This window comes from Citrobacter sp. Cpo126 (assembly GCF_030332445.1).
Lineage (GTDB): Bacteria > Pseudomonadota > Gammaproteobacteria > Enterobacterales > Enterobacteriaceae > Citrobacter > Citrobacter portucalensis.
This window is the reverse complement of sequence record NZ_JAOWHT010000027.1, coordinates 171900-287242: the sequence shown is the minus strand read 5'-3', so window position 1 is coordinate 287242 and position 115343 is coordinate 171900. Positions and strand designations below refer to the sequence as shown.

Below are 115343 nucleotides of genomic sequence, written 5' to 3'. Positions count from 1 at the left end.
CAGAGACATGATAACCTTCCTGTTCAAAATATGCCTGTAACCTCGCCTGGGTAACGGGTTCATCTTCAACAATGACAATGTGATGCGGCATCCTGATGGTGTTCTCTTTCTGTTCATATCTGTTCACATTGTGCCGTAAGCCATTCATCCTGACCAGTGTTGCTGTTCACATTTGAGAAATAAGATCCTCTGTAACTAAACCATAAGATTACAGGGGCTATTATGCGGAAACTATGGAGGGCGCTGCTCAGACCGAGCGCACGTTGGTCAGTGTTGGCGCTGGTCGTTATCGGGATTGTGGTCGGTATTGCGCTGATCGTCTTACCGCACGTTGGTATTAAATTAACCAGTTCTACCGAGTTTTGCGTGAGCTGCCACAGTATGCAGCCGGTTTACGAAGAATATAAACAGTCTGCGCATTTTCAGAATGCCTCCGGGGTGCGCGCAGAATGTCATGACTGCCACATTCCATCCGATATTCCAGGCATGGTGAAACGTAAGCTGGAGGCCAGCAACGATATTTACCAAACCTTTGTTGCCCACTCTATTGATACTCCAGAGAAATTCGAAGCCAAACGCGCAGAGCTGGCGGAGCGCGAATGGGCACGAATGAAGGAGAACAACTCCGCAACCTGTCGTTCTTGTCATGACTATGATGCGATGGACCACGCGAAACAACATCCTGAAGCTGCGCGCCAGATGAAGATTGCGGCTAAGGACAACCAATCCTGTATCGACTGCCATAAAGGTATTGCACACCAGCTTCCCGATATGAGCAGCGGTTTCCGCAAGCAGTTTGATGAGTTACGCGCCAGGGCGAACGACGATGGCGAGACGCTCTACTCTCTGGACATCAAACCTATTTATGCCGCCAAAGGTGATAAAGAACCTGCAGGCTCACTGCTGCCCGCTTCTGAAGTGAAAGTGTTAAAGCGTGACGGTGACTGGCTGCAAATTGAAATTGTGGGCTGGACCGAGAGTAATGGGCGTCAGCGCGTGTTGGCGCAACTGCCGGGCAAGCGCATTTTTGTGGCTTCCATTCGTGGCGACATCCAGCAGCACGTGAAGACGCTGGAGCAAACCACCGTTGCGGAAACGAATACGCCATGGAGTAAATTGCAGGCCACTGCCTGGATGCAGAAGGGCGATATGGTCAACGATATCAAACCTATCTGGGCTTATGCCGACTCGCTCTATAACGGAACCTGTAACCAATGCCACGGTGCACCAGAGAAAGAACACTTTGATGCTAACGGTTGGATTGGCACGTTGAACGGCATGATTGGATTTACCAGTCTGGATAAACGCGAAGAACGTACCTTGCTGAAATATTTGCAGATGAATGCCTCTGACACTACGGATAAGCCGCATGGCGATAAGGGAGAAAGCAATGAAAAATAACGATCTCTTTCAGGCATCGCGCCGACGTTTTTTGCTGCAACTGGGCGGCTTGACCGTAGCTGGTATGTTAGGGCCTTCGCTGCTCACGCCGCGTAGCGCTAATGCCGCAGAGGTGCAGGGGGCAGGCGTCAAAGAGGGGATTCTGACCGGTTCTCACTGGGGGGCGATTCGTGCCACCGTGGTTGACGGTCGTTTCATTGAAGCCAGGCCGTTCGAGCGCGATAAATACCCGTCAAAAATGATCGCCGGACTCCCGGATCACGTACACGGTGGAGCGCGTATTCGCTATCCCATGGTCCGCGTGGACTGGTTGCGTAAACGCCATCAGAGCGATACCTCGCAACGTGGAGATAACCGCTTTGTGCGCGTTTCGTGGGATGAAGCGCTGGATTTCTTCTATCAGGAACTGGAGCGCATTCAGAAGACTTATGGTCCGAGCGCGCTGCTAACGGCCAGCGGCTGGCAATCGACCGGGATGTTCCACAATTCTTCCGGGATGCTGGCGCGTGCCATTGCGCTGCATGGCAACAGCGTGAGTACGGGGGGCGACTATTCCACCGGTGCCGCTCAGGTGATCCTGCCGCGCGTAGTCGGGTCAATGGAGGTATATGAACAGCAGACCTCCTGGCCACTGGTACTCGAAAACAGCAAAACCATTGTGCTGTGGGGTTCTGACCTCATCAAAAACCAGCAGGCGAACTGGTGGTGTCCGGATCATGATGTCTATGAATACTACGAGCAACTGAAGGAAAAAGTGGCGCGGGGCGAGATTTCGGTCATCAGCGTTGACCCGGTCGTCACCTCGACTCATGACTACCTTGGCCGCGACAAGGTTAAGCACATCGCCGTGAATCCGCAGGCTGATGTGCCGCTACAGCTGGCGCTGGCACACACGCTGTATACCGAGAAGCTCTACGATAAGCATTTCCTCGAGAACTACTGCGTTGGGTTTGAGCAATTTCTGCCTTATCTGCTGGGAGAAAGTGACGGACAGCCTAAAGATGCCCAGTGGGCGGAAAAAATCTGCGGGATTGATGCTGAGACAATCCGTGAACTTGCGCGGCAGATGGCGGGCGGCAGAACGCAAATTATTGCTGGCTGGTGCGTGCAGCGTATGCAGCACGGGGAACAGTGGGCGTGGATGATCGTGGTGCTGGCCTCAATGCTCGGGCAAATTGGCTTACCCGGCGGGGGATTTGGCTTTGGCTGGCACTACAACGGCGCGGGCACCCCAGGGCGTAAAGGCGTTATCCTGAGCGGATTTTCTGGTTCCACCACCGTTCCACCGGTACATGACAGCACCGATTATAAGGGCTACAGCAGTACCATCCCGATCGCGCGTTTTATCGATGCGATTCTGGAGCCGGGCAAGAGCATCAACTGGAACGGTAAAACCGTCAAGCTGCCACCGTTGAAGATGTGCGTTTTTGCCGGGACCAACCCTTTCCATCGTCACCAGCAGATCAACCGTATTATTGAGGGCTGGCGCAAGCTGGAAACCGTTATCGCCATCGACAATCAGTGGACTTCGACCTGTCGATTCGCCGATATCGTATTACCGGCGACGACCCAGTTTGAACGTAACGATCTCGACCAATATGGCAACCACTCCAACCGCGGCATTATCTCTATGAAGCAGCTGGTGCAGCCGCAGTTTGAAGCGCGTAATGATTTCGATATTTTCCGCGATCTTTGCCGCCGCTTTAACCGTGAAGAAGCGTTCACAGAAGGGTTGGATGAGATGGGCTGGTTGAAGCGCATCTGGCAGGAAGGAAGCCAGCAAGGGAAGGGACGCGGTGTTCATCTTCCGGCTTTCGACGTTTTCTGGAATCAGCAAGAGTACGTTGAATTCGAACATCCGCAGATGTTTGTCCGTCATCAGGCCTTCCGCGAAGATCCCGACCTTGAGCCTCTGGGGACGCCGAGCGGTTTGATCGAGATCTATTCGAAAACTATTGCCGATATGCAATATGACGATTGTCAGGGGCATCCAATGTGGTTTGAGAAAATCGAACGTTCACACGGTGGGCCTGGATCGCAGTGTTGGCCGCTGCATCTGCAATCCGTCCACCCGGATTTCCGTCTGCATTCACAGCTCTGCGAGTCCGAAGCGCTGCGTAAGCATTACGCGGTAGGTGGCAAAGAGCCGGTGTTTATTAACCCGCAGGATGCCAGCGCCAGGGGGATCCGCAACGGCGATATAGTTCGTGTATTTAATGCGCGTGGACAAGTGCTGGCCGGCGCGGTTGTCTCCGATCTCTACTCGCCGGGCGTGGCGCGCATCCATGAAGGTGCCTGGTACGATCCTGATAACGGTGGAGAAAGCGGAGCGCTGTGTAAATACGGTAATCCGAACGTGTTAACCCTAGATATCGGCACGTCTCAGCTGGCGCAGGCGACCAGTGCGCATACTACGCTGGTGGAAATTGAGAAATATACCGGTAAGGTGGATAACGTGACGGCGTTCAGCGGCCCGATAAAAATGGTGGCGCAGTGCGAATATGTCCCGGCACAGAAGGTGACGTCATGATGAAACACACCTCCCTGACGACAGAACAGATGGCCTGTGTTTATGCATGGTTGGCGCAAATGTTTTCCCGGGAGCGTGACGGTGAGGGATTAGCGCAATTGCAGTCCAGCGAAATGACGGAGTGGTTCACCGTACTCAAAGGTGAACCGTCGCTTGAGGCGGATGTTCTTTTGCTGGAAGCGAAAATTGCCGCGCTCAAGGTACGTGAAGACGCTACCCTGGAACTGGCGGCTGATTTTTGCAGCCTGTTCCTGATGTCGGATAAACACGCCGCGTTACCCTATGCGTCGGCTCATCTTGAAGAAGGTCCAAACTACGGGGTCATTAAACAACTGTTATCTGATGCGGGCATGCAGGTAAGCGATACGTTTAGCGAATCAGCCGATCATCTGGCGATTTTTATCGAACTGCTGAGCCATCTGCATTTTTCTCTTGGTGAGCCAGGGGTTAGCCGTCAGCGTATTGATGCGTTGCGCAGAGAAACGCTGGCGGGGCTGTTACGCTGGTTACCTGAGTTCACCGCTAAATGCCGCCGATATGATGACTTTGGTTTCTACGCTGCGCTGAGCCAGCTGCTACTGGCATTTGTCAGGCTGGATCATCAGAACTGAGTGATAGCCTGAGCCACAGAAAAACGGGAGCATATTCGCTCCCGTTTTAACCCTATCACCGCACAACCAGCACCGGGCATTTCGCGTGGCGGACTACGGCTGCCGCCGTTGAACCCAGTAAATAAGTGCTAAACCCCGGTTTGTGTGAGGCGATGACGATAAGCTCGGCGTCAACCGCCTCCGCCAGCTTGAGGATCTGATCCTTCGGCGGGCCGTAAACGACGTGGGTCTGAGTCCTGCCGGCAGGAATATTGAACTGCTTAATAATTTCTTCGAGTTTTTCGCTGGCCTTGGCCTGCAGACCACTTCTGTCCGGAAATTCGGTAGAGTAGGCCAGTCCCAGCGAGGCATAGAACGGAACGGTAGGAATAACGGCTAAAAAGTGGACCTTCGCGGTTTTAGCATGCGCCTGGACCTGCGGCACAACATGACGAGTGAGATCGGCTTCAGAGATATCAATGGGCACCAGAATTGAGCGATACATATTCACTACCTCCTGTTTGTTTTACCTCTACCCTGAGTGTAGCGAAAGTTGTTTCTGTATAATAAGTGACCAGATCAAGGATGTGTGCATCAGTGCGTGTCATTAAGCAGTATGTACTGTAAACCTATCTTGAATGTATTTCTGAGCAAAACCAAAAGAGATGTCCCCTCGTTAATGCTTGCCATCTCGAAATAGAAAAGGGTGCTTTTTTATATTTTTCATTGTATATTTAATTATATAACGATGGCCGTTAAGGGGGTAATTTCAACAGCGTTATGAATTCCGTAATTTTTTATTCTGACATCATCTTACTTTACAGATGTATAAACTTGGTAAGTGGTTTAAAAATCTGTTTTTAAAGAAAAAACAATAATTACATTTCGTTCTCACTAATTATGCGAGCCTCTTCAAACTTACCCATTTGCTGATTCTCATTTCTCTCCGCGCTTGATGAATATCAATAAATAGCTGCTTTAGGATATTTATTGTCTACCTCTAAAAGGGTATTCGTCTGATGGAATTAAAAGATGAGAAAAATAAATAAAACTATCCTATGGACGATGCTGCTGTGCATTGTTCTTGGTGCAGTTATTGTTTTGGCGGGGCAATGGACATTACATAAAACCTCGAGTACAGAATTCTGTTTGTCTTGCCATACGATGCAGGCGCCCTACGAAGAATATACAGGCTCGGTTCACTTCCAGAATCAGAAAGGCATTCGCGCAGAGTGCGCGGACTGTCATATCCCGGAGGGCGGTTTGGATTTTCTGGTGGCTAAGCTGCGGGCCTCAAAAGATGTTTATCATCAGTTCATAACCAAAAAAATCGATACCCCGGAAAAATTTGAAGAACACCGTCTGGAGATGGCGCAAACCGTTTGGGCACAGCTCAAGGCTAATGATTCTGCGACCTGCCGTAGCTGCCACAGTATGGACGCCATGGATCTTGCCGCACAAAGCGCGGATGCTCAGAAGATGCACAAAATGGGCATCGCGGAAAAGCAAACCTGTATTGATTGCCATAAAGGCGTCGCCCATTTCCCACCTGAAATAAAAATGGATGACAGCGCGCTTAAAGGGCTTGAAGCGCAGTCAGCCTCCACCCCAGCTTCAGCAACTGAACTTTATGCTGTAAGCAACACCGCGTTGGGCGATCTGGGAACCGTTTACCCGGCAACTAAAATGCAGGTCCTGAAAACAACGGACAACGCGCGACTGGTCGAGATTCGCGGTAGCCAGATGCAAGGAAGTGAACAGGTTATTTACTACGCAGCAGGGCAGCGTTTGATTCTTGCCAGCCTGAGTGAAAAAGGTCAACAGTCGCTGAAGATCCTCTCCGACTGGAAAAAAGATGACTACGGCAATGCGTGGCGAGATGTCGTGCTACAGGGGGAATGGAGCGGTTCCGCTCTCGCCAGCCGCGAACCAATGTGGGATTACGCGCGCAAACTCGACAATGTGTACTGCGCAGGCTGTCATGCGCCAATTCCGGCGAATCATTTCACGCTCAACGCCTGGCCTTCAGTAGCCAAAGGGATGGGCGCTCGCACCAATATCAGTGAAACCGAACTGGATATCCTGAGCCGTTACTTCCAGTACAACGCTAAAGACATGAATAAATAAGCGATCAATCAGGAGAAATCATGAAACTCACAAGACGTGACTTTATTAAGACGGCTGGCGCGGCAACCGGGACAATGGCGATTTCTTCGGTGATCCCAATGCCAGCCTGGGCCGAAGGCCAGAATGGCGGAGCAATCCTGACGGCAGCACGTTGGGGTGCGGTATACGTGGAAGTAAAAGACGGAAAAGTGGTTTCCTCAAAAGGTGCGTTGCCGAAAACGGTGCCGAACTCATTACAGCAAACCGCGCCAGATCAGGTTCATACCAATATCCGCGTGAAGTATCCGATGGTGCGCAAAAGCTATCTGGAAAACCCGGGTAAAGCGGATGGCAAACGCGGTAACGATCCCTTCGTGCGGGTCAGCTGGGAGCAAGCGCTGAAGCTCATTCATGAACAGCACAGCCGGATCCGCAGCAGCTATGGTCCCGCTTCGATATTTGCCGGTTCTTATGGCTGGCGATCCAGCGGCGTTCTGCATAAGGCGCAAACCTTACTGCAACGCTATATGAGCATGGCCGGTGGCTACGCTGGGCATACCGGAGATTATTCAACCGGTGCCGCGCAGGTGATCATGCCATACGTTGTGGGATCGGTTGAGGTTTATGAGCAGCAAACCACCTGGCCGATGGTGCTTGAGCACAGTCAGGTCGTGGTGCTGTGGGGGATGAACCCGCTCAACACCCTTAAGATTGCCTGGAGCAGCACGGATGAACAAGGGATCGAATACTTTAATCTGCTGAAGAAATCAGGGAAAAGCGTCATCGCCATCGATCCGATGCGTTCTGAAACCATTGAGTTCTTTGGTGAGAATGCGACCTGGATTGCGCCACATATGGGGACCGATGTGGCAATGATGTTAGGGATCGCCCATACGCTGGTGAAGAAAAACCTTCACGACAAAGCCTTCCTGGAAAAATACACCACCGGATATCCGCAGTTTGAAGAGTACCTGCTCGGCAAGAGCGATAAAGTAGAGAAAACCGCCGAATGGGCATCTGGCGTGTGTGGCGTGCCTGCTGAGCAACTGGAAAAGCTGGCGGAAATTTTCTCCAGCAACAAAACCATGCTCATGGCAGGTTGGGGGATTCAGCGCCAGCAATACGGTGAGCAAAAACACTGGATGCTGGTGACTCTGGCGGCGATGCTGGGGCAAATTGGTACCGAAGGCGGCGGCTTCGGGTTCTCTTATCACTATTCCAATGGCGGTAACCCAACGCGCATCGGTGGGGTTTTACCGGCGATCTCCGCCAAAATTGAGGGTGGGTCATCGGCAGGTAATGACTGGGCGGTTTCCGATGCGGTGACCAGCCTGCCGGTAGCGCGAATTGTCGAAGCGCTGGAAAACCCAGGCGGCAAATATCAACATAACGGTAAAGAGCAAACCTTCCCGGATATCAAAATGATCTGGTGGGCGGGCGGCGCTAACTTTACCCATCATCAGGATACCAACCGCTTAATCAAAGCCTGGCAGAAGCCTGAACTGGTTGTCATCTCTGAATGCTACTGGACCGCTGCGGCCAAACACGCAGATATCGTTCTGCCAATCACCACCTCGTTTGAGCGTAACGATCTGACCATGACCGGTGATTACAGTAACCAGCATCTGGTACCGATGAAGCAGGTCATTGAGCCGCAGTTTGAAGCGCGTAGTGATTTTGATGTATTTGCCGATCTGGCTGAGATGCTCAAGCCGGGGGGGAAAGCTGTCTACACCGAAGGCAAAGACGAAATGGCGTGGCTGAAGCAGTTCTATGACGTCGCGCAAAAAGCCGCCCGCGCCCAGCGTGTCGCCATGCCTCAGTTCAACGTGTTCTGGCAGCAGAATAAGCTGATCGAAATGCGTGAGAATGAAAAGAATAACAAATATGTGCGCTACGCGGATTTCCGCAGCGATCCGGTGATGAACGCACTCGGAACGCCGAGCGGCAAGATAGAAATCTACTCGAAAACGATTGAAGGCTATCAGTATAAAGACTGTCCGCCGCATGCGTCCTGGATTGAACCGGATGAATGGAAAGGAACTGCGGATAAAGATCAGCTGCAGCTACTGACGGCGCACCCAGCACATCGTCTGCATAGCCAGCTGAACTACGCGTCGCTACGTAAAGAGTACGCGATTGCCAATCGTGAACCGGTGACGATTCATCCGGATGACGCAAAAGCCAGAGGGATTGCCGAGGGCGATCTGGTCCGCGTATGGAATGCTCGTGGACAGGTTCTGGTTGGGGCGCACGTCAGCGACGGCATCAAACCGGGCATCATCTGTATTCATGAAGGCGCATGGCCGGATATTGAAAACGGTATCTGTAAAAATGGCGGCGCGAACGTGCTGACGGCGGATATCCCGACTTCAAGACTGGCGAACGGCTGTGCCGGGAATACCAGCCTGGTATACGCAGAAAAATACACCGGTGAAGCGCCAAAACTCACCGTCTTTGATGAGCCAGCAATTGTCACCATGTAATGATGACTGATAAACGGGGGCCGTAAGGCTCCCGTTTTTTATTGCTGTTTGGGCAACGTTTTACTGTTGTTACTCAGCCAGCACTATCACATCTCCCGTTGCCGGGGCGTCAGTTCCCGGTAGCCACAATCGCCCCCACGAACCGGTGCAATGACAGCCGAGCAGTTTTTCGGGTTGCTGTTGCTGAATAAATTGTCGGGTCCGCCATAGCTTAGCGGGGGAGGCGGCGCGTAAATGAAAGCCACCGACCAGGGCGTGAATTTTGGTAACCCCGGTGATTTTCTGGCAATGGCGTACGATGTTCTCTATTCCCCGATGCCCGCAACCGGTAATGATGACTAACCCGCGTGCAGATTTATAGATCAATACGCCTTCGTCACTGATGTAATCTGGCTGGAGTGTTTTCTCGCTAATCACGCCATAGGACTGTGGCGTGGGGACACTGATTTCCCCGGACCACAAAAAACGATCGCTGATAGCCAGCGGCTCGCGGGTGTATTCCATTATGAATCGAGAGTAGTTGTTATCACGCGAGAGTTTTTTAATTTTTCGTGGTATTCCCGCAACCGTTATCGATGCGTAACGCTCGCAGGCCAGTTGAGGATGGCAAATGATACGGCTGTTATCCGCAAGCCACGGCACGCCGCCGCAGTGATCATAATGACCGTGCGACAGCACTACTGCGGTTAATTGGGTCAGGTCCACGCCCATATGTGCAGCGTTATGCATGAAGCTGCCATCCGGCCCGGTATCAAACAATATTGTGGTTGTTTCATCCTGAACTAACAGACTTAATCCAGGCTTGGCCAGTATTGATTTTTCTGCGCCAGCAGCGCGTCGGTTTTCAAGCAGCACTGTGAGGGTTAAAGCCATGCCTGACTCCCGTATTAAAACGGCATACTGTAATGCATCGCTTTTGAGAGCGCTGTGATCGCAGCGCTCTTTAGCGTTATCCGTTATTCACGCACAATTTTGCCTGCGTTTCCTGCATCGCTGTCATTCCAGCTACCGTGACCATTTGTTTTAATGGTGTAAGTGGCATAACCGACGCGGAAGGTCATCGTATCCTTATAGGTATTTACGTCACGCACTTCATTACCATTGACGTAAACGCCGGAATCTTCGACGTGAATATCAACACTGCGTTGACCATTGGCAAATTTGGCTACGTAATTTCCGCTGAATTTGCCATCAATACCGGCATTATCGTGGTTATCCGTGTTAGTGGTATTTTGCTGCTTTTCACCATGATGATGACGATTCTGCTGGCCGTTACTGTTCTCAATAAAGCCATGATCGCGGTTCCACTGATAGGATTTATTCACATCGCAGCCATTGAGTTCACTCATCTGCGTACAACCTGAACGTTCATACTTTTTCTGCATTGCCGGGGTAATTGCACATGCTGTTGTGGCAGTTGTCAGGCCAAGGACCAGGAGGGTTAGCAGACGTTTATTCATTTTTTACTCACTATCATCATTAAATTTATTTATAGGAATGCGAACTTTTTGACTGTCATGTTTACGACGACGGCAGTCTCCCATTAAATATTAATGAAGCATACCAGGGGGAATCCTAATTTATAATTAGGGTGGGGTGGTGAATGCTGTAATACGCAACATAATAAGCTGTTTATTTACTTATTTTATACAATCCGGGTAGAGAGCTAAGATGTATTTACTTTTAGAAGAAGGATTTAATGAATTATTAATATTGACATTAACGATGAAGTGGGACGCGGGCTTGTATATAAACAGGCCCGCGTGGGGAGAGTAGTCCACAATATTCAAACTTCGCGTATTTATGGATGTCGTTGTCAATATAGTTCGTCTTTACCCCTGAGTGGAGATCTGCGCGCGGTGCTGCTCGGCCTGTACCTCATGAGCAAATGAATGGCCGTTGTTTACCGATTGGTGAACAACCATCGCTTTTTCATGTTCATTCATTTGTGAAAATGATTGCGCATTGGTTGATGTTGACGATGAATTATTTGCCTGCGCGGCGTGTGCTTGTGCCATTTGTTGATGTGCAGGAGCGTCGCTGTTATTCATCATTTCATGAGCCATTGCGGCCTGCTGATGCATTTTGGGTGTTTCTGCCGCATTAACGCCAGCTGAAATAAAAAACGCGATAGCTAAAAAAGAGGACATCTTATTCATCATATTTCTCCTGTTTGGGTTTACGGAAGAAAGTATAATTAATAGGGGCTGTCAGTGGCGTGACAGGATTATGACGGTTGTGTCAGACAACAGGTGATGACGGGTATAAGCGTCATCACCATAAATTAAATCGCGTGCTTGGGCAGCGTCAGAATAAAGCGAGTGGCATGAGGGTCGGAAGTCACCGAGACTTTTCCTTGATGGGCAGTCACAATTGATTTCACAATCGCCAGACCAATGCCGCTGCCTTCGCCCTTACGCTGTCGTGAAGGGTCCACTCGATAAAAGCGGTCAAAGAGTCGCGGAAGATGTTGCGGGGGAATGGGGTTTCCGGGATTCTCAACGACTATCTGCACCTGGCCATCCGCCTCTTTCACCCGCACGGTTACCGACTCGCCTTTTGGCGTATAGCGCATGGCATTTGACAGCAGATTACTCATTGCCCGGCGTAACATTAATGGGTCGCCTGAAACCCAGCATGCGCGTCCTTCAAACCGTAAACCAACCTCACGCTCTTCAGCCCAGGCTTCGAAAAAGTCGAACACTTTACCGACCTCATCAGCCAGATTGAGCGCTTTTTTTTCTGGGATCAGCTGATTGTTATCCGCCTGTGCCAGAAACAGCATATCACTCACCATCTTCGACATACGGCCAAACTCTTCGAGATTGGAATACAGCACATCTTCCAGCTCTTTTTGGCTGCGGGTCTGGCTGAGCGCAATCTCCGTTTGGGTGACGAGGTTAGTTATTGGCGTGCGGATCTCATGGGCAATATCCGCTGAGAAGTTCGACTGGCGTTTAAATACGTCTTCGATGCGTTCGATCATGTGATTAAACGAACTCACCAGCTGTTCCAGTTCAATAGGAACAGCTTGCGGATCGAGGCGTACATCGAGATCTTTCGAGGTGATATTTTGGATGCGACGACTGACGTTACGAATCGGTTCATGACCTTTGTATACGGCGAACAACACGATAAAAACAATCATCATGCTAATCAGCGATGCTGTCATAATCAGCTTGTTTTTCAGATCGTTAATATAGTGCAGATGAAAGTCGATCGATAATGCCAGATACAGCGTATACGCTGGTTTTCCATCGGCAAGTTGTCCTACCGGCAGGCGAATCATTCGCCAGTTAGACGATGTTTTCTGTCCGTGGATATGTTTGGAGGTTTGCAGTGTGGGGCCTGAGATAATAAAAACATCGCTGGCATGAGCATTTTTATCCGGCCTTGCACTGGCGATAAACTGCCGGAGATCCGGCGCATTGGGCGAATGGAAAATGGCCTTTTGGTTGTTATCTTCCAGAGAAATAATGACGTTCGAATAACCCGCCACCACATTTTTTAGCGTTTCCAGGCGGCGTGATTCTGGCTCGTTGGGTTGGTTAATAATCCTCTCCAGCGTGGCGCTAATCTCTTGTAAATCGTTGATGTCCTGCTCGGCGAAGTGGACTTTCACGGAGTGGATCATTATCCATGCAAAGGCGAAAAATGAAGCAATTGTCGCCAGGCTGATAAAAAAGGTCAGTCGTGTCGCCAGCGAAAAAGGGCGTCGCCATCGTTTACTGGCCATCAGGAACCTCAAGCATATATCCCACACCGCGCACGGTCTGAATCAGTTTCGGCTCAAAATCGTTATCAATTTTGGCGCGCAGACGCTTAACGGCGACGTCGATGGCATTAGTATCGCTGTCAAAATTCATATCCCAGACCTGGGAGGCGATCAGTGAGCGGGGTAAAACTTCCCCCTGATGGCGCAGGAAAAACTCAAGCAGCGTAAACTCTTTGCTGGTCAGGGTGATGCGCGTACCGCTGCGGGTGACTTTCCTGCTGACCAGATCGACCATTAAATCCGCGACCTGAAACTGGCTTTCAACAATCACCGCAGCGCCCCGGCGCAGCAGCGTTCTGACCCGTGCCAGCAGTTCGGCGAAGGCAAACGGTTTAACCAGGTAATCATCAGCACCCAATTCCAGACCTTTAACCCGATGTTCAATGGTACCCAGTGCGGTGAGGAGAAGAATGGGCATTCCTTTGTTGGCGGAACGCAGCATCCGCACGATATCCCAGCCGTTTACATCCGGCAGCATGATGTCGAGTATGAGCAGGTCGTAATCGCCGGTCATCGCCAGGTGATACCCGTTCAGGCCGTTATCCGCCAAATCCACAACAAAACCCGCTTCCGTCAGGCCTTTCGTCAGGTATTCACCGGTTTTTTTCTCATCTTCGACTATCAAAACCTTCATCGCATTCTCCTTCTCGCACTGGTTGTGCGGACTTTCAATTCTAGGGAAGCGGGATCGGATAGCAATCTGTTATTGGGAAAATGACAGTTTTGTCATTTTCCTGTCACCGGTTAAACAGAGTCACTTCGTTAAAGTACAAGACTATAAATTCCTACTTATTTTAGGGACATCAGTCCGGTCAGGACGAGAAGAACTATGAGCAAATTTAAGCTTCTTACTCTCAGCGCTATATTCGTGCTCGCTGGTTGTTCATTGGCGCCGGACTATCAGCGCCCGGCCTTGCCGGTGCCACAGCAATTTTCTTTAAGCCAGAATTCCCTGGTGTCGGCTCCTGGTGAATACCAGGACACGGGGTGGCGAACCTTTTTTGTTGACGACCAGGTGAAGGCGTTGATTGGTGAGGCGCTGATCAATAACCGCGATTTACGCATGGCGACGCTGAAGGTTCAGGAAGCGCGAGCGCAGTATGGCGTCACGGACGCTGACCGTTATCCGCAAATCACGGCAGGCTCCAGCGGTACCTACAGCGGTAAATTAAAAGGTGATAGCAGCACCGATCGTGAATTCGAAGCTGGACTCAATCTCAGTTTCGACCTGGATTTCTTTGGGCGGCTTAAAAATATGAGTGAAGCCGAACGGCAGAACTTCTTCGCCAGCGAAGAGGCGCGTCGGGCGGTGCATATCTTATTAATTTCCAACGTGTCGCAAAGCTATTTCAACCAGCGTCTGGCTTACGCGCAGTTGCAAGTTGCCGAAGAAACGCTGCAAAACTATCAGCGCTCTTATGCTTTTGTAGAGAAGCAACTGATAACCGGTAGCACCAACGTACTGGCGTTGGAACAAGCGCGCGGTTTGATTGAAAGTACGCGTAGCGAAATTGCCAAGCGTAAAGGTGAGTTGGCACAGGCCAATAACGCGCTGCAACTGTTGCTGGGTACATACGGGAAATTACCCGATGACCAGGCGCGCAGCCGTGGGGATATTAAACCGGTAACGCTGCCGCCATCGTTGTCGTCGCAAATACTGTTGCAGCGCCCGGATATTATGGAAGCTGAGCACGGATTATTGGCGGCAAATGCCAATATCGGTGCTGCGCGGGCGGCATTTTTTCCGTCGATAACGTTGACCAGTTCCGTGTCCAGTAGCAGTAGCGATCTTTCCAATTTATTTAATGCCTCCAGCGGCATGTGGAATTTTGTCCCCAAAATAGATATTCCAATCTTCAACGCCGGACGTAATCAGTCCAATCTCGACCTGGCAGAAATTCGCCAGCAACAGTCGGTAGTGAATTACGAACAAAAAATTCAGAACGCGTTTAAAGAAGTGGCGGATGCACTGGTGTTACGCCAAAGCATTGCCGATCAAATTAGTGGGCAGCAGCGTTATCTGGATTCATTGCAAATCACACTACAGCGCGCCAGAGCGCTTTATCAGAATGGCGCAGTTAGCTATATCGAAGTATTAGACGCAGAACGTTCTTCATTCGCTACGCGGCAATCGCTGCTCGATCTTAATTACGCCCAACAGGTTAATGAAATTAAACTGTTTGCTGCCTTAGGCGGCGGTTGGGTGGAGTAATCCTTAATATTAACTTTTCAGGAGCATGATGTATGAATACTACCGCCAAAGCCGTACTGTTTAGCCTTTTCTCTGTGGCTATGTTTAACGCCCAGGCCAATGAAAATCAGCATGGCGAGATGATGAATATGCAGCCAGCGGCTCAACAGGAACAACTCATTAGCGCTACCGGGGTGATTGAAGCTGTTGATATGGAGAGTAAAAAAATCACGATTAAGCATGACCCTATTCCAGCGGTGAACTGGCCGGCCATGACGATGCGCTTTACGCTGGTTGCTGATACGAAGGCTGATGATATTAAGCCAGGCGATAAGGTCGCGTTTACATTTGTTCAGCAGGGAAATCTCTCTGTGTTACGCGATATTCACATCAGTAAATAACGTTCTCGCTGGTCTCTTTTATTCTTGCCCGAGTTTTTTGCGAACGCGGGTGAGACTATCGCGCAATGGAAATCACTATGGCGTCTTTAAATATTAAAAATACCGCGCTTATTCTCGGTAGCATGATTGCCGGCGGGATTATTTCTGTCGGTGTTTATACTTATTATTCATCGGCAAAAATATCGTCTGTAGCCGGGCCAGTTCAGCAAAAAGAAGCCAGAAAAGTGTTGTTCTGGTATGACCCCATGTATCCGAACACGCGCTTTGATAAACCGGGTAAATCGCCGTTTATGGATATGGATCTGATCCCGAAATATGCCGATGAAGAGACCGCGAACGCGTCATCGCCTGGCGTGCGCATCGATCCTACACAGACCCAGAACCTGGGGCTGAAAACAGAGCCAGTGCGTCGTGGACCACTGCACTACGCGCAAACTTTCCCGGCCAACGTTAGTTATAACGAATACCAGTTTGTTATTGTCCAGGCACGCTCTGCGGGCTTTATCGAGAAGGTTTACCCGCTGACCGTGGGGGACAAAATTAAGAAGGGTTCGCCGCTGATCGACCTGACTATTCCTGATTGGGTTGAGGCGCAGAGCGAATATTTATTGCTGCGGGAAACGGGCGGTAGCGCGACGCAGGTGGAAGGGATTCTGGAGAGATTACGTCTGGCTGGAATGCCTGAAGCAGATATCCAGCGCTTAAAATCGACGCGTAAAATTCAGACTCGCTTTACCCTGAAAGCGCCTATCGATGGGGTGATCACCGCATTCGATTTGCGTACCGGTATGAACATTTCCAAAGACAATGTGGTCGCGAAAATTCAGGGTATGGACCCGGTATGGGTTAGCGCGTCGGTCCCGGAATCTATCGCCTGGCTGATTAAAGATGCCTCGCAATTTACCATCACCGTGCCCGCCTGGCCGGATAAGACTTTCACCATCAGCAAGTGGAGTATCTTACCAAGCGTTGATGCTACCACGCGTACGCTCCAGCTCCGTTTACAGGTCGATAACCCCGACGAGGCGCTCAAGCCCGGGATGAATGCTTACCTGCAACTGAAAACACAAAGCGAGCCAATGCTGCTGATCCCGTCTAAAGCACTGATTGATACGGGTACCGAGCAGCGGGTCATCACCGTTGATAACGAAGGCCGATTTGTGCCGAAACAGGTTGCGGTATTCCATGAATCCCAGGGGCTGACGGCTATCCGCTCCGGCCTGACCGAAGGCGAAAAAGTGGTGTCCAGTGGCCTGTTCCTGATTGATTCCGAAGCGAATATCTCTGGCGCACTGGACCGTATGCGCGCCCAGAACAGTAAGGCGCAAGACGCAGCCGCCATGCCAGCCCAGGCGACCCATTCACACTGAGGACATGATAAATGATTGAATGGATTATCCGTCGTTCGGTGGCAAACCGTTTTCTGGTGATGATGGGGGCGCTGTTTCTTAGCGTCTGGGGAACCTGGACCATCATCAATACGCCGGTTGATGCGCTGCCCGATCTCTCTGATGTTCAGGTGATCGTCAAAACCAGTTATCCGGGGCAGGCGCCGCAAATTGTTGAAAATCAGGTGACCTACCCGCTGACCACCACCATGCTGTCGGTACCGGGTGCGAAAACCGTGCGCGGTTTCTCGCAGTTTGGTGATTCCTACGTGTACGTCATTTTCGAAGATGGTACCGATCCTTACTGGGCGCGCTCGCGCGTACTGGAGTATCTCAACCAGGTTCAGGGAAAATTACCGGCTGGCGTTAGCGCGGAAATGGGACCGGACGCCACGGGCGTCGGCTGGATATTTGAGTACGCGCTGGTGGATCGCAGTGGGAAACATGATCTGGCGGAATTACGCTCTCTTCAGGACTGGTTTTTAAAGTATGAGTTAAAAACGATTCCTAACGTGGCGGAGGTCGCTTCGGTAGGCGGCGTGGTTAAACAGTATCAGGTCGTTATCGATCCGATGAAGCTGACGCAATATGGCATCAGCCTGGCGGATGTGAAATCGGCGCTGGATACGTCGAATCAGGAAGCGGGCGGCTCATCTGTTGAGATGGCTGAAGCGGAATATATGGTCCGCGCCAGTGGATACCTGCAAACGCTCGATGATTTCAATAACATCGTTCTGAAAACAGGGGCCGACGGTGTACCTGTTTACCTGCGCGATGTGGCGCGCGTACAGATTGGGCCGGAAATGCGCCGCGGGATCGCCGAACTAAATGGCGAAGGCGAAGTCGCGGGCGGGGTGGTTATCCTGCGTTCCGGTAAAAATGCGCGTGAGGTGATCTCTGCCGTTAAAGCCAAACTCGACACGCTGAAAAGCAGCCTGCCGGAAGGCGTAGAGGTAGTTACAACATACGATCGCAGTCAGCTCATCGATCGCGCCATTGATAACCTCAGCTACAAGCTGTTGGAAGAGTTTATCGTCGTGGCGCTGGTGTGCGCACTGTTCCTGTGGCATCTGCGTTCGGCGCTGGTCGCGATTATTTCCCTGCCGCTGGGGCTGTGTATCGCGTTTATCGTGATGCATTTCCAGGGTTTGAACGCCAACATCATGTCGCTAGGGGGAATTGCCATTGCCGTCGGGGCGATGGTTGATGCCGCAATCGTGATGATTGAAAACGCCCATAAGCGGCTGGAAGAGTGGGGGCATCAGCATCCGAATGAAAAGCTCGATAACGCAACGCGCTGGAAGGTTATTACTGACGCCTCGGTAGAAGTCGGCCCGGCATTGTTCATCAGCCTGTTGATCATCACGTTGTCGTTTATCCCCATTTTCACGCTTGAGGGGCAAGAAGGGCGACTGTTTGGCCCGCTGGCGTTCACCAAAACGTATGCCATGGCAGGGGCGGCATTTCTGGCGATTGTGGTTATTCCGATCCTGATGGGATTCTGGATCCGTGGAAAAATACCGGCCGAAAGTAGCAACCCGCTTAACCGTTTTCTGATCCGTATTTACCATCCGTTGTTGCTGAAGGTGTTGCACTGGCCCAAGACCACCATTCTGGTGGCGGTGCTTTCAATACTGACGGTTGTCTACCCGCTGAATAAAGTCGGTGGTGAATTCCTGCCGCAGATTAACGAAGGCGATCTGCTGTATATGCCTTCGACATTGCCGGGGATCTCAGCGGCGCAGGCAGCGGATATGCTGCAGAAAACCGACAAGCTGATTATGACCGTTCCGGAAGTGGCGCGCGTGTTTGGTAAAACCGGTAAGGCAGAAACCGCAACAGACTCCGCGCCGCTGGAAATGGTTGAAACGACGATCCAACTGAAGCCGCAGGACCAGTGGCGTCCGGGGATGACGATGGACAAAATCATCGCCGAGCTGGACAAAACCGTACGCTTGCCGGGGCTGGCGAATCTGTGGGTTCCGCCGATTCGTAACCGTATCGACATGCTCTCTACGGGGATCAAAAGCCCAATTGGCATTAAGGTGTCGGGTAATGTTCTGGCAGATATCGACGCCACGGCGGAGCAAATTGAAGAGGTGGCCAGAACCGTGCCGGGTGTCTCTTCGGCGCTGGCCGAGCGTCTGGTGGGCGGACGCTATCTCAACGTAGATATTAATCGTGAAAAAGCGGCCCGGTACGGCATGACCGTAGGTGCTGTGCAGCTGTTTGTCACTTCAGCGGTAGGAGGGGCAATGGTGGGCGAAACGGTGGAAGGGATTGCACGCTATCCTATCAACCTGCGCTATGCGCAGAGCTATCGTGATAGCCCGGAAGCATTGCGTAATCTGCCGATTCTGACGCCCATGAAACAGCAAATTACGCTGGCGGATGTCGCCGATGTGACGGTGGTTTCGGGGCCTTCGATGCTGAAAACCGAAGATGCGCGACCAACCAGTTGGATTTACATCGACGCCCGAGATCGTGACATGGTCTCAGTGGTAAACGATCTGAAAAAGGCTATTGCTGAAAAGGTCCAGTTAAAGCCTGGGACCAGCGTGGCGTTTTCAGGGCAATTCGAGCTGCTTGAGCGCGCCAGCCATAAGCTCAAGTTGATGGTGCCAATGACGCTGATGATTATCTTCGTCTTGCTTTATCTGGCCTTCCGTCGCTTTGGCGAAGCGCTGCTGATTATCACCAGCGTGCCTTTTGCGCTGGTGGGCGGCATCTGGTTCCTTTACTGGATGGGTTTCCATATGTCGGTCGCAACCGGAACCGGATTTATCGCCCTGGCAGGTGTTGCTGCGGAGTTTGGCGTGGTGATGCTGATGTACTTGCGCCACGCTATTGAAGCCGAACCCGTGCTGGAAAATCCGCAAACCTTTACGGCGGACAAGCTGGATGAAGCGTTATATCACGGTGCCGTGCTGCGCGTGCGCCCAAAAGCGATGACCGTGGCGGTGATTATCGCGGGTCTGTTACCTATCTTGTGGGGGACGGGAGCTGGCTCAGAAGTCATGAGCCGCATCGCAGCGCCGATGATTGGCGGTATGATCACCGCACCATTGCTGTCGCTATTCATTATTCCGGCTGCGTATAAGCTGATGTGGCTGCACAGACATCGCGGTCAAAAATAATGCTCTAAAGCGCGCGCCTGCATTCGGATTTGTTGCCGAAGCAGGCGCTGCGTTATACCTCCAGTGCCTTCACGCGTTTGCGGTACTCGCCCGGCGTGCAGCCAAATTCCCGTAAAAAGACTTTATGGAATGACGATTCGCTGGCGTAGCCCACAGACTCGGCCACCACAACCAATGGCTGCGACCCGCGAGACAGCATCTGGGCAGCGAATTGCAGGCGTAAAGTGGTTAATACTGCGAGCGGCGTGGAGTTTGAGACTTCACGAAATAGCTGCGCGAAGCTGGCCCGCGACATATGTGCACGTTTCGCCAATTCTTCGACGGTCCAGGCAAACGCCGGTGACTCCAGCATCATGAAGACGACAGCCCCTAGTTTGGGATGAAGCAGTAGATTCAACACGTTTTGAACGGGGGTCGCCCTGGTTAACCATTCGCGAACGGCTAAGGCGAACAGTGTGGCGCATTGTTGACTGCAGACTACACTGGAACCTGGCAGAGTACTCATGGATTCCTGTTGCATCAACGCAATCATGGCCTTGAGCCAATGGCTGACAGGGCTATTTTCATCAGGTGCCAGAACCAATACTTCCGGTAACGCAGTTAAAAAATAGCGTGAGGAAGCGTGCAATCGAAGGCTGCCACAAACAATGTGTGTTTGTTCATCGCCAGACTGGCAGAGCCGATGTGCGGAGTTTTGCGGCAGGATCACGATAGTACCGGGCCGCAGAGTAAAAGATGTTCCATCGGGCATGTCCAGTTGGGCTGCCCCTTGTGTGACCGTATGCCAGCGGATAATGGACAATTCACCTGCTGCGTGCGGCAGTTGCCAGTCCCTGCTCAGTAGGCAGTTTTGGTCAATTGAGCCTTGTGGGTCGTTAAGCATCAGTAATCGGCTAAGGGCATCCATGGAGACTCCTGAACATTTTTTGTTGTCGTTTATTGAAACGATATTATCTCTTTATTTTATTATTATATTAATACCTTCAAAGTGTTAGTGTAATAATTCATTCTCGAAATGTTAGTCATCTTTAAGGCTGATTTAGACGATCTGACAGTTATTGGCGAGTTGTGGATACATTGTTCTGGCAGAGTTAGAGCTATATTTCAGTTCATCAAACGAACAGTGACTTGGCGGAGAGACAGCATGAATCAGTATCAGGCGATTATTATTGGATTTGGCAAAGCGGGTAAAACGCTGGCGGCAACACTGGCCAAAACGGGTTGGCGGGTAGCGATTATTGAACAGTCAAACACCATGTATGGCGGGACATGCATCAACATCGGCTGTATCCCAACCAAAACCCTGGTACATGATGCTGAACTTCAGCATGACTTTGCCGAAGCAATGCAACGCAAGGCCTCTGTTGTCAGTTTTCTGCGCGATAAAAATTTCCATAATCTTGCCGATCTGGAAAACGTGGATGTGATTGAAGGTCGTGCTGAATTCGTTGATAACCATACTGTGCGAGTCGTGCAGTCAACAGGCGAGATTGAGCTGAGCGGCGAGAAAATCTTTATTAATACTGGCGCCCAGTCAACGATTCCAAACGTTGAGGGATTAACCACGACACCTGGCGTATTTGACAGCACCGGGCTGTTGAATTTGGCGCAACGTCCAGAGCGTCTGGGCATTTTGGGCGGTGGGTATATCGGCGTTGAATTCGCATCGATGTTTGCCAACTTTGGTAGCAAAGTCACTATTTATGAAGCAGCTCCGCAGTTTTTGCCTCGTGAGGACCGGGATATTGCTGACGCTATCGCCAACATTTTACGCGACAAAGGCGTCGAGCTGATCCTCAATGCCAACGTGCAGTCGGTCTCCTCGCATGATGGTGCAGTACAGCTGCACATTCCGGAGGGGGGCCAGACGGTGGATGCGCTGTTGGTAGCATCAGGTCGCAAACCGGCGACAGAAAACCTGCAATTGCAGAAAGCGGGTGTGGATGTAAACGATCGTGGTGCCATTGTTGTGAATAAATATTTGCGTACATCGGCAGACAATATTTGGGCAATGGGCGATGTCACTGGTGGATTACAATTTACCTATATCTCGCTGGATGACTTCCGTATTGTGCGTGACAACCTGCTAGGCGAGGGGTTACGTAACACGGGCGATCGCCAAAACGTACCGTATTCCGTCTTTATGACGCCGCCGCTTTCCCGCGTCGGAATGACTGAAGAACAGGCTCGCGCCAGCGGTGCGGCGGTGCAAGTCGTGACGTTGCCGGTAGCGGCTATCCCGCGAGCGCGGGTGATGAATGATACGCGTGGTGTTCTTAAAGCGGTGGTGGATAGTGAAACGAAACAAATATTAGGCGTATCGCTGCTGTGCGTGGATTCTCATGAAATGATTAATATCATCAAGACGGTTATGGATGCGGGGTTACCTTATACCACATTGCGTGACCAGATATTTACCCATCCAAGTATGAGCGAATCATTAAACGATCTCTTTTCTCTCATAAAATGATAATAACGTAGTCTGCATATTTGCCCCACCCGTGTGGGGCTTTTTTTTATTTGTTTTTTATACTCCTGATACTAATTGACAGTTATTCTGGCGTTACGGATGAAATAAAATAAAGTGACATGTTTTATTATATTCCCACTGAAATAACTCGTTAATGGAAATAGAAATGAACATGTTTAAGTCTACGTTACTAATGACTGTGTTGCTGACTGCTCCGGTGACATTTTCCGCGTTAGCGCAAACAGAGGTTGCCCACGTTAGCGTATCAGCCGTGTCTGGCTCTCCTTCCGTGATGGAAGATGCCATTGCGAAACTGGCGCAGGAAAAGAATGCGACTTCCTGGAAAATTACCTCAATGCGCATTGATAGCAGCACTCACGCAACGGCAATTTTGTACAAGTGAGGAGAGCCGGGATGGAAAAGTATCTTCGTATATTGGGCAAAGGCGATAGAGTTGGATTAACCTTGATTCGCCTGAGTATCGCGATTGTTTTTATCTGGATTGGTTTATTAAAATTTGTACCTTACGAAGCCGACAGCATTACGCCGTTTGTCGCCAATAGTCCGGTAATGTCATTTTTTTATGAGCATCCAGAAGAATACAAACAACATTTAACCCACGAAGGTGAATTCAAACCGCAGGCTCGTGAATGGCAGACGGCGAATAACACGTATACGTTCTCAAATGGCCTGGGCGTAGTCGAAGTTCTTATCGCTTTGCTGGTGCTGGCTAATCCTGTTAGCCGTTGGTTGGGATTAATTGGTGGCGTTCTGGCATTTGCCACACCAATTGTTACCTTATCATTTTTAATAACCACGCCGGAAGCATGGGTAATGCCGCTGGGGGATTTACACCACGGATTTCCGTACTTGTCAGGCGCCGGACGGTTGGTGTTGAAAGACACGTTAATGTTGGCGGGAGCAGTGATGATCATCGCAGATTCATCCCGATCAATAATTAAGCAGCGGTATTGAATTTTTAACGTTGTGCCCTCTGTAAGATAGCAAGCCACTATAGTTCGATTCGGTACTTACCGGGCCAGCAGGATGCTGGCTTTTTTTCTGACTTAAGGTAAATTTATTAAGCATATATAAATTGCAATTATTCAATTTAGAAGCATAACGAGTCAGAGCTATATTTTTAGTTAATGATAGAGTGCAGTAAACATCTTCTCTTATCCCCCGCGATAGCACGCCAACCCGCATGTTGCTTAGCCCCTCCATCATGATAGCTTTATTTTTTTCTGTACAATTCTTGCTATTTGTTATCTCAAAACCTCATTTTAAAAAATTTTGTTATTCGCTTTTGTTATAGCCAGTACGCAAGTTCGCGTGGTTTTAGGCCTGGCTTGAGCTAGAATTAATCCTGATTAAATGTTTTTACGTATCAATAACTGACTAAAGATAGTTAAAAACTTAATTTTTAACCAACTGTTTGACATGGAATCCACTATGGTAATTAAGCACCAGGGGTGGATGCTGATCTCGCGTTTTGTGAGTAACCAAAGGCGGGACATATCTTAAATATGGAAATAAGGGTTTTAGAATGAGCTTTGGCTTAGCAAAGGAAGACAAGTTTGAAATCATCGCTATCCTTCGTGAAGAGCTTCATAAGAAAACGAAACTGGAAATCCTGTGTGGAGACAGTAGCGTTATCACGCAGTTAGAGAAGATTGATTTCGAACGGTTTGTCATCTCCGGACACGGAGACATTGTTCCTGAAAAGGTCCAATACTTTATCCTGCACAGTGAAAGCGGGATTGTAAAGTTTACTGCCAGGTTCGAACAAACCTCGTCAGCAGGTGCGGAAGCAGGATTATCCTACTTCATCCCGGATATGATTTTCTTTGCCCAGCAGAGACAAAATCAGCGTTTTTCATTCCTGAAGGGTTATGACTTTTTCTGTTTTGGTCGTTACAAAAATGGAGAAAACTACTCTCTCAAGATTAAAAATATCTCGCAGGGTGGTTGTGCGTTAATCGTTAAAGATGTAAACGCCCGTTTTCTTTATAAAGATGCGGTGATTAAAAATGCATCTCTGGATTTCGATACCTTTGGCAGTTTACAACTGGACTTAAAAGTGATCGATGTCGTCCCGATCAATGAATTTGATGAGGATAACCAGTTGTATTCCTGTCATCAGATCTCATGTGAGTTCGACTTTAAAAATCGTCGTGAAGAGACTGAAGTCGAGAAAATCATTATTAAATTTTTAATGAGTAACAAGATTAGAAGCTTATAAGGAACGGTGAACAGGATGTTGATGTGTGGCAGTGATAATTTTGTGGGCAATGGTATGTTTGCCTACCTGACCAGCAAACATGTACCGATACAAACATTCCAGTTTGAGGATATGTTGCATCAGTCATCATTATGCCAGCATCAAACCATGGTTTTTAATATCATTGATAATGAACAAGCGTGTTCAGACATTGTTCAGTTTTTGAATAAAAACCGATTCAAATTTTATAATAACGTCGTGGTGATTGTTGCTGATAGTTTGGTGGCGAAATTATGCGTAGAGTTATTATATGTCGAAAAAACAATAGTTTTGACTGAAAAATCTTCACTGCGCGATTTTGGTCAATTGGCGAAATTATCAGTCGGGAAATGGAACCCCCGACTGTATCGTTCGCAGAAGAGATTAACCGAAAGAGAACAGCAGATCCTGAACTTACTGGTAAGTGGTTATACAGCCAAAGAAATTTCTGAGTTAGTTAGCCTGAACTATAAAACGATTCAGGCACATAAGATGAGAGTCGTCGCCAAACTTGGCCTGACCAATACCTCTGATTTAAATAAGTTAATTGTCAGATTTACCCATCGTATGTCTTTTTTACCCTAACCTGACCATTCTTTTCTGATGTAATACACCTAATAGTAGATACAATTTGGGAGTGATTTTGACTGGTTTTTAATTTTATGATTTGTAGAGGGAGATGGGAATGTTTAATTCCAATGAGGTGCTAACTGCGCTTGAAAAGGCTTTGAATACCAGTCAACTTTATATGGTTTATCAGCCTATTTTCAATTTGCATGCCCAGCGTATAAGCGGATTTGAAGCATTAATGCGTTGGAATAGTCCTCAGATGGGTATGATCTCTCCCGATGTTTTTATTACCTTACTGGAAGATAGCGGCAATATTATTTCCATTGAAGATATGGTTACTCACTCGCCGTGGGATGTTGCAACTTCCTGGCCTGACCCCATTGTATTATCCGTCAATATTTCCGCGCTTGAATTCTGCGATCCTCTGCTACCCCAACGCGTCAGACAAAATCTTGCCACTTCCGGACTGCCGGTCCATCGATGCCAAATAGAGGTCACGGAAACGTCACCGCTGTGTGACAGCCAGATTGCGGCTAAAAATATGACGGAATTAAAGGCGATAGGGGTCAAGCTTGCACTTGATGATTTTGGAACCGGCCATGCTAATCTTAATTACCTGTTGAAATATCCTTTTGACACTTTAAAAATTGATAAGGAATTTGTCACCGGTATTGAGCCCGACACCCGATCAACGAAGATTGTTGAGGGTATTATTTCACTGGCGCATAGTTTTGGCATTGAAGTTCTTGCCGAAGGGGTGGAAACCCAGTCCCAGCTGGAGCGGTTGATGCAGATTGGTTGTGACAAAATTCAAGGCTTTTTCATTTCTCCCCCGGTGCTGGCAGAAGAGATCCCTTCACTCTTAGCACAATATAATCGTTAATCCCTCCTTTTCACGTTTCCCAACCCCTTGGTTGTTCCGCGTTGCTGTTAAGTCTGTAGGCCTGATAAGCGTAGCGCATCAGGCGGCTTTGAACGGCAAAAAAAAGCCCCCTGCAGAACAGGGGGCTGGTGAGTTTATGTCAGCTTAGAACGATTTCTTAAAGCCGATAGAGGCATTGACCGGCGCTTCTACCTGCGACTTACTGCCGCCGTTGCTGAATTGCGTACCCAGCTCACCGTAGACCTGCAGGTTTCTGTCGATGGACCATGACAGGCCGGCTGCAACTTCAGTGCTGGAGTACTGCTGTGAAGATTCCAGCGTGGTGGTGGCTACCGCATTGCTAAAGTGCGTTTTGTCTTTTGAACCCAGACCCTGCCAGACGTTTACCCTGCCGTACGGCTGGAATTTGCCATGGTTGGTGTCATAGTCAGCGACCAGACGCACGCCCAGACGCGCGGTAAAGGAATCCGCAGTATCCATTTTCACTTTCGTTGGGGTCACACCATCCAGCGTGCTGTTATCAAAGTCGCTGTACTGGTAGATCAACTGAGCCTGAGGTTCCAGACTCCATGCGCTGGCACCTAAACGGAACGATTTACCTACCTCTGTCGACGCCGTCAGCGTGTTGCCTCTGACCGTATACGAGCCGTTGTTACCGGTCGCCTCCAGGCGGGATTTATGGTTACCGTACTGCAGGACGTTATCAACATACATACCGTCACCCGAGAACCAGGTAGCATAGCCGCCGACGTAAAATGCGTTGTCGTCGATGTTACCGCCTTTGCCATCGCTGCCTGTCTTCGTGCCTTTCACGTTGCTGTCAATATCAAGGATGCTGGTATACATCCCGGCTTTCCAGCTTTCGTTAGCATACATATCCACGCCGACCTGAATGCCCATGGTATGGGAGCTGGTTTGCGTACCGGCCGCATCATCCAGTTTGGTTTTACCGGAGTAGCCAATCATTCTTGCCCAGGCGCGATTGTCTTCATCAATGCCCGGTTTAACCTCGTCACCCATACGTTGGTGCATGTTACCCAACAGGCTAATATCACCCTGACGTACGACGCTGGCGAGGCCAGAATACAGCATGGTTTCTGGACGGTATTCACTTCTCAGATACCAGTTTTCACCCTGGCCCTGAGCATTACCCGCATGCAGTTGGTACTCAAACGCACCTGCAGCCATACGATCGGCGGCAAGATGGAAGGCATCCCGCGACGTTTGTGCGGTGGTGGTTGCGCCATTGAGCGCTGTCACCACTTCGATACCATCCCCAATGGTCGGCGCGCCGAGACCAGAACCATCGACATCCAGCAGCGTGCTACCGCTGGCTTTACCGCCATCGATAATCAGACGGTCGGCAATGCCTGCGCCGCTACCATTCTGGATAGCCGCCATGTTGATAGTCCCTTTTTCGCCGGTGTAATCCCCTTTGACGGTTAAGGTTGTGCCAGTCTGCTGACCGATGAGCGAGACATCGCCACCGTTGCTCAGGCCCGCTACCGTTTGGTTGTAACCCTGAGTGTTCAACGTGGTGTCTGCGACCACATAGTGGTGAGATGCGCTACTCAGGGTGTTGGCATTACCCGCTTGCAACACGCCGTTGGCGATCAACGTCGCGCCGCTGTAGCTATTTTCACCTTGCAGCTCGGTAATGCCGCTACCGGTCTGATGCAACTGGCCTTTACCACTGATATTGCCGGTCAGCGCCAGGGTATCGCCACGATTGACGTTGAGGACGCCGTTATCAACGACATCCCCCTGAATGCTGCCGATATCGCCGCCGTTACCCAACTGTAAAACGCCTTGTTCGATGGTGGTGCCACCGGTGTAGGTGTTATCCAGCGTCAGGGTGAGGGAACCTTTACCGGTTTTGGTCAGTTGACCATTACCTTCGACTTCCGTTAGCAGAGAAACGTCATGCCCGTTGGTGTCGAATGTCCCGCCGCCGGATTCCAGCGTCACCTGACGGGCAGTATCAAACGCTTCGCCATACTTCAGCGTACCGCCATTAAAGGTAATTCCCGTATCTGCCGCACCCAGGTTGGTATCGCCCGCTACCTGCAGCGTCCCGGAGGTGATGGTCGTTCCGCCGCTGTAGGTGTTGTCGCCCGTGAGGATGAGGGTACCGAGATCGCCTTTATTCAGGCCGCCGGTACCGCGGATAACGCTGTCGATAGTCGCGGTGTAGTTGGCGCCGTCTACTGTGCCATCGCCAACGCGAATCAGGGTGTTGGCCGTATCGGTGGTAATGGCTTCGCCACCCACGCGATAACCATCGGTGGCGAACTGCGCGCCGCTGATGATGACGTCGCCTTTGCTGTTATCGACGGTCACGTTGCCTGCTTCACCCTGGAAGACGGCAAACGCGGCATCGGTAAACGGTGCGTTCAGCGCGCCTTCCGGCGTTGATTCATCGGTAGTCCAGTTGTCGTTACCCTGGCTGGATTGCCAGATACCGTCGCCGCCGTTGATGACGCCGTTGTTTTTCAGCTCGCCATTCTCACCGCCGGTGCCGTCCCAGAAGCGCAGCGTTAGTCCTGCGTGGTTGACCAGGTTGACCTGATTTTTCACCGATGTCTGCACGTACAGGCTGTCAGCCGCTTCCGGCGCGTTAGCAATATCCATCACATTGTTGGTCAATGTGCCGGTGTAGTTGATGACGCGATAGACGCCGACATCAAAGCTGCCGCCCGGTGAGGTTTCAATGTTGAGCTTACCGTCGAGCGTCAGATCGCCATTTACATCAATCAAGTCGTTGAAAGCACCGCCCGGGGTGTAAGCCTGACCAAACTGATAATCCAGCTGTGCGTTATCACTGAGCGTCAGCGAACCGGTAGTCAGTTTACCCACGCTGTTGATGGCCGCACCTGCGGTAATATGAGCGTCGTCCAGCACATCAACCGCGCCGCCAATAATTCCGTTTCCGCCAAGCGTTGCCCCGGATTTCACCGTCACCTGGCCGGTAGCCGCAGACTGATTACCGTTGACCAGCAGCACGCCTTCATTGACGTCCGTGGTGCCGGTGTAAGTATTGTCGCCGGTCAGCGTTAACGTACCTTCACCGATTTTCACCAGGCTACCGTCGTTGCCGCTGATAATGCCGCTGATGGTGTCATCAAGATGCAGATTACCCAGCGACAGCTCTTTATTGCCCAATTCGACATTACCTGCGCCGGACAAGGAGCCGATCGATGTTGCGCTGTCGACTGCGCTGATATCGACCTTACCGCCCGCCAGGTTTTTAACGACGGTATTTTCTGCCATCGCCAGGTCAGCAAAGGTCATCAGCCCGCTGTTGTTCACGGTGGCATTGCCGCCGCTGGCGTCTTCTTCCAGCTCCAGAGTACTGTCTTTTGACACGTTAACCGTCGCGTTGCCCGCGGTGGCGTTGTTGGTTAACACCGCTTTCGCCGTGCCCGTCAGGTTCAGCATTGCGCTCGCTGCGGTGACGTTATCTGCCAGCGTTAACAGGCTGTCGGCGATGTTCATAGTCAGGGATTTCAGGCTGGTATCTGTCCCGCTGACATTGAGCGTCGCGCCCTTATTGACGTTCACGGTGCTGCTTTCGTTACTGCCAAAGGCTCCGGTTTTGCTGACGTTGACCGTCACATTGTTGGTGTTTCCGGTACCGGCAATTTCTGTGTCGCCTTTGTAGCTGTTTGCGCGGTCGAGCGACAAGGTGCTGCCCGCATCGCTAGAGCTGCTGGTGACTTTCAGTTTACCGTCGCCGGTAATCTCACCGGTTGGCGTGAAGTGGTGCGAATTGAGATCGAACACCGCTGCGTTCTCATTCGCTCCCAGCTCGATGGTGCGATTGCTGGTCAGGTCCGCGCCCAGTTGCAGCGTTGAACCGTTATTGATTGCCAGGTCAGTTCCGCTCTGGCCGAGATTGCTGTCGGAGGAGATCTGCAACGTGCCGCCATCAATGCGCGTGCCGCTGCGATACTCGTTATCGCCGCTGAGGATCAGACGGCCAAGGTCGGTTTTCACCAGCGTCAGCTTGTCAGCAGTACTGGCTTCGCGGATAACAGACTCAATGGTCGCGGTATAGTTTTGCCCCGCGCCACCGGCGCCAACGCGCAGCAGCAGTTCGCCTGTTCCCGGCGTCTGGCCTGCGTGGGTCGCGTTTTCAGTGGTGGCATACGCGTTAAGCGCATCGCCTTTAACGACATAGCCATCGGCATCAAACTGTGCCCCGGAGAAGTTAACTTCTCCCGCGGCGTTGTCCACGGTAACTGTACCGCCTTTGGTGGTGAAGACGGCGAAGGACTTCTGTGCCCAAGGGGCGTTACCTTCACCGGTTGCGGTGGTCCAGTTGTTATCACCCTGGCTGCCGATTGCCATCCATTTGCCATCGCCACCGTCAATTTTGCTGTCGCCTTCAATACCCGACGCGCCGTGGCTCTGATTGACGGTTGCGCCGTCCCAGAACTGCAGGGTAACGCCGTTGGCGTTCACCAGGTTGACCTGTTTGTCGATGGAGGTCTGGACAAAAATATTGCTCTTATCCTGACTGTCCGGTATTGCGCCTAATTCCAGCGTCTGGTTATCCAGCGTGCCGCCGTAGTTATAGATACGGTACACGCCCGGTCCGAAGTTACCGCCCTGTGAAGTGGTGACATCCAGAGTCCCGTCCAGTTGCAGATCGCCCGCGACGTTAATCAGATCGTTTAGCGCGCCGCCTGGCGTATAGGCCTGACCCAGTTCGAAAGCGGAAGTCGTTTTGCTACCAAGCTGCAGATTACCGTTAATGGATAACGTACCCGCACCACCGTCACCGGCGCTGAGGGTCGTGGCATCGTTCATCAGCACGTTGCCGCCGATAGTGCCATTACCGCCAAGTGTGGACGTGCCGCTAACGGTGGTGGCACCGCGCGCCGCGCTTTGATCGCCATTCACCAGCAGCGTGCCGTTGGTAACGGTGGTGTCGCCGGTGTAGATGTTGTTACCGTTCAGACGGGTAATGCCGCCGCCGATTTGCTGCAGCGCGCCAATACCGGAGATCACGCCGTTGAGCAGCACGGTGTTGGCGCGATTAATCGCCAATATGCCGTTGTCGATAATGTCTGACACGGCGCTGACTTCGCCTGTATTTCCGCCGTCACCCAACTGCAGCGTACCGGTTTGAGCGATAGTGGTAGAGCCGGTGTAGGTATTGTTAGCGGTGAAGATCGTGGTACCGCCCGCCGCACGTTCGAACTTCCCGTCACCGCTGATGATACCGCGATAAATTTGCGCCGCTGAAGCATCCCCCTGGGTATCGAAGATAACCCGGCTGCCTGTGCCCTGGGTCGTAACATTGTAATCGCCAATGCTTGCTGCAGTACTGGTCGGCTCGACGTGGTCGCCGGTGCTCAGGGTTGCGCCATTGTTTACGGCAATGGTTTTGCTTGCCAGTGTCAGGTTTTCTACGACGCGGACATCCGCGTTTGAGCCGCTGATGGTCAGCGAATCCCAGCCGGTGCCGATGTTGGTGCCAGTGGTCAGATTGTCGCTCGCCAGCGTACCAATCTTCGCACCTTTTGTATCGGTGAAGGTGAGGGCGTTGCCGCTACCAGCTTCAGTAGTGATGTGGCGTGTTTTATCCAGCGTCACATTGCCGATGTTGGCTTTATTGTTACCGCCAGTACCGGCGAAATTCACTTCACCCGCATAGGAGCCACTACGCCAGTTAAAGATGTCCGCACCTTCGCCGGTATTGATTACGCCGCTGGTTACACCGCCGCTGATATCAATGGTGTCATTGCCTTTGCCGGACTGAATGGCCACGGCCGTGTCGTTGATGGCCTGCAGGGTTCCCGTGTTGGTAATGGTTTTACTGCTGTCGCCGCTGGCGTCAATAACCGGTGAGGTGGTGCTGGCAGAGATAATCTTGCCGCTGTTGGTCAAGGCGCTGACGTTTTTCGCGATGATCGCCGAACCGCCTGCGTCGTTATGCACGTTAATGTCGGCATTGGTGGTGACATTACCGTTGGTATTAGCGCGGATACCGCTGCCTTCGCTGTTCAGCACCTCAATGGTGTAGCCTTTGCCGATGGTCAGATCGCCCGATACCGAGCTGCCATCGCGTTTTTCAAAGGCAAAGCCGGTACCTTTCCCGTTGACGTTGAGGATATTGTTCAACCCATCGTTCATGTTCAGCGCCACGCTAGTCCGAATCCCCGGACCATCGTTGGCATTGATGGTCACGTCGTTGAGCGTGATATCGGTGTTGTTGGCATCGTTCTGAATACCTGCACCCGTACCCAATGCGCTGATGGAAACTCCTCTGGCGGTCAAAGAGCCTGCGCCCGCATCCCGACGAATACCGTCTGCTGAACCATTGGTCGTGATGGCATCGCCGGCATCACCGGTAATACTCAGGCTTGCACCATTGGTCAGCAGAACCCCTGCTGTTCCATCATCAACGGCTACCTGGCCTAGTCTTTTTATCTGGGCGCTGGCACCTGAAGCCAGTACGCCAATACCGTTGCTGACATGCAGGGCTCTGGAAGAGTTGTTAGTTAAGCTCCCGCCTTCTTGCACATCAACGCCGATGCTGTTTACGCTGGCCAGATCGATAATCGAGTTGGTGTTGAGGATTAGGTTACCCAGATTCCTCGCAACATAGGCGATAACCTTGTTGCCGCTAGCTTCAGAGGTAATGCTGGCATCAGAGGTGAGGGTAGTCTCTACCGGTTTACCCTGTTCGGAGCCGTTTAAATTATGCGCCTGGCCGCCAACAATCCCGGCAGTGGTCCCTACACCGGTCAAATTGATGATGGTTTTATCGCTAATATTACCGCTTGCACCGCCTTCAATCACAATGGCAGTTGCGCCTTCTCCCCCAATGTTGAATGTCGCTTCACCGGTGACAACGTCAGTACCTTTCCCCGTACCCAGTACACCAACAGAGTTGTTACCGCTGAGTGATAGTTTAAGATCGGAGTAAACTCCGCTTACGGGGTCCTTACTGTTACCGGCAAATTTGGCGCCCTCAGCAACACGGAAGATAGTGGTATTAACCTGACCATTATCATTCATCTCCGTCTTGCCAATGTTAGCGACCGCATTGGAGCCGTATAAAAAATAGCCTATCTGGTCGGTGCTGTTAAATACAGGGCTACTGTCGTTATTGATATTCGCCGTCGCACTGCCACGAACGTGTACCCCGATGTCCCCGGAGCCTTTCAGCGTAATACCGGAAGAGATATCCGCAATCGCCTGCTTTCCAGCGGAGCCTTCAACCCAAATAGCGTAGTTACGCTCGTCGGTATTACTTTCACCGTTCACCGTAATTTGACCGGCCTGGCTGGTGGTGACTTTGGCATCCGAGCTGTCTGCGCGAACATGAATGCCAATATTATTCTTGCCGTTAACATTAATCTGGCCGTCATTACGAATAGTTTGACCAGCATTTGCGCCGCTGTTATGCACCGACATCCCGTAGTTTGACAGTCCGGATGTCGCACCATTAACTGAGATTTCGCCGGAGTTGATAACATTCCCGCTCGCACCAGCGACCAGTAAGCCGGCTGCGTTACGTACGCCGGTTCCGAGGGTAATTTTCCCTTCGTTAGTCACAGTCCCTGCGCCGCGCACATGGATACCTGCGCTGAGGTTAGCGCCGCCAGTCAATTCGACATCCTGTGCGGTGTTAGAACCATCACGACCGAGATAAATCGTGGCGTCAGTACTGTTAGTGAAATTGGCATTTTCAGCCACTTCAACGCCATAAGCGGTACCCTTCCCGAAGGAGGCACCGTTGGCGTTACCGTCCACCACATTGATCGTTTTGTTGTTAACCCCAGTTGAGTCTCCTGACAACAGCATCCCAATGGCCAGCGTAATTGGCGTCGTTACCGTGGTATTGGTATCCCACGGGTTGGCCGCAGAGGCGGTACCATAGTTACCTGTTGTGATAGCCTGGTTTATGATGCCATCGTTGGTGACAGTACTGGTTCCTTTGCCCTGCATACCGATAGCGCCGTAGCTATTAACAGCCTGTCGTCTATCTTTATCGATGAACAAACCGGAGTTGATGGTGCCGGTGTTGGTTGCCGTAGCATTTTCCGCCAGCATACCAATCGCCAGACTGTGGCCTGTGGAAGTACGCAGTGCGTTGAGGGAACCCTGGTTCGTAATGACAGCGCCATCTGCGCCTTTCATCACACCATTAATGCTGCCATCTACCGCCAGCACAGAATCTTTGGTCACAGTGCCGGTCGCGCCCGCGCCATGCGCGTAAACGGCGTGCAGCTCGGTATTACCGATCGTGGCATTATTGGTATGGCTTTTACCATCCTTCCAGACCTGGTATTGCCAATCAACCGAGCCGGTTACGGTATCGGATTGCAAAACGCTGCTAATCAGATCCGCATACCAGTCTTCAACGTCTTTGAGCGACATCGTGCCGCGATTGGCATCCAGCATCAGCTGTAGTTGACTGACCTTTTGCCCCTGCGAATTTAAAACCGTTGCATCACTTTCGCCCAGCAGCCAGTCGTTAAGATCGCCCAGTTCTTGAGTATTGGTGATATCAAACTCCTGAGTGCCGGTTTTCACTGCATCACCGTTGCTATCGTATCCGTAGGTATCGATAGTCAATACTTTGCCGAACTGGTCCATTGTCTGAGAACCGTTAAAGGTTTCGTTCGGGACGACGGGAGCGGCGCCAAAAGAGATGTAGTTATCGGAAATCCAGTTAACCTTGCTGCCTGTACCGCTGGCTTCAAGCAAGGCGCTATTTTTGGCAAGGAGTTTGATGGTGTTTTCTGCATCGCGGGCATTTTTCTGATCGTTACCAATGTTCAGATTGGCCGTCGAACCGTTGCTGGCCTGCGCAATGCCAAAGTTGTTGTAGATTTTAGAAAGGGTTGAGTCATAGGTATTTAACGTTATGCCATCTAACGGAGTTTCGGTCAGATAACGAACCAGTTCATCGGTGTTGTAGACCTGCATAGCCGCCGGGGTTTCTAATGCAGGATCGATGATGGGAATTTCTTTATCTTGCGTAGGTGTCGTTGTTGGCTGGTTGAAGTAATACTTTTTCAGATCTTCAACTTCGGTAATCGGGGTGCTAACGCCCCCAATGTTCGCCGTGAGCGTAATCTTCTTTTGATCTAGCAACTGCTCAATAGTCGCTGATTCGACCAGTCCGGTTTGGCCTTGTTCAATTTGCGGCAATGCGCCAGTGACGTTTAACACTGCACCGTTAGTGGTGTTCTGGTAGAGGAAGCCATCATTGTGGATGTTGTCCTTCGTGCCCGGTTGAATAACAATATTGTTATAATCAACGGAAATATTATGATCGCCAGTATCATCCGCCATAACAAGCGGAGAGGTGCTGAGTAATGCCGTTGCTGCCAATACCGCAACCGTTTTACGCGAGCTGCTTTTTTTCTTTCCTTTGGTTAATTCAGAAACGACCACCCAGATACCGAGCGCCGCGTTCCAAATAATGCTGTAAACTTTGTTCATATATAACCCTCGTCTACATTCCTGTTATGCATGTGTTAATACATTGAGTTGTTGGCTATGGTTGGCACGCGGATGTGCTACCCGGTAATAGATTTTTGGGAATAGGGTTTCCTTCCGTGCGATGCGGAATTAAAAAGCGAGTCGAAAGAAAACCTTTTTAAATAATAACCGTGATAATTGTCCTTAAATAAGTCAGTTACGGCTGGCTATAGTGGGAAATGGTGTACTTGAGCCGGGTGTTATTTTTGCCGAGTTTTCTGGCAATATTGCTTTTGTACGCCCCGATGGTTTTTTCACTTTTTTGTGATGCCCCGGCGATTTGTGTCAGTGACCATCCTCGGGCAAGCATCATCATTACGTTGAATTCGTTTGCTGTGATCTTGTTGTGTAATGCTTTGATATTTTGTTGGTTATTGTTCTTTGTGATACGTGTAACGGCATGGTGTAGCCGATCAAGACTGGCATCTTGATCAAGAAACAGCATGTTCTTCCCACAAACGGTTTGAAAAAGAGTAAAAGTAGCTTCATCTGCCAAAACAATAATTTTGGTGACAGGTCGTAAAGCCATGTTGCGGATAATCCTGGCATATTTTAAAAAATCTGATTTGTCAGGATTAATGATGATGCAATCCGTTTCATAAGGAAGCATTTTGACAGCAGAGAGCGTCTGGGAGGAGTAATACGCGATATCAATATATAATGATGAGCCACGTAGGATTTCTCGCATGCCTAGCCAAGGGTAAATTGAGTCACCCAAAAAAATAGCCTTTGACATAACGATCTCCTTGAAATTTTGGTGCAAGCAGTCGCCTCTTTTTGTAGGTTAAAAAAGAGTTTCTTGCGACGCGTGAAATGTTAATTAAATCTCGTATTACGCTCTGTGTTGTGAACGTATCCTTATTAATTCCAGATTAAACAGATATTCTCTGTATTTATTAGAATCATTAACTATTCTTAAAGTAGATATTACACTTTGTTAAAATTTAAGATAAATCGTTTATTTCAGCTCTGCGTAAATGATTGATAGATTTCGCTTATGAATCGCATGAATAATGATTGAGTGGTTTCTATAAAGACAGGGTATTCCTATCTGTTTTGGAGGGGATTTATATGAAAAACATTATATTTCAGATGGATACCCGTTTTTCTTAATGAGCTTACTGGTTGGTAGGAGAATTCTTAATCAAGACCAGGACAAAGAGAAGGGGCGTCGAGGGGAAGAGAGAAATATCGCTAAATTTGCAGTTATCGACCTGAAACTCGAGTATTCAGGTTGATAATTCTTAGTGTTGTGAATTTTTTAGGGAATTATCCTATTTTTGGCTTTTTGTGCTTAATTTTAAAAACTCACTTGAAGAGGTTATTTTTTCTGATTGCTATTGCTGATAGGGCTTAGCCCGCCAACAGTTCCTGTTCAACCTGATGCACCTGCTGTTCCAGCGTATTGCGGATTTCCGTAAGCGCCCGTTGTTGATCGGAGAAGTAGGCTTCTTTATCAGTCACGGAGGTAGCAAGCCGCCAGGCGTTCTCGGCTTCCAGTTCGGTAATCTCTTTGAGCAGCGCGTTAATTTGTTCTCTGAGCTGCTGTATTTTGCTGCGTAAATGCTGCAAATCGTTCAATCGGTCACTGGCCATCATCGGTTCGAGGCCGCTTTGCAATTGAGTCAGTAGCGCCCGGACGGCGGCAAGATCGGCATTTTGGCGCGCCTGGTTAAGCTGCACCATCATCTGATGCGCTTTCTCTTTCAGATCATCGGCTACCACGTCCGGGTGGCAAAGACGGCTTGCCTGACGCCACAGGCGTTTTAACTCATTACGTTCATCAGAGGAAAGCCGCTGGTCACGGCTAAAACGATGCTGTGCATCCTGCTGCTGCTCCTGATATTCATCATATTCATGGCTGGCCTCTTCCTGTGCCTGACGGGTTGCGCTGTCGTCCTGGCGAGAAAAGTCGTTTTCCAGCTCACGAATCTCCGCCAGCAGGGCGGTAATCAGTTCAGTTTGCTGCTGAATACGTTGGCGTGTTTCCACCGATTCGCGCGAATCTGAATTCTGGTTCATCCAGTGCTGCTTGAGCCTGGCCAGTTGATCAACAGCCTGTGAAATAAAGTGCTGACAGGATTGATAGTCTTTTTCCCGGCGTTTTCGCTCCGCTTCCTGTTTGCGCTGGGCACTGGCGGCGAGCTGTTTACGTAGTTCGAGAATGCGGCTCATCAGCGGTCCAAGACGAAGGTGATACAGATCGTTGAAATCATCGAGGATTTGAATGCGCGTGTTACGCTTATCGATCAGGTCACGCAGCTGTGTTTCGAGTGCTTTGAGTTCCAGCTTACTGGCGGCAATGGCGGGATCCTGCCACGTAGAGACTGCCCGTTGAGATTGCAGCCAGGCCGAGATTTCACGCAGGGCATCACCAAAGCGTCGTTCTTCGATCGCCTGCACAATGGTGCCTGGTACGACTGACAAAGGCTCATTTTTAAGATGCGCCACCTGCTGGAAAATAATCTCCTCATCTTCCAGTTCAATAGCGCTTTTGACGATTTCCAGTCGTTTGATGATCTTATTCATGACAGTCGTTGCCTGGCCTGGCTAAAAAACGAGTGGCTGAAGTACAACAGGTTCACCCGTTTGAAAATGTTAGAAAAACAGTAAAGCGCATTCTGTGGCCTGCGATGCCTTTTCGTCCAGAATAATTCACTGTAATTATGAAAAACCGGAAGTCGCGCGCACCTGTCTGCATCTTCAAACCTCTGTTTCATGTTTTTTACTCTCGGGTAATTATTCTTGATTCAGTAAAGATAATGCGTATAGTTCTCATTCTCTTTTGTTATTAACTCCCTGTATTACTTCTGGTAAGGATCCCGACAATGAAAAAAACAACATCCGCGCTGGCATTGCTGATTGCTGCGGCGTTAAGCAGTTGTGCGGCGCATACCACGCCAGCCAGCAACGACAGCGTTACGGAAAAAACAGCGCAACCTGCCGTCAGTGATGTGCAACAACGCGCGCTGGCGGATGGGTTATATGAAATGGCGCTTAGCCCGGCAGGGGATGCGTTGTACGTTGCCAGCGCCGAAGGATTTAAAGATGTGCAGGGCGGCGTGGTTTACAAGCTGGATCCAAAAACGCTTAAAACGCTCGGCTTGAGTCATACCGATATGAAAAACTTTGGTATGGCTATCTCGCCGGACGGTAAAACAGTGTATGTCACCAACTCACTGGATGGTGGCCTGAGCGCGCTGAATACCGCTGACGGCAAAGTGAAAAATCGCGTACTGTTCCCGGAACGTAACCCAGAAGGTTTCCCGTATGGTGCGCGCCAGGTGCTGCTGCATAACGGTTTGCTCTATATTGGTGCCGTGGCGGATCCGGCGGTGATTTGGGTGGTTGACGCTGAAACCCTGAAGCTAAAAACCCGCATTAAAAATACGGGTAAATGGATGACCGGACTGCATTATTCAGAAGTGACGCAGCGAATTTATGCAGCTAACGGCGGCGGTGAAATTCTTGTTATCAACCCGCGTAATCAGCGCGTAGAAAAACACTGGCAACCGCTGGGGGAACAACCTGCGCTGTTGCTGAATATGGCGGAGGACGCACAAACGGGTCGCCTGTTTGTCACCGACAACTCGAAAGCGAAAACTACCCTGGTGCTGGATATCCATACCGGTAAGCTGCTGAAAAAATTGGATGTGGGTGATTCGCTGGCGGTGAAATTTAACGCAAAACGCAACGAAATCTATATTACCCAGCGTGATTCAGGGAAATTGCTCAGCCTGAATGCGACCGATTACAGCGTGAAGAAAAGCTGGGATTTACCACCTAACCCTAACAGCTTGCTGCTCTCGGCGGATGGGCAAACCCTGTTTGTCACCGTGAAACAGAAATTTAATAAAGACCACTCTACATCTGCGCCAGATAACGTGGTACGTATTGACCTGAATAAACAATAACAGCTCGCCTTCTTTCTATTGTTTTTCTCCCGAGCCTCGGTGCGTTGGGCAAGGAAGCCCGGCGTATCCAATCGATTGCGCCTTGCGACAACCAGGTTGAAATGTTAAAAGAAGCCCCTTCAATAAAAACCACACAGGGGAAGGGCGTGAAAAACGCGTCAACTGCATCTGACACCAGCGTGTCTGATGCCGCGTCGACGAACGAGCCGACGCTTCAACGAGGGTTGCAAAACCGCCATATTCAGTTAATTGCGCTGGGCGGCGCAATTGGTACCGGCCTGTTTTTGGGCATTGGCCCGGCTATTCAGATGGCGGGACCTGCGGTGTTACTGGGTTACGGCGTTGCCGGGATCATCGCTTTTTTGATTATGCGTCAACTGGGCGAAATGGTGGTCGAAGAACCCGTTTCCGGATCGTTTGCCCATTTTGCCTATAAATACTGGGGACCGTTCGCGGGTTTTCTGTCCGGCTGGAACTACTGGGTGATGTTTGTGCTGGTCGGCATGGCAGAACTGACAGCGGCAGGGATCTACATGCAGTACTGGTTGCCCGATGTTCCAACCTGGATTTGGGCCGCGGCATTCTTCGTGATCATCAACGCCGTCAATCTGGTCAACGTACGTCTGTATGGCGAAACGGAATTCTGGTTTGCGCTGATTAAAGTACTGGCCATTATCGGCATGATTGGTTTTGGCGTGTGGATGCTGTTTTCCGGTAACGGCGGGGAACATGCAAGCATCGATAACCTTTGGCGTTACAACGGCTTTTTTGCTACCGGCTGGAACGGATTAATTCTGTCGCTGGCAGTGATTATGTTCTCCTTTGGTGGGCTGGAGCTTATCGGGATTACTGCCGCGGAAGCGCAGGATCCGCAGAAAAGCATTCCAAAGGCGGTAAACCAGGTGGTGTACCGTATTCTGCTGTTTTATATCGGTTCTCTGGTGGTGCTGTTGGCGCTGTACCCGTGGGTGGAAGTGAAATCCAATAGCAGCCCGTTTGTGATGATTTTCCATAATCTCGACAGCAACGTAGTGGCTTCTGCACTGAACTTTGTCATCCTGGTGGCTTCACTGTCGGTGTATAACAGTGGCGTCTACTCTAACAGCCGCATGCTGTTTGGTCTTTCGGTTCAGGGTAACGCGCCGAAGTTCTTAACCCGCGTCAGCCGTCGCGGCGTACCGGTGAACTCACTGATTCTTTCCGGTGCTATTACGTCGCTGGTGGTACTCATCAACTATGTGCTGCCGCAAAAGGCCTTTAGCCTGCTGATGGCGCTGGTGGTGGCGACGCTGCTGCTGAACTGGATTATGATCTGCCTGGCACATCTGCGATTCCGGGCGGCGATGCGTCGTAAGGGACGTGACACGCAGTTTAAAGCGCTGCTGTATCCGGCAGGGAACTACCTGTGTATTGCTTTCCTTGGCATGATTCTGGTGCTGATGTGTACGATGGATGAGATGCGCCTGTCAGCTATCCTGCTGCCAGTCTGGATCCTGTTCCTGTTTGTTGCCTTCAAACTGCTGCGTCGTAAGTCCCGCTAAGTTTCTACCGATCTTGTTATTACCGATCCCATCGTCAGGATGGGATCGGATCCTCACTCAACGTTTATCGTGACCGTTCTCGCAATTTTGCTGCTGCTGACAGGATCTTTATTTTGTAATCGATTACTTTTCTATTGAATCTAATTTGTAATCGATTACTTTTTAAGGGTGGGGCAAAAAATGGTGTCAACAACCGAAAGTAGTGGAAAACAGAGCGTACAGTACCGGCTGCTGGTGCCCCGGCTGTCGCTAATGATGTTCTTACAGTTCTTTATCTGGGGAAGTTGGTCCGTCACGCTGGGGCTGGTGATGAGCCAGCACAACATGTCGCTGTTGATTGGCGATGCGTTTTCAGCCGGGCCCATTGCCTCTATTCTGTCGCCATTCGTCTTAGGGATGCTGGTAGACCGCTTTTTTGCCTCGCAAAAGGTGATGGCGGTGATGCACCTTGCTGGCGCGGCAATCCTGTGGTTTGTTCCGCAGGCATTGGTGGCGCAAAACGGTGCACTGTTGATTGGTCTGCTGTTTGGCTACACGTTGTGCTACATGCCAACGCTGGCGCTTACCAACAATATTGCTTTTCATAGCCTGTCGGATAAGGACAAAACCTTCCCGGTGGTGAGGGTGTTTGGCACCATTGGCTGGATTGTCGCGGGGATCTTTATCGGTGTAACCGGAATTTCGGACACCACCGGCATCTTTACGCTGGCGGCGATTATCTCTGTGATTCTGGCGCTCTACAGCCTGACGCTACCCAACACGCCTGCACCGGCGAAAGGACTGCCGGTGAAAGTTCGCGATCTGTTTTGTGCGGATGCTTTTGCCTTACTCAAGGTCCGTCACTTTTTTGTCTTCTCGCTCTGCGCGACGCTTATCTCTGTACCGTTGGGAACCTATTACGCGTATACCGCGTCGTTTCTTGCTGATGCGGGCGTCGGCGACGTCAGTACGGCGATGTCGTTTGGTCAGATGTCTGAAATATTCTTCATGCTGGTGATCCCGTTCCTGTTCAGACGTTTGGGCGTGAAATACATGCTGTTAATCGGGATGTGCGCCTGGTTCGTGCGTTATGCCTTCTTTGCCCTCGGCATCAGCGAAGAGGGGCGATTCCTGCTGTATCTCGGCATTCTGCTGCACGGCGTGTGCTACGACTTTTTCTTCGTGGTCGGCTTTATTTACACCGATCGTATCGCCGGGGAAAAAGTAAAAGGTCAGGCGCAAAGCATGATCGTCATGTTTACCTATGGGATCGGTATGCTGCTGGGCTCGCAAATTTCAGGCGCACTTTACAACCGGCTGGTGGCGGGGCAAACCGTGCCTCAGGCGTGGACCACATTCTGGTGGATCCCGGCAGTCGCTGCCGCAGTGATTGCCGTGATTTTCCTTTTCTCTTTCAAGTATGACGACAAAGAGCAGGCGTAATTTTCAGGAGGGGTTATGAAAACCATCAAGGGGCCTGGCATTTTTCTGGCGCAATTTATCGGGGAGCATCCGCCATTTAACACCCTGGAAGGCGTGGCAAAATGGGCGGCGGAGCTTGGCTATAAGGCATTACAAATCCCGTGTAATCACAAGTCGCTGTTTGATGTCGAACAAGCTGCTGTAAGTCAGGCCTATTGTGATGATATTCGGGGGATGCTGGCCGGATATGGGTTAGTGATTAGCGAATTATCTACCCATCTTGAAGGTCAACTGGTTGCAGTCCATCCGGCTTACGATGACGCTTTTGACGGATTTGCTCCGCCGTCTGTACGCGCTAATCCGCAGGCCAGACAGGCGTGGGCCATCGAAACCTTACACCAGGCCGCTGCGGCTTCGCAAAGACTGGGGCTGACGGCACATGCCACGTTTTCAGGTTCGCTTGCCTGGCCTTTCTTTTATCCGTGGCCACCGCATAATCGTCAGCGCTTTGAAGAGGCTTTTCTGGAGCTGGCGCGCCGCTGGAGACCGATACTCGATCGCTTTGATCACCATGGGGTGGATGTTTGCTTTGAGATCCATCCCGGCGAAGATCTGCACGATGGCGTGACGTTCGAGCGTTTTCTTGCGCTGGTTGATAATCATCCTCGCTGCAACATTCTCTATGACCCGAGCCATCTGTTATTGCAACAGATGGATTATCTTGGGTTTATCGATGTCTATCACTCGCGTATTAAAGCGTTCCACGTCAAGGACGCTGAGTACCATGCCAGTAGCCGCAGCGGTGTCTATGGCGGTTATCAGCCGTGGCTCGATCGCGCCGGGCGCTTCCGTTCTTTGGGGGACGGGCAGGTCGATTTCAAAACGATCTTCAGCAAGCTCACACAATATGATTTCCCTGGCTGGGCGGTGCTGGAATGGGAGTGTTGCCTGAAAGACGCGCAAACCGGGGCGCGTGAGGGGAGTGATTTTATACGCCGCCATGTTATTCCGGTTTCTGCACGTGCATTTGATGATTTCGCCGCTGGCGATGAGGTACGCAAATGATACAGGTTGGCATTATTGGCAGCGGATTTATTGGGCCTGCACATATTGAGGCGTTGCGTCGACTCGGCGGTGTGAACGTGGTGGCGCTCTGTGATAGCTCGCTGGCGGTTGCCCAGGAACGCGCAGATGCTCTTCATATTCCTCATGCGTACGGCAGCGTTGAAGCGCTGCTGGCGCATCCCGGACTACAGGTAGTGCATAACTGTACACCGAATCATCTGCATGCCGACATCAATCGGCAGATTTTACGCGCGGGTATGCACGTGTTTTCAGAAAAGCCGCTGTGTATGACGCCGGATGAGGCTCGTGAACTGGAAGCGCTGGCGCAGCAGGCTGGAGTGGTGCACGGCGTGAGCTTTGTCTATCGCCAGTTTGCAATGGTGCAGCAGGCGGCCAGTATGGTCAGAAGCGGCAGCGTGGGTAGTCTGTTTGCCGTACAGGGGAGCTATCTGCAGGACTGGATGCTGCTGGAGACTGACTACAACTGGCGGGTCGATGCCGCACAGGGCGGCGATTCACGGGCGGTAGCGGATATCGGTTCGCACTGGTGCGATACGGTGCAATTCGTAACTGGAAAACGTATTGTCGAGGTGATGGCCGATTTGGCTATCGTCTGGCCGGTACGTAAAGCCAGCATTGCCAGTAACGCTACGTTTGGCCAGCAAACGGCTGATGTGCAATTTGAGGATAAAGCGGTTACGACGGAAGATCGTGGGTCGGTGCTGGTACGTTTTGATGATGGCAGCAAAGGCTGCTTTAGCGTTTCGCAGGTGAGTGCCGGGCGCAAGAATCACCTGAGCTTTGAAATTAACGGTAGCCACTGTTCACTGCACTGGGATCAGGAAACGCCGCAACAGCTTTGGGTCGGGCACCGTCAGCAGGCGAACCAGATCCTGACGGACGACCCTGGATTGATGAATGCTGATGTAGCTGCCAGTGCGCACTTTCCGGGTGGGCATATTGAAGGCTGGCCGGATGCGTTCAAGAATATGATGCAGCAGTTTTATCAGGCTGTGTTGGCAGGCAAAATGCCCGCAACGGCGGAGCGTCGATTTGCGTCTTTTTCTGATGGTGCGGATGTGATGTATATTATTGATGCAATTATAAAAAGCCATCAGCAGCAGCGTTGGATATCAGTACAGCGCTAAACACACATCCGGTTCGCCAGTCGGTGATTTTATGGTAGCCTCAACGCAAAGCGTAAACCGCAGGATGTGTCGTCGTTATGTCTATTCAAAAAATCGCCCAGCTTGCCGGTGTGTCGGTGGCGACGGTATCGCGTGTGCTGAATCACAGTGATACCGTCAAAGCCAAAAATCGTGAGCGCGTGCTACAGGCTATTAAAGAAAGCAATTATCAGCCCAACCTGCTGGCGCGTCAGCTGCGTACGGCACGTAGTTCGATGATTCTGGTGATGGTTTCCAACATTGCCAACCCTTTTTGTGCAGAGGTTGTTAAAGGCATTGAAGAGGAGGCGGAGAAGAATGGCTATCGCATTTTGCTGTGTAATTCCGGCTCGGATACAGCCCGATCAAAATCGGCGTTGAAGCTCCTGTCGGGGAAAATCGTCGATGGCATTATCACCATGGATGCATTCTCCAAATTACCGGAACTGACTACGCTGATTGGCGATGCGCCCTGGGTTCAGTGCGCGGAATATGCTGACAAAGGCGCGGTTTCCTGCGTGGGGATTAACGATGTTGACGCCGCACAGTCGGTAATATCTCACCTGGTGGATAAGGGCTACCGACGAATTGCCTTAATCAATCATGACCTGAGTTATAAATATGCTCGTTTGCGCGAACGCGGCTATAAAGCGGCGCTGCATGCGCTGTCGCTTGAATATCAGGCTGTGGAATATGCCAGTGAATTAAGTTCCAGTGCAGGAATTGCGGCGATGAAAACACTACTTGCCGCAGAGGTGAAACCCGACGCGGTGTTTGCCGTATCGGACACGCTAGCCGCTGGTGCGATGCGCGCTATTTTCGATGCCGGATTACAGATCCCGCAGGATATCGCCGTTGTTGGTTTCGACGGTACGGAACTGGCAGAAATGGTTTCTCCACAGCTTTCGACCATTGAGCAGCCCTCACGGGATATAGGCCGCAAAGCGGTAGGATTATTGCTGAATAAAATAGAAAATCCTGACGCGCAGACGGAAAGGGTGATGATGGACTGGCGCTATATTTCACGCGCCAGTACCTGAGCTTTATCGCTGAAACGCGCCAGACAGCGCACGAATATCGTTTCCGGTAGGCGACTGATGAATGCGCAAGCCAAACTCTTCGACTACGGCAAATATATGGTCGAAGATATCAGCCTGAATACTTTCATATTCAAGCCAGACCACCGTATTGGTAAAGGCATAAATTTCGATCGGTAAACCATGATCGTCCGGCGCAAGCTGGCGCACCATTAACGTCATATCTTTGCGAATACGCGGATGATGACGCAAATACTCGTTCAGATAAGCGCGGAAGGTACCAATATTGGTCATCCGGCGATGATTCAACACCGATTCAGGCGCATCTAACTGCTGATTCCACTCGTCTATTTCCTGGTGACGTGCGGTTAAATACGGTTTCAGCAGGTGGGCTTTATGCAACCGCTGACGCTCATCCTCATCAAGAAAATGGATGCTGGTGGCATCGATGCTGATGCTGCGTTTAATTCGCCGACCACCGGAAGCCGACATCCCACTCCAGTTTTTAAAAGAGTCTGATACCAGGGACCAGGTGGGGATAGTGGTGATGGTGTTATCCCAGTTGCGCACTTTCACGGTGGTTAAGCCAATATCGATAACCGCGCCATCTGCACCATATTTCGGCATTTCCAGCCAGTCACCCAACTTCAACATATCGTTGGCTGAAAGTTGTATTCCGGCAACCAGTCCGAGGATTGGATCTTTAAACACCAGCATTAACACGGCGGCCATGGCGCCCAGACCGCTTATCAGTATTGCCGGTGACTGACCAATCAGCAGGGAAATCATCAATATTCCGACGAGAATTGCGCTGATGAGTTTGATGCCCTGGAATATGCCTTTTAGCGGTAATTGCGATGCGGCAGGGAGTTTTTGCGACAGATTGAGAATAACGTCCAGCAGGGAAAACAGGGACAGCAGGGCGTACATCATGATCCACAACTGAGCGCAGGTCACTAATATTTCTGCTGCTTCGCTGCCTTTCTGTAGCCAGAGTGCGGCCTGTATATTGACAATGATACCCTGCAGGGTGAATGCCAGCCGGTGAAATAACTTGTTCTGCGTGATGATTTGTAGCCACAGGCGGGAGCTGGCGCTGGCGCGCTTTTCAAATGCGCGTAATACCACCCAGTGCAAAATAACGTGAACAATAATGGCGGTGATAAAAATAATGCCAAAAATCATCACCAATGAGGTGGTGTGATTTATTTCAATGCCGAGTTCTTCTACCTGAGATATCAATTCCTGCATAACGTCTCCTTAATAAACAGCGGTCTATGATGACCGCTGCGCGGAGCTTATGCAAATGCGGAGGATTAGACTTCCGTCAGCGTCGTTTCCAGCGGCAGACGAGATTTCGGCAGCGCGGCGTTGAAATCTTCTACGCTGTGATGACCCACAGGAACCACCACTACGCTGGTGAAACCTTTTTCTTTCAGGCCAAATTCTGCATCCATGACAGCTGAATCAAAGCCTTCGATCGGCACAGCATCCAGGCCCATCGCCGCAACGCCCAGCAGGAAGTTACCGACGTTCAGGTACACCTGTTTTGCCATCCAGTGGTTGTCATCTTTCAGTTCTTTGCGATGCATGTCGGCAAAGAAGGTGCGGCCTTTGTGGTTTGCGGCTTTCGCTTCAGGCGTGGCGAAACGACCATCGCTTTCTTCTTGATCCACCACGCGTTCCAGCCACGCATCGTCCATCGCCGTTTTGGCGCAGAACACCACGACGTGGGAAGCATCCAGCATTTTACGTTCGTTGAATACAAAGCCGCCGGCTGCGGATTTAGCCACACGCGCCTTACCTTCGTCAGTGCTGGCGACAATAAAGTGCCATGGCTGAGAGTTGGTGCTGGACGGGCTAAACTGCAGCAGCGTTTTTAATTTTTCGGCCTGCTCAGCGGTCAGTTTTTTATTCGGATCAAATGCCTTAGTGGAGTAACGTTTTAAGGCGACAGAAACAATATCCATAACTACTCCTGGTGATTTTCCATACCCTGCGGGTGCGTTTTGTTTCAGCAGGGTACAGGGTTAGCAGAAAAAAGATAAGACAGAAAAATGCAAAAACACTTATCGGGGTTAGCGATAAATCAACCTGGACGCAGGCGTTTTTGATCCCGCTTCGGCAAGCCGTCGACGACGCGGTGCCAGGAATCATTCACCAGCTCTGCCAGTAATGACTCGGTAATATCGTCACCAGGATAGACCGAGATCCAGTGCTTTTTATTCATGTGATAGCCGGGCTTAATGCTGGGGTAGATCTGCTGGTTTAACAGTGATTTTTGCGGATCGGATTTCAGGTTAATAAGCGGCCGTCCGCGAAGCTCCGTGACCAGCATAAAAATTTTACCGCCAACCTTGAAGACATCGTATTCCGGGCCAAATGGCCAGCAGTGTTCGGTAAAAGGCAATTCAAGCGCAAGGCGTTTCGCACAGGCAGGTAGGGTCTGGCCGTCCATTATTGTTCCTCGCGGGTCAGGGCGCGCCACATGGCTTCAAACCCCATCGAAATATATTCATTTGCGCGGGCAGCGTCGCGGGCGGCGAACTCCATGGTGGTTTCTGCCAGAGAAAGGAATAGCCCGTCGCCAAAGGCGCGATATTCGTCAGACATAAACTCGGGTCGTACGGAACGATGACAAAGATCGCGCAGTTCCGGGAACATATCGTCAGCCTGTTGTTCGGTTTCCTTGCTTATTTTCTCGCTGACGGCCAACTGACGAATCGTGCGATGCCCGCAGGTGTGGTTCAGGCCCCAGCTAATGTAGCTGTTCCAGATGTAGTGAGTCATGGTTTTGGCATCGGTCACTGAGCGATCCAGGTTTGCCATCATCGACTGACAAAGGTCTTGCTTCAAAAAGAGGTAAAGCTCGTTGATCAAATCATCTTTGGTCGCGAAATAGCGAAACAACGTTCCCTCCGCAACCCCTGCATTACGGGCTATCACGGCGGTCGAAGCCGCAACACCTGATTGTGCAAATGCTGTGGTTGCAGCTTCCAGTAATGCCAGTTTTTTGTCTTCACTCTTCGGACGAGCCACTACACTTTACCCTTAAGTCTGTAAAAAACATGATTGAATCACGGCGTTTGCTGCGCCGCAACGGCGAATGTCAAAGATTGAAAATCATCTTGACGGAGAACTTTCGATTTCTATAATGAGTGCTTACTCACTCATAATCAAGAGTCAGTCGCGCAAACCAGCGGAAAGGGGGCGCGTTTAAGGTCAGGATATGAAGCGTCTCACAGTTTGTGTGGTTGTTATTATGCTTATTGCTGCAGCTGCAAGTTTACCGTTTGTACTCAATGCCGGGTTTGGTCAGGCGCCGCAAGGGGCACAACTGAGTCAGGTTGAACAGTCACCGCACTATCGTGATGGACAGTTTCATAACCAGGTGCCGACACCGGGCTATACCGGCAACAAAGGCATGCTGGCGGCCTGGTGGGAGTTTCTGGTCGCTAAGCGTGAAAATGCACGACCAGCACAACCGTTACCTATGGTCGCGACCGATCTCGCCGGGCTTTCGCCGCAGCAGGATACCCTGGTCTGGCTGGGCCATTCTTCGTGGTATTTACAGCTGGCGGGTCAACGAATCCTGATTGATCCGGTGTTCAGCAATTATGCCGCACCGTTCTCGTTCTTGAACAAGGCCTTTGCCGGTGATTATCCGTGGACCGCACAGACGATGCCGGAGATAGACCTGCTCATCATCTCGCATGATCACTATGACCATCTGGATCTCGCCACTATCAAGGCGCTAATGCCGAAAATTAAGCGGGTGATTACGCCGCTCGGTGTCGGGTCGCATCTGCGTTTTTGGGGGATGCGCAGCGAGATAATCGAAGAACGGGACTGGAATCAGTCCGTCAGAGTGACGGATTCGTTGATCGTTCATGTGCTGCCCGCCCGTCATTTCTCGGGGCGCGGTATCAAACGCAACCAAACGCTATGGGCGAGCTTCATGTTCGAAACGCCGGAGCAGAACGTTTATTACAGCGGCGATTCCGGCTATGGACCGCATTTTAAAGCCATCGGCGAGCAGTTTGGCTCTGTCGATTTGGCGATTATGGAGAACGGTCAGTATGACCAGGACTGGAAGTTTATTCACATGATGCCGGAAGAAACGGCGCAGGCTGCGGCAGATCTGCATGCGAAAGCCGTGTTGCCAGGGCATGCCGGCCGTTTCGTTCTGGCGAAACATACCTGGGATGATCCTTACAAACGACTGGCGCTTGCCAGCCGTCATCAGGATTACCGACTGCTGACGCCAATGCTGGGTGAACCGGTAATACTGTCCGAACCGGACCAACCGTTTACGGCCTGGTGGCAACAGGTGACTCAATGAATACAGGGGAGAGCATGATGACGATTTCTGCTCAGGTAATTGATACGATTGTTGAATGGATTGATGATAATTTGAATCAGCCATTGCGCATTGATGATATTGCACGCCATGCGGGATATTCCAAATGGCACCTGCAGCGTCTTTTTATGCAGTACAAAGGCGAAAGTCTTGGGCGTTACATCCGCGAGCGCAAGCTGCTGCTGGCGGCGCGCGATCTACGCGATACCGACCAGAAAGTGTACGACATCTGTTTGAAATACGGATTCGATTCGCAGCAGACCTTTACGCGTATTTTCACCCGTACGTTCAGCCAGCCGCCGGGAGCTTATCGCAAAGAAAATCATAGCCGAACGCATTAACAGCAGAGGGTTCTCGCGGGCCTAATCCGCCAGCGAGAACCAGCGCCGCCAGATGAAGCGCAGCACCAAATATTCAATCACGCCCAGCAGTAAAAACCACAGGCAAAACAGTAAAGTATAAAACTGATTGAGATCCATCAGATGAAAAATGGCGACGAGTTTTTGTGCCAGCATCAGGCCAAGTGAGGGGGCAGGTAGCAGCAGGCAAGACAAAAAAGCCAGTAGCAGGATCCCTGCGACAGTCATCAGTGATTCAAGCGGGTGTTTCATGACATTGTTAAACTTGAGTTAAAAAGCTATTGTCCGGGATCTCAGCGGGCAACGCAAATTCCCACGCTTACAACCCCGCCCAAATCTCACAATGTTTTTTCACCAGACCACTTAGTGACCCGCCTTCGGCGACAAAGTCACGCATGTTTTGTGCTTCATCATGACCATTTTTAACCTGCAGATGTATAGCTTCAATCGCGCTGGTTGCGCCTACTTTATCTGCAGAGGTAGCGATATTCTCCAGGAGTCGCAATGTGTCTTCTGACAGGCGGCAACCGTCGCCGGTATTGACGTCGGTGACGATTCCCGCCATACCAAAGCGACAGGCCTGAAAACGATTGAATTTATACAACAGGTAATCACGCTCCTGGTGCTTGAATGGACGTTTGGTGAGTAACCAGTGGGCGGTAGCCTGAATAAGTCCTGCCATATTGACCGCATGATCAAGGGTCAGCGGCGTATCCATGACCCGAACCTCTACCGTGCCAAAGTGCGGGCTGGGGCGGATATCCCAGTGTAAATCTTTAATGCTATCAATCATGCTGGTGTAAGCCAGTCGACGGAATAGCCCCTCGAATTCTTGCCAGTTATTCACCCATGGCATCGGGCCATTATCGGGAAATCCGGAGAATATATTCAGTCGCGCGCAGGCAAACCGCGTGTCGGAGGTCTGCATATAAGGTGAGGCGGCCGAGAGCGCAATAAAATGGGGAACAAATCGCGACAGGCCGTGTAGCAGGTAAATGGCATCATCGCCGTTTGCGCAGCCGATATGCACATGCTGGCCGAATACCGTCGCCTGCTGGATAAGATAGCCAAAATTTTCCAGGTTGCGCCGATAGCGTTCGTCATCGCAGACTTCCTGACGTTGCCATTTTTGAAATGGATGTGTGCCGCCGCCACAAATGGCGAGGTGATGCTCTGCAGCAACTCGCATAATTATCTGCTGCATAGCTGACAATTCAGCATCAGCCTGGTCGATATTTCGGCAAACTCCGGTCGCCATCTCCAGCATACTTTCGGTGATATCGTGCTTCACTTCTCCGGCGGTGAGCTGCGGTTTTACGGCATCAATCAGCCGGGAAGAATCCTGGCTCAGGTCGTAGCCTGGCGGATTGACCACCTGCATTTCCAGTTCAATGCCTAACGTAAAAGGGTCGGAAACATGAAAATCAGATAGTGGCATAAGGCTCTCTTCCGCGTTGATTTTTAATCAGTATAGAAGGACTGCTGATTTTCTGTTCGTCGTCAAAATCACCCTTGCGACGCTTTGAAGGTGTAATGGCCAGTGTTATAACTATTTTTTACTTCGCTACTGGGGTTGAATCGTGCCGGAAATAAATCTTTATGGGCAGACCGTCGGCGATGTCGTGCCGGACTGGAATGGCGCTGCCGTACTGCCACGGGAAACGCTGATAGGGCAATATTGTCGACTGGTTCCCCTGGATGCCGACAGCCATGCCGCCGATCTGTTTGATGCCTACGCGCAGGCGCCGGACGATCGCGACTGGACCTGGCTTGCAAGCTCTCGCCCCACAAGCGTCGAGGCCGCAGCTTGCTGGGTGCAGGGGAAAGTTACTGATGCATCTCTGGTTCCCTATGCCGTCATTGAACAGCGTTCAGGACGTGCCGTTGGACTGGTGTGCTTTATGGCGATTGAACGAGAGCACGGTTCGGTCGAAATTGGTCATGTGACCTGGTCACCGCGTATGAAAAATACGGTTCTCGGCACCGAAAGCATCTGGCTGCTGTTACGCCAGGCATTTGCGTTGGGCTATCGTCGCGTGGAGTGGAAATGCGATTCTCTGAACACCGCTTCTCGACGGGCAGCGGAACGCCTTGGGTTTATCTTCGAAGGTCGCTTTCGCCAGAAGATTGTGCGCAAGGGGCGTAATCGCGACAGCGACTGGTTATCAATGATTGATAGCGAATGGCCCCAGTGTGACGCCGTGTTACAGCGCTGGTTGGCCGCAGAGAACTTTGATGAACACGGGCGGCAACGCCAGTCGATGGCAGAGTGCTTTTCCTGTGAGACTGCCAACGTTGAGACTGTGCAGACGCAACAGCAAGGTTATCAACAGCGCTGGCAACAGGAACACGGCTCGCTGACGCAAACACCGCCTGCGCTTCTGGCTGATTTACTCGCAGCACAACCTCGCAATCCCAACCTTTGCTACGACACGCTCTGCTCAAGAGCAGGGTTAGCAGCACTGACAAAAGCAAATGTGTCCACCTCAGAACCGATGGCGGCGATTATCAATACGGAAGTGGATACCGGAGAGCGTTGCATCCCGGTACGGATTTATCGCCCGGCACTGACCGGAGAGCCGAAGGTGGTGGTGTTTATCCATGGCGGTGGGCATCTGAGCGGTTCGGTGGAAGTGTATGACCCGGTTGCCCGTCATCTGGCGATGGCGACAGGAAATATCGTTGTGTCGGTTGATTATCGACTTGCGCCAGAAAACCCGTATCCGGCTGGTCTTTCTGATGCAAAAGCAGTAATAGAAAACGTCTGGTCGCTGCTCGACAGTCAGCATATTCCTTACACTCGCCAACTCACGCTTATCGGCGACAGCGGTGGCGGCGCATTTAGCACGACGCTGGCGGCCTACTTTTCCCGAGCAGCCAGGATTTATTCATCGCCTGGTGCTGATTTATCCGAGCCTGGACTACACGCTGAACTGGCCATCGGTGCAGGAGAACGGTACCGGAAAGCTACTGGATGAAAGCAAAATACGCTGGTATTTTCAGCAATATTTCCGCAATGAAGAAGATCGTAAACAGACGTCTCCGCTTTACCTGCCGTTGAGCCAGGATTTTCCACCCACTCTGGTAGTCAGTGGTGGGTTGGATCCTTTACGGGATGAGAATTTTGCTTTTGTCGCCAGACTGCAAGCTGAGAGGATACCCGTACAGCATGTTCACTTTCCTGGGATGACGCATGCTTATCTGATGCTGGAGGATAAAGTCCCGCAGGAAGCTAAAGCCACCTATCTGGCGATTGGTGAGTTTGTTCGCGATTAGCGCCCGCACTCAGTCGTGGCTGCGGGCGGATTTATCATGATTGCTGACTCGCTAAGGTGTTTGCCAGCGCGTACGCTCAACGGCGCTTTGCCACTCGTGCCAGCGTTTTTGCAATCGACCGTGACGCTCTGCGTTTGGCTGAAATGATATGTGGTCGGGCAAAAAATGGCGTAGCTGAGCGGTTTCTGTACCGAGCAGCGCCTTGCGTGCCAGCAGCCCGGCGCCAATGGCTGAAAGCTCGGGAATGTCGCTGCGCATCACCGGGCAACCCAGCAGATCGGACTGGTACTGCATCAGCCAATCATTTTTTGTTGGCCCGCCATCAACCATCAGCGCGCTGAGGCTGAAACCGCTGTGCTGGTGCATCGCTTGCACCACATCGGCAATTTGATAGGTAATAGACTCCAGCGCGGCGCGCACCAGATGCGCGCGTTTCACGCCGCGGCTGAGGCCATGAATTAACCCCCGGGCGCTTTCATCCCACCAGGGTGCGCCCAGCCCGGTAAGTGCCGGAACAAAATAGACGCCCAGCGTCGAGTCGACCGTGGCGGGCAGAGTATTGAGTTCATGTAACAGTTGCTCCTCCGGCAGTTCGCTTAAGCCGGTACTGTCGGCCATCCAGGCCACAGCATCGCCGGTATGGGGAATATTGCCTTCCAGACCATAGACCCGGGTATCGCCATCATGCCAGGCAATAGTTGTTGCCAGCGCATTCACCGCAGACTGCGTTGAAGATACCGGAGCCATCACCGATGAGCCGGTGCCATAGGTCGCTTTAACACAACCTTCAGCACCTAGCCCGTGGGCAAAGAGCGCGGCATGAGAATCGCCAATCATCGCCAGAATGGGGATCCCATCGGGGATGGTCGCCAGACCTTTCGTCACGCCAAAATGATGACTGGAAGGGCAAACTTCTGGCAGCGCCTGTTGCGGGATACCAAACAGCGCCAGCATCTCGCTATCCCATTGGCCGCTATGTAGATTGAGCAACTGCGTGCGCGAAGCGTTGGAGGCGTCACAACGAAACGCCGCACCGCCGGTAAGATTCCACAGTAACCAGCTATCGATAGTGCCGAGGCAAATTTCGCCTTGCTGCGCGAGCGCCATTCCGTTGGGGACGGACTCCAGAAGCCAGCGCATTTTAGAGGCGGAAAAGAGCGGGGCGACGGGCAATCCGGTGATGGATTTTATTTTCGCCTCATGACCTTGCTCGCGCAACGCCCGGCAAAAGTCAGCCGTGCGCGAGCATTGCCAGGTAATGGCGGGGCCGAGCGGACGCCCGCTTGCGCGATACCAGCCGATTGCCGTTTCTCGCTGATTACTGATCGCCAGCGCCGCCACCCGCTGCGTACCTACGGCGGCAACTGCTTGCGCCATTACAGCCAGAGAGGCCTCCAGCAGCGCGTCGCCGGACTGTTCAACCCAGCCTTCGCGAGGCGTGTGGATCGCCAGCGCGCGGGAGAACTTCGCGACCACATTTCCCCGACCGTCCAGCGCAACGGCTTTGGCATTGGTGGTGCCTTCATCAAGCGCAATAATAATGTCTTTCGTTGCTGACATCGTTTTCTCCAGCCTCTCTGTTTCCCTGAGTATTAGCGATGGAACAACGTATCCACCCCGAGATAGCGGGTGAAGGCTTCATGCAGCACCTCGGCGCTGGCGGAATGGTTCATTGCCACGTGATGTTCAAAACCGTTACGACAGATCCACGCCAGTAAATTCTCCAGATGCGGCACCTGGATTACTGCACGACAGCCAACCGTATCCAGCGGATCGTCTACCGATTGGCCTTCTCCGACGTACGCTTTGATTTCACCGGTTAAATCGTCGGTGCTCAGGCGGAAATAGGTCAGTGTGCCGCTTTTCATGCGTCCATGTACTGCACCGCAGGTGTTCTCTTTCCCAACGGTGGTACCGATGATGTCCGCTGTGCCCATTTTGGGGCTCTCCAGACTGGCTGATGCAAAGTTTCCGCAGTGAAAAAGCACACATTTATCACGATCGTCGCCGAAATTGTTATTCCAGTCGGCAATGGAAGCCGGGCTTAAATTACTGCTGGCGAGGGCGTACATTGACAGCGCGCCCATCACATCCACTTCGCATGCGCTGGGCATTAACTGCCCGGACATCACGCTCATGATTGAGCATACGTTGATGCCTAAATTTTCCTGCAGCGAAGTCCAGCACTGGATCGCAGTGGTATCTATATCGTTAGCGATGACCCATTCGCTGATGACGACAAACAGTTTTGCCATTGTGACGAGTTTGTCGGCGGGAATGGCGCTGGCATCGGCGTTATCCAGCAGCAGACGACGTTTTTCATCCACACGGATATCGTCATCGCGCAGACATTTGATGCGGGTAAAGACTTCAGACAGATCCAGCGTTTCAACGGCGATACCCAGTCTTTCGAGTAATTTTTCGCTGTAGCGAACGGTATTGAATCCAGCCGGGCGAGCACCGATAGCGCCGACGCGTACGCCACGCATGCTGCTGACAACACGGCAAATCTGTTCGAAACGTTTCAGATCCTGAGCAAAAACCTCACCGGCCAGATCGCAGACATGCTGGGTGGTGAGCGTAAATGGAATGCCGTACTGACGCAGGTTATTGCACAGGGAGATTTTTCCACAGAAGCTGTCACGGCGAGTGGCAAGCCCCATTTTATCAAGGTTATCTTCCTGCGCCTGAACCAGTACCGGGACATTCAGGCCAGACAGGCGCAGCGTTTCCGCTATTGCTTTTTCATCGCCAAAGTTCGGCAACAGCACTACCACGCCGTGAATGTCGTCGCGGTGAGCGCGGAAAAGTTCGGCGCACACTTTCGCATCCTGGCGGGTTTCTACCCCACCGAGTTCCGTTTGCGTATCGTCGAGCATAATGGTTTTAATACCCAGTCGCGCAAAGAGCACGCTGGCTTGTTCGCGGGCTTCAGCAACCAGATAGCTTGGGAAAAATCCCCGATTGCCAATAATCACCGCCATGGTCAACTGTTGAGGAATTCGTGACATCGCTTTCTCCAGTAAGTGTTCTGTTGTTATTGTTTTATCGTGTGGCGCTGCAACAGCGCGGCGGCGTTTTTCACGACGCCAGCGGCGTCAATTTCGTGGCGGGCACGTGTTGCCGCGCGATCGGCCGCGATAGCATATTGACCATCGCCAATGCCGAGTCGGCGCAGCGGAATGGCACAGCCAGCTTCTGCCAGTACCTCGGCCACCAGGCTTCCCACGCCGCCATTAATGTTATGCTCTTCCACACTGACCACGGCCTTGCAGTGGGCTAATGCCGCCAACAGTTGTTGGGTATTGCAGGGACGAATTGACGGTACACTGATTACGCTTGCATCAATACCCGCCTGTTCCAGCACTGTGGCAGCCTCGACAATTTCATGGACGGTTGAGCCCATCGCGACCAGAGCGACATCTTTTCCTTTCCGCAGAATATCGATATTACCCGGAGTGAACTGGTAATTTTCGTCGTGTAGTTCCGGTAAGGCTTTTCCGTCGAGGCGAACATAAACCGGGCCGACGTGGCTTAAGGCATAGTCGATAATCTGCCGGCATTCCACTGGGCAGGACGGGGCGTAAATTTCAATATTGCCAAAACCGCGCAGAACGGAAATGTCATCAATACTGTGATGTGTGCTGGCGAGGGGGCCGTAGCTGGCGCCCGCGTTCAGGCCGATCAGCTTCACGTTGGTGTTGTTGTAGCAAATGTCGACTTTGATTTGCTCATTAGCCCGCGAAATAAGGAACGGAGCGGCATTACAGGTGACGGCGATTTTGCCCCCCAGCGCCAGGCCGGCGGCGGCGCCAACCAGCGTCTGTTCGGCGATACCCACGTTGACCAGACGACCGGGAAATTCCTTCATAAACGGGGCGATTTTCGCCGTAGACGTTGAGTCAGCAACGACGGGTACAACGTCCATTCCGCGCTCGACCGCGGCAATTAAGGTATTCACCATCACGGTGGCGAGGTGTTCACTATTACGCATCTTTCAGTTCCTCCAGCGCCAGTTCAACTTCTTCCCCTTTTGGCACGCGGTGGTGCCATTCCGGGCGGCCTTGAATAAAGGAGATCCCGGCCCCTTTGGTGGTGTGGGCAATGACGACGTGCGGTTTACCTTCCGGGGTTAACCCTTCCAGCGTGCGCACCACATCACTCATATCATTACCGCGGCACTCTGTGACCTGCATACCGAAGGCGCGCCATTTCTCATCCAGTGGATCGGTGTTCATGATCTCTTTGGTTGCGCCGGCAAGTTGGAGGTTATTTTTGTCGTTGATGATAATCAGGTTATCCAGCTTGTAGTGGGCGGCGACCAGTGCGGCTTCCCAGTTGCTTCCTTCTGCCAGTTCACCATCACCGGTAACGACAAACACCCGGCGCTTGCTGTTGTTACGTTTAGCTGCCAGCGCAATGCCCACGGCGACCGGCAGACCGTGACCGAGCGCTCCGGTATTCAGTTCGATCCCTGGCGTTTTGTGTTTCACCGGATGACCCGGCAGGTGTGAATCGGCGTGCTGATAGGTCGCCAGCCAGTCCACGGGAATAAAACCAGCCTCAGCCAGCACGCAGTAGTAACCGCCCACTGCATGACCTTTCGACTGGATGTAGATGTCGCGCTCATCGCTTGCTATAAGCTCTGGTGAGCAATTCAGGATGCGAAAATAGAGTGCTGTCAGCAGTTCGACCTGCGACAGGTCAGCGCCGGTATGTCCCCCCGCCGGGCTTTCTGCATTCAACACGATAATGCGACGACGTATCGCACGTGCTTTCTTGACTAGCTCTGGTATTGAGAGCGAAAACGGATTCATAAGACACCTCTTGAATGTTTAATCCTTAGTGAATAAATATTCCATGTGGGTGCAGTAGTGCAACTGTCTCGCTATCCACTGCGTAATATGCAGCTAAAACAGTTGGTCGTTATCGGTTAGAATAAATATTCACTACTGATTTATTATTCATGATTAAAGATATGCCTTGTCTGAGGGTTTGTCTACGCCTTATAGCAGCAAATTTTGGCGAAAAGAGAAAAGGATCACACTAACGCGATAACCGGAAAGGCGCAGACGACTTGTTATCTATTCAGGTATGAATAAAAATAACAGGCAGTTTACCAGGGGGAATGTTATGTCAAAGCAGGATGAACAGCGGTTGCTGGTTAAGATTGCCACACTTTACTACGCCGAAAATAAAAAACAGTCTGAAATCGCCACGCTGCTGCATTTGTCGCAGTCCTTTGTCTCCCGTGCCTTGACGCGTTGTCAGAAAGAAGGGCTGGTGAAAATCACCGTCGTACAGCCGACTAATATCTTTGTCGAGCTGGAAAAAGCCATTGAAGAGCGGTTTGGTCTGCGCCAGGCGATTGTCGTGGATGTTGGCGACAACCCCAGTAGTACGCAAATTAAGCATGCCATTGGCAGTGCGGCGGCACATTACGTTGAAACTCGTCTGCGTGCCGAAGACCTGGTCGGTATTTCCTCCTGGAGTAGTACCATTCGCTGCATGGTTGATGAAATGCACCCGCAAAATATCCGGGCGGCAGGCGTGATCCAATTACTGGGTGGCGTGGGGCCAAACGGCAACGTGCAGGCCACGATTCTGACGCAACAGCTGGCGGCACACCTCGGCTGCCCGGCCTGGCTGTTGCCTTCGCAAAGTATTGAGCATTCGGTGGAAGAACGTTCTCGGCTGGTTAACAGCCCGGACGTGGCGGCGGTCGTCGAAAAATTTGCTGAAGTGGATGTGGCGATTGTCGGCATCGGGGAGCTGGAACCTTCTCAATTGCTGAAAAATTCAGGAAACTATTACAACGAAGAGATGCTGCGACTGCTGGCCGAACGCGGCGCGGTCGGGGATATCTGTCTGCATTATTACGACGCGGCGGGCAATCCGGTACTCAGCCATGAGGAAGACCCGGTTATCGGCATGGAGCTGGCGCAGATCCGCGACTGCAACCATGTGATAGCGTTGGCGGGCGGGGTAGAAAAACAGAATGCGATCCGTGGCGCGCTGCAGGGGAATTATATCGACGTACTGATCACCGACTACCCGACAGCGCGCAATCTGGTCAAAGGGTGACGCCGCGGTGAGTCAAGTTATCGCCAGCCCCTGGGGCTGGCTGTAGTTATCAGAGTTTTATTAAGCGTAGAGCAATCCATGGCTTAGCCGGTAGATCCAGCTTGTCACCGTGTTGAATAACCCCCGCAACCGGCGTGATCGTCATGGCCCAGGTATCAATGATATCGACCTTCCACGTCGTATTCTCCGGCAACATAGTCATCATCTTGTAGGCAGGGCAATGATCGCCAAAATAGAACAGTCCCCAGTTGCCCTCGCAGCTTATCCCCATCGACGTATCCCAGTGGCTACCCCACGGGAGCGGTGTCAGGCGTTTGGCTTGTCCTTCCTCAAGGATGTTGCGCAAAAAAGCGATGCGCGGGATGCTTGTTCCTTTGAGCGTGCCGCCATGTGACCACCAAATAATCTCATCTTCATTCAGGTATGTTTCGCCGTGAGTGACATAGCCGCCGAGTATTACGCCATGCCAGAACAATGCAGTCATTTTTTCTCCGGTGATATTGCCCCAGCCGAGATCGACATTGCCTTCATAGCAGCATTCGTCAATGACAATGGGTTTGGCAAATGTCTGCCGCCATTCCGGGACAAAGTGCATATCGTGGTGCTGGATGCTGGCGTGGGTGAGCGCGGGATTGTGATGATCGTACCAGTGCGCATTTGAGCGGTAGTGGATCGGCGGGTTGTGCCAGTTATGAATGGAGATCATGTGCGAAGAGGGATCCTCGCGTTTGATTTGCGCTATGGCGGCATCCCAGAATGACATCGGTTTTTCTTTCAGCAGGTCGAACTCATTGGCCAGCGACCACCAAATATTTTTAAACGATGCGAGGCGTGCCACCACGTAGCGGAGATAGCGGCGATCGGTCTCCTGCGACATGGCGGAAAATCCCCAGCGGTCATACGGATGAAAGAGGATCAAATCCACCTCAATATTCAGTTCATCCAGCTTTTGTATTTGACTCTCCAACTGGGCAAAGAAGGTGGTATCGAAGCGGGTAAAATCAAATCCCTGGTCGAGGGTACCCGGAAAGGGGAAGCGCATCGGTTCCTGCAGATTGTAGCGATAGTGTTTAGGAAATACGCACATGCGGATTTTATTGAACGGACTCGCCGCCAGCGATGCCAGCGTTTGTTGCTGTATATCGTCCGGTTGGTAGTTCCAGACGTAGGCCGTGGTGCCAAAAGGATAAAACGCGTTGCCATTGGCATAGCGGAAGTGCCCGTCGCCATCACGCTGTACCGGGCCGGTTAACTGTGTTTCAGGGACGCAGGTAAACGTTCCTTCGACAGGGGACTGCGAAGGAATATTTGAGCTGATGCGATAGTGCCAGACGCCGGGGATATCCGGCATAAAGCGCAGTATGAACTGACCGTTACCGTTGTAAAAGCCCCAAACCGTGCGGGATTCTTCGCCGCAGGTAAAGGTGGCTGATAGCTCGGTGTCGGTAAAATGGCGAGGATCGTCAACGTCCGTGACTTGATACTCAAACCGCCCCCACAGGGCAATACTTTGTTCGCTCATAGCACCTCTCCTTTGGAATATATATTCCATTGTGATTTTATATTCACGATGAGAGTAAGGGAGGTTACCGTTAACATTCCACTGTCAAGGCGAAAAAATGAGCATGCGATCACAAAAACGCCGCCATTTCTGCTGATTACTGTGAGGTTTTTACTGTGAGACTGAAAGGAGTAAGCGTTATCTGAATGACGAGAGAAACGGCCAGCCAGCATAAACGTCTTGTTTATTAATAAGATGACATTTCGCCACTAGATGACGGCGCGCTTAGAAGCAAAAGAATGAGGTTAATTGTGATACTGGTAACAATGTCACGACTAACCACTTGCCAGCGCTAAATTCGTGGGCTTAACCTTTGTGTGAATAGTAATTCGATAATGAATATATATTCATAAAGAGGGTTTCTCATGAAGCAACAGCATAAATTGAGTATCAAAGAGAAGATCTGTTATGGGTTAGGTGATTCGTCAGCGAACATTTTTCTTGGGATGACGATGATGTTTTTGCCCTATTTTTATACCGATGTTTTAGGGATTTCGGCAGCGGCGATGGGGATATTGTTTATTGTTGCCCGTCTGGTTGATGCCTTCTATGATCCATTTATCGGTAATATCTCCGATCGCACGCGGACAAAGCACGGCTCGTATCGTCCTTTTTTGCTCTGGTTGGCGATCCCTTACGGTATTTCCTGTTTTTTAGTCTTTCTGGCGCCGGACTTTTCACCCACTGGAAAGCTAGTCTATGCAGTGATTACCTATCTATTTCTGATCCTGATGTATGCCTCCACGGTGGTGCCGTATGTGGCGTTGTTGACGACACTCACCGCCGATCCCATGGATCGTTTAAGCGCCAACTCCTGGCGTTTCCCACTGGCTAAAATGGCCTTTCTTATCTGCTCAATGGTAGTGCCGATTTTCGTCGCCTGGTATGGAAAAACCGATGAAGCACGCGCCTACATGATGGCGATGAGCTTTATTGCCGTACTGGCCACGGCGTTTATGCTGCTCTGTTTCTGGGGAACAAAGGAGCGATATCAGGTTAACGTGGAGACGGATAAAGTCCCGTTTACCAAACAACTGGGAATTATGCTGAAAGCGAAACCGGTGGTTGTTTTCTATCTGTTCAAAATTACCAGCTCCATTGCTTTTGTAATTAAAGGCAGTGTGACTATTTATTTTGTGAAGTATTTCCTGAATCGTGGGGATGCCTTTGTTTCTGGTCTGCTTTCGGCCACAGCGATTGCGGGGATCATTGCGCCGATGATTGCTATTCAACTGATTAAGCGCAACAAACTCTCGAAATTAGGTACGCTGAAGGTGGCGCAACTGGGCGGTGGCGTGGCGGCATTATGTCTCTATTTCGTTAACCCTGAACAAATCTCACTGGCATGTGTTCTACTGGTGCTGTCGGTATTGATGGCTGAACTTGGCTCGATTACTGCATGGGCGCTGCCTTCTGATTGTGCCGACTATTGTGAAGACAAATCCGGCGTCAGAATGTCTGGGGCTGTCGCTGCCGGTACGCTCTTTTCGATGAAGGTTGGTCTGGCACTGGCGGGTGGGATGGTTGGGCTAGTGCTCTCCCTTAGCGGTTACAAAGCGGGTGAGGCGGTGTCATCGGAAACGATGACGGCGATTATGTTCTTAATTGCCGGGATCCCTGCCATTTTCCATGCCATTAGTTTGGGGTTGCTGATGATGTTTAAACTGGATGATAAGGTTTCGGCAGGGCAGGCTGAAGCCGTCATGAAATAAAATTTCCCCACTGCCGGATGGCGGTGCATTATCAGGCCCATATGTCATACACGACCTACGCCTGATAAGCGCAGCGCCATCAGGCGTAATTTCAGGGCTACTGACTTTCCATCGCCGCCTTTTGCGCAACCACTGCGGCTTTTTGCTGCATCCGGTTTTGCATCTGGTCGATAATGACCGCGACAATAATCACGATGCCCTTAATCACCATTTGCCAGAATTCGCTGACGCCCATCATCACCAGACCATCGGCCAGAAAACCGATAACGAAAGCACCAATCAACGTGCCTAAGATGGTGCCTCGACCACCGGCCAGCGACGTACCACCAAGTACAACGGCGGCAATGGCGTTCATCTCAAATGCTGTACCATTGGCCGGATGACTGGCGGAAAGTTGTGCTGAAACAACTATTCCGGCAATTGCAGCACATAGTCCGGACAGGGTGTACACCCAGATTTTTACCTGCCTCACTTTTACCCCGGACAGTTCAGCAGCGCGTTCGTTATCGCCGATGGCGTACACGTGGCGGCCAAAGGGCAGACGGCGGGCAACGTAGGCAATAACCAGCGCCAGCACAATCATCATCCAGATGGCCCACGGAATACCAAACAGAGTTCCCGCGCCAATTTCATCAAAACCGGTGTTACCCAACTGTGGATTGCCGGAAAGCCCGGGGAATGTTTGTCCGTCAGAGGTCAGCATCGCCGCGCCGCGCAATACGTACATGGTGCCCAGCGTACAAATAAAAGGTGCGACGTTATAGCGCGTAATAATCCAGCCATTTGCTGCGCCAATCAATCCGCCAATCAGCAGTACGACAGGTACAATCACCCAGACGCTGGGGAAGATAGCGATGCCAAACATGGGTAATACAATGCCTTTGGTGATCAGCAATCCGGCAATCATGCCGCACAGCCCAAGCGTAGCGCCAATCGAGAGATCAATGCCGGCAGTAATAATGACGAAAGTGATTCCCAACGCCAGAAACGCGTTAATGGCGATGTGCTTGATCATAATGACCATGCTGCCGCCAGAGAGGAAACCGGGGACGGTGAAGGCAAAAAATCCGACGATCAGAAATAGCGCAATAAAGGTACGTAATTTCAGGATCAGCAGCAGGATATTTTCCCGCGAGAAGGTGACGCCGGCTCGCGGTGCGACGACGGCAGATTGTAGTGTTTTCATGTCAGAACCCCTGAGCACTTGCGGTGACCAGCGCCGATTCTTCGGCACGATCGCGAGTAATATCGGCCGTGAGCTTGCCGCCAGACATCACCAGAATGCGGTCAGATACCGCCATAATTTCTTTTAAATCCGAGGTGGAGAAGACAACGGCAATACCCTGTTGTGAGAGCTGTACCATCATGCGAAACACATCGGCTTTCGCGCCAACGTCAATGCCGCGTGTGGGCTCATCAAGGAACAGAATTTTGGGATTGGTAAGTAGGGAGCGGCCAATCACCACTTTCTGCTGGTTACCCCCGCTCAGAGCCTGGATTTCAACATCCGGTGAGGACACTTTGATCGACAGATTACCAATTGTGCTGGCGACGACTGCCTCCTCATCTTTGCGGGCGATGGCAAAACCGCGCTGCAGGCGACGCCACAGGCTGGCAATAGTCAGATTGCTGGCAACCGAAGAAATGGGAAAAATGCCTGTGCGCTTGCGATCTTCCGGTACCAGACTCATTCCCATACGAATGCGGTCGGCGGTGGTTAAGCGTTGTGGAACTGGCTTGCTGTCGAGCCACAGTTTACCGAGGTAGTTGCGCTCAGTACCCAGCAAGCACTCGAACAATTCGGTTCTTCCGGCCCCCATCAGTCCATAGATACCGACAATTTCGCCCGCGTGGACGTTAAAGGTGACGTCGTTGACCACCGCATTGCCAGCGGCATTGACGCAGGTAATATGTTCCGCTTCGAGAACCGGCGCGCCGAACGTGCGACCTGGCTCAAGAAAATTACTCACCGGGTCGCTGCCCAGCATTTCACGCACAATCCACGGCACATCGATATCGCTAACTCTGGCTTCGGCCTGGAATTTGCCATCGCGTAAAATGGTGATCACATCGCCAATCGCCATCAATTCTTCGAGTCGATGAGAGATGTAGATTATCGAAACGCCCTGGCGAGTCAGTTCGCGAATCACGCGAAACAGGATCTCGACTTCGGTTTTACTCAGCGCCGAGGTGGGTTCGTCGAGGATTAGAATGTCAGCGTCCTCCGCCAACGCTTTGGCGATTTCAACCAGCTGTTGCTGTCCAACTTTGAGATTGCCGACCAGATCGCGGGGTGAAATGGGCTGATCGAGTCGGGTTAGCAGCTCCGCAGTACGCTTCTCCTGTTCGGCCTCATCAATGGGGGTCATGCCTTTTTGGATCTCCCGGCCAAGGAAAATATTTTCCGCGACGGTGAGATTCTCAAACAGGTTAAGTTCCTGATGCACCATACCAATCCCGTGCGCCGCGGCGTCCCGGGTATTGGCGAAGCGAACAGGGTTGCCATTGAGCGTCATCTCGCCGCTGCTGGGCTGCTGAACACCGGCGAGGATCTTCATCAGCGTGGATTTCCCCGCACCGTTTTCGCCAATAATCACGTTGACCTTACCGCGCCACACCTGATAATCCACGCTGTCCAGCGCAATCGTGCCGGGAAACAGCATTGAGATGGCATGTGTGCGCAGGATGATGTCATCTGCTGAGGAATTATTCATCAGTGTGCCTCCTGTTCCAGCGCTAACGCTGCTGCGTTTTCCGCTTTTCCTGCATTCAGCGTTACGGCGAACAGTACCGTGGCACGCTTCCCTTGCCAGCTTTCGTCCACTGCGGGCAAGTGTTTTACCGCTTCGCGGTTATACGCCCGGGAAAGCTGGGCAAACTGAACCTGGTTAGTGAAGTCTTCAAACTTAAACCCACTCGCATCGCGAATGGCATTGCCGCGCATCACCGGGCCTATTTGGATGGTGACAGGGGCGTCATTGACCCTCATCACAATGCTTTTCTCGCGCGCATTGGTGGTATCGACGTTCTCAATCTGACTGGTCAGGCGCACAAATACGCTCTCGGCGGTAGGTGAGGGCGTCTTCAGGCGTGCGCTCAGCGCTGACGCATCCAGAGCGTGTTGCTTTGCCGCATCCAGGACGCGGGATTGCCAGGTTTGTTGCGCGATCTGCTCGGGTGTTTGATTGTCGAAACTGGCTTTGGCCTGTGGGTCGGCCGGGATGATGGGGTTGCCGTTTTCGTCGAGGTCAACTACCGTGCAGGCCGTCAGCAACAGGGTGGCGCACCCAACCAGTGCAGCACCCCATTGTGTTAACGACATAGTGCCTCCGCTTAGTGGCTCAGGTTGAATTTACTCAGCTTGCTGGCATTGGTTTCATCAATCAGCACGCAATCCATGAGCTGTTTTTCTTCTTTCTGCGCTTTGCCGTTTTTCAGGTAGTAATCAGCCTGCTCAACCGCCATTTGTGCCTGCTGCCAGCCGGGCTGAAGGACGGTCGCTTTAATGTTGCTCTTGTTGATGATGGAATCTCGGGTGTAGTCGCTGCCGTCAAAACCCACCACGATGACATTGTTTTTCCCAGCAGCCTTCAGGGCAGCTTCTGCGCCCAGCGCCATGGTGTCGTTGCCGGAAATGACGCCGACGATATCAGGGTTGGTTTGTAAAATAGCTTCCATACGGGTAAACGCTTCAGTTTGGCTCCAGTTCGCCGTTTGCTGGGCGACTATTTTCATATCCGGATAGTCGTCGAGCACATCGTGATATCCCTGTGAGCGCACATGCGCGTTGGTGTCGGACTGGCGTCCCAGCAGCTCAACGTACTTGCCTTTTCCATCCAGTAGTTTGGCGAATTTCTCTGCGCCGAGCTGCGCGCCCTGGTAGTTGTTCGACACGATTTGCGCGACTGCGATGCCGGTTTTATTAATTTCACGATCGATGAGGAATGCAGGCACGCCCGCCGCTTTGGCTTTTTCCAGTGGACCAACGGTGGCATCGGCGCCCGCGTTATCGAGAATGATGGCTTTTGCTTTTCGGGCTATGGCGGTCTCAATCAGTTGGTTTTGTTTATTGACATCATCATCATGAGAGGCGACCAGCGTGGTATATCCCAGCTCTTTCGCTTTGGCGACCGCGCCGTCGGCTTCGGCTTTAAAGAACGGGTTGTCGTGTGAAGGGGTGATAATCGCAATCAGTCCGTTGTCGGCAGCATACAGCGAACCCGATGCGGTAAGGATCGAGGCCAGTAATACGGATTTAATCAGGGTCTTGTTCATCTTTTTCTCCACTTTGAATATTTATTCAAATATGATTTATTATTCAAGTTAACGATAAGTCGAGATAATCGAACTGTCTACGATTTGCGCAGCTAATTTCTTAAAAGGAGAAAAGGATCACGATCCTGACAGCGTGGGTGCACACAGGGTAATGATGTTTTTATCGCGTTGAAACCAATGCACGTTAATTTCCTGATTGGCGAGGTTAGGCGAAAATGATGGCATGATTTGCAATGTTAATTGCTGATTCGTGAGTGCGGTAATTTTTGCACTGGTGAAACCTGGTAACCCGGATGCCTGAGTGGAAAACGCCTTATACAGGCTCTCCTTGGCGCTGAATGCCAGAGTTAAGGCGAGTGGAAAGGGTAATTCAGAATGATGCAAAATCGGTCGTTCGTGGTTATCGATAATACCGTCAGCCAGCTCAACTGCGGTTTGTGGCATAAAAATAGCTTCTATATCCAGCCCAACGGGATGCGTCGATACTACCGCCAGCGCAGTTGATGCACTGTGGCTGATGCTGCCAAACAACTTTTGTGGCCACAGCGGTTGTCGCTGCCCGCCGATGCCAGGTACAGTTTTGATACTGTATTCACGTAATGCATGTACTGCGGCAATACGCCCTGCTAAGTGCTCAGCTTTACGCTTGCGTCCGCTGGACAGAAGCTGGGCGTGGTGGGGGAGCCAGAGCAGATCGTGGTCATGGCAGCTGGCGGGATCAAACTCGACAAAATGCAGCGCGTGGTCGGCGAAGGGAAGCGATGTGTGTGTTGTACGCATGGTTGTGTATCGTTTCCCTCTCCCCGTCGCGAGGAGAGGGAACAACGCTATCAGAAGTGGGTGTTAACGCTCATATACCACGTACGACCCGGTTCGTTATAGGTGTACGCGCCAGCGCCCGCCATATAGTCGCCAGTTTTGATATCGCTGGTGGTTTGGGCATTACCTTCACGCCACAGACGTTTGTCGAAGACGTTATCCATGCCGCCGGTCAGGCTGACGTTTTTCGTCACATCCCAGGTCGCGCTCAGGCCGACGATGCTGTACGGACTCACTTCCTGGGCTGAACTGCCGGTTACTGGTTTACCCTGGTAATCATATTTCTTCGGCTGTTGTTTGCCGTACCAGGTAAAGGTGGATTGCAGTGACAAATCTTCACGCGCCTGCCAGCTCAGCGTTGAGTTCAGCGTGTATTCAGGAATAATCGACAAGCGTTCGCCGGTCTCTTTATTCTTACTTTGCAGCATGTAAGTGATGTTGTTGGTCCAGGTAACGGTTTCGCTAACCGGTACGTTCAACGTCCCTTCCAGGCCTTCCACCACAGCTTTAGGTACGTTTTCCCACTGATAGATATCGGTGTAGGTTGTTGTTTCTTTACCCGTAGTCGGGTTTTTCTGGGTAATTGACGTTCTGCTTAGCGGTACAGTCCCCGCTTCGATCTTGTTACGGTAATCGTTGCGGAACCAGGTTACGCCGGCCAGCCAACCGTCACGTTTGAACTCCAGACCAATCTCTTTGTTGATACTGGTTTCGGCCTTCAGGTCATCGTTGCCCATCATGTAGCAACCAATGCCCGTCGCAGATCCGGTGGCATAGCAGCCCTGGCCTTTGCTGTACAGAATATAGTTCGGGTTAGTCTGGTACAGGCTAGGTGCTTTATAGGCCCGTGCGATACCCATTTTCAGCGTAAAGTCGTCGCCCAGACCTTGGGACAGGTTCAGGGACGGGCTCCAGTTGTCGCCAACGACGCTGTGGTGGTCGAAGCGCAGACCCGGCGTCAACATGGTGCTGTCGGTCAGCTCCATGTTATTTTCAGCAAACAGGGAGAAAATTTCAGCCTGTGAATATGGGCTACGATCGGTGCTGCTGGCACCAGGTATGTTCCCGCCCATAAAGGTCTGGGTATTGGAACTCATGTCTTTCATACGCTGCTGGTTCCATTCGGTACCGAGCGTCAGGTTCTGGTTAACTAACAGGTCGAATGGAATGCTAATTTCGCTGTGCAGGGTGACATCCGCCAGGTCAGTGTCGGTAAATTGATTACTGTTAAATAACCCTTCAAGGCCACCTGCAAGACCTTCACCCAAACGGGAGTTACGGGTGTGTTCGTATTGCGCCCAGTTGCTGGTGGTAATGCCGTTGTCCCAGCCGCCGTTCCACGTCAGCGCATAGTTCTGGCGGTACATACGGTTGGTTTCTTTACCGTAGTATTTTTTCACCAGTCCGTTGGTTTTGTTATCGTTGTTGGTGTTTTGAGTGTCACCCGCATACAGGTTGCCCTGACGGCTGTAGCCGGTTTCAAACTCCAGCGATTGCATTGGGGCAAAATCCCAACGCAGCAGGCCGTTGATATCTTTGTTTTTAACCCCTTCACGACCCGCAGGCATCGTATCTGCGTAATCGCCCGTACGTGTTGACTGGTGACCGTCGTTAATGTCCCAGGCATCGGCCTGGGTTTTGTCGAGGTTACCGTTCAGGCGGAAGCTGAAATCTCCGCCCAGCGGTCCATTCAGACTAAAGTTGGTACGCTTGGTTGAACCTTCCTCTTTGTGTTCCGGGGCGTTGAAATAGGTATTCCAGGAACCATGCCACTCATCGCCGCCTTTCTTGGTGATGATGTTCACCACACCGCCAGCTGCACCATTGCCATAGCGTGCTGCGGCAGGACCGCGCAGCACTTCAATACGTTCAATCATTTCCGGAGCAACCCAGGCGGTATCGCCGCGGGTATCACGCTCGCCGCGCCAGCCCTGGCGTACGGAGTTACGGCTGGTAACCGGTTTACCGTCGATCAAAATCAGGGTGTTTTCTGGCCCCATGCCGCGAATATCGATCTGACGGTTGTTGCCGCGCTGTCCGCTGGTTGAGTTACCGGTCAGGTTAACACCAGGCATGGTACGGATGATTTCCGACACATCGCGAGCGGGAGGGTTCTTACGAATTTCATCAGCGGTAATGGTAGAAACGCCCGGCGCCTGCAGGTTCTGCTGGGCGGCGGTAACGACGATGGTGTCTTCATGAGAGACAGCGACGCTATCGGTTTGATCTTCTGCCATTGCTGGCAGGGCTACCCCGTAAATCCCTAAATTGACCAATAAGGCCAGTGAATGAATCTTGTTGTTCATTGTATGTCCTGCTGTTCTTTTAGCCACGAGTACCAATGTGCCGTGGTGCGGCATTTGGCCTGATGTCGCCCGCATCTGCGTAAACTATCCATTCCAGAAAAAGTACGCAGCGCCAGGTCGGTTTATAAGTGGTGAAAAACTGTACGCGCTTCCCACAGCGCGACAATACGCTATTGCAAATGCAAATAGTTATCAATAATATTATCAATATATTTCACGCTAGATCATAAAATTTCACAATAAACATGGGGTTATGGCTGTGACGACGTTAAAGATGGGAAGCGAGGCGTGGTGGCAGTCGAAAAAAGGCCCGGAGTGGGAGCGTGAAGACAACGGAAATTATCGGGTAACCTTCTGGTGGCGTGACCCGCAGGGAACGGAAAATGAGTCAGCCATTCATCGCGTTTGGGTTTATATCACCGGCGTCACCGACCACCATCAAAATGCCACCCCTCAGTCGATGCGACGCATTGATGGAACAAATGTTTGGTGCTGGAGTGTTTCCCTCAGCGCCAACTGGCGTGGCAGCTACTGTTTTATCCCAACAGAGCGCAACGATATCTTCTCCTCGCTGGCGGCGGATGCTGCGCCTGACCGAAGCATACTGCGTGAAGGCTGGCGGCAATTGCTGCCACAGGCCATTGCTGATCCCCTTAATCCGCAGAGCTGGCGGGGCGGTCGTGGCCACGCGGTGTCTGCGCTGGAAATGCCGGAGGCACCCGTACAGCCCGGATGGGAGCAACCTGAACCCCCCAAATCCCCCGCAGTGTGCCTGCAATGGCATAGCGCCAGGCTCGGCAATACGCGTCGCGTATGGGTGTTTACCACCGGTGATGCTCAACCCGAAACGCGTCCGTTGGCTATCCTGCTGGATGGGCAGTTTTGGGCACAGAGTATGCCGGTCTGGCCTGCGTTGACTTCACTCACGCATCGCGGACACCTTCCTTCTGCCGTTTATCTCCTGATTGATGCCATTGATACGGCTCACCGCAGCCATGAGCTACCGTGTAATGCGGATTTTTGGTTGGCGGTGCAGGAGGAGCTATTACCACTGGTGAAGACAACGATCGCGTTTAGTGACGATCCGCAGCGCACCGTGGTGGCTGGGCAAAGTTTTGGCGGGTTGTCATCGCTGTATGCCGGGCTGAACTGGCCCGCGCGCTTTGGCTGTGTGCTTAGCCAGTCTGGCTCTTACTGGTGGCCGCATCGTGGTGGTCATCAGGACGGGGCGATCGTCGAGCAACTGAAAAGCGGGAAGGTGAGTGCTCAGGGGTTGCGTATTGTCCTGGAAGCGGGGATCCGCGAGCCCATTATTTATCGCGCTAATCAGGCGCTATATGCCCAGTTACCTTCTGCACCACAGTCTATTTTCTGGCGTCAGGTTGATGGCGGACACGATGCGCTTTGCTGGCGCGGCGGTCTGATGCAAGGGCTAATGACGCTCTGGCAACCGCTTACCGACACGATTTAACCGGACGATGTTCCACGACAGGAGTTGAGTATGGAATTCAGTAACCCCTTCGATAATCCGCAGGGCCAGTTTTACATTCTGCAAAATCCCCAACGTCAGTTTAGCCTTTGGCCGCAGCAGTGCTCGCTTCCTGCTGGCTGGCAAATTGCTTGCGAACCCCAATCCCAGGAAGCCTGCCAACAATGGCTGGAAGCAAACTGGACCACGCTTACGACCGCGAACTACGTCGATGTGCAGGAGGCTCCATGACTCAGCGTTTACCTTTAGTGGCGGCTCAGCCGGGGATCTGGATGGCGGAAAAACTCTCCGCATTGCCCTCGGCGTGGAGCGTGGCGCACTACGTAGAGTTAACTGGCGAACTGGACGCGTCGTTGCTGGCGAAAGCGGTTGTGGCGGGTCTGGAGCAGGCCGATACCCTGCGGATGCGGTTTAGCGAAGATAACGGTGAGATCTGGCAATGGGTGGATTCTGCGCTCGCCTTTGCGCAACCTGAAATTATCGACCTGCGCGCAAAATCAAATCCACATGAGGAGGCGCGTGCGTTGATGCAGGCAGACCTGCAGCAGGACATACGTGCTGATGGCAATAAACCGCTGGTTTTTCACCTGCTTATACAGGTGGGAGAAAAGCGTTGGTATTGGTATCAGCGTTACCATCATTTGCTGGTCGATGGCTTCAGTTTTCCGGCCATTACCCGCCAGATAGCCGCAATTTATCGCGCATGGCTACACGGCGAGCCTACGCCAGACTCGCCTTTTACGCCGTTCGCCGAGGTGGTGGAAGAGTATCAACAGTACCGTCAAAGCGATGCCTGGCAACGCGACGGCGCTTTCTGGAGCGAGCAGCGAAAGCAACTCCCGCCTCCTGCCTCGCTGTCGAACAATCCGTTGCCGGGACGATCGGCCAGCGCGGATATTATTCGTATGAAGTTAACCGCGCCTGAAGGAGCGTTTCGTCGGCTTGCGGCACGTATGCCTGACGTTCAGCGTGCGGATCTGGCCCTCGCGCTGGTGGCATTGTGGCTGGGACGTTTATGCAGCGGAATGGATTATGCCGCCGGGTTTATCTTTATGCGGCGCATGGGGTCGGCGGCGTTGACCTCCACAGGACCGGTTTTAAACGTACTGCCATTTGGTGTGAGGCTGGATGCGGCAGAAAGCTTGCCTGTGCTTGCACAACGACTGGCCGGACAGTTGAAGAAAATGCGTCGGCATCAACGTTATGATGCCGAACAAATCGTTCGCGACAGCGGGCGTGCAGCTGATGCTGAGCCGCTGTTTGGCCCGGTGCTGAACGTGAAAATATTCGACTATCAGCTGAATATTCCCGGCGTTCAGGCACAAACCCATACGCTGGCGACAGGTCCGGTGAACGATCTTGAGCTGGCGTTATTCCCGGATGAAAACGGTGGGCTGAGTATTGAAATCCTTGCCAATAAACAACGTTATGAAGCCGAGACGCTGGCGCAGCATGCGTCGCGTTTAATCGGGCTTATCGAGCAGTTTGCCGACAATCCGGCGCTATGCTGCGGCGACGCCGGGATGCTGTTGCCAACAGAACATGAGCGGCTGGCGAAGATTAATCACACCACCGTCGAGATCCCGTCCACTACGCTGAGCGCGCTGGTGGTACAGCAGGCCGATAAAACGCCGGATGCCCCGGCGTTGGCCGATGCCCGCTATCAGTTTAGCTATCGCGAAATGCGCCAGCAGGTCGTGGCGCTGGCGAGCCTTTTGCGTGCACGCGGCGTCAAGCCTGGCGACAGCGTCGCCGTGGCATTACCGCGTTCCGTGTTCCTGACGCTGGCGCTGCACGGTATCGTTGAAGCCGGTGCAGCCTGGCTGCCGTTGGATACCGGATACCCGGACGATCGCCTGCGGATGATGCTCGAAGACGCGAAGCCAAAATTGTTGATCGCGACCAATGAGCAACTGGCGCGCTTTAGCGATATTCCAGGGCTGGAAAGTCTGTGCTATGACTCGCCCCTGCCAGCAGAAGATGCTGCTCCGCTGGCGCTATCTCAGCCCAATCATACTGCCTATATCATTTTTACTTCCGGTTCTACCGGTAGACCAAAAGGGGTGATGGTTGGGCAAACCGCCATCGTTAACCGTCTGCTGTGGATGCAAAATCACTATTCGCTGACCGCGGATGATGTGGTGGCGCAGAAAACACCGTGCAGTTTTGACGTCTCGGTATGGGAGTTTTTCTGGCCGTTTATTGCCGGGGCAAAGCTGGTAATGGCAGAGCCTGAGGCGCACCGCGATCCGCTGGCGATGCAGCAGTTCTTTGCCCAATATGGGGTGACGACCACGCACTTTGTTCCCTCTATGTTGGCCGCTTTTGTCGCTTCACTGACGCCGGAAACCGCGCGGGAGAGTTGTGCCTCGCTGAAACGGGTATTTTGCAGCGGCGAAGCCTTGCCTGCAGATTTATGCCGTGAGTGGGAACAGTTAACTCATGCGCCACTGCACAATTTGTACGGACCAACGGAAGCAGCGGTTGATGTGAGCTGGTATCCGGCCTGGGGGGAAGACCTTGCTGCTGTAACCGGCAACAGCGTGCCGATTGGCTATCCGGTATGGAATACCGGTTTACGTATCCTGGATGCCATGATGCGCCCGGTGCCTTTCGGCGTGGCTGGTGATTTATATCTGACGGGGATCCAACTGGCGCAAGGTTATCTGGGCCGTCCGGATCTGACCGCAAGCCGCTTTATCGCCGATCCGTTTAACGTTGGCGAACGTATGTACCGTACCGGGGATGTAGCTCGCTGGCTGGAAAATGGCGCGGTGGAATACCTCGGGCGCAGCGATGACCAGCTTAAAATTCGCGGACAACGCATTGAGCTCGGCGAGATTGACCGGGTGATGCAGCAGTTGCCTGATGTCGAGCATGCCGTTGCCCACGCCTGCGTATTCAACCAGGCGGCGGCGACAGGCGGCGATGCGCGTCAACTGGTGGGGTATCTGGTGTCACAATCGGGTTTACCGCTGGATACGTCCGCGTTGCGGGAAAAGCTGCGTGAAAAACTGCCTGCGCATATGGTGCCGACGGTTTTGTTGCAGCTGGCGGAGCTACCGCTTAGCGCGAACGGTAAACTGGATCGTAAAGCGCTGCCGATGCCGCAGTTGACGTCGCGTACTTCCGGGCGCGCACCGCGAGCAGGGACTGAAACCACCATCGCGCAGTCTTTTGCGGCTTTGCTGGGTTGCGAGGTTAATGACGTGGCGGCAGACTTCTTTGCGCTTGGCGGACATTCGTTGCTGGCGATGAAGCTGGCGGCACAGTTGAGCCGGGTTTTTGAGCGTCAGGTGACGCCGGGGCAGATTATGGTGGCCTCTACCGTTGAACAACTGAGTGCTCTACTGGAGAGCACTGATGATGAGCAGTCGCAACATATGGGATTTGAGGCACTGCTGCCGCTTCGTGAAAGTCACGGCCCAACGCTGTTCTGTTTCCATCCGGCGTCGGGTTTTGCCTGGCAGTTTAGCGTGCTGTCGCGATATCTCAGCCCGCAGTGGTCGATTATAGGTATTCAGTCGCCGCGCCCGGATGGCCCTATGCAGACGGCGGAAAATCTTGATGCGGTATGCGAACATCACCTGGCAACGTTGCTCAGTCAACAGCCTCACGGACCTTACTATTTATTAGGTTATTCGCTGGGTGGGACGCTGGCACAGGGGATCGCCGCGCGCTTACATGCCAGAGGAGAGACTGTTGCATTCCTCGCTCTGTTGGATACCTGGCCGCCGGAAACGCAAAACTGGCAAGAAAAAGAGGCCAATGGGTTGGATCCAGCGGTACTGGCGGAGATCGAGCGTGAACGCGAAGCGTTTCTGGCGGCGCAGCAGGGGAATGCGTCAGAGGCTTTATTTAACGCAATTGAAGGCAACTACGCCGATGCGGTTCGCCTGCTCACCACGGCACACAGCGTGCCGTTTGCAGGTCACGCCACGCTCTTTGTTGCTGAGCGCACGTTAGTACCGGGTGTCAGTCCTGAACGCAGCTGGTTACCGTGGATATCCAGTCTGGATGTTTACCGCCAGGACTGCGCGCATGTTGATATTATTTCCCCCACCGCGTTTGAGTCGATAGGGCCTGTAATAAATGCACTGATTAATAAATCTGTGTAACAAGACGAATAATGCTATCGCGGTGATCGAACAGTTCTATAATGTAAATAATATGTTATGGAACTGTTGTTTTTCATGTAATGCAAGGTGATGAAAGGGGTGAATAAATTCCGAATATAATTTTTGGTAGGGCGACAAGCACAAAGAGTGTTTCGGATAATTCTGACTAGCTGGTAGACTTCTCCCACAGGAATGTTTTTCTTTTAGGAAAGTTTTCAGGTCACGCAACATGTCATCATTAAATATAAAGCAAGATAACGTTTCGGAATTTACTGGGTATCCTCAGCCAACGGCAAACGCAAATGAAATCGATTTAGTGAATCTAATCGAAATCTTATGGCGCGCAAGAACGAAAATTATAGCGACCGTTTTCGCCTTTGCTTGTGTGGGTATTCTGGTCTCTTTTCTGCTGCCACAAAAATGGACCAGTCAGGCCATCGTGACGCCGGCGGAAGCGGTTCAATGGCAGGGATTAGAGAATACGCTGACCAAATTGCGCGTGCTGGATATGGATATTAGCGTTAGCCGTGGTGATGTGTTTAACCTGTTTATCAAAAAATTCCAGTCGCCGTCATTGTTAGAAGAATATCTGCGCTCTTCGCCTTACGTAATGGATCAATTGAAAGGTGCTGATATCGACGAAATGGAGTTGCATCAGGCAATTGTCAGGCTCAGTGAGAAAATGAAAGCGGTTGATACTAACCTGGGTAAGAAGAACGAAACTTCGCTGTATACCTCATGGACACTGAGTTTTACCGCACCTCAGGCCGAAGAAGCCCAGTCAGTGCTGAAGGGATATATCCAGCATATTTCTGCCCTTGTGGTGAAAGAAACGCTGGAAGATATTCGCAATAAATTGTCCATCAAAACCAGTTTTGAAAAAGAGAGACTGGAGATGGATCGCGTCAGGCTCAAAAACCAGCTGGAAGCAAATATCCAGCGACTGAACTACTCGCTGGAGATCGCTAATGCCGCCGGGATTAAAAAGCCGGTCTACAGTAATGGCCAGGCCGTGAAGGATGACCCCGATTTCTCTATTTCACTGGGTGCTGACGGCATCGAACGTAAATTAGAAATAGAAAAATCAGTAACGGATGTTGCTGAAATTAACGGTGAATTACGTAATCGCCAATATCACGTTGAGCAGCTGTTAGCGATGAATGTGGGTGACGTAACATTTACGCCGTTTAAATATCAACTTTCACCTTCGCTGCCGGTGAAAAAAGATGGTCCGGCTAAATCGATGATCGTTATTCTGGCCGCATTACTGGGGGGAATGGTGGCGTGTGGTGGTGTTCTGTTGAACCATGCCATGATGTCGCGTAAGCAAAAAATGACGTTTATTGATCAGCAACTGGTGTGATGAATTGTCGTATGGCGGCAAGCCGGCCGCCATACTGTAACGCGTGTTATTTGTTGCGTCCAAGCGGCACCACTAACGGCGTTCCGGCAACCGGATCGTCGATAATCATACAGCGCAGTCCATAGATTTTTTCAATAAGCTGCGCGGTGACGATCTCCTTCGGTGCACCCTCGGCAATAATTTTTCCGTCACGCAGCGCAATCAGATGCGTTGCATAGCGACAGGCCTGATTCAGGTCGTGCAAAACGGCGGCCAGCGTGTAACCTTTTTCCCGGTTTAGCTCACTCAGCAGTTCCAGCAGATCGATCTGATGACTGATATCCAGCCAGGTGGTGGGTTCATCGAGCAGCATAATCGACGTTTCCTGCGCCAGCACCATCGCAATCCATGCACGCTGACGTTGTCCGCCGGAAAGGGTATCCACACTTTGTGATGCCAGGTGGGTGATACCCGTCGCCTGCATGGCGTTTGAGACCGCAATTTCATCCTCTTGCCGCCAGCGGGTAAACAGCGGCTGGTGTGGGTAGCGTCCGCGGGCAACCAGCTCCTGTACCGTAATATCTCCCGGCGTGGTGGCGTTTTGCGCCAGCAAACCTATTCTGCGGGCGACTTCTTTGCTGGCATAGTGCTGAATATGCTCACCATCGAGCCAGACCTTGCCATGCGCGGGCGTCATCAGACGACTCAGCGTGCGCAGTAGGGTTGATTTCCCGCAGCCGTTTGGCCCGATAATCGCGGTGAAATGGCCGTCGGGAATCGACACATTGAGGTTTTCCGCCACGGTAAACTTGCCATAACCCAGCGTTAACTGGTCGCCACGCAAACGGGCTACTGATTCGATCATTTTTTGCGGGACTCCTGAATTAACAAGACGATAAGATAAATACCGCCGAGGCTTACGGTGACAACGCCCACCGGAAGCTGATAAGGCATAAACAGCTGTTGGGCGCATAAATCCGCCATCAGCAACAGCAACGCGCCGCACAGCGCCGACAGGGTTAATCCCCAGCGAGATGTACCGCTTATACGTCGCGCGATATGCGGCGCAACAAGAGCAATAAACGAGATAGGACCGGCCAGCGCGGTGGCGGCAGCGGTCAGTACTACCGCAACCAGCATCATCATTAGACGTGAACGCTCAACGCTGACGCCAAGCGCACAGGCGCTGTCATCACCCATTTCCAGTAAACGCATCCGGCGTACCAGCAGCGCGGCGCACACCAGCATGATGATAATCAGCGGGGCAGAAGGCCAGGTTTTGGCCCAGGTCAGGCCATTGAGCGATCCGGCGTTCCACAGCCCGGCCGTCAGCGCGGTTTCTAATGATGCTTTCAGCAGCAGCCAGGTGTTGAACGCCACCAGCATGGCGCGAATGCCGATACCGATAATAATAAGCCGGAAGGTGTCGATCCCATTGCGCCAAGCGAGCGCCCAGACCACCAGAGAAGTCAGAATCCCACCCAGCATGGCCGCCAGCGCGATAGCGGTGAGATGCTGTCCGAACAGCACCATTGCCACCAGCACACCGCTCCAGGCTCCGGTATTGAAACCCATCACATCCGGGCTACCCAGCGGGTTACGCATCAGTGACTGAAATATTGCGCCGCTCACGCCGAGAGCCGCGCCAATTAATAGCGCCATGAGCACGCGTGGCAAACGCCATTCGGTTACCACCAGCGTAATACTGCGCGGCGCATCGCCGAGCAAGGCGGCAATAATTTGCTGGGTTTCCAGCGTAACAACGCCGCTACGCAGGCTCCACAAACCAATGACGAGACAACCTGCAACCAGCAGCAGGCTGCTGATTATCAGGCGGCGGGAGAGGTGCATCATGCGCCACCTCCGCGCGATTTACGGCGTACCAGAAAGATAAGCACCGGTGCACCGATAAACGCACTGACTACCGACACGCGCAGCTCGCCGGGGACAATCAGGCGACCGATTATATCGGCAATCAGTAACAGAGAAGGCGTTGCCAGTAGGGTTACGGGCAGTGACCAGCGGTGATCCGCCCCCACCAGCCAGCGCGCCATGTGCGGCATCATCAGGCCGATAAAGGCGATAGGACCAACAATCGCGGTCGCACTGCCGCACAGTACGGTAATAACCAGCAGGCCAATAAATTGCGTGCGAGCGACTTTACTGCCAAGCGCGGTAGCGGTGTCGCTGCCGAGACTCAGGCTATTCAGAGCGCGACTGAGAAACAGTGCGACAGCTGCGGCAATCAGTACCGGTACCAGCACAACTTTCAGCGTTTGCAGGCTGCGGATATCCAGTGAGCCGGCTTGCCAGAAACGCAGCTGATCGTAAACGTCCGGGTTGAGCAGGGCGATGCCGGTGGATAATCCTTCCAGCACCGCGCCCAGCGCGACGCCCGCCAGGGTCAGACGTACCGGGCTTAACTGCCCGCCGCCCTGACTACCGGTAAAAGCTACGATCAGCGATGCAGCCAGCGCACCGCAAAAGGCCATCAGCAGCTGTTCTTGCGCAGAGGAAAAGCCGAACAGCGCGGCCCCCAGCACAATAGCGAAGCTGGCGCCGGAGTTGACACCCAGAATGCCGGGATCGGCGAGAGGGTTACGCGTGAGCGTTTGCATTAGTGCGCCAGCCAGGCCCAGCGCACCACCGGCGAGCAGCCCCGCCAGAGTGCGCGGCAAGCGCGCGTCCAGCACGATGGTGCAATCAGCACTTTGACAACTGCCGGTGAGCGCATCCAGCACCACGGAGGCAGGTAGCGACTTGGCGCCAATAACCAGACTTAATACCGTGGTGAGAACAAGTAATAACAATAGTCCGGGCACGGCGAAGGCGCGTGTCGCGGAAACAGAGCATGACATATCAACTTCCCTGATAATGATAGTAATTATCGTTATCGATCTTATTTGGATATGTTAGCATGTGCAGCCATCGAATGGATATTGAAAAAGTACCTGGTAAGGCTCTGTAATGAATCGACAATCCTGGCTGCTCAATCTCAGCCTGTTAAAGACCCACCCAGCATTTCGCGCTGTTTTCCTCGCCCGTTTTATTTCCATTGTCTCTCTGGGGCTACTCGGCGTGGCGGTTCCGGTACAGATCCAGATGATGACCCAGTCGACCTGGCAGGTGGGTTTGTCGGTGACGTTGACCGGTAGCGCAATGTTTATTGGCCTGATGGTGGGCGGAGTGCTGGCCGACCGCTATGAGCGTAAAAAAGTGATCCTGCTGGCGCGTGGAACCTGTGGTATTGGCTTTATTGGCCTGTGTCTGAATGCGCTGCTGCCCGAACCGTCGTTGCTGGCGATTTATCTGCTTGGCTTATGGGATGGTTTCTTTGCCTCTCTGGGCGTGACCGCATTGCTGGCTGCGACGCCAGCGCTGGTTGGGCGCGAGAATTTGATGCAGGCTGGGGCGATTACCATGCTGACGGTGCGTCTGGGATCGGTAATTTCACCGATGCTTGGCGGGGTGCTGCTCGCGACTGGCGGCGTGGCCTGGAACTACGGACTGGCGGCGGCGGGAACCTTCATTACCTTACTACCGTTGCTGAGCCTTCCTGCGTTGCCGCCTCCGCCGCAGCCGCGCGAGCATCCGCTGAAATCGCTGCTGGCAGCATTTCGCTTTCTGCTTGCCAGCCCGCTGATTGGCGGCATTGCGCTGCTCGGTGGTCTGTTAACCATGGCGAGCGCCGTGCGTGTGCTGTATCCGGCATTGGCGATTAACTGGCACATGTCGAGTGCGCAAATTGGCCTGCTGTATGCGGCTATTCCGCTGGGGGCAGCCGTGGGCGCATTGACCAGCGGACAACTGGCGCACAGCGTTCGCCCGGGACTGATTATGCTGGCATCGACCGTGGCTTCATTTCTGGCTATCGGCCTGTTTGGCTTGATGCCCGTCTGGCAGCTTGGTGTGGTTTGTCTGGCGCTGTTTGGCTGGTTGAGCGCGGTCAGCTCTTTGTTGCAGTACACCCTGTTACAGACGCAGACGCCGGAAGCGATGCTCGGACGAATTAACGGTTTGTGGACGGCGCAAAACGTCACCGGCGATGCGATTGGCGCGGCGTTGTTAGGTGGTCTGGGCGCGATGATGACGCCGGTTGCTTCGGCAAGCGTGAGTGGATTTGGACTGGTGATTGTCGGTCTGTTACTGCTGCTGCTGTTGGGAGAAGTGCGCCGATTCCGGCAGGTCCCCGTGAATGCCTGATCACGTTGTGCTCTATGGTTTGTAGGCCGGATAAGGCGTTAGCCGCATCCGGCGCTGAACATTAAAACAGAGCCGACAGACGTTGCAGCAGCAGCGTGGCGCTGTAGTAGTCGAGACGGAAGGTTTCCGTACCTAGGGCGTAAACGCGTTTATTCTGCACGGCTGGCAGATGCGCCAGAAGCGGATTGGCGTAAATAGCGTCGACATCTTTGCTGTCGCCTGCAAACAGGAACAGCGCTTCGCCGTTCAGGCCTGCCGCCAGGTTCTCACCGCCAAGCTGGATGATATCGTGGCGTTTGCCCTGACTCTGGCTGGTGTGCAAGTTGGCAGGCAGCGTTGCCAGCGTGAACCCTAACTGCTCCATCAGCTTGCCTTGCGCTGACTCAGGCGTCCACAGGTTGGCGCTGTGCGCCGCGGCGGTATATACCAGCGCGCTGACCGGCTGTGGTGGCAGGGTAATATGTTGCTTAACCGCCTGAAGTTGCTTATCAAACTCGGCAATTCGCGCAGCTGCCTGTTGCTCCTGACCGGTAATTTCACCTAACTGGGTCAGCAGCGACTGCCAGCTTTTATCGTCGTAATTAATGATGAGCGTTGGCGCAATGGTGGACAGCTGATCGTAAAGCGCGAGGGCTGAATCGCCCCCAGTGGCGCTTATCAGAATCAGATCCGGCATTTGAGCTGCGACGGCCTCGGCGCTCGGTTCGCCGATATACAGGCGGCTCAGTTTGCGTTCTTTTGCTACTTCGCTCCACTGACGTAAAAAGCCCTGCGCATCGCCGATGCGATTGTTCGGCGTAGTGGCACCGCTGGCAATGACCGGGGCATCAATCGCCAGCAGCGAGCCGGTGAGGGTGACGCTGGTGGAGACAATTCGCTGTGGCTTATGCTCCAGCGTATGCGTGCCGCGACTGTCAGTAACCTGACGCGGCCAGTCGGCGGCGTGACCTGAAGAAATTCCTGAAAGAGATAAACCTGCCAGTAAGAGCACGGTGCGGCAAAAAGAGGGGAGACTCACGAATCGGCTTCCTGTTATCAGTATAAGTAATGCTTCTCATTTTCATTGTTAGCGAGCAAGGATGCAAGCCAAAGTCGCACATTGTGCTACCACAAGAGTTGACATACCGCCGCTTTACTTTTAGGTTAGCGACCAAAAATATAAATGATAATCATTATTAGAGCCTTTATCATTTTTGGAGGATGATATGGATACGTCACTGGCCGAGGAAAAAACGCAGACTATGCCGACGCTCGCTCCCGACAGTTTTTTCTTTATGTCGCCGTACCGTAGTTTTACGACGTCAGGATGCTTCGCCCGCTATGCGGAACCGGCAATTGATGGCGATTCGCCAGACAGCCCTTTCCAACAGAAAATGAACGCACTGTTTGCTGATGCCAAATCGCAGGGCATCGCGAACCCTGTCATGGTCGGGGCGATTCCCTTTGATACCCGCCAGCCATCATCGCTGTTTATTCCCCAATCATGGCAGAGCTTCTCTCGTGCGGCGAAGCAGCAATCATCACGTTACTTTACCGCGCATCAGTCGCTGAACGTCGTTGAACGTAAATCGATCCCGGAACAGGACTTTTTTGAAGATATGGTCGCCCGGGCGGCTGCGCTGACGTCCACTCCGGAAGTCGACAAAGTGGTGTTGTCACGCCTGATCGATATCACCGCCGATGCCAACATTGACAGCGGTGCGCTGCTGGAGCGTCTGGTGGCGCAAAATCCAGCGAGCTACAACTTCCATGTACCGATTGAAGACGGCGGCGTATTGATTGGTGCCAGTCCGGAACTGCTACTGCGCAAAGAAGGCGATCGTTTCAGTTCTCTGCCGCTGGCGGGCTCTGCACGTCGCCAGCCTGATGATGTGCTGGATCGCGAAGCAGGGATCCGCCTGCTGGCGTCTGAGAAGGACCGCCATGAGCACGAACTGGTGACGCAGGCGATGAAAACGGTATTGCGCGATCGCAGCCGTGAACTGCAACTGCCTTCTTCTCCGCAGCTGGTTACCACGCCGACGCTCTGGCACCTCGGCACGCCGTTTGAGGGTAAAGCCAACCCGCAGGAAAACGCCCTGACGCTGGCGTGCCTGCTGCATCCTACGCCTGCGCTGAGCGGCTTCCCACATCAGGTTGCGCGCAAGCTTATTGCCGAGCTGGAGCCGTTCGATCGCGAACTGTTCGGCGGCATTGTCGGCTGGTGTGATGCCGAAGGTAACGGTGAGTGGGTGGTGACGATCCGCTGTGCGAAGCTGCTGCGCAATCAGGTGCGTTTTTTTGCCGGAGCAGGAATTGTTCCAGCCTCTTCCCCGGTTGCGGAATGGCGTGAAACGGGGGCCAAGCTCTCCACGATGTTGAATGTTTTTGGACTGCATTAAGAGCCTTGTGGACTGGCTTTAAGGAGCAATAATGAGTATTCCTTTCACCCGCTGGCCGGAAGAGTTTGCCCGCAGGTATCGTGAAAAAGGTTACTGGCAGGATTTGCCGCTGACCGACATTCTGACCCGTCACGCCGACAGCGACCATACGGCGGTTATTGATGGTGAACGCCATCTGAGCTATCGCCAGCTGAATCAGGCCGCTGACAACCTTGCCTGCAGTTTGCGTCGCCAGGGGATCAAACCCGGCGAAACCGCGCTGGTACAACTGGGCAATGTGGCTGAGCTGTATATCACCTTCTTTGCGCTGCTCAAGCTGGGCGTAGCTCCAGTGCTGGCGCTGTTCAGCCATCAGCGTAACGAACTCAACGCCTACGCCAAACAGATTGAGCCGGCACTGCTGATTGCCGATCGCCAGCATACGCTGTTTAGCTGCGACGATTTTCTTAACGCTTTTGTGGCCGAACACAATTCAGTGCGCGTGGTGTTACTGCGTAATGATGAAGGTGAACACAATCTGCAAACGGCGATAAACCAGCCTGCGACAGATTTTTCCGCCACGCCATCGCCTGCTGATGAGGTGGCGTACTTCCAGCTTTCTGGCGGGACGACCGGGACGCCAAAGCTGATTCCTCGCACTCATAACGATTACTACTACAGCGTGCGTCGCAGCAATGAGATTTGCCGCTTCACCGGGGAAACGCGTTATTTATGCGCAATCCCGGCGGCGCATAACTACGCCATGAGTTCGCCAGGCGCGCTGGGCGTATTCCTGGCTGGCGGCACCGTGGTGCTGGCGGCTGACCCGAGTGCCACTCTGTGTTTCCCGCTGATTGAACAGCATCAGGTTAACGTCACAGCGCTGGTGCCACCTGCAGTGAGCCTGTGGTTGCAGGCGATTGCGGAGTGGGGCAGTAATGCGCAACTGGCTTCGCTGAAACTGCTTCAGGTCGGTGGCGCGAGACTTTCTGCCACGCTTGCGGCACGTATTCCAGCCGAGATTGGCTGCCAGTTGCAGCAGGTCTTCGGCATGGCGGAAGGGCTGGTGAACTATACCCGTCTGGACGACAGTCCTGAGCGCATCATCAATACCCAGGGTCGCCCGATGTGTCCCGATGATGAAGTCTGGGTAGCAGACGCTGACGGTAACCCTTTAGCCCAGGGAGAGACCGGACGCCTGATGACGCGTGGTCCGTACACCTTCCGCGGTTATTTCAAAAGTCCTGAGCATAATGCCAGCGCCTTTGACGCCAACGGCTTTTACTGTTCCGGCGATCTGATCGCTATCGATCCGGATGGTTACATCACCGTTCAGGGGCGTGAAAAGGATCAGATCAATCGCGGCGGGGAGAAGATCGCCGCTGAAGAGATTGAAAACCTGCTGCTGCGCCATCCAATGGTGATCCATGCCGCGCTGGTCAGTATGGAAGACGAACTGATGGGTGAGAAAAGCTGTGCCTGGCTGGTGGTGAAAGAGCCGCTGCGCGCGGTGCAGGTGCGCCGTTTTCTACGCGAACAGGGCATAGCGGAATTCAAATTACCCGATCGTGTTGAGTGCGTTGAGTCATTACCGCTGACTCCAGTGGGGAAGGTAGATAAAAAACAATTACGTCAGTGGCTGGCATCACGTTCACTGGCCTGAAGGAGAAATAGAAATGGCAATTCCTAAAATGCAGGCTTATGCGCTACCAACGGAGCTCGATGTTCCGGTGAACAAAGTCGACTGGGCATTTGACCCTGAACGCGCCGCGCTGCTGATCCACGACATGCAGGATTATTTTATCGGCTTTTGGGGCGATAACTGCCCGATGATGGAGCAGGTCGTCGCGAACATCGCCGCGCTGCGCCAGTACTGCAAAGAGCATAACATTCCGGTGTATTACACCGCTCAGCCGAAAGAACAGAGTGATGAAGACCGCGCTCTGCTCAATGATATGTGGGGACCGGGCCTGACGCGTTCCCCGGAACAACAAAAGATCGTTGAGGCGCTGGCGCCGGATGAAGCGGATACCATTCTGGTGAAATGGCGTTATAGCGCATTTCATCGTTCCCCGCTGGAACAGATGCTCAAGGAAACCGGGCGTAATCAACTGATCATTACCGGGGTGTATGCGCATATCGGCTGTATGACCACCGCAACGGACGCCTTCATGCGTGACATCAAGCCGTTTATGGTTGCCGATGCGCTGGCGGACTTTAGCCGTGACGAACACCTGATGTCGCTGAAATACGTGGCGGGACGTTCCGGGCGTGTGGTAATGACCCAGGAATTATTGCCGACACCGGTCCCGACCAGTAAAGATGCGTTGCGCAGCGTTATTCTGCCGTTGCTGGATGAGTCTGAAGAGCCGATGGATGACGAAAACCTGATCGACTACGGGCTGGATTCCGTGCGCATGATGGCGCTGGCGGCGCGCTGGCGTAAGGTTCATGGTGACATTGATTTCGTGATGCTGGCGAAAAAACCGACCATTGACGCTTGGTGGGCGCTGCTCTCCCGCGAGGTGAAGTAATGGCTGGATTTGATTTTGCCGGGAAAACCGTCTGGGTAACCGGCGCGGGTAAAGGGATTGGCTACACCACGGCGTTGGCATTTGCGGAGGCTGGTGCTGAGGTGACAGGATTCGATCGCGAATTTCCTCAGGATAACTACCCGTTTGCGACCGAAGTGCTGGATGTGGCGAATGCCGGACAGGTAGCTGAAGTGTGCCAGCGCGTCCTCAAAGCGCGCGAGCGTTTAGATGTGTTGGTCAATGCCGCAGGTATTTTGCGTATGGGGGCCACCGATGCGCTGAGCGCAGAGGAGTGGCAGCAGACGTTTGCGGTTAACGTTGGTGGGGCGTTCAATCTGTTTCAGCAGACGATGGCGCAGTTTCGTCGCCAGCAGGGCGGGGCGATCGTGACCGTCGCGTCGGATGCGGCGCACACGCCGCGTATCGGCATGAGTGCTTACGGCGCGTCAAAAGCCGCGTTGAAAAGTCTGGCGCTGACCGTCGGACTTGAACTGGCGGGCAGCGGTGTGCGCTGTAATGTGGTGTCGCCAGGCTCGACCGACACCGATATGCAGCGCACGCTGTGGGTTAGCGATGACGCGGAGCAACAGCGCATTCGTGGATTTGGCGAGCAGTTTAAACTCGGGATTCCGCTGGGGAAAATCGCCCGGCCGCAAGAGATCACCAACACTATTTTATTCCTCGCTTCCGAACTGGCCAGCCACATTACGTTACAGGATATCGTGGTGGACGGCGGTTCCACGCTGGGGGCATGACGATGATCTGGAAGCGTCATTTAACGCTGGATGAACTCAATGCCTCCAGTCAGAACACGATGGTGGCGCATTTAGGCATGGTCTACACCCGGCTGGGTGATGATGTGCTGGAAGCCGAAATGCCAGTGGATAGCCGTACGCATCAGCCATTTGGCCTGCTGCACGGCGGCGCATCCGCGGCCCTGGCGGAAACGCTGGGTTCAATGGCGGGTTATCTGATGACCCGCGACGGGCAATGCGTGGTGGGGACGGAACTCAACGCCACGCATCATCGGGCGGTATCGCAAGGGAAAGTGCGCGGTGTCTGCCAGCCGCTGCACCTCGGGCGTCAGAGCCAAAGCTGGGAAATCGTTATCTTTGATGAACAGGGACGACGCTGTTGCACCTGTCGTTTAGGCACTGCAGTGATGGGGTGAAGATAAGCGCGTCGTTTAGACGCGCTTCGTGACACCAGTTACCAGCTATAGCGCAGATTAAAACTCCCGTTGAGATCGCGGTAGTCGTTATTACCTTTCTGACCCGCCGCCTGGACGCTGACGTTCCACTGGCTATTGAGATTCGCCTGAATTCCCACTTTTAGCTCGCTGCGATCGGCAGGAAGATCCTGTTTTACCGTTGCGTTATCAAATGATACGGCCAGATCGTCGGTGGAGTGTAGCCAGTTAATCTCTGCGAATGGCCGGACGGTTGCATCGACGAATGAAAGCTGGCTGTCAATTCGCAGACCAATACGTGTGGTCCAGCTATCGCCATTTTGCCCGTCTATGCGTGTACCGTTTGTCTCAACGCTATCTGCCTCGTAGCGTTGCCAGATAACCTGCGCCTGTGGCGTCAGGCTTACTGTGTTAGCGCTGCTCAAGTTAATGTTGTAGCGGTAACCGCTTTCCAGCGAAATCGCGTGAGCTAGGGAGTCGTAATGCGTTGAACCGGCATTGCCATTCTCGACGCTGTTATTGTAGAAGCCATACTGATACCACGTATCAACATACCAGCCGCGATGTTGCCGGGCATCAGAGAACCAGGTGGCATACGCGCCAAGATTGTAACCGTCGATATCGCCTGTGGCTGTAAACTGACTGCCATCCGCGCCGCGATTTCCGGTGCTGTCGGTACTGCCGTCAAGGTAACTGGCCATCAGGCCAAACGTGATGCTTTGCTGATCATCGCGCCAGGTTGCAAGGTCGCTGCCAAGCTGAAACTGGGTGTAATCGCTGTCCATGTCGATATTGCCATTTACAGCCGATGTGTCCGTTTTTCCGCCTTTCATTCGCGCCCAGACGCTTCCTTCGGCCGAGCGGTACTGGCTCCCTTCACGATCGAACAGCGTTTGCATCTGCAGGCTACGCGCCAGCCATTGGTTGCCCAGATAAGCGCCTATATCGGCGCGATATTGTGGATTTGACGGAGTAACGTTGCTGCCGCCGTCATCAGGATCAACCGGTGTGACGTCGCTGCCGCCGTCATCAGGATCAACCGGTGTGACGTCGCTATCGCCGTCATCAGGATCAACTGGCGTCACGTCGCTGCCGCCATCGTCAGGGTCGACAGGCGTCACGTCGCTGCCGCCGTCATCAGGATCAACTGGTGTCACGTCGCTGTCGTCAGGATCGATCGGAGTGACGTCATCATCCGGGTCGTCGGGTGTTTCTGCTTTGGAACGCAAATACCAGCTTTCGTTATCTTCATACAGACGATACTCATACAGGCCGATTTGAATCTGATTGCCAAGAGAAAATGCGTCATCCGATGATATCCCTCCGACGTCGACAATCTCGATACCTTGATCGGTATATGCACCCACGCCATCCACATTATTGATGTAGAGCGTGGTGCTGCCGTTAACATTACCCGAGACAATGAGCTGGTCGGTTGGTGAATTATCATCGCCTAAACTGGCGTTAAGTGAGAGCTGACCGCCGTTGCCCGTGTAGTCGCCGTTGATGATTAACGCATTCCCGGGAGTCGTGCTACTGCTGCGGATTACACCTTGATTGGTTACGTTACCATTAACGATAAACTGGCTATCTGGCGTTGTACGATCACCAAAGCTTAGCAGGCCGACGTTGTTCACAGCACCGTTGATTACTCCGTTACCGCCGAGAGTGGCTCCAGCTTCAACATCGATGCTCTGCTTGCTCCCTTCAGAGCCAATAGCGCCAGAACTAGTCAACCACAGTGTTCCCTGCTGAATGTCTGTGATCCCGCTCCAGGTATTCTTTGCGGTAAGGGTGAGCGTGCCGTCTCCTTTTTTGGTCAGACTTTTACCGTCCCATCCCGTGGTGGCGTTGGGTGAGGTATCTGCAAGCAACCCATTGACGGTAAATGTTTGGCCCGCGTTCAGGGTGAACGTACCGTGTGCAGGCGTAGAGACCGCGGCGGAGTCTCCGGCGTACCAACTGAGCCCCACGCCCAATTCATATTGGGTATTATCAAGGGCATTAACCTGACCAGAAATCGCGATATAGTCGGGCAGGGTATCCGGATCGGTTGAGATCGAAGCGAAATCGCTCACGATTGCGGAGTTGGCATCAATTAGCGTAACCGTGTCGATGTCTGCCAGTTGACTGTCTGAGGTCAGCGCGTTGAGATCCAGCGCATTACCCGAATTGCTGATGTGTAGATCGCCGCCAGGATTAACCTGTCCGCCGGTAATTAGCGGGTTAGCGGACTGACTGGCCAGCGCCGCGGCGCTTAAATCGACGCTGAGAATACTGCTTTCTTTCAGCGTGACCTCATCAGCATGCACAGTGCTGTAAGTTCCGGCTGTGTGGTCTGCCGCCAGCTCAAGGGTTCCTGCGTTGGTCAGCGTCGTGAGCGTGGAATCATCGGTAACCCGCCACTGGCTCTGCTCGGCAAGGTTAAGATTGAGGATTGAATCAATCCCCTGAGCGTTGAAGCTTTCATTAACCGAGGTTGCTCCGGCGAAATAAGAACCCGCGTCCATATTGAGGTTGATATATCCCCAGCCGCTGTTAACGATGTCGCCGGTTATGGTCATTTTTCCTGAGCCACTTACCGTCCCGCCAGGTAGAACATTCCCGCCCGAGGAAACTTTCGGGTTCCAGATGGCAACGCCGCCGTCGGCGATGATGGTGGTATCGCCCGTCAGATTCACGATACCGCCTTCTTGCACCACCACGCCGTAACCACTGCCGTTAGCGCCGGTCATATCAATGGTCAGATTCTCACCATTGATGATGCCTGCATGGGTAAAATCCCCATCGCCGATGGCCCAAAGACCGTAAGGATTTTTACCGCTCATGATGATATCCGTATTGGATATATTGATCGTCGCGCCACTGTATTGGGCTGATGCGCCATAGCCGTTAACCGCGTAGATAGTGTTTCGCTGCTCTGCGGAACCGTTGAAATTTATGGTTGTCGGTGCGCTGTAAGGGGTGTTGGCCACAATACCGTTGGTCGTGTGGCCTGTGGAATTTCTTCCATCAATGCTGCTGCCTTCACCAATGTTGGCGACGGCGGCATGCATGCTGCTCATTAGTGTAAGAGCGGTGGACTGCGCGGTCGTGACGGTCAGATTTCTGGCATTGAATTCACTGTATCCTCGGCCGGTCAGGTAAATTGTTGATGCAGTCCCGTTTGCGCTAATGGCGCTGTCTGACCCTAAATCAACCACGCCGCCTTCTATTCGAAGCCCTTCCGTCTTCTGGCCGGTGACGTCAATGGTGAGGTGGTTGGCCTTTACTGTTCCGATAGCATCATCTTTACTGGTTGCCGAATAATCCTCAACAATCATCCCGTATCCTTCGGAGAAACCGTGCACGGTGATGGTGGAATCATTGCCAAAATCCACGTTGCCGCTGATGTCCGCGCCTGTACCGTTTGCGCGCTCGTTAGAGGTTGTGGAAAGGGTGATATCAAGGTTATCTGCCGTAAAATAACTTTGTGAACCAGAAACAAGTCCATATGCCGTACCTCCAGGCGTTGAGAGCGTAATTGCGCTGTTCTTGCCCAGATTAATTTGGCTGTATTGCCCCTCCTGGATACCATAAATCGTGGTGCCTGTTCCTGTCTCTGATACGGTGAAATCAATGTTCAGCCCGTTCGCGTTAACCTGGGTGTTTTTTCCAAGATAGAGCGCGCTGCCGCCGGCTGTGCCGCTGGTTAATTCTATGCGGCTGTCATCCCCAAAATTGAGCGTGGTACCATTTGCCCAGTATGTGTCGATACCTACAGCCTTACCGGTTGCATCGGTGTTAACCTGGATTAATCCAGCGTTCATGGTTAACGTATTATTGTCGTCATAGAAATAGACACCCGTCGCATTACCATTTTGGGATTCGGTGATAATTTTACTCTTGTTGCCGAAGTTCAGCGTGGTGTTTTCTGTATGAACGTTAATTCCGTAAGCATCTTTTTTACTGATGGTGTTAATTGATATATTCTCGGCGTCTATATTTGTGCCTGGACTGGTGTTGTTAATATAAAGACCTGTGGTTGATGCTGCTTTCGCCGTTCCTGTGTCTGTAACGTTAATCTGTGTACCGGTACCTAAATTATTATTGGCGCTGTTATCAAGTTTTACCCCAATAGAACCACTATCACCGATAACGTTAATGGTGGTTTTACCATTAATCTGTACGCCTTGCCCCCCTGAGGACAGACTTTCGATACCCGTGGTTCCATTGACAGATGTCACGGTATCGCCATCATTTAAGTTGATGGTTTCACCGCTAAGCGGGCCGTAGTCGCTGGCATGAACGCAATTTGCCGTTAATCCAACTGCCGATAACACCAGGCCTGCGACGGTTGCGCGAACCCGTTGATCGCCCTGCGAGAGTTCTGACGTCACCACAAACATATTTCTCGCGATATTCCAGACGATGCGATAGCATTTATTCATAATTTATATCCTTATACGGCCATCCTGAACAACCTGGCGCTGAAAAATTCTGCTGAATTAATTTTATTTTTTATGTGGGTTATTTTGTCATTAAAACTGGTGCTGCAGATATATTCTTTGTTTTGAAATTGGTGATTAAAGTGAAATAAAGCACTTACTGCATACAAAATCAGGATGGTCTGAATCTCTAAGTGCAATAACCGTATAAGCTGAGAAAGTCAGGTTAATATTGTTAATTAATATCCTTATTAATAATAAAAATATTAAGTGGCACGCTCAGCATCATGCTGAGAGGAGAATTGGACAAAATATAGAGGTGTTGGCACATACTGCGCAATTTTTTCAGTTGTCTCTGCGTTGATAGTGATCAAGTTAACAATACAATGTAAAAAATCAGTGATATATCTGCTTTGCATAGTTGTCAGGTTGTTAAATTCAGAAAAGATGTTATAGAAACAAAATGTAACATCTCTCTGGATCGGACAACGGATAACAACTATGAACAAATCAGGGAAGTACCTCGTCTGGACAGTGCTCTCCGTTATGGGAGCATTTGCCCTCGGCTATATCGCATTAAATCGTGGTGAACAGATCAACGCGTTGTGGATAGTCGTGGCGTCGGTCTGTGTCTACCTTATCGCTTACCGTTTCTACGGCCTGTACATCGCGAAAAATGTACTGGCGCTTGACCCGACGCGTATGACGCCAGCCGTGCGCCATAACGACGGTCTGGATTATGTTCCCACCGATAAAAAAGTGCTGTTTGGTCACCATTTTGCGGCAATTGCCGGAGCGGGTCCGTTAGTTGGACCGGTGCTGGCGGCGCAAATGGGCTATCTGCCGGGGATGATCTGGCTGCTCGCTGGGGTAGTACTGGCAGGGGCGGTGCAGGACTTCATGGTGCTGTTTGTTTCTACCCGTCGCGATGGTCGTTCCCTTGGCGAACTGGTGAAAGAAGAGATGGGCCCAACGGCGGGCGTTATTGCGCTGGTGGCCTGTTTTATGATCATGGTGATTATTCTCGCGGTACTGGCGATGATCGTCGTGAAAGCGCTGACCCACAGTCCGTGGGGAACCTACACCGTGGCGTTCACCATCCCGCTGGCGATCTTCATGGGGATTTATCTGCGCTATCTGCGCCCGGGCCGCATTGGCGAAGTGTCGGTCATCGGTTTGGTGTTCCTGGTGTTTGCCATTATTTCCGGCGGCTGGGTGGCTGAAAGCCCGACCTGGGCACCGTACTTTGACTTTACCGGCGTACAGCTGACGTGGATGCTGGTGGGCTACGGTTTTGTTGCCGCCGTCCTGCCGGTGTGGCTGCTGCTGGCCCCGCGTGATTACCTCTCTACCTTCCTGAAAATCGGCACCATCGTTGGTCTGGCGGTAGGGATTCTGATCATGCGTCCGACGCTGACCATGCCAGCGCTGACCAAGTTTGTTGACGGTACTGGCCCGGTCTGGACCGGTAACTTGTTCCCGTTCCTGTTTATTACCATTGCCTGTGGTGCGGTTTCTGGCTTCCATGCGCTGATCTCCTCCGGAACCACGCCGAAGATGCTGGCGAATGAAGGGCAGGCCTGCTTTATCGGCTACGGCGGAATGCTGATGGAATCCTTTGTTGCTATTATGGCGCTGGTTTCCGCGTGCATCATCGATCCGGGCGTGTACTTTGCAATGAACAGCCCGATGGCGGTGCTGGCTCCTGCGGGCACGGTTGACGTAGTGGCTTCTGCGGCACAGGTAGTCAGCAGTTGGGGCTTTGCCATTACGCCAGACACCCTGCATCAAATCGCCAATGAAGTGGGTGAGCAATCCATCATCTCCCGCGCAGGTGGTGCGCCGACGCTGGCCGTCGGGATGGCGTACATTCTGCACGGCGCGCTGGGTGGCATGATGGATGTGGCGTTCTGGTATCACTTCGCCATTCTGTTTGAAGCGTTGTTTATTCTGACGGCGGTAGATGCCGGTACACGCGCCGCGCGCTTTATGCTGCAGGACTTGCTGGGCGTGGTATCACCGAGCCTGAAACGTACCGATTCGCTGCCTGCAAACCTGCTGGCTACAGCGCTGTGCGTGCTGGCCTGGGGTTATTTCTTACACCAGGGCGTGGTGGATCCTCTGGGTGGTATCAATACCCTGTGGCCGCTGTTTGGTATCGCTAACCAGATGCTGGCCGGTATGGCGTTGATGCTCTGTGCTGTGGTGCTGTTCAAGATGAAACGACAGCGCTACGCGTGGGTGGCACTGGTCCCAACCGCCTGGCTGCTGATTTGTACCCTGACCGCTGGCTGGCAGAAAGCGTTTAGCCCGGATGCGAAAATCGGCTTCCTGGCTATCGCCAACAAGTTCCAGGCGATGATCGACAGCGGTAACATTCCGGCGCAGTACACCCAGTCGCAGCTGACGCAACTGGTGTTTAACAACCGCCTGGATGCGGGTCTTACCATCTTCTTCATGGTCGTCGTTGTGGTGCTGGGTCTGTTCTCCATCAAAACTGCGCTGGCAGCATTGAAAGAGGACAAACCAACTTCGAAAGAGACACCGTACGAGCCGATGCCTGAGAATGTCGATGAGATCGTGGCGCAGGCGAAAGGCGCGCACTAATATTCTCTTAACCAACGAGCCCTCTCCTGAACGGGGAGGGCGTTTGTACGACAGGGAAACACTATGTTTGAAACACTCGCCAAAGCCGGGAAGTATTTAGGTCAAACCGCCCGATTAATGATAGGTGTGCCGGATTACGACAATTATGTTGAACATATGCGCGTCACGCATCCGGACCAGACGCCAATGACCTACGAAGAATTTTTCCGTGAACGCCAGGATGCGCGATATGGCGGGAAAGGTGGCGCGAAGTGCTGTTGATTTTTTGCCGGATGGTGCTGACGCTTATCCGGCCTACAACATCGTATTGGCGTAATTTGTCGTCGTAGGCCTGATAAGGCGAAGCCGCCATCAGGCAACCCGCACCATAATCACACCGTAAAAGACTCTACCTTTTCGAATGCTGCGCGCAGTGTCTCCGGCTTTAACGTTACCGGCAGGGCGTGAATGGACTCCACCGGGCGCAGAGTGTGCGCAATCACTTTGTCGATTTCGGCGCGGTTATTGATGTCCACTTCCAGTTGAGCTAATCGGGTTGGCAGGTTGAATCGCTGATAAGCGGTAATTAACTGCGCCAGCACGTCATCTTGTCCCAGCAGCGCGCTCTGCACCAGGATGCCGTACGCCACTTTGGTGCCGTGTAAAAACTTCTCGGTTTGTGGGAGGACGGTCAGGCCATTGTGAACAGAATGCGCCGCCGCCACGCGGGTGTAGCGCTCGCCCAGACCACCAACCATGCCGCCTCCGGCAATAATCGCATCCACCACATCGCAAAACGTGCGGCTTAGCGTGCCTTGTTGTTTGTCTGCCAGCGCCTGCTCGCTGCTTTCCAGCAGGACGTCGCGGATGGTCTGCGCGGCTTGAATACCCAGACGTACTGTCAATGGCAGTGTTTCCGGCTGAGGTGCGAGCACGACGGCTTCATACCACTTTGCCAGCGTGTCGCCGATCCCCGCCAGTAGGTATTCTTCTGGCGCATTGAGAACGATCCCGGGTTCGACCAGCACGAGGAAGTTCGCGTCAGCGAAAATTTCGAAATGTAGTGCCTGGCCTGCATCGTTATACCAGACAGAGAGCGGCGTCCAGGCAGCGCAGGTCGCCGCGATAGTAGGAATACCGACAAACGGCAGATCCAGACGACGGGCCAACGCTTTAGTGGTGTCGAGCAATGTACCGCCACCCACGCCAATCACCACACTGCGATCCTCTCCCGACTCTTTTGCCAGTTGAGCAACATCGGTTTCGCTGCAATGTCCCGTAAACAGCAGGCGTTTAGCCTCGGGAAGATGAAAAGCCTCTGGCAGGTAAGGGCAGGCTGCATCGATGGCGCGTTCACCATAAACCCACACGGCGCGTGAAAGTTGGTCGGCAGAGAAAAAATCGTTCAGTCTCGACAGGCTGCCAGGATGGGAAAAATAGTTGGCTGGGCCGGTGACGACGCGAATTTCGGTATTACTCATGTTGTGTTGTCCTTTTGGCTGTCCTGTCCAGGCAGGTTATTTTTATATAGACGTCTGAACGTCTTGATTGCCAAATACTAGCATCGTGCTATAGTGGCTTCAACCACAACATCACACGCTGGGATAACAATAATGAGTAATAACCCGCTGATTCCGCAAAGCAAACTGCCTAATCTGGGCACCACTATCTTCACGCAAATGAGTGCGCTGGCGCAGCAGCATCAGGCCATTAACCTCTCGCAGGGGTTTCCTGATTTTGACGGTCCACTCTTTTTGCAAGAGCGTCTGGCGTATCACGTCGCGCATGGCGCAAACCAGTATGCGCCGATGACCGGCGTGCAGCCGCTGCGCGAAGCCATCGCGGATAAAACGGCAGACCTGTACGGCTATAAACCTGACGCGAATAGTGAGGTGACTATCACTGCGGGGGCAACGGAAGCATTGTATGCCGCGATCACTGCGCTGGTGCGCCCTGGTGATGAGGTGATTTGTTTTGACCCGAGCTACGACAGCTATGCGCCTGCGGTTGAATTATCCGGCGGTGTGGTTAAACGTATTGCCCTGCAACCACCGGCTTTTCGCGTCGACTGGCAGGCGTTTGGTGCCTTACTCAGCGACCGTACCCGATTGGTTATCCTGAACACGCCACATAACCCTTCTGGCACTGTGTGGCATCACGCCGATTTTGACGCGCTGTGGCAGGCGATTAAAGAACGCGAGATCTTTGTCATCAGCGACGAAGTTTATGAGCATATCTGTTTCGCCAAACAGGGGCATGCCAGCGTGCTGGCACATTCAGAGCTGCGGGAACGCGCTGTTGCTGTTTCATCGTTTGGTAAGACCTACCATATGACCGGCTGGAAGGTCGGATACTGCGTTGCGCCAGCCGCCATTAGCGCTGAGCTACGAAAAGTGCACCAGTATCTGACGTTTTCCGTCAACACGCCGGCTCAGCTCGCACTGGCGGATATGCTACGAGAAGATCCGGCACACTACCGCGAGCTGCCCGCGTTTTATCAGAAAAAACGCGACGTGTTGGTGAACGCACTGCGTGATAGTCGGCTGGAAATTCTGCCGTGTGAAGGCACATACTTTTTACTGGTCGATTACAGCGCCGTTTCCTCGCTTAACGACGTGGAGTTTTGCCAGTGGCTGACCACTGAAGTGGGCGTTGCGGCAATTCCGCTGTCGGTGTTCTGCGCCGATCCTTTCCCGCATAAACTGATTCGCCTCTGTTTTGCCAAGCAAGAATCGACGCTGTTACCGGCAGCCGAGCGTCTGGTTTCGTTATAGCTATTTCACGGTCCAGGCTTTGGAGAATCGACGGTCAGCAAACAACGCTTGCAGGCCGTTGATTTGCTTCAGGCGTAACACCTCGTCGCTGTCCATACCAAGATCCTTGCCAATTCTTTCTTCACTCCAGCCCAGTTGCGATAGCTCGCGGACAATCTCGGACATGGCGTGGATTTGATGACGCCCGCGAGCGCGGTTGTGGCGAATGGTTGCCGCCATACGCTCATGGCGTTCGCGTTCTAAACAGGCAACCGGCAGATATCCTTTCAGCCTGGGCCTCAGTGAGGCTTTGGCTTTACCTAACTCGTGGCGGTGGAAACCGTCGACAATTTCGTATTCTTCAGCCGTTGAGTGAACCACTACAATGGGCTGCGTAAACCCGTCAGCTTCGAGGGACTTCAGCAGCAGCTTTTTCTCCGGTGGCGCAACGTTATTGGGGTTGTAGTCATTGGGTGAAATATGATCATTTTTAACCCAAAGTACGCAATCTACGGGCTCCTCGCGAAAGGGACTGACGCTGTGTATTGCCTTTCTGAATTCATTTATGGCTTCAATTCTCTCTGGTTCTGATAAACCAGAAAGAAAGCCGAGGAGTTCCTGAGTTAATCGCTGTTGCATAAGAGTCCCCATTCCTGGCGTTTTGTTTTCATGCGCTCATTGTAGCGTTGATAGTTTTTGGGTTTCGTTGGACTAAATGAGAGAGCCCGGCACCAATAGTCGTTATTCAGCAGGACCTTACAGATACGCCGCCACGACGGAATATCCACTGAACCAATATCTCTTTCCTGGGTTTGTGGGATATTCTCCATGCCTTTTTTCTTATACCACTGTAAATAGACGGCGATTTTATTGCGGTAATGTTCAGCGGTCGTTTCCGGCATACTCTTCAATAACAGCATGGCGTATTCCTGCCAGCTTAAATGTTCGGGTTTTAATATTTTGCGGTGACCGTAAAAATGGTTGTCCTGACCAGCATATATCCCGCCACTTTTTACCCCGCTGACGCGGGAGCACATCATTGCCCAGCGTTCAGGCTCAATAACATGGTAAAGCCACAGCCCCTGGCGTTGTTCTGGTCCAAAGGGTTCGCAGATACGCATGTATCGCGTGGGAACCCCCGCCTGATACATCAGGTTGTACAGGGGATTACACGGGAGCATTGACTTCGCAAACCACGTCCAGATGTCAGCAGTTTTCCAGTCATAAATCGGATAAATATACCAGGTATGCCCGCCGGGGGCGCTGGTGGTCCAGGGTTTGTCATCGGCAAAACGCTGTTTTTTCGAGTTCGCAATGGCGACGAAACGATTATATGACTCATCGGCGCGTATCCCGACCATCATGGCGGCCGGTCGTTTCTGCGAAAACCATTCAGCGAACTCACGAACAAATTGCTCGAAAGTCATACCGGGTTGGTAGAAAGAGAAAAACTCGGGATCGGTAATGGCATCTGCAGGCGGTTGGCGAACCCATTGAGTACCCGGCTCCCAGCATTGCCATTCAGGCTGAAATTGTGACAGTGAATTTTGCGTCGTCAGCGGCAATGCAACCCAATAAAATTCTTCGATGACATCGGAATAATTCTCGCGTAGCGCCTGGACATAGTCGATAGTGCAGGAAAACTGAGCCTCCCAGTCGATAAATAAGACGTTTATTTTTTTCTGTAACTGGCGGGCAATGGCGGCGGTCAGATGCAACATTAACCCCGAATCTTTACCTCCAGAGAAAGAAACGCAGACACGCGGTAGAGTTTCAAGCGTCCAGGTAATGCGTTCCTGTGCTGCTTGCAGAACATTTTTATCCAACGGTATTTTATAAACAGACATATCAAATCCATATCGAATTTTTATTATTTGCAGCCATAATAAATGTCCGTAATAGGATAAGCTTTTTCTTGCAGCATGCAATATTTAAATATATTCATTATCTGCATGCTATTTTGTTATTGTATATTTTATATGAATTATAATGTGCTTTTAATCATGTTATCCTTAACTATCCAAGGATAGTTTGCTTATGTATTCTGCGAAGGCTTTGTTATTCAAGGATGCCCGGTTATACATTATGAATAATTTTACTTTTGGTAATTCAAAATCGGTTTTAATTTCTTTAAATTTCAATGCTGGCTGATAAATTTCATAAATTTGTCTGGGGAGTGCACCAATAATATCCGTACTGGCGATAACGTTAGCAATCGAGAGTAAGGAGTCGCTACTAAAACCTACTTTATGGAATGCCATCGATTCGCTTGCACGGGAACGATAATCTTTAATGCCCTGATCTTCAGAGGAAAAATATGTAAATTGCTCTTGTTGAATTTGTTCGAGTGTGCTCGTTTCATTTATTCTGGGATGGTTGCCACTGCACACTAAAACACAGTCAATAGTCTTGAAATGAGTACATACAATAGAACGATTGTGAACTGGCGTTGTTGTAATCACCAGATCGGCTTTACGATAGGCAAGGATGTTTTCGGCCGTTTCTGCTGACATTAATATATCATGATGCTCAATTTCAATATCTGAATTTTCTCTGAGGCTATTAATTAAAGATGTCACATTCAGGTTGGTTGTAATTTGTGGGCTGTAGATGACGAATTTATTTTTCAGGCTGGAACCGTGCATGATATTGATGGTTTGTTCCAGATTATTGAGATTTTTTTCAAGGTGAAGATGAAGGTTTACCCCTGTGACCGTAGGCGTAATGCCTTTGCCTGAGCGAATAAACAAGGGGTCGTTAAACTGTGTACGCAGTCGCTGTAATGACTGGCTGACGGCTGAAGGGGTAATATACAGTGTTGCCGCAGCTTTACTGATGCTCAAATGTTGATAAATACATTCAAAAATTACCAATAGGTTAAGATCGAATTTTTTGAGGTCATAGAGGTTAGCCATGCATACCTTCCTGTGATGGTAATGTATAGGATAATTCAATTGTTGAATAATTTAAATTCTAATCATTCTTAGAATTTATGTTTATGGCTTAATGAATAATTAACTTAAACTAAAATAACACAGATTGCTTGATGGTTACGATAAAAATACATTTTAAAGAGTGATTGAAATGAGAACCATAACAATCACTCATTCTGTTACCTTTATTTATTTCCCATAATAATATTTAATTTATCTTTATCGGGTAATCCCACTTCCTGTTGTAACGTATCGTCTTTGCTCATGTAGTAGATCGCGGGCGTCACATTAGCACCTAAATCATCCATGAGTTTTTGGTTGATATTCAGTACTTTCATCTGTTCTGGATGGACTGAAGCCGGGATTTCCAGCTTCATTTTCCCACCGGATGCTTCATAGTCATGCCAGGTTTTGGCCGGATCTTTGGATGCCAGGATTGCAGCAGCGGTTGCCGGGCTTTCGGGCTTGATCACGCCAACCAGCAGCGTACGCAGCTGAACTTTACCGGAATCTACCCATGGGCGCGCCTGCTGCCAAAACTGTTTGCAATAAGGACAGAAGGGATCGGCAAACACGTAAACGATGACCGGGGCTTCTTTTTTCCCGTCCAGAATCCACGACGCTTTTTCCATTCGCTGCCACATCTCACGTCCGGCAGGGGCATAGATCTCTTTTTCTATGAGCGCATTACTGAGGTTTTCGCCTTTTTCATTATACATGTAGCCGGAGATGGCATGTTTACCGTCAGGCGTGACATAGATAGTGACCCCCATGTCCTGGTATTTTCCCAGGTAGCCTTTCATTCCACCCGGTGCGTCGAAGGGCTTCAGGATGGTAATCCCCTGTTTCTCAATGGCTTTAACAGGGGCAGGGAGCTCCTCTGCGTGCACGATAGCAGGGAGAAGAGTTAAGAGTAAGGTGCGTTTAAACATTGATTTTCCTTATAAAATCAGCAGGAAAGTGGGCTTAATTGCAAAACCTATCACAGCCATAGGTAAGATCGACGGTCTGTCGATTGCCCTTTCTTTAGTTGGGTGATGTAATCCCCATCGCTGTTACGACCTTTGTTAAGGTAATGTAGAGCGCAACACATAGCCAGCTCTGCTGGCACTGACGTTACCTGCGGGTAGCTCGGGTAATGAGGCTCCCTGCAAAGGGGGCCTTTTTTACTTTTATCTTTAGGTTCACAACATGAGTTTGAGTGGGTTGTTAGTTAACGCTTATTGATTTGATAAAGGAAACGCATTAGCCCTGCGAAGAGATTTTCGTTAACTTATCTCTCAACGAAAACACGGAGGAAGTACAGATGTCTTTGATTAATACCAAAATTAAACCTTTCAAAAACCAGGCGTTCAAAAACGGTGAGTTCATCGAAGTAACCGAGAAAGATACCGAAGGTCGCTGGAGCGTCTTCTTCTTCTACCCGGCTGACTTTACTTTCGTATGCCCGACCGAGCTGGGTGACGTTGCAGACCATTACGAAGAACTGCAGAAACTGGGCGTAGATGTGTATTCCGTTTCTACCGACACCCACTTCACCCACAAAGCATGGCACAGCAGCTCTGAAACCATCGCGAAAATCAAATACGCGATGATCGGCGACCCGACTGGCGCCCTGACCCGTAACTTCGACAACATGCGTGAAGATGAAGGTCTGGCTGACCGCGCAACCTTCGTTGTTGACCCGCAGGGTATCATCCAGGCAATCGAAGTTACCGCTGAAGGTATCGGCCGTGATGCGTCTGACCTGCTGCGTAAAATCAAAGCAGCACAGTACGTCGCTTCCCACCCAGGTGAAGTTTGCCCGGCAAAATGGAAAGAAGGTGAAGCAACCTTAGCGCCATCTCTGGACCTGGTTGGTAAAATCTAAGTCGCATAGTTTGTAGGCCGGATAAACGTAGTGCATCCGGCATTCCACAGGCGCAAATTTGCGCCTGTTTCATTCCAGCACCATGACGCAAGTTGCATTAATGCAGTCCCGCAAAATCGGCTTGCATGATGATGTTTTCAGAGAGGGAAGAAGAATGCTCGACACAAATATGAAAACCCAGCTCAGGGCTTACCTTGAGAAACTGACCAAACCTGTTGAGCTGATTGCGACGCTGGATGACAGCGCTAAATCGGCAGAAATCAAGGAACTGCTGACTGAAATTGCTGAACTGTCAGAAAAAGTCACCTTCAAAGAAGACAATACTCTGGCGGTGCGTAAGCCATCGTTCCTGATTACCAATCCAGGTTCTCACCAGGGACCGCGTTTTGCCGGTTCTCCGCTGGGTCATGAGTTTACCTCTCTGGTGCTGACGCTGTTGTGGACCGGTGGTCATCCGTCAAAAGAGGCGCAGACGTTGCTGGAGCAGATCCGCGATCTCGACGGTGATTTTGAATTTGAAACCTATTATTCACTTTCCTGCCATAACTGCCCGGACGTGGTGCAGGCGCTGAACCTAATGGCGGTGCTGAACCCACGTATCAAACATACGGCGATTGACGGCGGTACTTTCCAGAACGAAATCACCGATCGTAACGTGATGGGTGTTCCGGCGGTATTTATGAACGGCAAAGAGTTCGGTCAGGGGCGTATGACGCTGACTGAGATCGTGGCGAAAGTGGATACTGGCGCAGAAAAACGTGCGGCTGAAGAGCTGAATAAGCGCGATGCTTATGACGTATTGATTGTCGGTTCTGGTCCTGCAGGTGCGGCGGCAGCGGTGTACTCTGCACGTAAAGGCATTCGCACCGGTCTGATGGGCGAACGTTTTGGCGGCCAGGTTCTTGATACTGTTGATATTGAAAACTATATCTCAGTACCGAAAACTGAAGGTCAGAAACTGGCAGGCGCGCTGAAAGCACACGTTGATGATTATGATGTCGATGTGATTGACAGCCAGAGCGCGAGCAAACTCATTCCAGCAGCGCAGGAAGGCGGTTTGCATCAGATTGAAACGGCCTCCGGCGCGGTGCTGAAAGCACGTAGCATTATCATCGCCACCGGCGCGAAATGGCGCAACATGAACGTTCCGGGCGAAGATCAGTATCGCACCAAAGGCGTAACCTACTGCCCGCACTGTGATGGCCCGCTGTTTAAAGGCAAGCGTGTTGCGGTGATTGGCGGCGGTAACTCCGGCGTTGAAGCGGCTATCGACCTGGCTGGTATTGTTGAACATGTGACGCTGCTGGAGTTTGCTCCTGAAATGAAGGCCGACCAGGTGCTGCAAAATAAGCTTCGCAGTCTGAAAAACGTCGACATCATTCTGAATGCGCAAACGACAGAAGTGAAAGGCGATGGCAGCAAAGTTACTGGCCTGGAGTATCGTGACCGTGTGAGCGGCGATGTTCACAATGTGGAACTGGCAGGTATCTTTGTTCAGATTGGTCTGCTGCCGAACACCAACTGGCTGGAAGGCGCCGTTGAACGTAACCGTATGGGTGAAATCATCATCGATGCCAAGTGCGAAACCAGCGTGAAAGGCGTTTTCGCTGCCGGTGACTGCACCACCGTACCGTATAAGCAGATTATCATCGCGACCGGTGAAGGTGCGAAGGCCTCGTTAAGTTCGTTTGATTATCTGATTCGCACGACAGTAGCATAAAAAAAGTAAGACTCACCTGCAATGCCAAAACCGCCAGTCATCCGCTGGCGGTTTTTTATTTCCATACACTTAAATTGTCAATTCTTGAAACAATAAACCGTTTAAAACATTCACTTAATTAGCCTGATCATTATTTTCATCAAAGAAAGAGAGGGCGTTATCTTTATTATATTAACCTGCATTATTTTTTTATTTGTTGTGTGAATAAATGGTTGGTTAATTCATGGGTGAAATATATGAAACCCTGACGATCTTTGAATCGACAGGGTTATTGTTACGTGATTTTTTTATCTCTCACGATAGTTACACGCTGAAAGCGGCTTATTCAGCTTTAGATACAAATGCCTCAACGCTAACAGAGCAGGAGTGGCTGGAGGCGGAGTACGACTTCAATGCACTATTTGTTGGGCCGCAGACGCTAAAAGCCCCGCCGTTCGCTTCGGTATACCTTGAAGAAGATGCCCTCGTAATGGGTAAATCAACCTTAAGCATTCGGGAATTCATGGCAAATATAGGTCTATCTATAAACCATGTAAATAATATCCCGGATGATCATATTTCCTGCGTATTGGAATTAGCAGTTTTATTATCGGCTAATGCCAGGATATCAGCAGAATACCAGATCGTCATGACTCGATATGTAATTGAGTATATAGCGATGTGGGTGCCCGCGTATATAGAAAAAATACATATAAATGCACAAACCGTTACGTTGAAAAACGTCGCGGAAAGGTTGTCTTTTTGGCTTGATGAATTAAACACGAGAGTATCAATATGAGTAATGAACCGGGAGTTCTGAACAGACGTTCATTTTTGAAAGGGTTGATTGCCCTTGGAACGGTGGCTGCCCTGCCAGGGGGATTGCTGACTTCACGCTGTGCATTGGCGCAACCGCCAATTCCGTTTAATCCCAAAACCTACAAAATCTATCGTAACGCCTGTCCACGTAACTGCTATGACACTTGTAGCCTGAAAACCTGGGTGAAGGATGACGTCATCACCTTTGTGGAAGGCGCGCCTGAATCAACGTTTACGCATGGAACTCCGTGTGTGAAGGGATTGAGCTATCCACGTAGGGTATACAGCCCGGACCGCATTAAATATCCGATGGTTCAGGATGTTCGCGGCAGCGGTAACTGGCGTCGTATCTCCTGGGATGAAGCAATGCAGCGCATTGCGACCAAGATGCTGGAGATTAAAAAGAAAGATGGTTCAATGTTGGGTCTGGCGCTGACCAAGTACTCAGGCAAATTTGGTGTATTGAACTATGCCGTTGAAGGGATGATGTCTTCACTGGGTTACACCACCCGTTTTGCCGGAACACCTTGCTGGCCAGCCGGTATCGACGCGCAAAACTACGACATGGGCGACATGTGGTGTAACGACCCGGAAGATATGGTGAAAGCCAAATACATTATTATCTGGGGCGCTAACCCGGCCTGGTGCTCTATGCACACCATGAAGTACATCTATCAGGCGCGGGAAAAAGGCGCAAAAGTGGTCGTTATCGATCCACTGTTAACCCAAACCGCTGCGAAAGCCGATCTCTATTTACGTGTTCGGCCAGGATCAGATGGCGCTCTGGCGCTGGGCATGGCACGCCACCTGGTGGACAAAGGATTGGTTGATCAGGATTTCGTTAACAACTATTCCCATGGTTATGCTGAATTTGAAGAGTATTTGCGTAATAACGTTACCGTAGAGTGGGCATCTGAGATTTGCGGGCTGTCGGCGGATGTTATTCGCCAGTTGGCGGAAGAATTTACCGCGGTTAACCCTGCTACCGTGTGGATTGGCTACGGCATGCAGCGCCATGTCAACGGCGGCGCTAACGTACGGGCGATCGATGCCTTTGTGGCAATGACCGGCAATATTGGCATTGAGGGCGGTGGCGCTCGCTACGGTCATTTGCATACCTGGGGCTTTAACTACAATGCCATGTTGCAGAAGCCACCGGTAGGCTCTATCGGGATGCCGGGAGCGGCGGGCACAACCAGCGAGTTTGGTTCTGCGGGGGAAGTCGCACAGTATTCCGATCGCTCGTTGAATATCAACCAGACCGCAAAGGGAATTCTGGAAGCCAATGAGCCGCCTGTCCGAATGCTTTGGGTTGCCTGTAAGAACCCGTTTGCTCAGGATTTTGATCGCAGCAAGATGGAAAAAGCATTCGAAAAACTGGAAATGGTGGTGTGCGCCGACCAATTCTTTAACGAGACCGTCCAGCATGCCGATATCGTTTTGCCTGTCACCACAGCCTTTGAAGAGTGGAACGTAGACGCCTCATATTGGCACTACTGGCTCTCAATCAACCAGCCTGCAATTAAGCCAATGTATGAGGCAAAATGCGATCTGGAAATCGCCGTTTTACTTTCCCGCACAATCAACAAGCTGGAGCCGGGTTCTTGCACATTCCCGCAGGAGTTCGATCATAAGCGCTGGCTGGACCAGGAGTTCAATGACGGAATGGCCAAAATGTTTGGTATCTCCTCCTGGGATGATTTACTGGAAGGGCCGAAAAAAGCCATTCTGCCAAGTTCTGCGGCCTGGTATGACCGTAAGTTTAAAACGCCCTCTGGAAAGTTTGAGTTCAAATCTGAGCTGTGTGAGAAAAATGGTCATACGGCGCTGCCGGAATACAAACCGGAGGCAAAAAGCACGTTGCCATTCCACCTGTTTACGCCGCATGTCCAGTTCGGTATCCATTCCCAATTCATCAACCTTGACTGGATGCAGGTCTTCTATCCTGAACCGTTTGTTTATATGCACCCGGTTTCCGCCGGGAAAAGAGGCATCGCTGAAAATGACCTGGTGAAAGTGTTTAACACCGCAGGTGAGGTGGAGTTACGTGCGAAGGTAACCGCTAACGTTCCGGAGGATTTCCTGGTGATGTACGAGGCTTGGTTCCCGAAACGGAAATACAACGTTCAAAACGTAGTGGCGGATACTCCAGCCGATATGGGCTTGATGAAAACTGGTGCGCCAGGTGCGGCCATCCATAGTCAGTTTGCGGACATCATTTTGATCGATAAAGGAGCAGCGGCATGAGGCGCGCGTTTTTAGTTAATAGCGATAAGTGTATCGGCTGCCGTGGCTGTGCGATGGCGTGTAAGAGTTTTAACCAGCTGGAGCCAGAACGTTTCTGGCGCTACGTCTACCCGCTGGATAAAGAAATTTATCCGCATGAAGAGCGAGCGTTCTACTCGCTGGCCTGTAACCACTGCGAAAATCCGGCCTGCCTGGCGGCTTGTCCGGTAGAGGCGTACACCAAACGTGAGGATGGCGTTGTAGTGCATAACCCGGAACGTTGTATCGGATGCAAAAACTGTATTCGCAACTGTCCATACGGTGCGCCGCGCTTTAATGAAGAGACGAAAAAAGCGGAAAAATGCAGCATGTGCTATGAGCGTCTTGATGTTGGCATGCAGCCGGCGTGCGTGAATGCCTGTCCGGTAGGTGCGCTGACGCTTATCGATCTGGATGCCGATCCTATACCTGATAATGCGGTGCAGTATCCGCCGGGATTCCCGCGTATGCCGCAGCTTAATCCTGGCACGCGTTTTATCCTTGCGCGTCAACCAAAGCAGCCGGAGGCCAAGTAATGGAAAAGTATGAACTTCCTCTGGTCATTTTTACCGTATTAAGCCAAATGTCGGTTGGGATCACGCTCATTCTGACGCTCCGTGTGCTGCAAGGAAAACTGGAGAGCAAGCGCCTGTACTGGCTGGTAAGTGGACTGGTTCTGGCGGCGGCGTCCGTGGCGGCGATATTACACCTTGCGCATCCGGATCGCGCCTACGATGCCTTGATCAACCTGCAGCACGCCTGGCTGAGCCGAGAGATTCTGGGCGCCACTTTATACGGTGCAGCTGTCGGGGTGACGTTTTTGGCAAAAGGGCACAAAGCACCAGCTGTTCTGGCCTCTGTTCTCGGTATCGCACTGGTGGCGGTACAGGGGATGACCTATGCCGCCCCGGCAATGGTGGCGATCGCCAACGGTCTGACAATGCTGTTGTTCTTCATCACGGTGTGGGTGATGGGGTGTGCTGCGATTCCACTGCTTAACCTCGCACCTGCCGTTGCTGCATTGCGCCAGGGGATTGTCGTGTGTATGGCAGTCATGATCGCCGCACCCATTATCTGGCTAAGCGGTGGCACCATCATGCAGATGACGGCGCATGCCTGGCTGACGTCGCCACTTTATCTGGCGAGTCTGGTGTGTCTGGCGGTGGCCTTTGTGCTTAGCCGTCAGGGCGAGCATCGCGCAAAAGCGCTTTTCGTCCTGTTGTTTGTTGGCATATTCCTGAGCCGTCTGACGTTTTTTGGCGATACGATCAGCTCCATCGTGAATATCGGCCATTTGTATTAATCGTGAGGTAATAAAAACCCCTGTCAGGCGTTAACCTGGCAGGGGTTTTCTTTAGCAAATCAGTGGCTGTTAACGAACAACCAGCACTGGCAAAGTCGCGTGTCGAACAACGCTGGAAGCGTTAGAGCCGAGCAGATGGGTGCTGATTGATGGGTTACGCGACCCAATGACAACGACATCCGCATTCAACTCTTCACCCAATTCGTTGACCACGTCACGTACGCTGCCAAAGCGGACGTGTTGCTTAATACGGGAAGGATCGATGCTGAAGTGACCGACCATCGTTTGCAGACGGGTTTCCGCTTCGTGTTGCAGATGCTCTTCAAAACGACGGACATCGGCTGCAAAGCGGTGCAGGCTTAAGCTCGCTGAGCCTGGCAGCACATGCAGCAGATGGATAACCCCTTTATCCTGGGCCAGAAATTCTGCATGGCGAATAGCCTTGTCGCTCAGTTCCATTTCGAATACATCAACTGGCATTATGATTGTGTTGTACATAAACATTCTCCTTGTCATTACATGAACACATAACAGCATAGTATTAAAAATGATTCTGTCAGTCACGACACAGATTTATGTTCTGCGAACAGGAAAGAAAGCGAGGAGCAGGGAGATCTAACCGGAAAGAGGATGCGGATGCATCCCCTGTAAGATAAAGCGAGTGGCTTTGATAAGACAGAGTTAGCGCAGGTAGTCGCCTGCAGCTTCAGGCTGGTACTCAAGCTCGATAACTTCGAGGTGCGTTGAGGTCCCGCCTGGCAATTCCCAGTGAATGGTATCACCAACGCGCAGCCCCAGAAGTGCAGCGCCGACAGGTGCCATTACCGAAAGCTGTGTGTTGCTGTCAGTCATAGTAGCCGGATACACCAGGGTACGCACACGGACTTCGCCATCACTCAGATTGCGGAATTTCACGCGGCTGTTCATGGTCACGACGTCGTGCGGCATGGTTTCTGGAGAACACATTTGGGCACGATCCAGCTCGGCGTTAAGGGCGTCGGCAATCGGTAAACCAGCAAACGCAGGTTGCTCCAACAGGCGGTCAATGCGTTCCGCATCGAGGTCGTTAATGATGATAGTTGGTCTGGACATTTATTACTCCATGTCGTCGATACTGCGGGTGCGCAGGTAAATAATCCCAAAAGAAAACCCTCACCGTCAGGCGGCAAGGGTTTAGCTTTTATGATGATACTGAGACTTACCCCATGTTTGAAGTGATTTAGTTCACATTCAGGTAAATCATCAACATTGTCGCATATGGTGTGATTTTAGCCGGAAAACGTGATCGTTCTCCAATTTGCATTATGCTTTTTAAGCGCTCGCTGCGGGCGCGTCAAACAACTCAGTGTTCCGCGACAGGAGATCTCATGAGCCAGTACGACAAACTTACCTTGAAAGACGGCAGCTATTTGCATTTTAAAGACTGGGGAAGTGGACAACCTATTGTGTTTAGTCACGGTTGGCCGCTGACGGCAGACGCGTTTGAAGATCAGATGCTGTTCCTTGGATCGAAAGGATTTCGTGTGATCGCCCATGACAGGCGCGGACATGGGCGTTCGGCCCAACCCTGGGATGGACATCATATGGATCAGTATGCTGACGACCTGGCTGAACTTACCGCGCATCTCAATCTTAAAGATGCCGTACATGTTGGGCACTCTACCGGCGGTGGGGAAGTGGCTCGTTATATTGGCCGGCATGGGACGCAGCGGGTGGCAAAAGCGGTGTTAATTGGCGCGGTGACGCCCATCATGATCAAGACTGACTTTAACCCAAATGGCGTGCCGAAAGAGGTATTCGATGGCATCCGTGAGGGGGTTGTGAACGATCGCGCCGCCTTTTTCTATGAGCTGACCGCTGCATTCTATGGCTACAATCGTCCTGGCGCGAAAGAGTCGAAAGCTGTACGGGAAAGTTTTGTTGAACAGGGCTTACAAGGGTCCATCAAAGCGTTGTACGACTGCATTCATGCGTTTTCGGAAACAGATCTGCGTGAAGACCTCAAAAAGATGACCATCCCGACGCTGGTGATCCACGGTGATGACGATCAGATTGTCCCGTTTGAAACCTGCGGAAAGGTCGCGGCGGAAATGCTGCCGGACTCGCAGTTAAAGGTATATGTCGGCGGCTCGCATGGCATTTGCACCACCCATAAGCAACAGATCAACGGTGACCTGCTCAACTTTATTCAGTCGTAATCGTTGGCAGATTGTTCTACGCTGATCTTCTTTTTCCAGGGGGATGAGCGAAGCATAATTTGTGCTGCGCTGACGTTAACTTCAACAGGGAACGCTATGTATTTCTATCAACCGTCACAGGGACACGGCTTACCGCATGATCCGCTAAATGCCATCATTGGACCGCGCCCGATTGGCTGGATTGCGTCGCGTGACAGCAACGGTCGGCACAATCTGGCACCATACAGTTTCTTTAACTGTTTTAACTATCATCCGCCGATTATCGGTTTCGCCAGCAGCGGCTGGAAAGACAGCGTGCAGAATATTATCGAAACCGGTGAATTTGTCTGGAACCTGACGACTCTTGAGCTGGCCACTGCGATGAACGAAACGTCAGCCAGCTTGCCGCACGGTGAGGACGAGTTTTTTGCCGCCGGGCTTAGCAAGGCAGATAGCCGGATAGTCAACGTGCCGCGCGTGGCGCAAAGCCCGGTCAATTTTGAGTGTCGCTTATCGCAAAGCCTGCAACTGACTACCGCTGATGGCTCACCGGTTGATACCTGGCTGGTGTTGGGAGAAGTGGTAGGCATTCACATAGATGAAACGCTCCTGGAAGACGGCATCTATCAGACGGCGAAAGCGAAACCGGTACTGCGTGCAGGTGGGCCAACGGCGTATTATTCGATCAGTGAAACACATCGTTTTGATTTAGTTCGCCCGGACGTCCGTGCAAAACGCTAAGTTTACGGACCGACGCCAGCTCGCAGCGTCGGTCGCAAGTTTCAGTATCCCACTTTGTCGATAATAAACTGTTTACCGCAGCTACCCGGATGCGGTTGCGGTAAGAATGACTGGGCAGATAACGTCTGGTTGATGTTGTCGGCTTTCAGGGATAACTGGATCTCAGTGAGATACGCTGGATTGCCGTGGCAGCTTAGCTTCACAGCTTTGACGTTCTCTTTGCCCCAGCTTTTGGCAACGGCGGCGTCAAATGCGTTACGGCTGACGGTTTTGCCGTAGTTTTCCGCCAGGAATTTGCCCACCTCGCTGTCCTTAACCTCATTATTCAGCCGCACCATCGTGCCGAAGTACGCGTCGGGATCAAAACCGAAACACGCGCCATGTTTGGCATACTCGTAACGTTCCAGACAGGATCTTCCTCCAGCGCCGGGCATTACGGCGCTGAGTTTTGCCGCGCTTTCCAGCGACAGCCCGGTTTCGGGGGCCGCGCATTTACGGCTGGCGCGGGCTTCAGGCAGGTTGGGAATAGGGCGAGTCGCGCAGCCAAAACGCATCCAACGGCGATTGTCTACTCCACGGGCGGCAATGGATTTAGGCAGGCTGGGCCATAAACCGTGAACGGTCAGGAAATCAGCTTTGTCTGCGCTCTCTTTTTGCAAACGACATTCGTCAGGCTCCTGACGATTACGCTCATGTTGGCTCTGACAAAATCCGGTTTGCCAGGAGAGAGCCAGCACGTAGCTGTCAAAATCAGCGTACTGTTTTGCCTGAAGTTCATCGGCCTGAGCTGCAGAAACTGGTAGCAGGAGTGCTGCCAGCAACGAAGAATAACGCCATGTTGATGTCATGATGATTTCGGACACTTATATAAATTCTGAATATCATCTATTTAATCATAAAAAATGCCAGTCAGGTTTAGCTGACTGGCATCATTTTCATCAAGCGTGAACGGGAATGATTAGCTCCACATTGCCAGAATCGGCCAACCGACCAGCAGAAGCATAGCGATGTAGATAACGCCGAAGATAGCACCCAGACGCCAGTAGTCTTTGGACTTCACATAACCACAGCCGTAGATGATAACGCCAGGGCCTGTTGCATATGGAGTCAGACAGCCCATGATACCGATGGACAGTACCAGCAGGATACACAGGTGTTCCATTGGCACGCCCGGGATACCTTTACCGACGGCCAGAATAACCGGCAGCATGGTGGCGGTGTGAGCGGAAAGGCTGGCAAACAGGTAGTGAGCAAAGTAGAACACCAGCACCAGAACGATCACGGTCGCGTTAGGCGAGAAGCCTTCCAGGTGCGTGCTCATAGTGTTGGCGAACCAGTCGATGAAGCCTGAACGGGTTAAACCATTCGCCATAACGACCAGCGTGGCGAGGTTAACCAGAGTGTTCCATGCGCTGTTATAACGGGTAATGTCTTTCCACGGTACAACGTGCAGCGCCAGCATCAGGGAAACAGCCAGCAGGCCCACTGCGGTTGCATCAATCAGTTTACCACCGAAGACCCACAGACCCAGACTGAGCAATACCAGACCAATCAGAGTTATCTCTTTACGGGTCAGTTTACCCATGCCTTTCAGTTCATCACCGGCCCAAGCGGCAACTTCAGCACTGTGAGTAACTTCTGGTTTGTACAGAACGTATGACAGCCACGGAGCAACGATCAGCAAAATAATACCGACCGGCAGGAAGCTGAGGAACCACTGCAACCAGCTGATTTGAATACCGGCAATTTTGTTGACGAATTCCAGACCCAGCACGTTAGGCGCAGCGCCGGTCACGAACATCGAGGAACTCAGGCTGGTACTGATGACCATCATCCACATCAAATATCCACCGATACGGCGCGCGGAAGGATCGTTCGGGAATGATTTAAACAGCGGCGGCAGGTTTTTGATAACCGGGAATACGGTGCCACCGGTACGCGCAGTGTTAGATGGAGTAAACGGTGCCAGCAGAATGTCGATGATAACAATCGCATAGCCCAGCGTCAGGGTACGTTTACCCATGAATTTCACCAGGAACAGCGCGATACGACGACCCAGACCGGTGACTTCATAACCCAGTGCGAAGATAAACGCACCAAACACCAACCACACGGTGGTGCTGGAGAAGCCCGCCAGACCCCATTTCAGCGCTTGCTTACCCGCTTTAAACGCCGGGTCGGCCAGTTCTGAAGCATCAAACAGCAGATAGTTGCTGCCGATAACGCAGATCGTTACGGCGATAAAGCTGATCGCTGTTGCCGGAATTGGCTCCAGGATCATACCGACGATCATCGCCACAAACACGGCAAAGTAGTGCCAGGCCTGTGGAGGCATTCCATCAGGGACGGGGATAAGAAACATGACACCCATGACGACCAGGGGGGCCAATAACTTCCATATTTTATCTTTTGCTAAAGACATGTGTGTGATTCTCCGGAAAGGATCTTTAATTGTGATAATGATGAACTTGTGAAATCTGAGCTAAGAACCAGGTGACGATCAGCAGATCGGCGCAGCCTCCGGGACTGAGGTTGCGTTCAATGCACTGTTGGTCGAACTGGTGTAGATATTCGAGATCGGCAGGGGTACGAATCCCCCCTTGCTGCATCAGGGCGGTGGCCTGCTGCTGTAACCAACGCAGACCTTCTGCGCCGCCACGTGAAGCCACGTTGGTGTCGCCGTTGATAGACATCAGCAGCAATAATGTGTCGAGTAACGCCAGTTCAGGGTCGCGGCCCTGAGTCAGCAGTGCGCGGTAGTGCGGCAGGGCATGCTGGATGACTAGCGGATATCCCGCTTCGGCTTCGCCCCGTGCGCCGGTTAATCCCAATTGCTGATAAAGACGTTGGCCAGCCGTGAGTTGTTGATTGTTCTGGCGCAGTTCGCGCTCGGTCAGGCCACGGCAAAATGTTGCTGCCGTAGAGCAAATGGTTTCAGCGGTAACAGTGAGTTGGAGCTGGTGCAGGCGGCCAATGGCGGCGCACAGCAGTCCCAGTGAAAAGATGCTCCCTTTATGGGTGTTCACCCCGGCGGTGGCGCGGAACATATCGGCTTCGCAGGCCATGCCCAGCGGGCGCAGTCCTTTCAATACATCCTCAGGCGACAGCTGTGCGCTAAACGCCCCATATTCAATAAAACGTGGTAGCCATGACTGAATCGCTTCAGCGCTGCGATGAAAATCTTCCAACGCCATATCTTTATGCGCGCCGTTGTTAATACGATCTACTAGACCGGGTTTGGGCGACAGGTTGACTTCAGTCAACATGGCGCGCCACGCAAGCGTTGCGTAAGCATCAGGCAGATCCAGAGGAAGGACTGCGTTATTGGTTGATGTTGCGGGAATCGGCATCATGCAGCAGTGCCTCCATCTGAGTGAGTAAGTCGGAAAGTGCGTGGGTTTTACCCCGCGCACAGTCGGCAGCACTTTGCTCGCACAGCAGACAGCGGCGGGCAGGGAGTGCGAAATGACGCCGGGACAGAATTTCCCCTTCAGGGGTCAGGACATCGATATCCCATAGCCGTCCCAGCGGGTGTGAATGCTCAAGTTCAATTGTGGCGAGCTTGAGGTCGTGGGCCGGAGCCTCAATAGACAAAAGACCTTCTGGACCGCTGGCAGAAACCAGCGCTGTTTGCTCCCTGACAATCCAGGTGGATTGTTTCGCCAACGCGAGCAAGGCGGTTACGCCGTGATTAAAGATACGACGGGTTAATTCGCTGTCTTTAATCGGTCCCGGTGCGACGACGGTAAACGAGACCAGCGGCGCAGAGTGGCGTGTCAGCCACTCCTGTTGCCTTGCCTGTCTCTCATCGCGGCTGGCTAGCAGCTCGGGAATGGAAACCGCGTGTTGGGTGGCGTATTCAGGGAGCAGGTGCATGGTTTATTCCTTCACCTGATGCACAACGTCAATCACTGAACCATCGCGGTAACGCACAACGGCAATCACGCGGTCAGTGAATTCGATAGCG

Annotated in this window: 91 protein-coding genes and 2 pseudogenes (2 of these 93 cut by a window edge); 48 read left to right on the top strand and 45 right to left on the bottom strand. The window is 52.0% G+C overall.

Annotated features, from left to right (window positions below; all coding sequences use genetic code 11):
* Positions 1–91 carry the beginning of a two-component system response regulator TorR gene (gene torR, locus OGY17_RS06345; protein WP_020996565.1) on the bottom strand. 602 nt of this gene lie to the left of the window's left edge, so 91 of the gene's 693 nt are visible here — the first part of the coding sequence; its start codon is at positions 89–91; its stop codon lies off the left edge, out of view.
* A gap of 131 nt (positions 92–222) precedes the next feature.
* On the opposite strand from torR, the gene torC reads away from it, so the two are divergent.
* Genes torC through torD form a run of 3 tightly spaced genes read left to right on the top strand, consistent with a single transcriptional unit; the run spans position 223 to position 4542 of the window.
* Positions 223–1401, top strand: coding sequence for a pentaheme c-type cytochrome TorC (gene torC, locus OGY17_RS06340; RefSeq protein WP_003831126.1), 1179 nt, complete (start codon positions 223–225; stop codon positions 1399–1401).
* On the top strand, positions 1391–3931 hold the full coding sequence (gene torA / locus OGY17_RS06335; protein ID WP_286606662.1) for a trimethylamine-N-oxide reductase TorA: 2541 nt from the start codon (positions 1391–1393) through the stop codon (positions 3929–3931). Before torC ends, torA begins: the two co-directional genes overlap by 11 nt.
* Positions 3928–4542: a molecular chaperone TorD gene (torD, locus tag OGY17_RS06330; RefSeq protein WP_111465964.1), complete on the top strand. Its 615-nt coding sequence runs from the start codon at positions 3928–3930 to the stop codon at positions 4540–4542. Before torA ends, torD begins: the two co-directional genes overlap by 4 nt.
* Before the next feature lie 55 nt (positions 4543–4597).
* Here torD and uspF read toward each other — a convergent pair whose 3' ends face one another.
* Entirely contained in the window at positions 4598–5026 is a 429-nt protein-coding gene (gene uspF / locus OGY17_RS06325; protein WP_003831130.1) for a universal stress protein UspF, read from the bottom strand.
* 527 nt (positions 5027–5553) lie between these two features.
* Between uspF and OGY17_RS06320 the strand changes: the two genes are divergently transcribed.
* Both OGY17_RS06320 and OGY17_RS06315 read left to right on the top strand, forming a co-directional pair.
* The gene (locus OGY17_RS06320) at positions 5554–6648 is read left to right on the top strand and encodes a NapC/NirT family cytochrome c (RefSeq protein WP_048235934.1); all 1095 of its coding nucleotides are present in this window, start codon (positions 5554–5556) and stop codon (positions 6646–6648) included.
* A 20-nt stretch (positions 6649–6668) separates the two neighbouring features.
* On the top strand, positions 6669–9113 hold the full coding sequence (locus OGY17_RS06315) for a trimethylamine-N-oxide reductase 2 (RefSeq protein ID WP_286606659.1): 2445 nt from the start codon (positions 6669–6671) through the stop codon (positions 9111–9113).
* A 69-nt stretch (positions 9114–9182) separates the two neighbouring features.
* On the opposite strand, the gene OGY17_RS06310 is transcribed toward OGY17_RS06315, so the two are convergent.
* From OGY17_RS06310 to cusR, 5 genes are all read right to left on the bottom strand, one after another.
* Complete coding sequence (locus OGY17_RS06310; RefSeq protein WP_286606657.1) at positions 9183–9986, bottom strand: MBL fold metallo-hydrolase; 804 nt, start codon at positions 9984–9986, stop codon at positions 9183–9185.
* 83 nt (positions 9987–10069) lie between these two features.
* On the bottom strand, positions 10070–10573 hold the full coding sequence (locus tag OGY17_RS06305) for a hypothetical protein (RefSeq protein WP_008784020.1): 504 nt from the start codon (positions 10571–10573) through the stop codon (positions 10070–10072).
* A gap of 372 nt (positions 10574–10945) precedes the next feature.
* Positions 10946–11272 (bottom strand): PcoE/SilE family metal-binding protein, encoded by a 327-nt coding sequence (locus OGY17_RS06300; RefSeq protein WP_020996562.1) that lies wholly within the window; start codon positions 11270–11272, stop codon positions 10946–10948.
* 125 nt (positions 11273–11397) lie between these two features.
* Positions 11398–12849 (bottom strand): Cu(+)/Ag(+) sensor histidine kinase, encoded by a 1452-nt coding sequence (locus tag OGY17_RS06295; RefSeq protein ID WP_153686916.1) that lies wholly within the window; start codon positions 12847–12849, stop codon positions 11398–11400.
* Positions 12839–13522, bottom strand: a complete 684-nt coding sequence (cusR, locus tag OGY17_RS06290) for a copper response regulator transcription factor CusR (protein ID WP_048226190.1) — start codon at positions 13520–13522, stop codon at positions 12839–12841. Before cusR ends, OGY17_RS06295 begins: the two co-directional genes overlap by 11 nt.
* 195 nt (positions 13523–13717) lie before the next feature.
* Between cusR and OGY17_RS06285 the strand changes: the two genes are divergently transcribed.
* The 4 genes from OGY17_RS06285 (at position 13718) to OGY17_RS06270 (ending at position 20005) form a co-directional block, all read left to right on the top strand.
* Positions 13718–15100 (top strand): efflux transporter outer membrane subunit, encoded by a 1383-nt coding sequence (locus OGY17_RS06285; protein WP_204557266.1) that lies wholly within the window; start codon positions 13718–13720, stop codon positions 15098–15100.
* Positions 15101–15132: 32 nt separating this feature from the next.
* Complete coding sequence (gene cusF, locus OGY17_RS06280; protein WP_204557271.1) at positions 15133–15480, top strand: cation efflux system protein CusF; 348 nt, start codon at positions 15133–15135, stop codon at positions 15478–15480.
* A gap of 77 nt (positions 15481–15557) precedes the next feature.
* Positions 15558–16850, top strand: a complete 1293-nt coding sequence (locus tag OGY17_RS06275) for an efflux RND transporter periplasmic adaptor subunit (protein WP_252430755.1) — start codon at positions 15558–15560, stop codon at positions 16848–16850.
* A gap of 11 nt (positions 16851–16861) precedes the next feature.
* On the top strand, positions 16862–20005 hold the full coding sequence (locus OGY17_RS06270) for a CusA/CzcA family heavy metal efflux RND transporter (RefSeq protein WP_186413630.1): 3144 nt from the start codon (positions 16862–16864) through the stop codon (positions 20003–20005).
* 52 nt (positions 20006–20057) lie between these two features.
* Here OGY17_RS06270 and rclR read toward each other — a convergent pair whose 3' ends face one another.
* Positions 20058–20912, bottom strand: coding sequence for a reactive chlorine-specific transcriptional regulator RclR (rclR, locus tag OGY17_RS06265; RefSeq protein ID WP_252430753.1), 855 nt, complete (start codon positions 20910–20912; stop codon positions 20058–20060).
* Positions 20913–21149: 237 nt separating this feature from the next.
* On the opposite strand from rclR, the gene rclA reads away from it, so the two are divergent.
* The 6 genes from rclA (at position 21150) to OGY17_RS06235 (ending at position 26188) form a co-directional block, all read left to right on the top strand.
* Positions 21150–22475: a reactive chlorine resistance oxidoreductase RclA gene (gene rclA / locus OGY17_RS06260; RefSeq protein WP_079934818.1), complete on the top strand. Its 1326-nt coding sequence runs from the start codon at positions 21150–21152 to the stop codon at positions 22473–22475.
* Positions 22476–22647: 172 nt separating this feature from the next.
* Positions 22648–22878: a reactive chlorine resistance periplasmic protein RclB gene (gene rclB, locus OGY17_RS06255; protein ID WP_286606709.1), complete on the top strand. Its 231-nt coding sequence runs from the start codon at positions 22648–22650 to the stop codon at positions 22876–22878.
* An 11-nt stretch (positions 22879–22889) separates the two neighbouring features.
* Complete coding sequence (gene rclC, locus OGY17_RS06250) at positions 22890–23450, top strand: reactive chlorine resistance membrane protein RclC (protein WP_008784029.1); 561 nt, start codon at positions 22890–22892, stop codon at positions 23448–23450.
* A 571-nt stretch (positions 23451–24021) separates the two neighbouring features.
* Positions 24022–24717 (top strand): flagellar brake protein, encoded by a 696-nt coding sequence (locus tag OGY17_RS06245; protein ID WP_103015057.1) that lies wholly within the window; start codon positions 24022–24024, stop codon positions 24715–24717.
* Positions 24718–24738: 21 nt separating this feature from the next.
* Complete coding sequence (locus OGY17_RS06240; RefSeq protein ID WP_003831148.1) at positions 24739–25320, top strand: helix-turn-helix transcriptional regulator; 582 nt, start codon at positions 24739–24741, stop codon at positions 25318–25320.
* 100 nt (positions 25321–25420) lie between these two features.
* A complete protein-coding gene (locus OGY17_RS06235; RefSeq protein WP_234096049.1) occupies positions 25421–26188 on the top strand; it encodes a putative bifunctional diguanylate cyclase/phosphodiesterase in 768 nt (255 codons plus the stop codon).
* A 144-nt stretch (positions 26189–26332) separates the two neighbouring features.
* Here OGY17_RS06235 and OGY17_RS06230 read toward each other — a convergent pair whose 3' ends face one another.
* The 3 genes from OGY17_RS06230 to OGY17_RS06220 all read right to left on the bottom strand — a co-directional run bounded on the left by OGY17_RS06230 (position 26333) and on the right by OGY17_RS06220 (position 38221).
* Positions 26333–35653: an autotransporter outer membrane beta-barrel domain-containing protein gene (locus tag OGY17_RS06230; protein WP_286606648.1), complete on the bottom strand. Its 9321-nt coding sequence runs from the start codon at positions 35651–35653 to the stop codon at positions 26333–26335.
* Positions 35654–35849: 196 nt separating this feature from the next.
* Positions 35850–36428: a helix-turn-helix transcriptional regulator gene (locus OGY17_RS06225; protein WP_008784033.1), complete on the bottom strand. Its 579-nt coding sequence runs from the start codon at positions 36426–36428 to the stop codon at positions 35850–35852.
* Between the two features lie 617 nt (positions 36429–37045).
* Entirely contained in the window at positions 37046–38221 is a 1176-nt protein-coding gene (locus OGY17_RS06220; protein WP_057066486.1) for a coiled-coil domain-containing protein, read from the bottom strand.
* Between the two features lie 299 nt (positions 38222–38520).
* Between OGY17_RS06220 and OGY17_RS06215 the strand changes: the two genes are divergently transcribed.
* The 6 genes from OGY17_RS06215 to OGY17_RS06190 all read left to right on the top strand — a co-directional run bounded on the left by OGY17_RS06215 (position 38521) and on the right by OGY17_RS06190 (position 45819).
* Positions 38521–39606, top strand: coding sequence for a YncE family protein (locus OGY17_RS06215; protein ID WP_286606646.1), 1086 nt, complete (start codon positions 38521–38523; stop codon positions 39604–39606).
* A gap of 146 nt (positions 39607–39752) precedes the next feature.
* On the top strand, positions 39753–41147 hold the full coding sequence (gene pheP / locus OGY17_RS06210; RefSeq protein WP_008784036.1) for a phenylalanine transporter: 1395 nt from the start codon (positions 39753–39755) through the stop codon (positions 41145–41147).
* 180 nt (positions 41148–41327) lie between these two features.
* Positions 41328–42569, top strand: a complete 1242-nt coding sequence (locus tag OGY17_RS06205; protein WP_003835691.1) for an MFS transporter — start codon at positions 41328–41330, stop codon at positions 42567–42569.
* 15 nt (positions 42570–42584) lie between these two features.
* Positions 42585–43613, top strand: a complete 1029-nt coding sequence (locus tag OGY17_RS06200; RefSeq protein WP_208744577.1) for a sugar phosphate isomerase/epimerase family protein — start codon at positions 42585–42587, stop codon at positions 43611–43613.
* The gene (locus OGY17_RS06195) at positions 43610–44761 is read left to right on the top strand and encodes a Gfo/Idh/MocA family protein (protein ID WP_286606642.1); all 1152 of its coding nucleotides are present in this window, start codon (positions 43610–43612) and stop codon (positions 44759–44761) included. The genes OGY17_RS06200 and OGY17_RS06195 overlap by 4 nt, the downstream gene beginning before the upstream one ends.
* Before the next feature lie 77 nt (positions 44762–44838).
* Entirely contained in the window at positions 44839–45819 is a 981-nt protein-coding gene (locus tag OGY17_RS06190; protein WP_003831159.1) for a LacI family DNA-binding transcriptional regulator, read from the top strand.
* Between the two features lie 3 nt (positions 45820–45822).
* On the opposite strand, the gene OGY17_RS06185 is transcribed toward OGY17_RS06190, so the two are convergent.
* The 4 genes from OGY17_RS06185 to OGY17_RS06170 all read right to left on the bottom strand — a co-directional run bounded on the left by OGY17_RS06185 (position 45823) and on the right by OGY17_RS06170 (position 48855).
* Positions 45823–47067, bottom strand: coding sequence for a mechanosensitive ion channel family protein (locus OGY17_RS06185; RefSeq protein ID WP_057066482.1), 1245 nt, complete (start codon positions 47065–47067; stop codon positions 45823–45825).
* 65 nt (positions 47068–47132) lie between these two features.
* Positions 47133–47786 (bottom strand): oxygen-insensitive NAD(P)H nitroreductase, encoded by a 654-nt coding sequence (gene nfsB, locus OGY17_RS06180; RefSeq protein ID WP_003831162.1) that lies wholly within the window; start codon positions 47784–47786, stop codon positions 47133–47135.
* Positions 47787–47905: 119 nt separating this feature from the next.
* Positions 47906–48274 carry an MmcQ/YjbR family DNA-binding protein gene (locus tag OGY17_RS06175; protein WP_008784040.1) on the bottom strand — a complete coding sequence of 123 codons (369 nt, stop codon included), beginning with the start codon at positions 48272–48274 and terminating at the stop codon, positions 47906–47908.
* Complete coding sequence (locus OGY17_RS06170) at positions 48274–48855, bottom strand: TetR/AcrR family transcriptional regulator (protein ID WP_071445801.1); 582 nt, start codon at positions 48853–48855, stop codon at positions 48274–48276. The genes OGY17_RS06175 and OGY17_RS06170 overlap by 1 nt, the downstream gene beginning before the upstream one ends.
* Before the next feature lie 190 nt (positions 48856–49045).
* On the opposite strand from OGY17_RS06170, the gene OGY17_RS06165 reads away from it, so the two are divergent.
* Both OGY17_RS06165 and OGY17_RS06160 read left to right on the top strand, forming a co-directional pair.
* Entirely contained in the window at positions 49046–50158 is a 1113-nt protein-coding gene (locus OGY17_RS06165) for an MBL fold metallo-hydrolase (protein ID WP_204557279.1), read from the top strand.
* Between the two features lie 17 nt (positions 50159–50175).
* Positions 50176–50517 (top strand): RamA family antibiotic efflux transcriptional regulator, encoded by a 342-nt coding sequence (locus tag OGY17_RS06160; protein WP_003021996.1) that lies wholly within the window; start codon positions 50176–50178, stop codon positions 50515–50517.
* 21 nt (positions 50518–50538) lie between these two features.
* Here the strand turns inward: OGY17_RS06160 and OGY17_RS06155 are convergent, their stop codons facing one another.
* Together OGY17_RS06155 and OGY17_RS06150 are read right to left on the bottom strand one after the other, a co-directional pair.
* Positions 50539–50787: a DUF1158 domain-containing protein gene (locus tag OGY17_RS06155; protein WP_032942634.1), complete on the bottom strand. Its 249-nt coding sequence runs from the start codon at positions 50785–50787 to the stop codon at positions 50539–50541.
* Between the two features lie 67 nt (positions 50788–50854).
* Complete coding sequence (locus tag OGY17_RS06150; RefSeq protein ID WP_286606639.1) at positions 50855–51973, bottom strand: YbdK family carboxylate-amine ligase; 1119 nt, start codon at positions 51971–51973, stop codon at positions 50855–50857.
* Between the two features lie 142 nt (positions 51974–52115).
* Here OGY17_RS06150 and OGY17_RS06145 point away from each other — a divergent pair.
* Both OGY17_RS06145 and OGY17_RS23265 read left to right on the top strand, forming a co-directional pair.
* Positions 52116–52805: pseudogene (locus OGY17_RS06145) on the top strand (GNAT family N-acetyltransferase); the annotation flags it as partial.
* Positions 52797–53811, top strand: a pseudogene (locus tag OGY17_RS23265) (alpha/beta hydrolase). The pseudogenes OGY17_RS06145 and OGY17_RS23265, both read left to right, overlap by 9 nt.
* Positions 53812–53862: 51 nt before the next feature.
* On the opposite strand, the gene OGY17_RS06130 reads toward OGY17_RS23265, so the two are convergent.
* Genes OGY17_RS06130 through OGY17_RS06115 form a run of 4 tightly spaced genes read right to left on the bottom strand, consistent with a single transcriptional unit; the run spans position 53863 to position 58628 of the window.
* Positions 53863–55371, bottom strand: coding sequence for an FGGY family carbohydrate kinase (locus tag OGY17_RS06130; protein WP_048214730.1), 1509 nt, complete (start codon positions 55369–55371; stop codon positions 53863–53865).
* Between the two features lie 32 nt (positions 55372–55403).
* Entirely contained in the window at positions 55404–56822 is a 1419-nt protein-coding gene (locus OGY17_RS06125) for an L-fucose/L-arabinose isomerase family protein (RefSeq protein ID WP_032942637.1), read from the bottom strand.
* Between the two features lie 26 nt (positions 56823–56848).
* A complete protein-coding gene (locus OGY17_RS06120; RefSeq protein ID WP_103015065.1) occupies positions 56849–57805 on the bottom strand; it encodes a transketolase family protein in 957 nt (318 codons plus the stop codon).
* Positions 57798–58628: a transketolase gene (locus tag OGY17_RS06115; RefSeq protein ID WP_234102645.1), complete on the bottom strand. Its 831-nt coding sequence runs from the start codon at positions 58626–58628 to the stop codon at positions 57798–57800. The genes OGY17_RS06120 and OGY17_RS06115 overlap by 8 nt, the downstream gene beginning before the upstream one ends.
* A gap of 316 nt (positions 58629–58944) precedes the next feature.
* On the opposite strand from OGY17_RS06115, the gene OGY17_RS06110 reads away from it, so the two are divergent.
* On the top strand, positions 58945–59895 hold the full coding sequence (locus OGY17_RS06110; RefSeq protein ID WP_048214728.1) for a sugar-binding transcriptional regulator: 951 nt from the start codon (positions 58945–58947) through the stop codon (positions 59893–59895).
* 49 nt (positions 59896–59944) lie between these two features.
* On the opposite strand, the gene OGY17_RS06105 is transcribed toward OGY17_RS06110, so the two are convergent.
* Complete coding sequence (locus OGY17_RS06105) at positions 59945–61417, bottom strand: apiosidase-like domain-containing protein (protein ID WP_174770587.1); 1473 nt, start codon at positions 61415–61417, stop codon at positions 59945–59947.
* A gap of 404 nt (positions 61418–61821) precedes the next feature.
* Between OGY17_RS06105 and OGY17_RS06100 the strand changes: the two genes are divergently transcribed.
* Positions 61822–63168 (top strand): glycoside-pentoside-hexuronide (GPH):cation symporter, encoded by a 1347-nt coding sequence (locus tag OGY17_RS06100; protein WP_286606636.1) that lies wholly within the window; start codon positions 61822–61824, stop codon positions 63166–63168.
* Positions 63169–63265: 97 nt separating this feature from the next.
* Here the strand turns inward: OGY17_RS06100 and OGY17_RS06095 are convergent, their stop codons facing one another.
* The 6 genes from OGY17_RS06095 to OGY17_RS06070 all read right to left on the bottom strand — a co-directional run bounded on the left by OGY17_RS06095 (position 63266) and on the right by OGY17_RS06070 (position 70568).
* The gene (locus OGY17_RS06095; RefSeq protein WP_286606634.1) at positions 63266–64354 is read right to left on the bottom strand and encodes an ABC transporter permease; all 1089 of its coding nucleotides are present in this window, start codon (positions 64352–64354) and stop codon (positions 63266–63268) included.
* 1 nt (position 64355) lies between these two features.
* The gene (locus OGY17_RS06090; RefSeq protein WP_170974215.1) at positions 64356–65882 is read right to left on the bottom strand and encodes a sugar ABC transporter ATP-binding protein; all 1527 of its coding nucleotides are present in this window, start codon (positions 65880–65882) and stop codon (positions 64356–64358) included.
* Positions 65882–66490 (bottom strand): DUF2291 family protein, encoded by a 609-nt coding sequence (locus OGY17_RS06085; protein ID WP_032942646.1) that lies wholly within the window; start codon positions 66488–66490, stop codon positions 65882–65884. Before OGY17_RS06085 ends, OGY17_RS06090 begins: the two co-directional genes overlap by 1 nt.
* Positions 66491–66501: 11 nt before the next feature.
* Positions 66502–67443 carry a D-ribose ABC transporter substrate-binding protein gene (locus OGY17_RS06080; RefSeq protein WP_234102643.1) on the bottom strand — a complete coding sequence of 314 codons (942 nt, stop codon included), beginning with the start codon at positions 67441–67443 and terminating at the stop codon, positions 66502–66504.
* A 117-nt stretch (positions 67444–67560) separates the two neighbouring features.
* Complete coding sequence (gene entD, locus OGY17_RS06075; RefSeq protein WP_234102642.1) at positions 67561–68223, bottom strand: enterobactin synthase subunit EntD; 663 nt, start codon at positions 68221–68223, stop codon at positions 67561–67563.
* Positions 68224–68273: 50 nt separating this feature from the next.
* Positions 68274–70568, bottom strand: a complete 2295-nt coding sequence (locus OGY17_RS06070; RefSeq protein ID WP_286606630.1) for a TonB-dependent siderophore receptor — start codon at positions 70566–70568, stop codon at positions 68274–68276.
* A gap of 253 nt (positions 70569–70821) precedes the next feature.
* Between OGY17_RS06070 and fes the strand changes: the two genes are divergently transcribed.
* From fes to wzz(fepE), 4 genes are all read left to right on the top strand, one after another.
* Positions 70822–72039, top strand: a complete 1218-nt coding sequence (fes, locus tag OGY17_RS06065) for an enterochelin esterase (RefSeq protein ID WP_286606628.1) — start codon at positions 70822–70824, stop codon at positions 72037–72039.
* Between the two features lie 30 nt (positions 72040–72069).
* Entirely contained in the window at positions 72070–72288 is a 219-nt protein-coding gene (locus tag OGY17_RS06060; RefSeq protein WP_032941816.1) for an MbtH family protein, read from the top strand.
* A complete protein-coding gene (gene entF, locus OGY17_RS06055; RefSeq protein ID WP_032941815.1) occupies positions 72285–76175 on the top strand; it encodes an enterobactin non-ribosomal peptide synthetase EntF in 3891 nt (1296 codons plus the stop codon). Before OGY17_RS06060 ends, entF begins: the two co-directional genes overlap by 4 nt.
* Before the next feature lie 229 nt (positions 76176–76404).
* Complete coding sequence (gene wzz(fepE) / locus OGY17_RS06050; protein WP_008784054.1) at positions 76405–77538, top strand: LPS O-antigen length regulator Wzz(fepE); 1134 nt, start codon at positions 76405–76407, stop codon at positions 77536–77538.
* Positions 77539–77584: 46 nt separating this feature from the next.
* Here the strand turns inward: wzz(fepE) and fepC are convergent, their stop codons facing one another.
* The 3 genes from fepC to fepD are packed head-to-tail and all read right to left on the bottom strand — an operon-like array spanning position 77585 to position 80375.
* Positions 77585–78382 (bottom strand): iron-enterobactin ABC transporter ATP-binding protein, encoded by a 798-nt coding sequence (gene fepC / locus OGY17_RS06045; protein WP_032941813.1) that lies wholly within the window; start codon positions 78380–78382, stop codon positions 77585–77587.
* Entirely contained in the window at positions 78379–79371 is a 993-nt protein-coding gene (gene fepG, locus OGY17_RS06040) for an iron-enterobactin ABC transporter permease (RefSeq protein ID WP_008784056.1), read from the bottom strand. Before fepG ends, fepC begins: the two co-directional genes overlap by 4 nt.
* Positions 79368–80375, bottom strand: a complete 1008-nt coding sequence (fepD, locus tag OGY17_RS06035; protein ID WP_003831192.1) for a Fe(3+)-siderophore ABC transporter permease — start codon at positions 80373–80375, stop codon at positions 79368–79370. The genes fepG and fepD overlap by 4 nt, the downstream gene beginning before the upstream one ends.
* Positions 80376–80484: 109 nt before the next feature.
* On the opposite strand from fepD, the gene entS reads away from it, so the two are divergent.
* Positions 80485–81720, top strand: coding sequence for an enterobactin transporter EntS (entS, locus tag OGY17_RS06030; protein ID WP_111465939.1), 1236 nt, complete (start codon positions 80485–80487; stop codon positions 81718–81720).
* 61 nt (positions 81721–81781) lie between these two features.
* Here entS and fepB read toward each other — a convergent pair whose 3' ends face one another.
* The gene (gene fepB, locus OGY17_RS06025) at positions 81782–82738 is read right to left on the bottom strand and encodes a Fe2+-enterobactin ABC transporter substrate-binding protein (RefSeq protein ID WP_057066467.1); all 957 of its coding nucleotides are present in this window, start codon (positions 82736–82738) and stop codon (positions 81782–81784) included.
* Positions 82739–82925: 187 nt separating this feature from the next.
* Between fepB and entC the strand changes: the two genes are divergently transcribed.
* From entC to entH, 5 genes are read left to right on the top strand one after another with little or no spacing between them, the layout of a single operon-like run.
* Positions 82926–84101: an isochorismate synthase EntC gene (gene entC, locus OGY17_RS06020; RefSeq protein WP_008784058.1), complete on the top strand. Its 1176-nt coding sequence runs from the start codon at positions 82926–82928 to the stop codon at positions 84099–84101.
* 31 nt (positions 84102–84132) lie between these two features.
* The gene (gene entE, locus OGY17_RS06015) at positions 84133–85743 is read left to right on the top strand and encodes a (2,3-dihydroxybenzoyl)adenylate synthase EntE (RefSeq protein WP_111465937.1); all 1611 of its coding nucleotides are present in this window, start codon (positions 84133–84135) and stop codon (positions 85741–85743) included.
* Positions 85744–85756: 13 nt separating this feature from the next.
* On the top strand, positions 85757–86614 hold the full coding sequence (locus tag OGY17_RS06010) for an isochorismatase (protein WP_286606622.1): 858 nt from the start codon (positions 85757–85759) through the stop codon (positions 86612–86614).
* Positions 86614–87369, top strand: coding sequence for a 2,3-dihydro-2,3-dihydroxybenzoate dehydrogenase EntA (entA, locus tag OGY17_RS06005; protein WP_191215064.1), 756 nt, complete (start codon positions 86614–86616; stop codon positions 87367–87369). Before OGY17_RS06010 ends, entA begins: the two co-directional genes overlap by 1 nt.
* 2 nt (positions 87370–87371) lie before the next feature.
* Complete coding sequence (entH, locus tag OGY17_RS06000) at positions 87372–87785, top strand: proofreading thioesterase EntH (RefSeq protein ID WP_008784061.1); 414 nt, start codon at positions 87372–87374, stop codon at positions 87783–87785.
* Between the two features lie 38 nt (positions 87786–87823).
* Here the strand turns inward: entH and OGY17_RS05995 are convergent, their stop codons facing one another.
* Positions 87824–92233 (bottom strand): autotransporter outer membrane beta-barrel domain-containing protein, encoded by a 4410-nt coding sequence (locus OGY17_RS05995; RefSeq protein ID WP_286606619.1) that lies wholly within the window; start codon positions 92231–92233, stop codon positions 87824–87826.
* A gap of 498 nt (positions 92234–92731) precedes the next feature.
* Here OGY17_RS05995 and cstA point away from each other — a divergent pair, with 498 nt between their 5' ends.
* The gene (gene cstA, locus OGY17_RS05990; protein ID WP_286606617.1) at positions 92732–94837 is read left to right on the top strand and encodes a pyruvate/proton symporter CstA; all 2106 of its coding nucleotides are present in this window, start codon (positions 92732–92734) and stop codon (positions 94835–94837) included.
* A 63-nt stretch (positions 94838–94900) separates the two neighbouring features.
* Complete coding sequence (locus OGY17_RS05985) at positions 94901–95098, top strand: YbdD/YjiX family protein (protein ID WP_003022064.1); 198 nt, start codon at positions 94901–94903, stop codon at positions 95096–95098.
* 110 nt (positions 95099–95208) lie between these two features.
* Here the strand turns inward: OGY17_RS05985 and OGY17_RS05980 are convergent, their stop codons facing one another.
* Complete coding sequence (locus tag OGY17_RS05980) at positions 95209–96297, bottom strand: oxidoreductase (RefSeq protein WP_286606615.1); 1089 nt, start codon at positions 96295–96297, stop codon at positions 95209–95211.
* 132 nt (positions 96298–96429) lie between these two features.
* On the opposite strand from OGY17_RS05980, the gene OGY17_RS05975 reads away from it, so the two are divergent.
* Positions 96430–97590: a pyridoxal phosphate-dependent aminotransferase gene (locus tag OGY17_RS05975; RefSeq protein ID WP_286606613.1), complete on the top strand. Its 1161-nt coding sequence runs from the start codon at positions 96430–96432 to the stop codon at positions 97588–97590.
* On the opposite strand, the gene OGY17_RS05970 is transcribed toward OGY17_RS05975, so the two are convergent.
* The 4 genes from OGY17_RS05970 to dsbG all read right to left on the bottom strand — a co-directional run bounded on the left by OGY17_RS05970 (position 97591) and on the right by dsbG (position 101434).
* A complete protein-coding gene (locus OGY17_RS05970; protein ID WP_032942666.1) occupies positions 97591–98208 on the bottom strand; it encodes an IbrB-like domain-containing protein in 618 nt (205 codons plus the stop codon).
* Positions 98193–99416 carry a phosphoadenosine phosphosulfate reductase gene (locus OGY17_RS05965; RefSeq protein ID WP_057066460.1) on the bottom strand — a complete coding sequence of 408 codons (1224 nt, stop codon included), beginning with the start codon at positions 99414–99416 and terminating at the stop codon, positions 98193–98195. The genes OGY17_RS05970 and OGY17_RS05965 overlap by 16 nt, the downstream gene beginning before the upstream one ends.
* 165 nt (positions 99417–99581) lie before the next feature.
* A complete protein-coding gene (gene citR / locus OGY17_RS05960) occupies positions 99582–100484 on the bottom strand; it encodes a DNA-binding transcriptional repressor CitR (protein ID WP_079934602.1) in 903 nt (300 codons plus the stop codon).
* A 203-nt stretch (positions 100485–100687) separates the two neighbouring features.
* Complete coding sequence (gene dsbG, locus OGY17_RS05955) at positions 100688–101434, bottom strand: thiol:disulfide interchange protein DsbG (protein ID WP_048235899.1); 747 nt, start codon at positions 101432–101434, stop codon at positions 100688–100690.
* A 374-nt stretch (positions 101435–101808) separates the two neighbouring features.
* Between dsbG and ahpC the strand changes: the two genes are divergently transcribed.
* The 6 genes from ahpC (at position 101809) to OGY17_RS05925 (ending at position 108458) form a co-directional block, all read left to right on the top strand.
* Positions 101809–102372 (top strand): alkyl hydroperoxide reductase subunit C, encoded by a 564-nt coding sequence (ahpC, locus tag OGY17_RS05950; RefSeq protein WP_002894394.1) that lies wholly within the window; start codon positions 101809–101811, stop codon positions 102370–102372.
* A 154-nt stretch (positions 102373–102526) separates the two neighbouring features.
* Positions 102527–104092: an alkyl hydroperoxide reductase subunit F gene (ahpF, locus tag OGY17_RS05945; RefSeq protein ID WP_286606611.1), complete on the top strand. Its 1566-nt coding sequence runs from the start codon at positions 102527–102529 to the stop codon at positions 104090–104092.
* A 223-nt stretch (positions 104093–104315) separates the two neighbouring features.
* The gene (locus tag OGY17_RS05940; RefSeq protein ID WP_128611427.1) at positions 104316–104870 is read left to right on the top strand and encodes a TorD/DmsD family molecular chaperone; all 555 of its coding nucleotides are present in this window, start codon (positions 104316–104318) and stop codon (positions 104868–104870) included.
* Positions 104867–107137 carry a molybdopterin-dependent oxidoreductase gene (locus tag OGY17_RS05935; RefSeq protein WP_048235898.1) on the top strand — a complete coding sequence of 757 codons (2271 nt, stop codon included), beginning with the start codon at positions 104867–104869 and terminating at the stop codon, positions 107135–107137. The genes OGY17_RS05940 and OGY17_RS05935 overlap by 4 nt, the downstream gene beginning before the upstream one ends.
* Positions 107134–107691, top strand: a complete 558-nt coding sequence (locus tag OGY17_RS05930; protein WP_008784074.1) for a 4Fe-4S dicluster domain-containing protein — start codon at positions 107134–107136, stop codon at positions 107689–107691. Before OGY17_RS05935 ends, OGY17_RS05930 begins: the two co-directional genes overlap by 4 nt.
* Positions 107691–108458 (top strand): dimethyl sulfoxide reductase anchor subunit family protein, encoded by a 768-nt coding sequence (locus tag OGY17_RS05925; RefSeq protein WP_057067699.1) that lies wholly within the window; start codon positions 107691–107693, stop codon positions 108456–108458. The genes OGY17_RS05930 and OGY17_RS05925 overlap by 1 nt, the downstream gene beginning before the upstream one ends.
* A gap of 69 nt (positions 108459–108527) precedes the next feature.
* Here the strand turns inward: OGY17_RS05925 and uspG are convergent, their stop codons facing one another.
* Both uspG and rnk read right to left on the bottom strand, forming a co-directional pair.
* Positions 108528–108956 carry a universal stress protein UspG gene (uspG, locus tag OGY17_RS05920; protein WP_003022101.1) on the bottom strand — a complete coding sequence of 143 codons (429 nt, stop codon included), beginning with the start codon at positions 108954–108956 and terminating at the stop codon, positions 108528–108530.
* 183 nt (positions 108957–109139) lie between these two features.
* Entirely contained in the window at positions 109140–109550 is a 411-nt protein-coding gene (gene rnk, locus OGY17_RS05915; protein WP_003831264.1) for a nucleoside diphosphate kinase regulator, read from the bottom strand.
* Positions 109551–109825: 275 nt separating this feature from the next.
* Between rnk and OGY17_RS05910 the strand changes: the two genes are divergently transcribed.
* Both OGY17_RS05910 and OGY17_RS05905 read left to right on the top strand, forming a co-directional pair.
* Positions 109826–110656 carry an alpha/beta fold hydrolase gene (locus OGY17_RS05910; RefSeq protein WP_048235896.1) on the top strand — a complete coding sequence of 277 codons (831 nt, stop codon included), beginning with the start codon at positions 109826–109828 and terminating at the stop codon, positions 110654–110656.
* A 96-nt stretch (positions 110657–110752) separates the two neighbouring features.
* Entirely contained in the window at positions 110753–111376 is a 624-nt protein-coding gene (locus tag OGY17_RS05905; protein ID WP_234102630.1) for a flavin reductase family protein, read from the top strand.
* A 41-nt stretch (positions 111377–111417) separates the two neighbouring features.
* Here OGY17_RS05905 and rna read toward each other — a convergent pair whose 3' ends face one another.
* The 5 genes from rna to citF form a co-directional block, all read right to left on the bottom strand.
* Entirely contained in the window at positions 111418–112224 is an 807-nt protein-coding gene (gene rna / locus OGY17_RS05900; protein WP_048236469.1) for a ribonuclease I, read from the bottom strand.
* Positions 112225–112334: 110 nt separating this feature from the next.
* The gene (citT, locus tag OGY17_RS05895; RefSeq protein WP_003831271.1) at positions 112335–113798 is read right to left on the bottom strand and encodes a citrate/succinate antiporter CitT; all 1464 of its coding nucleotides are present in this window, start codon (positions 113796–113798) and stop codon (positions 112335–112337) included.
* 25 nt (positions 113799–113823) lie between these two features.
* The gene (gene citG / locus OGY17_RS05890) at positions 113824–114729 is read right to left on the bottom strand and encodes a triphosphoribosyl-dephospho-CoA synthase CitG (RefSeq protein ID WP_003831272.1); all 906 of its coding nucleotides are present in this window, start codon (positions 114727–114729) and stop codon (positions 113824–113826) included.
* On the bottom strand, positions 114698–115252 hold the full coding sequence (gene citX, locus OGY17_RS05885) for a citrate lyase holo-[acyl-carrier protein] synthase (RefSeq protein ID WP_003831273.1): 555 nt from the start codon (positions 115250–115252) through the stop codon (positions 114698–114700). Before citX ends, citG begins: the two co-directional genes overlap by 32 nt.
* A gap of 3 nt (positions 115253–115255) precedes the next feature.
* Positions 115256–115343, bottom strand: the 3' end of a protein-coding gene (citF, locus tag OGY17_RS05880; protein WP_057067702.1) for a citrate lyase subunit alpha. Its footprint extends 1445 nt past the window's final position; only the last 88 of its 1533 coding nucleotides appear in the window; the start codon falls outside the window, past its right edge — the gene reads right to left on this strand; its stop codon occupies positions 115256–115258.

Excerpts from the sequence above, each read along its gene's own strand:
- OGY17_RS06125 (WP_032942637.1), bottom strand. The coding sequence starts at position 56,822 with ATGTCACGAATTCCTCAACAGTTGACCATGGCGGTGATTATTGGCAAT.
- OGY17_RS06300 (WP_020996562.1), bottom strand. The coding sequence starts at position 11,272 with ATGAATAAGATGTCCTCTTTTTTAGCTATCGCGTTTTTTATTTCAGCT.
- OGY17_RS06080 (WP_234102643.1), bottom strand. The coding sequence starts at position 67,443 with ATGAACAAGACCCTGATTAAATCCGTATTACTGGCCTCGATCCTTACC.
- OGY17_RS06060 (WP_032941816.1), top strand. The coding sequence starts at position 72,070 with ATGGAATTCAGTAACCCCTTCGATAATCCGCAGGGCCAGTTTTACATT.
- OGY17_RS06200 (WP_208744577.1), top strand. The coding sequence starts at position 42,585 with ATGAAAACCATCAAGGGGCCTGGCATTTTTCTGGCGCAATTTATCGGG.
- rclB (WP_286606709.1), top strand. The coding sequence starts at position 22,648 with ATGTTTAAGTCTACGTTACTAATGACTGTGTTGCTGACTGCTCCGGTG.
- rna (WP_048236469.1), bottom strand. The coding sequence starts at position 112,224 with ATGACATCAACATGGCGTTATTCTTCGTTGCTGGCAGCACTCCTGCTA.
- OGY17_RS06305 (WP_008784020.1), bottom strand. The coding sequence starts at position 10,573 with ATGAATAAACGTCTGCTAACCCTCCTGGTCCTTGGCCTGACAACTGCC.
- cusF (WP_204557271.1), top strand. The coding sequence starts at position 15,133 with ATGAATACTACCGCCAAAGCCGTACTGTTTAGCCTTTTCTCTGTGGCT.
- cusR (WP_048226190.1), bottom strand. The coding sequence starts at position 13,522 with ATGAAGGTTTTGATAGTCGAAGATGAGAAAAAAACCGGTGAATACCTG.
- OGY17_RS06150 (WP_286606639.1), bottom strand. The coding sequence starts at position 51,973 with ATGCCACTATCTGATTTTCATGTTTCCGACCCTTTTACGTTAGGCATT.
- citT (WP_003831271.1), bottom strand. The coding sequence starts at position 113,798 with ATGTCTTTAGCAAAAGATAAAATATGGAAGTTATTGGCCCCCCTGGTC.
- uspG (WP_003022101.1), bottom strand. The coding sequence starts at position 108,956 with ATGTACAACACAATCATAATGCCAGTTGATGTATTCGAAATGGAACTG.
- OGY17_RS05930 (WP_008784074.1), top strand. The coding sequence starts at position 107,134 with ATGAGGCGCGCGTTTTTAGTTAATAGCGATAAGTGTATCGGCTGCCGT.
- OGY17_RS06310 (WP_286606657.1), bottom strand. The coding sequence starts at position 9,986 with ATGGCTTTAACCCTCACAGTGCTGCTTGAAAACCGACGCGCTGCTGGC.
- OGY17_RS06070 (WP_286606630.1), bottom strand. The coding sequence starts at position 70,568 with ATGAACAACAAGATTCATTCACTGGCCTTATTGGTCAATTTAGGGATT.
- entD (WP_234102642.1), bottom strand. The coding sequence starts at position 68,223 with ATGCGTACAACACACACATCGCTTCCCTTCGCCGACCACGCGCTGCAT.
- OGY17_RS05980 (WP_286606615.1), bottom strand. The coding sequence starts at position 96,297 with ATGAGTAATACCGAAATTCGCGTCGTCACCGGCCCAGCCAACTATTTT.
- rclC (WP_008784029.1), top strand. The coding sequence starts at position 22,890 with ATGGAAAAGTATCTTCGTATATTGGGCAAAGGCGATAGAGTTGGATTA.
- OGY17_RS05925 (WP_057067699.1), top strand. The coding sequence starts at position 107,691 with ATGGAAAAGTATGAACTTCCTCTGGTCATTTTTACCGTATTAAGCCAA.
- fepC (WP_032941813.1), bottom strand. The coding sequence starts at position 78,382 with ATGATCGAATCAGTAGCCCGTTTGCGTGGCGACCAGTTAACGCTGGGT.
- citX (WP_003831273.1), bottom strand. The coding sequence starts at position 115,252 with ATGCACCTGCTCCCTGAATACGCCACCCAACACGCGGTTTCCATTCCC.
- OGY17_RS05935 (WP_048235898.1), top strand. The coding sequence starts at position 104,867 with ATGAGTAATGAACCGGGAGTTCTGAACAGACGTTCATTTTTGAAAGGG.
- OGY17_RS06230 (WP_286606648.1), bottom strand. The coding sequence starts at position 35,653 with ATGAACAAAGTTTACAGCATTATTTGGAACGCGGCGCTCGGTATCTGG.
- OGY17_RS06175 (WP_008784040.1), bottom strand. The coding sequence starts at position 48,274 with ATGGACGGCCAGACCCTACCTGCCTGTGCGAAACGCCTTGCGCTTGAA.
- OGY17_RS06100 (WP_286606636.1), top strand. The coding sequence starts at position 61,822 with ATGAAGCAACAGCATAAATTGAGTATCAAAGAGAAGATCTGTTATGGG.
- OGY17_RS06090 (WP_170974215.1), bottom strand. The coding sequence starts at position 65,882 with ATGAATAATTCCTCAGCAGATGACATCATCCTGCGCACACATGCCATC.
- OGY17_RS05910 (WP_048235896.1), top strand. The coding sequence starts at position 109,826 with ATGAGCCAGTACGACAAACTTACCTTGAAAGACGGCAGCTATTTGCAT.
- entF (WP_032941815.1), top strand. The coding sequence starts at position 72,285 with ATGACTCAGCGTTTACCTTTAGTGGCGGCTCAGCCGGGGATCTGGATG.
- OGY17_RS06240 (WP_003831148.1), top strand. The coding sequence starts at position 24,739 with ATGTGTGGCAGTGATAATTTTGTGGGCAATGGTATGTTTGCCTACCTG.
- OGY17_RS06105 (WP_174770587.1), bottom strand. The coding sequence starts at position 61,417 with ATGAGCGAACAAAGTATTGCCCTGTGGGGGCGGTTTGAGTATCAAGTC.
- OGY17_RS06320 (WP_048235934.1), top strand. The coding sequence starts at position 5,554 with ATGAGAAAAATAAATAAAACTATCCTATGGACGATGCTGCTGTGCATT.
- OGY17_RS06315 (WP_286606659.1), top strand. The coding sequence starts at position 6,669 with ATGAAACTCACAAGACGTGACTTTATTAAGACGGCTGGCGCGGCAACC.
- citG (WP_003831272.1), bottom strand. The coding sequence starts at position 114,729 with ATGATGCCGATTCCCGCAACATCAACCAATAACGCAGTCCTTCCTCTG.
- OGY17_RS06010 (WP_286606622.1), top strand. The coding sequence starts at position 85,757 with ATGGCAATTCCTAAAATGCAGGCTTATGCGCTACCAACGGAGCTCGAT.
- OGY17_RS06185 (WP_057066482.1), bottom strand. The coding sequence starts at position 47,067 with ATGCAGGAATTGATATCTCAGGTAGAAGAACTCGGCATTGAAATAAAT.
- OGY17_RS06270 (WP_186413630.1), top strand. The coding sequence starts at position 16,862 with ATGATTGAATGGATTATCCGTCGTTCGGTGGCAAACCGTTTTCTGGTG.
- OGY17_RS06195 (WP_286606642.1), top strand. The coding sequence starts at position 43,610 with ATGATACAGGTTGGCATTATTGGCAGCGGATTTATTGGGCCTGCACAT.
- torD (WP_111465964.1), top strand. The coding sequence starts at position 3,928 with ATGATGAAACACACCTCCCTGACGACAGAACAGATGGCCTGTGTTTAT.
- OGY17_RS05940 (WP_128611427.1), top strand. The coding sequence starts at position 104,316 with ATGGGTGAAATATATGAAACCCTGACGATCTTTGAATCGACAGGGTTA.
- entE (WP_111465937.1), top strand. The coding sequence starts at position 84,133 with ATGAGTATTCCTTTCACCCGCTGGCCGGAAGAGTTTGCCCGCAGGTAT.
- OGY17_RS06295 (WP_153686916.1), bottom strand. The coding sequence starts at position 12,849 with ATGGCCAGTAAACGATGGCGACGCCCTTTTTCGCTGGCGACACGACTG.
- uspF (WP_003831130.1), bottom strand. The coding sequence starts at position 5,026 with ATGTATCGCTCAATTCTGGTGCCCATTGATATCTCTGAAGCCGATCTC.
- OGY17_RS05975 (WP_286606613.1), top strand. The coding sequence starts at position 96,430 with ATGAGTAATAACCCGCTGATTCCGCAAAGCAAACTGCCTAATCTGGGC.
- ahpC (WP_002894394.1), top strand. The coding sequence starts at position 101,809 with ATGTCTTTGATTAATACCAAAATTAAACCTTTCAAAAACCAGGCGTTC.
- rclA (WP_079934818.1), top strand. The coding sequence starts at position 21,150 with ATGAATCAGTATCAGGCGATTATTATTGGATTTGGCAAAGCGGGTAAA.
- fes (WP_286606628.1), top strand. The coding sequence starts at position 70,822 with ATGGCTGTGACGACGTTAAAGATGGGAAGCGAGGCGTGGTGGCAGTCG.
- nfsB (WP_003831162.1), bottom strand. The coding sequence starts at position 47,786 with ATGGATATTGTTTCTGTCGCCTTAAAACGTTACTCCACTAAGGCATTT.
- OGY17_RS06155 (WP_032942634.1), bottom strand. The coding sequence starts at position 50,787 with ATGAAACACCCGCTTGAATCACTGATGACTGTCGCAGGGATCCTGCTA.
- OGY17_RS06205 (WP_003835691.1), top strand. The coding sequence starts at position 41,328 with ATGGTGTCAACAACCGAAAGTAGTGGAAAACAGAGCGTACAGTACCGG.
- fepG (WP_008784056.1), bottom strand. The coding sequence starts at position 79,371 with ATGATGCACCTCTCCCGCCGCCTGATAATCAGCAGCCTGCTGCTGGTT.
- OGY17_RS05905 (WP_234102630.1), top strand. The coding sequence starts at position 110,753 with ATGTATTTCTATCAACCGTCACAGGGACACGGCTTACCGCATGATCCG.
- dsbG (WP_048235899.1), bottom strand. The coding sequence starts at position 101,434 with ATGTTTAAACGCACCTTACTCTTAACTCTTCTCCCTGCTATCGTGCAC.
- citR (WP_079934602.1), bottom strand. The coding sequence starts at position 100,484 with ATGGCTAACCTCTATGACCTCAAAAAATTCGATCTTAACCTATTGGTA.
- torC (WP_003831126.1), top strand. The coding sequence starts at position 223 with ATGCGGAAACTATGGAGGGCGCTGCTCAGACCGAGCGCACGTTGGTCA.
- rnk (WP_003831264.1), bottom strand. The coding sequence starts at position 109,550 with ATGTCCAGACCAACTATCATCATTAACGACCTCGATGCGGAACGCATT.
- OGY17_RS06095 (WP_286606634.1), bottom strand. The coding sequence starts at position 64,354 with ATGAAAACACTACAATCTGCCGTCGTCGCACCGCGAGCCGGCGTCACC.
- cstA (WP_286606617.1), top strand. The coding sequence starts at position 92,732 with ATGAACAAATCAGGGAAGTACCTCGTCTGGACAGTGCTCTCCGTTATG.
- OGY17_RS05965 (WP_057066460.1), bottom strand. The coding sequence starts at position 99,416 with ATGTCTGTTTATAAAATACCGTTGGATAAAAATGTTCTGCAAGCAGCA.
- OGY17_RS06225 (WP_008784033.1), bottom strand. The coding sequence starts at position 36,428 with ATGTCAAAGGCTATTTTTTTGGGTGACTCAATTTACCCTTGGCTAGGC.
- OGY17_RS05970 (WP_032942666.1), bottom strand. The coding sequence starts at position 98,208 with ATGCAACAGCGATTAACTCAGGAACTCCTCGGCTTTCTTTCTGGTTTA.
- OGY17_RS06245 (WP_103015057.1), top strand. The coding sequence starts at position 24,022 with ATGAGCTTTGGCTTAGCAAAGGAAGACAAGTTTGAAATCATCGCTATC.
- OGY17_RS06190 (WP_003831159.1), top strand. The coding sequence starts at position 44,839 with ATGTCTATTCAAAAAATCGCCCAGCTTGCCGGTGTGTCGGTGGCGACG.
- OGY17_RS06110 (WP_048214728.1), top strand. The coding sequence starts at position 58,945 with ATGTCAAAGCAGGATGAACAGCGGTTGCTGGTTAAGATTGCCACACTT.
- OGY17_RS06220 (WP_057066486.1), bottom strand. The coding sequence starts at position 38,221 with ATGAATAAGATCATCAAACGACTGGAAATCGTCAAAAGCGCTATTGAA.
- entS (WP_111465939.1), top strand. The coding sequence starts at position 80,485 with ATGAATCGACAATCCTGGCTGCTCAATCTCAGCCTGTTAAAGACCCAC.
- torA (WP_286606662.1), top strand. The coding sequence starts at position 1,391 with ATGAAAAATAACGATCTCTTTCAGGCATCGCGCCGACGTTTTTTGCTG.
- ahpF (WP_286606611.1), top strand. The coding sequence starts at position 102,527 with ATGCTCGACACAAATATGAAAACCCAGCTCAGGGCTTACCTTGAGAAA.
- fepD (WP_003831192.1), bottom strand. The coding sequence starts at position 80,375 with ATGTCATGCTCTGTTTCCGCGACACGCGCCTTCGCCGTGCCCGGACTA.
- OGY17_RS06285 (WP_204557266.1), top strand. The coding sequence starts at position 13,718 with ATGAGCAAATTTAAGCTTCTTACTCTCAGCGCTATATTCGTGCTCGCT.
- OGY17_RS06130 (WP_048214730.1), bottom strand. The coding sequence starts at position 55,371 with ATGTCAGCAACGAAAGACATTATTATTGCGCTTGATGAAGGCACCACC.
- OGY17_RS06275 (WP_252430755.1), top strand. The coding sequence starts at position 15,558 with ATGGCGTCTTTAAATATTAAAAATACCGCGCTTATTCTCGGTAGCATG.
- OGY17_RS06160 (WP_003021996.1), top strand. The coding sequence starts at position 50,176 with ATGACGATTTCTGCTCAGGTAATTGATACGATTGTTGAATGGATTGAT.
- OGY17_RS05995 (WP_286606619.1), bottom strand. The coding sequence starts at position 92,233 with ATGAATAAATGCTATCGCATCGTCTGGAATATCGCGAGAAATATGTTT.
- OGY17_RS06165 (WP_204557279.1), top strand. The coding sequence starts at position 49,046 with ATGAAGCGTCTCACAGTTTGTGTGGTTGTTATTATGCTTATTGCTGCA.
- OGY17_RS06115 (WP_234102645.1), bottom strand. The coding sequence starts at position 58,628 with ATGAATCCGTTTTCGCTCTCAATACCAGAGCTAGTCAAGAAAGCACGT.
- OGY17_RS06120 (WP_103015065.1), bottom strand. The coding sequence starts at position 57,805 with ATGCGTAATAGTGAACACCTCGCCACCGTGATGGTGAATACCTTAATT.
- OGY17_RS06085 (WP_032942646.1), bottom strand. The coding sequence starts at position 66,490 with ATGTCGTTAACACAATGGGGTGCTGCACTGGTTGGGTGCGCCACCCTG.
- entH (WP_008784061.1), top strand. The coding sequence starts at position 87,372 with ATGATCTGGAAGCGTCATTTAACGCTGGATGAACTCAATGCCTCCAGT.
- OGY17_RS05985 (WP_003022064.1), top strand. The coding sequence starts at position 94,901 with ATGTTTGAAACACTCGCCAAAGCCGGGAAGTATTTAGGTCAAACCGCC.
- entC (WP_008784058.1), top strand. The coding sequence starts at position 82,926 with ATGGATACGTCACTGGCCGAGGAAAAAACGCAGACTATGCCGACGCTC.
- entA (WP_191215064.1), top strand. The coding sequence starts at position 86,614 with ATGGCTGGATTTGATTTTGCCGGGAAAACCGTCTGGGTAACCGGCGCG.
- OGY17_RS06235 (WP_234096049.1), top strand. The coding sequence starts at position 25,421 with ATGTTTAATTCCAATGAGGTGCTAACTGCGCTTGAAAAGGCTTTGAAT.
- rclR (WP_252430753.1), bottom strand. The coding sequence starts at position 20,912 with ATGGATGCCCTTAGCCGATTACTGATGCTTAACGACCCACAAGGCTCA.
- OGY17_RS06215 (WP_286606646.1), top strand. The coding sequence starts at position 38,521 with ATGAAAAAAACAACATCCGCGCTGGCATTGCTGATTGCTGCGGCGTTA.